The 112851-nt window shown below is 70.4% G+C and carries 105 protein-coding genes, 1 tRNA gene and 6 pseudogenes (2 of these 112 running past the window's edge); 37 read left to right on the top strand and 75 right to left on the bottom strand.

Annotated features, from left to right (window positions below):
• On the bottom strand, positions 1–1919 hold the 5' portion of the coding sequence (locus tag AQJ46_RS33975) for an ATP-dependent Clp protease ATP-binding subunit (RefSeq protein WP_057612449.1). 607 nt of this gene lie to the left of the window's left edge; 1919 of the gene's 2526 nt are visible here — the first part of the coding sequence; the start codon lies at positions 1917–1919; the stop codon falls past the left edge of the window.
• Positions 1920–2348: 429 nt separating this feature from the next.
• Between AQJ46_RS33975 and AQJ46_RS33970 the strand changes: the two genes are divergently transcribed.
• Positions 2349–3029 (top strand): SCO3374 family protein, encoded by a 681-nt coding sequence (locus tag AQJ46_RS33970; RefSeq protein WP_059209187.1) that lies wholly within the window; start codon positions 2349–2351, stop codon positions 3027–3029.
• Between the two features lie 35 nt (positions 3030–3064).
• On the opposite strand, the gene AQJ46_RS33965 is transcribed toward AQJ46_RS33970, so the two are convergent.
• The 10 genes from AQJ46_RS33965 to AQJ46_RS33920 all read right to left on the bottom strand — a co-directional run bounded on the left by AQJ46_RS33965 (position 3065) and on the right by AQJ46_RS33920 (position 11206).
• The gene (locus tag AQJ46_RS33965) at positions 3065–3400 is read right to left on the bottom strand and encodes a histone-like nucleoid-structuring protein Lsr2 (RefSeq protein ID WP_057612447.1); all 336 of its coding nucleotides are present in this window, start codon (positions 3398–3400) and stop codon (positions 3065–3067) included.
• A 222-nt stretch (positions 3401–3622) separates the two neighbouring features.
• Positions 3623–4171 carry an amino-acid N-acetyltransferase gene (locus AQJ46_RS33960; protein WP_057612446.1) on the bottom strand — a complete coding sequence of 183 codons (549 nt, stop codon included), beginning with the start codon at positions 4169–4171 and terminating at the stop codon, positions 3623–3625.
• Between the two features lie 9 nt (positions 4172–4180).
• On the bottom strand, positions 4181–4573 hold the full coding sequence (locus AQJ46_RS33955) for a BlaI/MecI/CopY family transcriptional regulator (protein WP_079072524.1): 393 nt from the start codon (positions 4571–4573) through the stop codon (positions 4181–4183).
• A gap of 151 nt (positions 4574–4724) precedes the next feature.
• On the bottom strand, positions 4725–4907 hold the full coding sequence (locus AQJ46_RS33950; RefSeq protein WP_059209186.1) for a hypothetical protein: 183 nt from the start codon (positions 4905–4907) through the stop codon (positions 4725–4727).
• 51 nt (positions 4908–4958) lie between these two features.
• Positions 4959–5639, bottom strand: coding sequence for a hypothetical protein (locus AQJ46_RS33945; protein ID WP_059209185.1), 681 nt, complete (start codon positions 5637–5639; stop codon positions 4959–4961).
• 147 nt (positions 5640–5786) lie between these two features.
• Positions 5787–6584 (bottom strand): type III pantothenate kinase, encoded by a 798-nt coding sequence (locus AQJ46_RS33940; RefSeq protein WP_059209184.1) that lies wholly within the window; start codon positions 6582–6584, stop codon positions 5787–5789.
• Positions 6585–6589: 5 nt separating this feature from the next.
• A complete protein-coding gene (nadC, locus tag AQJ46_RS33935; protein WP_059209183.1) occupies positions 6590–7576 on the bottom strand; it encodes a carboxylating nicotinate-nucleotide diphosphorylase in 987 nt (328 codons plus the stop codon).
• 5 nt (positions 7577–7581) lie between these two features.
• On the bottom strand, positions 7582–9291 hold the full coding sequence (locus tag AQJ46_RS33930; RefSeq protein ID WP_059209182.1) for an L-aspartate oxidase: 1710 nt from the start codon (positions 9289–9291) through the stop codon (positions 7582–7584).
• Entirely contained in the window at positions 9288–10280 is a 993-nt protein-coding gene (gene panC, locus AQJ46_RS33925; RefSeq protein ID WP_059209181.1) for a pantoate--beta-alanine ligase, read from the bottom strand. Before panC ends, AQJ46_RS33930 begins: the two co-directional genes overlap by 4 nt.
• Positions 10277–11206, bottom strand: a complete 930-nt coding sequence (locus tag AQJ46_RS33920; RefSeq protein ID WP_059209180.1) for a Rossmann-like and DUF2520 domain-containing protein — start codon at positions 11204–11206, stop codon at positions 10277–10279. The genes panC and AQJ46_RS33920 overlap by 4 nt, the downstream gene beginning before the upstream one ends.
• Before the next feature lie 173 nt (positions 11207–11379).
• On the opposite strand from AQJ46_RS33920, the gene AQJ46_RS33915 reads away from it, so the two are divergent.
• Complete coding sequence (locus AQJ46_RS33915) at positions 11380–12591, top strand: threonine aldolase family protein (RefSeq protein WP_059209179.1); 1212 nt, start codon at positions 11380–11382, stop codon at positions 12589–12591.
• Positions 12592–12883: 292 nt separating this feature from the next.
• Positions 12884–13990, top strand: coding sequence for a DUF5937 family protein (locus tag AQJ46_RS33905; RefSeq protein WP_059209177.1), 1107 nt, complete (start codon positions 12884–12886; stop codon positions 13988–13990).
• Between the two features lie 19 nt (positions 13991–14009).
• Here AQJ46_RS33905 and AQJ46_RS33900 read toward each other — a convergent pair whose 3' ends face one another.
• Positions 14010–14681 carry a response regulator transcription factor gene (locus AQJ46_RS33900; protein WP_057612434.1) on the bottom strand — a complete coding sequence of 224 codons (672 nt, stop codon included), beginning with the start codon at positions 14679–14681 and terminating at the stop codon, positions 14010–14012.
• A gap of 81 nt (positions 14682–14762) precedes the next feature.
• The gene (locus AQJ46_RS33895) at positions 14763–15965 is read right to left on the bottom strand and encodes a sensor histidine kinase (protein WP_059209176.1); all 1203 of its coding nucleotides are present in this window, start codon (positions 15963–15965) and stop codon (positions 14763–14765) included.
• Positions 15966–16083: 118 nt separating this feature from the next.
• On the opposite strand from AQJ46_RS33895, the gene AQJ46_RS33890 reads away from it, so the two are divergent.
• On the top strand, positions 16084–17148 hold the full coding sequence (locus AQJ46_RS33890) for an SAM-dependent methyltransferase (RefSeq protein ID WP_059209175.1): 1065 nt from the start codon (positions 16084–16086) through the stop codon (positions 17146–17148).
• On the opposite strand, the gene AQJ46_RS33885 is transcribed toward AQJ46_RS33890, so the two are convergent.
• Complete coding sequence (locus AQJ46_RS33885; protein ID WP_057612431.1) at positions 17113–18264, bottom strand: NADH-quinone oxidoreductase subunit D; 1152 nt, start codon at positions 18262–18264, stop codon at positions 17113–17115. The two genes, AQJ46_RS33890 and AQJ46_RS33885, sit on opposite strands and share 36 nt — an antisense overlap.
• 31 nt (positions 18265–18295) lie before the next feature.
• Between AQJ46_RS33885 and AQJ46_RS33880 the strand changes: the two genes are divergently transcribed.
• Both AQJ46_RS33880 and AQJ46_RS33875 read left to right on the top strand, forming a co-directional pair.
• Positions 18296–18799 carry a PH domain-containing protein gene (locus tag AQJ46_RS33880; protein WP_059209174.1) on the top strand — a complete coding sequence of 168 codons (504 nt, stop codon included), beginning with the start codon at positions 18296–18298 and terminating at the stop codon, positions 18797–18799.
• Complete coding sequence (locus tag AQJ46_RS33875; protein WP_059209173.1) at positions 18796–20139, top strand: PH domain-containing protein; 1344 nt, start codon at positions 18796–18798, stop codon at positions 20137–20139. Before AQJ46_RS33880 ends, AQJ46_RS33875 begins: the two co-directional genes overlap by 4 nt.
• A gap of 30 nt (positions 20140–20169) precedes the next feature.
• Here AQJ46_RS33875 and AQJ46_RS33870 read toward each other — a convergent pair whose 3' ends face one another.
• Positions 20170–21477: a hypothetical protein gene (locus AQJ46_RS33870; RefSeq protein ID WP_059209172.1), complete on the bottom strand. Its 1308-nt coding sequence runs from the start codon at positions 21475–21477 to the stop codon at positions 20170–20172.
• A 122-nt stretch (positions 21478–21599) separates the two neighbouring features.
• A complete protein-coding gene (locus tag AQJ46_RS33865; protein ID WP_059209171.1) occupies positions 21600–22727 on the bottom strand; it encodes an alpha/beta hydrolase in 1128 nt (375 codons plus the stop codon).
• Between the two features lie 174 nt (positions 22728–22901).
• Here AQJ46_RS33865 and AQJ46_RS33860 point away from each other — a divergent pair, with 174 nt between their 5' ends.
• From AQJ46_RS33860 to AQJ46_RS33835, 6 genes are all read left to right on the top strand, one after another.
• Positions 22902–24713 (top strand): phosphatidylglycerol lysyltransferase domain-containing protein, encoded by a 1812-nt coding sequence (locus AQJ46_RS33860; protein WP_057612426.1) that lies wholly within the window; start codon positions 22902–22904, stop codon positions 24711–24713.
• A 50-nt stretch (positions 24714–24763) separates the two neighbouring features.
• Positions 24764–25624, top strand: a complete 861-nt coding sequence (gene folP / locus AQJ46_RS33855) for a dihydropteroate synthase (protein ID WP_059209170.1) — start codon at positions 24764–24766, stop codon at positions 25622–25624.
• Positions 25621–26124 (top strand): nuclear transport factor 2 family protein, encoded by a 504-nt coding sequence (locus AQJ46_RS33850; protein ID WP_057612424.1) that lies wholly within the window; start codon positions 25621–25623, stop codon positions 26122–26124. The genes folP and AQJ46_RS33850 overlap by 4 nt, the downstream gene beginning before the upstream one ends.
• Before the next feature lie 236 nt (positions 26125–26360).
• Positions 26361–26720 (top strand): dihydroneopterin aldolase, encoded by a 360-nt coding sequence (gene folB / locus AQJ46_RS33845; RefSeq protein WP_057612423.1) that lies wholly within the window; start codon positions 26361–26363, stop codon positions 26718–26720.
• Positions 26717–27328, top strand: coding sequence for a 2-amino-4-hydroxy-6-hydroxymethyldihydropteridine diphosphokinase (gene folK / locus AQJ46_RS33840; protein ID WP_059209169.1), 612 nt, complete (start codon positions 26717–26719; stop codon positions 27326–27328). Before folB ends, folK begins: the two co-directional genes overlap by 4 nt.
• A gap of 68 nt (positions 27329–27396) precedes the next feature.
• Complete coding sequence (locus AQJ46_RS33835; RefSeq protein ID WP_057612421.1) at positions 27397–27882, top strand: DUF3180 domain-containing protein; 486 nt, start codon at positions 27397–27399, stop codon at positions 27880–27882.
• A gap of 40 nt (positions 27883–27922) precedes the next feature.
• On the opposite strand, the gene folE is transcribed toward AQJ46_RS33835, so the two are convergent.
• From folE to dacB, 6 genes are all read right to left on the bottom strand, one after another.
• A complete protein-coding gene (folE, locus tag AQJ46_RS33830; RefSeq protein WP_059209168.1) occupies positions 27923–28528 on the bottom strand; it encodes a GTP cyclohydrolase I FolE in 606 nt (201 codons plus the stop codon).
• Positions 28529–28649: 121 nt separating this feature from the next.
• Positions 28650–30683, bottom strand: a complete 2034-nt coding sequence (gene ftsH / locus AQJ46_RS33825) for an ATP-dependent zinc metalloprotease FtsH (RefSeq protein ID WP_059209167.1) — start codon at positions 30681–30683, stop codon at positions 28650–28652.
• Between the two features lie 184 nt (positions 30684–30867).
• Positions 30868–31407: a hypoxanthine phosphoribosyltransferase gene (gene hpt, locus AQJ46_RS33820; RefSeq protein WP_057612418.1), complete on the bottom strand. Its 540-nt coding sequence runs from the start codon at positions 31405–31407 to the stop codon at positions 30868–30870.
• A 73-nt stretch (positions 31408–31480) separates the two neighbouring features.
• The gene (gene tilS, locus AQJ46_RS33815; protein ID WP_059209166.1) at positions 31481–32533 is read right to left on the bottom strand and encodes a tRNA lysidine(34) synthetase TilS; all 1053 of its coding nucleotides are present in this window, start codon (positions 32531–32533) and stop codon (positions 31481–31483) included.
• A 193-nt stretch (positions 32534–32726) separates the two neighbouring features.
• On the bottom strand, positions 32727–33854 hold the full coding sequence (locus AQJ46_RS33810) for a zinc-dependent metalloprotease (protein WP_057612416.1): 1128 nt from the start codon (positions 33852–33854) through the stop codon (positions 32727–32729).
• Positions 33855–33920: 66 nt separating this feature from the next.
• Positions 33921–35558: a D-alanyl-D-alanine carboxypeptidase/D-alanyl-D-alanine endopeptidase gene (gene dacB / locus AQJ46_RS33805; protein ID WP_059209165.1), complete on the bottom strand. Its 1638-nt coding sequence runs from the start codon at positions 35556–35558 to the stop codon at positions 33921–33923.
• Between the two features lie 79 nt (positions 35559–35637).
• Here dacB and AQJ46_RS33800 point away from each other — a divergent pair, with 79 nt between their 5' ends.
• Together AQJ46_RS33800 and AQJ46_RS33795 are read left to right on the top strand one after the other, a co-directional pair.
• On the top strand, positions 35638–36129 hold the full coding sequence (locus AQJ46_RS33800) for an inorganic diphosphatase (protein ID WP_059209164.1): 492 nt from the start codon (positions 35638–35640) through the stop codon (positions 36127–36129).
• Between the two features lie 101 nt (positions 36130–36230).
• Complete coding sequence (locus tag AQJ46_RS33795; protein ID WP_059209163.1) at positions 36231–37895, top strand: threonine/serine exporter family protein; 1665 nt, start codon at positions 36231–36233, stop codon at positions 37893–37895.
• A gap of 19 nt (positions 37896–37914) precedes the next feature.
• Here AQJ46_RS33795 and AQJ46_RS33790 read toward each other — a convergent pair whose 3' ends face one another.
• Positions 37915–38787 carry a DedA family protein gene (locus AQJ46_RS33790; RefSeq protein ID WP_059209162.1) on the bottom strand — a complete coding sequence of 291 codons (873 nt, stop codon included), beginning with the start codon at positions 38785–38787 and terminating at the stop codon, positions 37915–37917.
• A 132-nt stretch (positions 38788–38919) separates the two neighbouring features.
• Here AQJ46_RS33790 and AQJ46_RS33785 point away from each other — a divergent pair, with 132 nt between their 5' ends.
• Positions 38920–39285, top strand: a complete 366-nt coding sequence (locus AQJ46_RS33785) for a YbjQ family protein (protein ID WP_059209161.1) — start codon at positions 38920–38922, stop codon at positions 39283–39285.
• A 16-nt stretch (positions 39286–39301) separates the two neighbouring features.
• Here the strand turns inward: AQJ46_RS33785 and AQJ46_RS33780 are convergent, their stop codons facing one another.
• Entirely contained in the window at positions 39302–40063 is a 762-nt protein-coding gene (locus AQJ46_RS33780) for a MerR family transcriptional regulator (protein WP_059209160.1), read from the bottom strand.
• Between the two features lie 117 nt (positions 40064–40180).
• Between AQJ46_RS33780 and AQJ46_RS33775 the strand changes: the two genes are divergently transcribed.
• Positions 40181–41464 (top strand): ion channel protein, encoded by a 1284-nt coding sequence (locus AQJ46_RS33775; RefSeq protein WP_059209159.1) that lies wholly within the window; start codon positions 40181–40183, stop codon positions 41462–41464.
• A gap of 227 nt (positions 41465–41691) precedes the next feature.
• Here the strand turns inward: AQJ46_RS33775 and AQJ46_RS33770 are convergent, their stop codons facing one another.
• The 6 genes from AQJ46_RS33770 to AQJ46_RS33745 all read right to left on the bottom strand — a co-directional run bounded on the left by AQJ46_RS33770 (position 41692) and on the right by AQJ46_RS33745 (position 47227).
• Positions 41692–42453, bottom strand: coding sequence for an ABC transporter permease (locus AQJ46_RS33770; RefSeq protein ID WP_059209158.1), 762 nt, complete (start codon positions 42451–42453; stop codon positions 41692–41694).
• On the bottom strand, positions 42450–43403 hold the full coding sequence (locus AQJ46_RS33765) for an ATP-binding cassette domain-containing protein (RefSeq protein WP_059209238.1): 954 nt from the start codon (positions 43401–43403) through the stop codon (positions 42450–42452). The genes AQJ46_RS33770 and AQJ46_RS33765 overlap by 4 nt, the downstream gene beginning before the upstream one ends.
• An 83-nt stretch (positions 43404–43486) precedes the next feature.
• On the bottom strand, positions 43487–44128 hold the full coding sequence (locus AQJ46_RS33760) for a PadR family transcriptional regulator (protein WP_059209157.1): 642 nt from the start codon (positions 44126–44128) through the stop codon (positions 43487–43489).
• A gap of 18 nt (positions 44129–44146) precedes the next feature.
• On the bottom strand, positions 44147–44683 hold the full coding sequence (locus AQJ46_RS33755; protein ID WP_059209156.1) for a DinB family protein: 537 nt from the start codon (positions 44681–44683) through the stop codon (positions 44147–44149).
• Positions 44684–44800: 117 nt separating this feature from the next.
• Complete coding sequence (locus tag AQJ46_RS33750) at positions 44801–46261, bottom strand: aldehyde dehydrogenase family protein (protein WP_059209155.1); 1461 nt, start codon at positions 46259–46261, stop codon at positions 44801–44803.
• Positions 46262–46402: 141 nt separating this feature from the next.
• Positions 46403–47227, bottom strand: coding sequence for a helix-turn-helix domain-containing protein (locus tag AQJ46_RS33745; RefSeq protein ID WP_057612405.1), 825 nt, complete (start codon positions 47225–47227; stop codon positions 46403–46405).
• 365 nt (positions 47228–47592) lie between these two features.
• Here AQJ46_RS33745 and AQJ46_RS33740 point away from each other — a divergent pair, with 365 nt between their 5' ends.
• Positions 47593–48093 (top strand): ATP-binding protein, encoded by a 501-nt coding sequence (locus AQJ46_RS33740; RefSeq protein WP_059209154.1) that lies wholly within the window; start codon positions 47593–47595, stop codon positions 48091–48093.
• Positions 48094–48184: 91 nt separating this feature from the next.
• On the opposite strand, the gene AQJ46_RS33735 is transcribed toward AQJ46_RS33740, so the two are convergent.
• The 8 genes from AQJ46_RS33735 to rpmG all read right to left on the bottom strand — a co-directional run bounded on the left by AQJ46_RS33735 (position 48185) and on the right by rpmG (position 51679).
• On the bottom strand, positions 48185–48427 hold the full coding sequence (locus AQJ46_RS33735; protein ID WP_176742548.1) for a DUF397 domain-containing protein: 243 nt from the start codon (positions 48425–48427) through the stop codon (positions 48185–48187).
• Positions 48428–48575: 148 nt separating this feature from the next.
• The gene (locus AQJ46_RS33730; RefSeq protein WP_059209153.1) at positions 48576–49037 is read right to left on the bottom strand and encodes an SRPBCC family protein; all 462 of its coding nucleotides are present in this window, start codon (positions 49035–49037) and stop codon (positions 48576–48578) included.
• Positions 49034–49402, bottom strand: coding sequence for an ArsR/SmtB family transcription factor (locus AQJ46_RS33725; protein ID WP_057612402.1), 369 nt, complete (start codon positions 49400–49402; stop codon positions 49034–49036). Before AQJ46_RS33725 ends, AQJ46_RS33730 begins: the two co-directional genes overlap by 4 nt.
• A gap of 10 nt (positions 49403–49412) precedes the next feature.
• Positions 49413–49784, bottom strand: a complete 372-nt coding sequence (locus tag AQJ46_RS33720; protein ID WP_057612401.1) for a VOC family protein — start codon at positions 49782–49784, stop codon at positions 49413–49415.
• Positions 49785–49849: 65 nt separating this feature from the next.
• The gene (gene rpsR, locus AQJ46_RS33715) at positions 49850–50083 is read right to left on the bottom strand and encodes a 30S ribosomal protein S18 (protein WP_059209152.1); all 234 of its coding nucleotides are present in this window, start codon (positions 50081–50083) and stop codon (positions 49850–49852) included.
• Positions 50083–51261, bottom strand: coding sequence for a CobW family GTP-binding protein (locus AQJ46_RS33710; RefSeq protein WP_059209151.1), 1179 nt, complete (start codon positions 51259–51261; stop codon positions 50083–50085). The genes rpsR and AQJ46_RS33710 overlap by 1 nt, the downstream gene beginning before the upstream one ends.
• Positions 51261–51509 (bottom strand): type B 50S ribosomal protein L31, encoded by a 249-nt coding sequence (locus AQJ46_RS33705; protein WP_059209150.1) that lies wholly within the window; start codon positions 51507–51509, stop codon positions 51261–51263. The genes AQJ46_RS33710 and AQJ46_RS33705 overlap by 1 nt, the downstream gene beginning before the upstream one ends.
• Before the next feature lie 5 nt (positions 51510–51514).
• On the bottom strand, positions 51515–51679 hold the full coding sequence (gene rpmG / locus AQJ46_RS33700; RefSeq protein WP_057612397.1) for a 50S ribosomal protein L33: 165 nt from the start codon (positions 51677–51679) through the stop codon (positions 51515–51517).
• Positions 51680–51741: 62 nt separating this feature from the next.
• Between rpmG and rpmB the strand changes: the two genes are divergently transcribed.
• The 4 genes from rpmB (at position 51742) to AQJ46_RS33680 (ending at position 53511) form a co-directional block, all read left to right on the top strand.
• A complete protein-coding gene (rpmB, locus tag AQJ46_RS33695) occupies positions 51742–51978 on the top strand; it encodes a 50S ribosomal protein L28 (RefSeq protein WP_057612396.1) in 237 nt (78 codons plus the stop codon).
• Positions 51979–51991: 13 nt separating this feature from the next.
• Positions 51992–52297, top strand: coding sequence for a 30S ribosomal protein S14 (rpsN, locus tag AQJ46_RS33690; protein ID WP_059209149.1), 306 nt, complete (start codon positions 51992–51994; stop codon positions 52295–52297).
• 67 nt (positions 52298–52364) lie between these two features.
• Positions 52365–52880 (top strand): hypothetical protein, encoded by a 516-nt coding sequence (locus AQJ46_RS33685; RefSeq protein WP_059209148.1) that lies wholly within the window; start codon positions 52365–52367, stop codon positions 52878–52880.
• An 88-nt stretch (positions 52881–52968) separates the two neighbouring features.
• Positions 52969–53511, top strand: coding sequence for a DUF4232 domain-containing protein (locus AQJ46_RS33680; protein ID WP_059209147.1), 543 nt, complete (start codon positions 52969–52971; stop codon positions 53509–53511).
• On the opposite strand, the gene AQJ46_RS33675 is transcribed toward AQJ46_RS33680, so the two are convergent.
• On the bottom strand, positions 53483–54640 hold the full coding sequence (locus tag AQJ46_RS33675) for a DUF2786 domain-containing protein (RefSeq protein ID WP_059209146.1): 1158 nt from the start codon (positions 54638–54640) through the stop codon (positions 53483–53485). The genes AQJ46_RS33680 and AQJ46_RS33675 overlap by 29 nt on opposite strands.
• 66 nt (positions 54641–54706) lie before the next feature.
• On the opposite strand from AQJ46_RS33675, the gene AQJ46_RS33670 reads away from it, so the two are divergent.
• The 3 genes from AQJ46_RS33670 (at position 54707) to AQJ46_RS33660 (ending at position 57928) form a co-directional block, all read left to right on the top strand.
• Positions 54707–55336: a LysE family translocator gene (locus tag AQJ46_RS33670; protein WP_059209145.1), complete on the top strand. Its 630-nt coding sequence runs from the start codon at positions 54707–54709 to the stop codon at positions 55334–55336.
• Positions 55337–55417: 81 nt separating this feature from the next.
• A complete protein-coding gene (locus tag AQJ46_RS33665) occupies positions 55418–56152 on the top strand; it encodes a Clp protease N-terminal domain-containing protein (RefSeq protein WP_059209144.1) in 735 nt (244 codons plus the stop codon).
• Between the two features lie 90 nt (positions 56153–56242).
• Positions 56243–57928 (top strand): bifunctional 3'-5' exonuclease/DNA polymerase, encoded by a 1686-nt coding sequence (locus AQJ46_RS33660; RefSeq protein ID WP_059209143.1) that lies wholly within the window; start codon positions 56243–56245, stop codon positions 57926–57928.
• On the opposite strand, the gene AQJ46_RS33655 is transcribed toward AQJ46_RS33660, so the two are convergent.
• The 6 genes from AQJ46_RS33655 to AQJ46_RS52760 form a co-directional block, all read right to left on the bottom strand.
• Positions 57929–61216, bottom strand: coding sequence for an AfsR/SARP family transcriptional regulator (locus AQJ46_RS33655; RefSeq protein WP_059209237.1), 3288 nt, complete (start codon positions 61214–61216; stop codon positions 57929–57931). It lies immediately after the preceding gene.
• 363 nt (positions 61217–61579) lie between these two features.
• On the bottom strand, positions 61580–62473 hold the full coding sequence (locus tag AQJ46_RS33650) for a glycosyltransferase family 2 protein (RefSeq protein WP_059209142.1): 894 nt from the start codon (positions 62471–62473) through the stop codon (positions 61580–61582).
• 85 nt (positions 62474–62558) lie between these two features.
• Positions 62559–62981: a hypothetical protein gene (locus AQJ46_RS33645; protein WP_057612387.1), complete on the bottom strand. Its 423-nt coding sequence runs from the start codon at positions 62979–62981 to the stop codon at positions 62559–62561.
• A 105-nt stretch (positions 62982–63086) separates the two neighbouring features.
• Positions 63087–63281: a hypothetical protein gene (locus AQJ46_RS55620; RefSeq protein WP_158013021.1), complete on the bottom strand. Its 195-nt coding sequence runs from the start codon at positions 63279–63281 to the stop codon at positions 63087–63089.
• Between the two features lie 680 nt (positions 63282–63961).
• Entirely contained in the window at positions 63962–64567 is a 606-nt protein-coding gene (locus tag AQJ46_RS55615; RefSeq protein ID WP_159064089.1) for a macro domain-containing protein, read from the bottom strand.
• Between the two features lie 285 nt (positions 64568–64852).
• Positions 64853–65785 carry a toll/interleukin-1 receptor domain-containing protein gene (locus tag AQJ46_RS52760; protein ID WP_079072523.1) on the bottom strand — a complete coding sequence of 311 codons (933 nt, stop codon included), beginning with the start codon at positions 65783–65785 and terminating at the stop codon, positions 64853–64855.
• A gap of 498 nt (positions 65786–66283) precedes the next feature.
• Between AQJ46_RS52760 and AQJ46_RS57545 the strand changes: the two genes are divergently transcribed.
• The 3 genes and pseudogenes from AQJ46_RS57545 to AQJ46_RS52750 form a co-directional block, all read left to right on the top strand.
• The gene (locus tag AQJ46_RS57545; RefSeq protein ID WP_225887464.1) at positions 66284–66556 is read left to right on the top strand and encodes a GntR family transcriptional regulator; all 273 of its coding nucleotides are present in this window, start codon (positions 66284–66286) and stop codon (positions 66554–66556) included.
• 16 nt (positions 66557–66572) lie between these two features.
• A pseudogene (locus AQJ46_RS52755) lies at positions 66573–66899 on the top strand (HD domain-containing protein); the annotation flags it as partial.
• A 32-nt stretch (positions 66900–66931) separates the two neighbouring features.
• Positions 66932–67366: pseudogene (locus AQJ46_RS52750) on the top strand (tyrosine-type recombinase/integrase); the annotation flags it as partial.
• Positions 67367–67954: 588 nt separating this feature from the next.
• Here the strand turns inward: AQJ46_RS52750 and AQJ46_RS33630 are convergent.
• Positions 67955–68794 carry an alpha/beta fold hydrolase gene (locus AQJ46_RS33630; RefSeq protein WP_059209140.1) on the bottom strand — a complete coding sequence of 280 codons (840 nt, stop codon included), beginning with the start codon at positions 68792–68794 and terminating at the stop codon, positions 67955–67957.
• Positions 68795–68862: 68 nt separating this feature from the next.
• On the opposite strand from AQJ46_RS33630, the gene AQJ46_RS33625 reads away from it, so the two are divergent.
• Entirely contained in the window at positions 68863–69534 is a 672-nt protein-coding gene (locus AQJ46_RS33625) for a TetR/AcrR family transcriptional regulator (protein ID WP_225887454.1), read from the top strand.
• A 490-nt stretch (positions 69535–70024) separates the two neighbouring features.
• On the opposite strand, the gene AQJ46_RS33620 is transcribed toward AQJ46_RS33625, so the two are convergent.
• The gene (locus AQJ46_RS33620) at positions 70025–70627 is read right to left on the bottom strand and encodes a TetR/AcrR family transcriptional regulator (protein ID WP_059209139.1); all 603 of its coding nucleotides are present in this window, start codon (positions 70625–70627) and stop codon (positions 70025–70027) included.
• A gap of 829 nt (positions 70628–71456) precedes the next feature.
• On the opposite strand from AQJ46_RS33620, the gene AQJ46_RS33615 reads away from it, so the two are divergent.
• Complete coding sequence (locus AQJ46_RS33615; RefSeq protein WP_059209235.1) at positions 71457–72323, top strand: alpha/beta fold hydrolase; 867 nt, start codon at positions 71457–71459, stop codon at positions 72321–72323.
• Positions 72324–72706: 383 nt separating this feature from the next.
• Here AQJ46_RS33615 and AQJ46_RS33610 read toward each other — a convergent pair whose 3' ends face one another.
• The 4 genes and pseudogenes from AQJ46_RS33610 to AQJ46_RS33600 all read right to left on the bottom strand — a co-directional run bounded on the left by AQJ46_RS33610 (position 72707) and on the right by AQJ46_RS33600 (position 74995).
• Positions 72707–73300 (bottom strand): TetR/AcrR family transcriptional regulator, encoded by a 594-nt coding sequence (locus AQJ46_RS33610; protein WP_059209138.1) that lies wholly within the window; start codon positions 73298–73300, stop codon positions 72707–72709.
• Positions 73301–73606: 306 nt separating this feature from the next.
• Positions 73607–73735, bottom strand: coding sequence for a hypothetical protein (locus tag AQJ46_RS58525; RefSeq protein ID WP_263972889.1), 129 nt, complete (start codon positions 73733–73735; stop codon positions 73607–73609).
• Positions 73681–73938: pseudogene (locus AQJ46_RS57540) on the bottom strand (hypothetical protein); the annotation flags it as partial. The pseudogene AQJ46_RS57540 and the gene AQJ46_RS58525, both read right to left, overlap by 55 nt.
• A gap of 49 nt (positions 73939–73987) precedes the next feature.
• Complete coding sequence (locus AQJ46_RS33600) at positions 73988–74995, bottom strand: GlxA family transcriptional regulator (protein ID WP_404828491.1); 1008 nt, start codon at positions 74993–74995, stop codon at positions 73988–73990.
• Positions 74996–75085: 90 nt separating this feature from the next.
• Between AQJ46_RS33600 and AQJ46_RS57535 the strand changes: the two are divergent.
• From AQJ46_RS57535 to AQJ46_RS33585, 5 genes and pseudogenes are all read left to right on the top strand, one after another.
• Positions 75086–76021: pseudogene (locus tag AQJ46_RS57535) on the top strand (NADP-dependent oxidoreductase); the annotation flags it as partial.
• Positions 76010–76813, top strand: a complete 804-nt coding sequence (locus AQJ46_RS57530) for a nuclear transport factor 2 family protein (RefSeq protein WP_225887463.1) — start codon at positions 76010–76012, stop codon at positions 76811–76813. The pseudogene AQJ46_RS57535 and the gene AQJ46_RS57530, both read left to right, overlap by 12 nt.
• Before the next feature lie 318 nt (positions 76814–77131).
• Positions 77132–77359: a hypothetical protein gene (locus AQJ46_RS57520; protein ID WP_225887453.1), complete on the top strand. Its 228-nt coding sequence runs from the start codon at positions 77132–77134 to the stop codon at positions 77357–77359.
• A 39-nt stretch (positions 77360–77398) separates the two neighbouring features.
• Positions 77399–78121 carry an alpha/beta hydrolase gene (locus AQJ46_RS33590; protein WP_318656728.1) on the top strand — a complete coding sequence of 241 codons (723 nt, stop codon included), beginning with the start codon at positions 77399–77401 and terminating at the stop codon, positions 78119–78121.
• Between the two features lie 186 nt (positions 78122–78307).
• Positions 78308–78496 carry an SDR family NAD(P)-dependent oxidoreductase gene (locus tag AQJ46_RS33585; RefSeq protein WP_059209136.1) on the top strand — a complete coding sequence of 63 codons (189 nt, stop codon included), beginning with the start codon at positions 78308–78310 and terminating at the stop codon, positions 78494–78496.
• Positions 78497–78730: 234 nt separating this feature from the next.
• Here the strand turns inward: AQJ46_RS33585 and AQJ46_RS54530 are convergent.
• The 4 genes and pseudogenes from AQJ46_RS54530 to AQJ46_RS33570 all read right to left on the bottom strand — a co-directional run.
• Positions 78731–78820, bottom strand: a pseudogene (locus AQJ46_RS54530) (IS5/IS1182 family transposase); the annotation flags it as partial.
• Between the two features lie 478 nt (positions 78821–79298).
• Positions 79299–80129 carry an enoyl-CoA hydratase/isomerase family protein gene (locus tag AQJ46_RS33580; protein WP_059209135.1) on the bottom strand — a complete coding sequence of 277 codons (831 nt, stop codon included), beginning with the start codon at positions 80127–80129 and terminating at the stop codon, positions 79299–79301.
• Between the two features lie 341 nt (positions 80130–80470).
• Positions 80471–81169, bottom strand: a complete 699-nt coding sequence (locus AQJ46_RS33575) for an SDR family oxidoreductase (RefSeq protein ID WP_059209134.1) — start codon at positions 81167–81169, stop codon at positions 80471–80473.
• Between the two features lie 476 nt (positions 81170–81645).
• On the bottom strand, positions 81646–82446 hold the full coding sequence (locus AQJ46_RS33570; protein WP_225887452.1) for an ATP-binding protein: 801 nt from the start codon (positions 82444–82446) through the stop codon (positions 81646–81648).
• Here AQJ46_RS33570 and AQJ46_RS33565 point away from each other — a divergent pair.
• A pseudogene (locus AQJ46_RS33565) lies at positions 82357–83541 on the top strand (tyrosine-type recombinase/integrase); the annotation flags it as partial. The gene AQJ46_RS33570 and the pseudogene AQJ46_RS33565 sit on opposite strands and share 90 nt — an antisense overlap.
• A 128-nt stretch (positions 83542–83669) precedes the next feature.
• On the opposite strand, the gene AQJ46_RS33560 reads toward AQJ46_RS33565, so the two are convergent.
• From AQJ46_RS33560 to bldG, 12 genes are all read right to left on the bottom strand, one after another.
• Positions 83670–83743 (bottom strand) — tRNA-Thr (locus AQJ46_RS33560).
• 107 nt (positions 83744–83850) lie between these two features.
• Positions 83851–85425: an alpha/beta hydrolase gene (locus AQJ46_RS33555; protein ID WP_059209132.1), complete on the bottom strand. Its 1575-nt coding sequence runs from the start codon at positions 85423–85425 to the stop codon at positions 83851–83853.
• Positions 85426–85496: 71 nt separating this feature from the next.
• A complete protein-coding gene (locus AQJ46_RS33550) occupies positions 85497–86702 on the bottom strand; it encodes a DNA polymerase III subunit delta' (protein ID WP_059209131.1) in 1206 nt (401 codons plus the stop codon).
• Between the two features lie 136 nt (positions 86703–86838).
• A complete protein-coding gene (gene tmk / locus AQJ46_RS33545) occupies positions 86839–90027 on the bottom strand; it encodes a dTMP kinase (protein ID WP_059209130.1) in 3189 nt (1062 codons plus the stop codon).
• Between the two features lie 136 nt (positions 90028–90163).
• Positions 90164–92986 carry a type I DNA topoisomerase gene (gene topA, locus AQJ46_RS33540; RefSeq protein ID WP_059209129.1) on the bottom strand — a complete coding sequence of 941 codons (2823 nt, stop codon included), beginning with the start codon at positions 92984–92986 and terminating at the stop codon, positions 90164–90166.
• A gap of 258 nt (positions 92987–93244) precedes the next feature.
• Positions 93245–93442: a hypothetical protein gene (locus AQJ46_RS33535; RefSeq protein ID WP_059209128.1), complete on the bottom strand. Its 198-nt coding sequence runs from the start codon at positions 93440–93442 to the stop codon at positions 93245–93247.
• 287 nt (positions 93443–93729) lie between these two features.
• Positions 93730–96060, bottom strand: coding sequence for a serine/threonine-protein kinase (locus AQJ46_RS33530; protein ID WP_059209127.1), 2331 nt, complete (start codon positions 96058–96060; stop codon positions 93730–93732).
• A 193-nt stretch (positions 96061–96253) separates the two neighbouring features.
• The gene (locus AQJ46_RS33525; protein WP_059209233.1) at positions 96254–97780 is read right to left on the bottom strand and encodes a DUF7059 domain-containing protein; all 1527 of its coding nucleotides are present in this window, start codon (positions 97778–97780) and stop codon (positions 96254–96256) included.
• Between the two features lie 132 nt (positions 97781–97912).
• Entirely contained in the window at positions 97913–98512 is a 600-nt protein-coding gene (locus AQJ46_RS33520) for a hypothetical protein (RefSeq protein WP_059209126.1), read from the bottom strand.
• A 215-nt stretch (positions 98513–98727) separates the two neighbouring features.
• Positions 98728–101136, bottom strand: coding sequence for a sodium-translocating pyrophosphatase (locus AQJ46_RS33515; protein WP_059209125.1), 2409 nt, complete (start codon positions 101134–101136; stop codon positions 98728–98730).
• Positions 101137–101424: 288 nt separating this feature from the next.
• Positions 101425–101862: an ATP-binding protein gene (locus AQJ46_RS33510; protein ID WP_059209124.1), complete on the bottom strand. Its 438-nt coding sequence runs from the start codon at positions 101860–101862 to the stop codon at positions 101425–101427.
• Between the two features lie 119 nt (positions 101863–101981).
• Positions 101982–102323: an anti-sigma factor antagonist BldG gene (gene bldG, locus AQJ46_RS33505; RefSeq protein WP_024885807.1), complete on the bottom strand. Its 342-nt coding sequence runs from the start codon at positions 102321–102323 to the stop codon at positions 101982–101984.
• 81 nt (positions 102324–102404) lie between these two features.
• On the opposite strand from bldG, the gene AQJ46_RS33500 reads away from it, so the two are divergent.
• Positions 102405–104936 (top strand): DEAD/DEAH box helicase, encoded by a 2532-nt coding sequence (locus AQJ46_RS33500; protein ID WP_079072520.1) that lies wholly within the window; start codon positions 102405–102407, stop codon positions 104934–104936.
• Between the two features lie 297 nt (positions 104937–105233).
• Here AQJ46_RS33500 and AQJ46_RS52740 read toward each other — a convergent pair whose 3' ends face one another.
• The 7 genes from AQJ46_RS52740 to ssd all read right to left on the bottom strand — a co-directional run bounded on the left by AQJ46_RS52740 (position 105234) and on the right by ssd (position 110806).
• Entirely contained in the window at positions 105234–105830 is a 597-nt protein-coding gene (locus AQJ46_RS52740; protein WP_079072519.1) for an Rv3654c family TadE-like protein, read from the bottom strand.
• Complete coding sequence (locus AQJ46_RS33490; RefSeq protein ID WP_063803868.1) at positions 105827–106192, bottom strand: TadE family type IV pilus minor pilin; 366 nt, start codon at positions 106190–106192, stop codon at positions 105827–105829. Before AQJ46_RS33490 ends, AQJ46_RS52740 begins: the two co-directional genes overlap by 4 nt.
• Complete coding sequence (locus tag AQJ46_RS33485) at positions 106179–106400, bottom strand: DUF4244 domain-containing protein (RefSeq protein WP_059209122.1); 222 nt, start codon at positions 106398–106400, stop codon at positions 106179–106181. Before AQJ46_RS33485 ends, AQJ46_RS33490 begins: the two co-directional genes overlap by 14 nt.
• Positions 106401–106476: 76 nt before the next feature.
• Positions 106477–107265: a type II secretion system F family protein gene (locus AQJ46_RS33480; protein WP_059209121.1), complete on the bottom strand. Its 789-nt coding sequence runs from the start codon at positions 107263–107265 to the stop codon at positions 106477–106479.
• Positions 107262–108191, bottom strand: coding sequence for a type II secretion system F family protein (locus AQJ46_RS33475; RefSeq protein ID WP_059209232.1), 930 nt, complete (start codon positions 108189–108191; stop codon positions 107262–107264). Before AQJ46_RS33475 ends, AQJ46_RS33480 begins: the two co-directional genes overlap by 4 nt.
• 69 nt (positions 108192–108260) lie before the next feature.
• A complete protein-coding gene (locus AQJ46_RS33470; protein WP_059209120.1) occupies positions 108261–109433 on the bottom strand; it encodes a TadA family conjugal transfer-associated ATPase in 1173 nt (390 codons plus the stop codon).
• Between the two features lie 260 nt (positions 109434–109693).
• Positions 109694–110806, bottom strand: coding sequence for a septum site-determining protein Ssd (gene ssd / locus AQJ46_RS33465; protein ID WP_059209119.1), 1113 nt, complete (start codon positions 110804–110806; stop codon positions 109694–109696).
• Between the two features lie 610 nt (positions 110807–111416).
• On the opposite strand from ssd, the gene AQJ46_RS33460 reads away from it, so the two are divergent.
• Entirely contained in the window at positions 111417–112250 is an 834-nt protein-coding gene (locus tag AQJ46_RS33460) for an HAD family hydrolase (protein WP_059209118.1), read from the top strand.
• Between the two features lie 336 nt (positions 112251–112586).
• Here AQJ46_RS33460 and AQJ46_RS33455 read toward each other — a convergent pair whose 3' ends face one another.
• Positions 112587–112851, bottom strand: partial view of a Fic family protein gene (locus AQJ46_RS33455; protein ID WP_059209117.1) — the 3' end only. 560 nt of this gene lie beyond the right edge of the window; only the last 265 of its 825 coding nucleotides appear in the window; its start codon lies beyond the right edge, outside the window; its stop codon occupies positions 112587–112589.

Below are 112851 nucleotides of genomic sequence, written 5' to 3'. Positions count from 1 at the left end.
TCCTCCAGGATCTGCAGCAGCGAGTTGAAGATGTCCGGGTGGGCCTTCTCGACCTCGTCGAAGAGGACCACCGAGAACGGCTTGCGCCGCACCTTCTCCGTCAGCTGGCCGCCCTCTTCGTAGCCCACGTATCCAGGGGGCGAACCGAAGAGCCGCGAGACCGTGTGCTTCTCACTGAACTCCGACATGTCGAGGGAGATCAGCGCGTCCTCGTCACCGAAGAGGAACTCCGCGAGGGCCTTGGACAGCTCGGTCTTACCGACACCGGACGGGCCGGCGAAGATGAACGAACCACCGGGACGCTTCGGGTCCTTCAGACCCGCACGCGTACGACGGATCGCCTTCGACAGCGCCTTGACGGCGTCGACCTGGCCGATGACCCGCTTGTGCAGCTCGTCCTCCATGCGCAGCAGACGCGAGGACTCCTCCTCGGTCAGCTTGAAGACCGGGATGCCGGTGGCGGTCGCGAGGACCTCGGCGATCAGCTCGCCGTCGACCTCGGCGACGACGTCCATGTCGCCGGCCTTCCACTCCTTCTCCCGCTTGGCCTTGGCGGCCAGGAGCTGCTTCTCCTTGTCGCGGAGGGAGGCGGCCTTCTCGAAGTCCTGCGAGTCGATCGCGGACTCCTTGTCGCGGCGCACGCCCGCGATCTTCTCGTCGAACTCGCGCAGGTCCGGCGGCGCGGTCATCCGGCGGATGCGCATCCGGGAACCGGCCTCGTCGATCAGGTCGATCGCCTTGTCCGGCAGGAAGCGGTCCGAGATGTACCGGTCGGCCAGGGTGGCGGCCTGAACGAGGGCCTCGTCCGTGATGGAGACACGGTGGTGCGCCTCGTACCGGTCGCGCAGACCCTTGAGGATCTCGATGGTGTGCGGGAGCGAGGGCTCGGCGACCTGGATGGGCTGGAAGCGGCGCTCGAGGGCCGCGTCCTTCTCCAGGTGCTTGCGGTACTCGTCCAGCGTGGTGGCACCGATGGTCTGGAGCTCACCGCGGGCCAGCATCGGCTTCAGGATCGAAGCGGCGTCGATGGCGCCCTCGGCGGCACCCGCACCGACCAGCGTGTGCAGCTCGTCGATGAACAGGATGATGTCGCCGCGGGTGCGGATCTCCTTGAGGACCTTCTTCAGGCGCTCCTCGAAGTCACCGCGGTAGCGGGAGCCGGCGACCAGTGCGCCGAGGTCAAGCGTGTAGAGGTGCTTGTCCTTCAGCGTCTCGGGCACCTCGCCCTTGACGATGGCCTGGGCGAGGCCCTCGACGACGGCGGTCTTGCCGACGCCGGGCTCACCGATCAGGACCGGGTTGTTCTTGGTACGGCGGGACAGCACCTGCATGACCCGCTCGATCTCCTTCTCGCGCCCGATGACCGGGTCGAGCTTGGACTCACGAGCGGCCTGGGTGAGGTTCCGGCCGAACTGGTCGAGGACCAGGGACGTCGAGGGGGTGCCCTCGGCAGGCCCGCCGGCGGTGGCGGTCTCCTTGCCCTGGTAGCCGGAGAGCAGCTGGATGACCTGCTGCCGCACCCGGTTGAGATCAGCACCCAGCTTGACCAGGACCTGGGCGGCGACGCCCTCGCCCTCACGGATCAGGCCGAGCAGGATGTGCTCCGTGCCGATGTAGTTGTGGCCCAGCTGAAGGGCCTCGCGGAGCGACAGCTCCAGGACCTTCTTGGCACGGGGGGTGAAGGGGATGTGCCCGGACGGGGCCTGCTGCCCCTGCCCGATGATCTCCTCCACCTGCTGGCGGACCGCCTCGAGCGAAATCCCGAGGCTCTCAAGGGCCTTGGCGGCGACACCCTCACCCTCGTGGATCAGGCCCAGGAGGATGTGCTCGGTGCCGATGTAGTTGTGGTTGAGCATCCGGGCTTCTTCCTGAGCCAGGACGACAACCCGCCGCGCGCGGTCGGTGAACCTCTCGAACATCGTTAATCGCTCCTCAGAGCGGTCAGGCAGTGGGGGGAACTTCCCCTCCCTGTCCTTCCGCAGCTTAGTCCCGCAAGCGGGGACCGCTCATTCCAACTGCCGACACCGTCCTTGGCCTCCTGACCCCGAACGCCGACATCTGCTCCAACCCGATGGTGCGAGACGATGTTCCCGCAGGCCAGGCAGTTACCCCAGTCGCCAGTACGCCGATGGCGAACGTGAGACGGCCTTTCCTGCGTGTCGCCCCCTCCCACTAGGGATGTCTTACCCGCGCGGACCGACAGTCCATGCCGCACGCCCCCTGTCCCTCCGCTATGGGCGAACAACCTTGCACCACCCCGCGCCCCCGCACGCCCCCTTCTCGGCCACTCTTCGCACACGCCGGTACACCCAACGTAACTCTTGCGCCCTTCGGCGGTTGCACTTGGCATGTCCGGCAGCCACCCCTCTCTCACCACGCCTCTGACCGCGGTCCCGCTCCCCCGTCGGCCGCTCGCCCTGGCCGCCTTCGGCGACGATCCGGTCCGTCGCTGGTACGAGAACGAACTGGGCTGGCCCACGGTGCCCGCGAGCACCGCTGAATCTCCCCTACGACTGCGTCTGGGGCTGCGCTTCGACGTCCTGGACGTTCCGGCCGAGGCCGGACGTGCGGCCCTGCGCCATCTCGCCGGGACCTCTCCGGTGGCGATGCGGGGCGACCGCATGGAAATCCTGGTGGCCGCGGGCAGCACGGAGGAGCTGCCCGGCCTGCTGGACTGGCTGGAATGGGGCACCCTGGCGCTCGACCTACGGGCGATCGGCACGGGCGGCGTGACGCAGGCACCGCGCCCGCCGGTACCCGCGGTGAGCGGAATCGGGGAGGTGCCGTCGGGGCGGCCTACGGGGCCCGGCGAAGACGAACCCCTCGCCCTGCCGGCGCATCCGGAACCGGGCGCCCTGCAGGGGGCCGCCGTGTGGCTGCGGCCCCCCGAGCCTGGGTGCGAGGTCGAGGCCTCGCTGCCGACGTTGTCGGCGCTGGGGGGCGGTGGGGGCGCCCCCGATCTCGTACGCGTCGTGAACACGGTGGCAACGCACTGCCATCGGCTGAGGCTGCGGCGCACTCGGACATAAGCTTTCGCAGGCCCCGGCCGCCGTGGACCTTTCGATCAGGCGTTGGCCTTCTCGTAAGCCTCGCGAATGCTCGCCGGAACTCGTCCGCGGTCATTGACCTCGTAACCGTTCTCCTTTGCCCAGGCACGGATCTGAGCGGTGTCCTGGCTGCCACCGGAAGCGGCCCGCGCCTTTCCGCGCCCGCCCGCGGCTCGGCCTCCGGTGCGGCGACCGCCCTTCACGTAAGGGTCGAGAAGGCCACGGAGCTTGTCCGCATTGGCGGTCGTGAGATCGATCTCGTACGTCTTGCCGTCCAACGCGAACGTGACGGTCTCGTCCGCCTCGCCGCCGTCGATGTCATCGACAAGAAGGACCTGAACCTTCTGTGCCACCGGATTTCCTTTCATCCAATACTTGAGGGCCGGGGGTCCTGCGGCGTCCGCCGTTTCGCCGTCCCCTGTTATATGCAGTACTGCAGTACGTCGGAAAGCAAACCGCTTTTGCTGGGAAAACACAAACCCTCGGGAGAGACCGACAGGGCTCTCCTCGTCCGGAAACGTGCGCGTTTCGGACATAGGGAACCTGGGCAGGGCCGAGCGCCAGAATCCTGGCGATCACAGATGCAGAAGCATCCGGCTGTTGCCCAAGGTGTTCGGTTTCACCCGTTCGAGACCGAGGAACTCCGCCACGCCTTCGTCATAGGAACGCAGTAGCTCGGCGTAGACATCGGTGTCAACGGGTGTCTCACCGATCTCGACGAAGCCGTGCTTGCCGAAGAAGTCCACTTCGAAGGTGAGACAGAAAACGCGACGAACACCGAGCCAGCGGGCCGTCTGCAACAACTTCTCCAGCAACTGATGGCCGACCCCGGCGCCCTTCAGTCCGGGCTTCACGGCGAGAGTGCGCACTTCCGCGAGGTCTTCCCACATCACATGCAGGGCGCCGAAGCCGACCAGCTCGGCGTTGTCGTCGCGCTCGGCGACCCAGAACTCCTGGATGTCCTCGTAAAGCGTCACGGTCGCTTTGTCGAGCAGGATGCGGTCGTGGACGTAGGAGTCGAGGAGCCGACGGATGCCGGCGACATCGCTGGTACGGGCCCGCCGGACGGTGATGGCTTTTGCGGTGACTTCGGGGTTCTCGGCGGAGGGACTCTTCGCGGACATGAGCGGACGCTATCGCCCGCCGCCCCGCGATGCCGAGTCGGGGTTCTCCGCGGTCGGCCCCTGGACCATCCGCACGGCGTCCTGGAGTGCCAGTCGCTGTTCCTCGCTCATCATGCCGAAGAAGGCGACGAGAGCGGCGGCGGGGTTGTCACTCTGGGACCAGGCGTCGTTCATCAGTGCGGCGGCGTACGCGGCCCGTGTGGAGACCGCCTCATATCGATAGGCCCGGCCTTCCGCCTCACGGCGCACCCAGCCCTTCTGATGGAGATTGTCCAAAACGGTCATCACCGTGGTGTAGGCGATGGACCGTTCCTGCTGAAGGTCTTCCAGGACTTCCCGAACGGTGACCGGGCGGTTCCACTTCCACACCCGCGTCATGACCGCGTCTTCGAGTTCTCCCAATGGGCGAGGCACAGCTCGCACAATAGTGGGAGATCCGGCTATCGGCGTGACGGAGGGCCCTTTCAACACCAAACAGCAACAAAAAGGGCGTACGACTCGGAAAGCGCGGTGGCTCGGAGAGTCGTACGCCGACGAGGGCGCCGCGGATCGCTCAGGCGTCGCCCGCGGACCCGGAGGACTGCTTGGCCCCCTGCGCGCGCGCGAGCGCCGCGTCGACGGCCGCGTCCTCCTTGGCCTTGTTGGCCCCGCCCTGGGTCTTCACGATCACCCGGATCAGGCCGATGAAGAACGCGGCCATGACGACCGGGGGAACGAGCGCGGAGACGTAGTCCATGCGTCCAGAGTAGCCAGGCGCACGGGGACAACTCGGGCGGGGTGTGCTCTGTCAGCCCGCGGCCAGGTGCTGTGGCGGGTTCGCCGGGGGCGGGGTCGGTTTGCGGCGGGGGAAGACCTCGCCCGGGGTGGGGATGGGCCGCCGGGAGGGCTGGGGGGCGGGGGCGGGTTTCTCCGCGGGTTTCGCCGGCCGCTGGGCGGGACGCTTCGCCGGCTCCTTGGCGTCCTGGTCCGCGGGACCGCCCCGGGCGGCCTCGGAAGTACCCCTGGAAACACCTCCGGAAAGACCCCCGGGCAGCGCCAGGAGGCGGGTACGGGAGGGGGGGACTACTGGAGCGACCCGGGCACGCCGGGCGGCCGTGGAGCCCGCCAGACGGGCCCGTACGTCCCGTTCGGCCAGCACCTGGCAGCGGCTCAGCAGTGCTGCTGCGGCGGGGTTGCCGCGCAGCGCCCTCAGCGCGGCGAGATCGTCGGGCTCGGGCCGGTACCCGGCACCCAGCGCCTCCTCCAGCAAGGTGAGGTAACCGGCGGCGGTGCCGGGGAGCGCGGCGCGGTACCGGGCGAGGTCGGCCACCAGGAAGGCGCGCAGTCGGGCACCCTCACGTACCGCCTCGTCGAGGGACTCGGCGAGGCGGTGGCAGTCCTTGATGTCCTCGGCCGAGGCGGGGGCGGGGTGAAGGGCGAGGGCGAGAGCGCGGCGGAGCACACGCAGCTCCTCCACGCCGAACGCCATGCCGCCGCGGGATCCGTATGGCGTGGGCATGTGGTGACAGTACGCGCTAATCAGACAAATTCGTCATAGGGGACGGGTGTGGCGTGACCAGGCCACCCACGCGGACGCGCGGCCGGATACCGGGTGGCCTGGTCACCGACGGCGACGTCACATCCGTGACACGTTCCGCTCGTACACCAGCCGCAGCCCCACCAGCGTCAACCAGGGCTCATGCTCGTCGATCACCGACGACTCCCCCAGCACCATCGGCGCCAGTCCACCCGTGGCGATCACCGTCACCTCGTCCGGATCGTCCGCGAGCTCCCGGGCCATCCGGCCCACGACCCCGTCGACCTGCCCGGCGAAGCCGTACACGATGCCGGACTGCATCGCCTCGACCGTGTTCTTGCCGATCACGCTCCGGGGCCGGGCCACCTCGATCTTCCGCAGCTGCGCCCCCTTCACGCCGAGCGCCTCCACGGAGATCTCGATACCGGGCGCGATGACTCCGCCGACGTACTCCCCGCGCGCGGACACCGCGTCGAACGTCGTCGCCGTACCGAAGTCCACGACGATCGCCGGTCCGCCGAACAGCTCGACGGCAGCCACCGCGTTGATGATCCGGTCCGCTCCGACCTCCTTGGGGTTGTCGGTGAGGATCGGCACCCCCGTCTTCACGCCGGGCTCGACCAGCACGGCCGGCACGTCGCCGTAGTACCGCCGCGTCACCTCACGCAGCTCGTGCAGCACGGACGGCACGGTCGCGCAGATCGCGATCCCGTCGATCCCGTCGCCCAGTTCGTCGCCGAGGAGCGGATGCATGCCCATCAGGCCCTGAAGCAGTACCGCCAGCTCGTCCGCCGTCCGGCGCGCGTCCGTGGAGATCCGCCAGTGCTCGACGATGTCCTCGCCGTCGAACAGCCCGAGGACGGTGTGCGTGTTGCCTACGTCGATCGTGAGGAGCATCGCGACTACTCCGCCTCGCGCAGATCGAGGCCGATGTCGAGGATCGGCGAGGAGTGGGTGAGCGCCCCGACGGCGAGGTAGTCGACCCCGGTGTCGGCGTACGCGCGCGCGTTGGCGAGCGTCAGCCGCCCGGAGGCCTCCAGCGCGGCCCGCCCGTGCACGACCGCGACAGCTTCTTCGCACTCCCCGGGCGTGAAGTTGTCCAGCAGGATCAGATCGGCGCCCGCGTCCACGACCTCCCGCAGCTGGTGCAGGGTGTCGACCTCGACCTCGATCGGCACGTCCGGGAAGGCCTCCCGCACGGCCTTGAAGGCCGGCGCGACGCCACCGGCGGCGACCACGTGGTTGTCCTTCACCAGCGCCGCGTCGGACAGCGACATCCGGTGGTTGACCCCGCCCCCGCAGCGCACGGCGAACTTCTCCAGCGACCTGAGCCCCGGAGTCGTCTTCCGGGTGTCACGCACGCGTGCCTTGGTGCCCTCCAGTGCGTCCGCCCACGCGCGCGTGGCGGTCGCGATGCCCGAGAGCCGGCACAGCAGGTTGAGCGCGCTGCGCTCGGCGGTGAGGAGGTCACGCGTGCGGGTGGTGACCGACAGGAGCTTCTGCCCGGCCTCCACCCGGTCGCCGTCCTCCACGTGCCGCTCGACCTCGAACTCGTCCTCGCAGACCACCGAGACGACCGCCTCGGCGACCCGCAGGCCGGCCACGACGCCCGCCTCCCGCGCGACGAAGTCGGCGGTGGCGACGGCGTCCTCGGGGATGGTCGCGACGGTCGTCACGTCCACGCCGTGGTCGAGGTCCTCCTGGATGGCGACGTTGGCGATGTCCTCGACCTCCACGGGGTCGAGTCCGGCGTCGGCCAGGAGCTGCGCGAGCGCGGGGTCGAGCCCGCACTCCAGGTATTCCTCGTCGGTGCCGTCGGAGGCGGCGCCACAGGCGCAGCCGTCGCCGCAGCCGCCGGACGAGGCGAGGGGAAGGTCGTCGGTGCTCACTACTGTCACTGCTCCTGAAGGGGCTGCCGGGTCGGGGGGAAGTCTGCGGTATCCGTGGTGTGTACGGCGAGGGTCCGGTCGGGATTGAGCCGTACGACGATGTGGCGGCGCCATGCCGTGTCGTTCCGGTCGGGTTCGTCCTCGCGCCAGTGGCAGCCGCGCGTCTCCTCGCGCTGCAGGGCGGCGGCGACCAGGACACGGGCCACGCACAGGAGGTTGGTGGCCTCCCAGGTGTCGACGCCGGGCTCGGCCGTCTTGCCGTTCTCGGCGAGGGCGTCGCGGGCGTCGGAATGCAGCTGCTGCAGGAGGCCGGCGGCCTTGGACAGGGACTCGCCCGAGCGCAGCACTCCCGCGCCCTGCGTCATGATCCGTTGGATGGCGAACCTTGCCTCGGGCGCGAGCAGGGGATGCGCGGGCCTCTCGGGCCGCTCTACGGGTGCGGGCACACGCGCGTGGAGCCCGGTGCGGCTCGCCACGATGTCGACGGCGATGCGCTCGGCGTAGACCAGTCCCTCCAGGAGGGAGTTGGAGGCGAGCCGGTTCGCGCCGTGCACGCCGGTGCAGGCGACCTCGCCGCAGGCGTACAGGCCAGGGACGGTCGTACGCCCCTGGGAGTCGGTGCGCACGCCTCCGGAGGCGTAGTGGGCGGCCGGCGCGATCGGGATGGGCTCGGCGACCGGGTCGATGCCGTGGGCACGGCAGGCGGCGAGGATCGTCGGGAAGCGGTGCTCCCACATGTCGGCGCCGAAGTGCCGGGCGTCGAGGAACATGTGCTCGGCGTCCTGCTCCTGCATGCGCCGGGTGATGCCCTTGGCGACGATGTCGCGGGGCGCGAGTTCGGCGAGTTCGTGCTGGCCGACCATGAAGCGCACGCCGTCCGCGTCGACCAGGTGGGCGCCCTCGCCGCGTACCGCCTCGGAGACCAGGGGCTGCTGACCCTCCGCGTCCGCACCCAGGAACAGCACGGTCGGGTGGAACTGCACGAATTCGAGGTCCGAGACCTCCGCACCGGCCCGCAGGGCGAGCGCCACGCCGTCGCCGGTCGAGACGGACGGGTTGGTCGTCGCGGAGAACACCTGGCCCATGCCGCCGGTCGCGAGGACGACCGCGGGGGCGTGCACGGCACCCACGCCGTCGTGCTGGCCCTCGCCCATGACGTGCAGGGTGACGCCCGCCGTCCGGCCGTGCGCGTCCGTCAGCAGGTCGAGCACGAGCGCGTTCTCGATCGTGCGCAGTCCACGCGCGCGTACGGCCTCGACGAGCGCCCGGGAGATCTCCGCGCCGGTGGCGTCACCGCCCGCATGCGCGATCCGGCGGCGGTGGTGGCCGCCCTCGCGGGTGAGCGCCAGGTCGCCCTCCTCGGACTCGTCGAAGTGCGCGCCGGTCGCGATCAGGCGGCGTACGGCGTCGGGTCCCTCGGTGACGAGGATCCGTACGGCCCCCTCGTCGCACAGGCCCGCGCCCGCCACCAGCGTGTCGTCCAGGTGCTGTTCGGGGGTGTCGCCCTCACCGAGGGCCGCGGCGATGCCGCCCTGCGCCCAGCGGGTGGAGCCGTCGTCGAGGCGGGCCTTGGTGACGACGACGGTCCTCAGGCCCTCGGCCTCGCAGCGCAGGGCCGCGGTCAGGCCGGCGACGCCGGAGCCCACGACCACGACGTCCGCGTCGATGGACCACCCGGGCGCGGGTGCGTGCAGTCGTATGCCTGTGCTGGTCACGAGGCGGCTCCGAAGGTCAGGGGGATGTTGTCGATCAGCCGGGTCGTCCCCACCCGGGCGGCGACGGCGAGGACGGCCTCGCCGGTGAAGTCGTCGTCGATCTCGCTGAAGTCGGTCGGGTCGACGAGTGCGAGGTAGTCCAGGGCGAGCGGCGGGTCCTGGCGCGCGGCGTCGTCCAGGATCAGGCGGGCGGCCGCGCGGACGGCCGAGGGCGCACCGGGAAGGGCTTTGGCGACGGCGTGCGCGTCGGCGGCCGCGCGGGACTCGCCGAGGGCGCTCAGCGCCTCGGCACGCGCCTGCGTGGCGGGCACTTCGCGGGCCCGCGCGCGCAACGCCTCCTGTGCCGCGTGCCGGTCGCGGCCCGCGAACAGCGCGCGGGACAGGGCGAGCGCCGTGCGCCGTTCCTGCGGCTTGAGGTAGCGGTTGCGGCTGGACAGGGCCAGGCCGTCGTCCTCGCGCACGGTGGGAACGCCGACGATGTCGACGCCGAAGTTCAGGTCGCGCACCATCCGGCGGATCAGAGCGAGCTGCTGGGCGTCCTTCTGGCCGTAGAGGGCGATGTCGGGGCGGGTGAGGTGCAGCAGCTTGGCGACGACGGTGAGCATGCCGTCGAAATGGCCCGGACGCGAGGCGCCCTCCAGCCGCTCTCCCATCGGGCCCGCGCTGATGCGCACCTGGGGCTCGCCGCCGGGGTAGACCACGTCGACGGAGGGTGCGAAGACGGCGTCCGCGCCGGCGTCCTCGGCGATCTTGAGGTCGGCGTCGAGGGTGCGCGGGTAGCGGTCGAGGTCCTCGCCCGCGCCGAACTGGAGGGGGTTCACGAAAACGGTGACGACGACCTCGCCGTCGGGTCCGGCGATCTCGCGCGCGGTGCGGATGAGGGTGGCGTGGCCCTCGTGCAGGGCGCCCATGGTCATCACGACGGCCCGGCGGCCCACGCGCGCGCGTGCGTGCAGTTCACCGGCGGTGCGCAGCAGGGTCGTGGTCATCGGGCGTCCCCCTCGGAGCCGTTGGTGCCCGTGGCGAGTACCCCGAGGAGGTCCTCGGCGAGCTCCGGCTTCAGCAGTCCGTGGGCGAGCGCCCGGTCGGCGGTCGCACGGGCCATCGCGAGATAGCCCGCGACGGTCTGCGGGGCGTGCCTGCGCAGCTCCGTGACGTGCGCGGCGACCGTGCCGGCGTCCCCGCGCGCGACGGGTCCGGTGAGGGCCGCGTCGCCGGAGCGCAGGGCGTTGTCGAGGGCGGCGCCGAGCAGCGGGCCGAGCATTCGGTCCGGGGCCGCGACACCGGCCGAGCGCAGCAGCTCCATGGCCTGGGCGACCAGGGTGACCAGGTGGTTGGCGCCGAGGGCCAGAGCCGCGTGGTACAGCGGCCGCTTCTCCTCGTCGATCCACTCGGGCTCGCCGCCCATCTCGATGACGAGGGCCTCGGCGGCCAGCCTCAGCTCCTCGGGGGCGGTGACGCCGAAGGAGCAGCCCGCCAGGCGCTGGACGTCCACAGGAGTGCCGGTGAAGGTCATCGCCGGGTGCAGGGCCAGCGGCAGCGCGCCCGCGCGCAGGGCGGGGTCCAGGACCTTCGCGCCGTACCGCCCGGAGGTGTGCACGAGCAGCTGCCCCGGCCGCACGGCACCGGTCTCGGCGAGCCCCTCGACGAGACCGGGCAGGGTGTCGTCGGGGACGGTCAGCAGCACCAGGTCGGCGCGCTGCAGGACGTCCTCGGGGGTGACGAGCGGGACGTCCGGGAGCATCAGCGCGGCCCGCCGCCGGGAGGCGTCGGAGACCCCGGAGACGGCCACCGGCCGGTGCCCGGCGAGTTGGAGGGACGCGGCGAGCGTCGGTCCCACCCGGCCGGCGCCGACGACGCCGACGGTGAGCCGCGCGGGGCGGTCCTTGTTGTCTGGCTGTTGGGCTGTACTCACGCGACGGCGGCCTTCCCGTTCCAGTCCGCATCTGGGTACCGGACGATTTCTCGTCATGTTAACGCGATCGGTTCGAGGGGTGTCCGGTTGTCCACAGGCTGTGGGTTTCCGTGCGGGCCTGGGAGCGCGGAAATCCGTGTGCCCGCGCCCGGGGCGCACGAGATGATCCGGGCATGAGTGACACAGCGGAGCAGAGCGCGGGGCAGGCGGCGGACGAGGCACCACCGGAGCAGCTCACGGAGGCGGAACGGCTTCTGCGCCGCCGCGCACGGCGCATCAGCGCGTACCGGAGCGCGAAGCGCACCCTGGCCCGCCTGGGGTTGCTCGCACCCCTCCGCGAGCGCCTGTCGCTGCTCGACGGGGCGGACACGCTCTACGACCTGGACGAGCCGTCCGACCTCTACGGGAACGGCATCGTCGAGGCCCTGGAGGAGAAGGTCGCAGGACTCCTCGGCAAGGAGGCCGCCGCCTTCTTCCCGACCGGCACGATGGCCCAGCAGGTGGCACTGCGCTGCTGGGCGGGCCGCACCGGCAACCCCACTGTCGCCCTGCACCCCCTGGCCCACCCCGAGGTGCACGAGCGCGACGCCTTCCGGGAGGTCTCCGGTCTGCGCCCGGTCCATGTGACGAGCGAGCCGCGGCAGCCCACGGCCGACGAGATACGCGGCTTCGAGGAGCCCTTCGGGGCGCTGATGCTGGAACTGCCCCTCAGGGACGCCGGATTCCTGCTGCCCACCTGGGAGGAGCTCACCGAGGTCGTGGAGGCGGCTCGCGAGCGCGACGCCGTGGTGCACTTCGACGGGGCGCGCCTGTGGGAGACCACCGTCCACTTCGGCCGCCCCCTGGCCGAGATCGCGGACCTCGCGGACAGCGTGTACGTGTCGTTCTACAAGTCCCTCCAAGCCTTCGGCGGGGCCGCGCTCGCCGGCCCGAAGACCCTGATCGACGAGGCGAAGACCTGGCGGCACCGGTACGGCGGCGCGGTCTTCCAGCAGTTCCCGACCGTCCTGTCGGCCCTCGCCGGACTGGAACACGAACTGCCCAGGCTGCCCGAGTACGTCACCCACGCGCGCGTGGTGGCCGCCGCGCTGCGCGAGGGGCTCTCGGAGGCCGGGATGCCGTGGGCGCGGGTCCACCCCGAGGCGCCGCACACCTTCGACTTCCAGCTCTGGCTGCCGTACGGCGTCGACGAGCTCTCCGAGGCGGCGATCCGGCAGTCGGAGGAGACGGGGACGGCCCTGTTCATCAACCCCTGGGACGAGAAGGGCCCCGGCCTGTCCATGACCGAGGTCAACGTCCGCGGCGCGGCCCTGGAGTGGACGGCGGCGGACGTGCGGACGGCGGCCGCGGACTTCGTCGCCCGGCTGAGGGAGGTCAGCGGATAGCGGGTCGGCGGCTGGGGCGGCGCGTCCCGCATCCGCCCCTGGGCCGGCCGCTCCGCCGGCGCCGCCAGGAACCGCCGGTGTTCGCGCAGTTGGCGCACGACCCGCACGTCCTGGGTGCCGGGCGCCGGCGGGACGGGGCTGCCGAGGTGCCGGGCGCGGTACGTGTCGAGAAGGTGCTGCTGGGTGACGCTCATGACCCCAGGCTGCGCCGCCGCGGGAGCCGCGTCGCGTCGGTTGACGGCCGCCGTCAATCGGGGACGGCGTTGTCAGTGGCGGGGTGCACCATGACGTCATGAGCGTGCGCATCGACATCGCGGGGCTGCGGCCGGAGAGGGTGGCCGTCGTGCCCTCGCCCCTGGCCGAGCTCGGCATGGCGCTGCACGCGCTGGCCGAGCCGGGGCACCATCCGGGGCTGCAGGCCTGGGTGACCGGCGTGACCGCCCGGCTCGACCCGCATCTGGCCGACCGGATGTGCGAGGCGGACTTCCTGTGGCGGACGACGTTCTCGGACCTGTTCATGCCCTTCGCCGGCATCACGGGCCGGACCACGCTCCCCGGGGCCTCCATCGCCGAGGATCTGGACCTGCTCGACAAGCTGACGGACGAGCAGTTCGTGGACGCGGCCCTGGAGTTCACCTGCGCGATGCCGTATTCCTCGCAGGGCCCGAGTGTGCTCTCCGACAGCGCGTTGCACCGGCGTGCCCTGGAGCTGGCCGCGTCCCGCGGACCCCAACAGGTGCGGTTCGCCGAGCGGCTGCTGGGCGACCCGCCGCGGATCCGGGCCTGGTTCCGGCAGTTCGTGGAGGACTGCGACGAGGCGTTCTTCGCGGACACCTGGTCGCGGCTGCGCCACCAGCTCGCGGCGGACGCCCGCCACAAGACGGACCTGCTGCGCCGCAAGGGCCTCGCGGAGGCGCTCACCGCGGTGTCGCCGGCGGTCACGCTCGACGAGGCGGAGGGCCGCATCACGGTCGACAAGCTGGGCATCGGACGCAGCGCCACGGCGGAGGGCGGTCTGCTGCTGATCCCCACGAGCCTGGGCTGGCCGCACCTGAGCGTCCTGCACCGGTACGGCTGGCAGCCCGCCCTGCACTACCCCGTCGGCTCCCCCGAGCTCGCCTGCCCGCCCTCGGTCGAGCAGCTGGCCCTGCGGCTGACCGCACTCTCCCACCCCGTCCGGATGCGACTGTGCCGCCATCTGGCCCGCAGCGCCCGCACCACGAGCGAGCTCGCCCAGGTGCACGGCATGACCGCCCCGGAGATATCCCGGCACCTGAGCGTCCTGAAGAAGGCGGGCCTGATCACCACCCGCCGTCGCGGCCGGTACGTCCTGCACCAGCTGGACGTCACCGTGGTGGCGCGGCTCGGCAGCGACTTCCTCGAAGGGATATTGAGGTAGCCCCCGGCCGAGCCGTGGCTCAGCCGTGCCCGCCCGCGCGCACCAGCCCCGTTTCGTAGGCGAGGACCACCACCTGCACCCGGTCCCTGAGGCCCAGCTTGGTCAGGATGCGGCCGACATGGGTCTTCACCGTCGCCTCGGACAGCACCAGCCGGGCCGCGATCTCGCCGTTGGAGAGCCCCTGTGCGACCAGCACCATGACCTCGCGCTCGCGGCCGGTGAGCCGCTCCAGCTCCTTGTGCTGGGGCTCCTTGCCGGTGGCGGGCAGCATGGGCGCGAACCGGTCGAGCAGGCGCCGGGTCGTCGAGGGGGCGACCACGGCGTCGCCGCTGTGCACGGAGCGGATCGCGGTGAGCAGCTCGCCGGGCGGCACGTCCTTGAGCATGAAGCCGGAGGCCCCCGCCTTCAGCCCGGAGAAGGCGTACTCGTCCAGGTCGAAGGTGGTCAGGATCAGCACCTTCGGCGGTTCGGGCTCCGAGCAGATGCGGCGGGTGGCCTCGACACCGTCGAGCTTCGGCATGCGCACGTCCATCAGGACGACGTCCACGGCGGTCGAGCGCAGCACCTGGAGCGCCTCCACCCCGTCCCCCGCCTCCGCGACGACCTCCATGTCCGGCTGGGCTGCGAGCACCATCCGGAACCCGGTGCGCAGCAGCACCTGGTCATCGACGAGCATCACGCGGATCGTCATCGGTCCTCTTCCGTTTCCTCGGGGTCGTACGGCAGGTCGCCAGGGGGCGTGACAGGTGTCAACAGGGGGCGTGCGTCGGCGTCAATGCGCTGGTTTGAGCGGCAGCAGCGCACTGATGCGGAATCCTCCGCCGGGGCGGGGACCCGCGTCCAGGGTGCCGCCGACCATACCGACGCGCTCGCGCATGCCGATCAGGCCGTGGCCCGCACCGTCGGCGCCGCCCTCCTCGTACAGCTCGTGCGGAGCGCCCTTGCCGTCGTCCTCGACGAGCAGGCCGAGGCCGTCGTCGAAGTAGACCAGGCGCACGCTCGCGCCCGCGTTCGGGCCGCCGTGTTTGCGCGTGTTGGTGAGCGCCTCCTGCACGATGCGGTACGCCGTGAGCTCGACGCCGCTGGGCAGCTGGCGCGGCGTGCCCTCGATCTTGAAGTCGACGGGGAGGCCGGATCCGCGGCACTGCTCGACGAGGTCCTCGATCTGCTCGACGTCGGGCTGCGGGACGTACTCGCCGCCCTCCTGGTGCTCGCCGGTGCGCAGCACGCCCAGCAGGCGGCGCATCTCGGCGAGCGCCTGGCGGCCGGTGGAGGAGATGGTCTCCAGTGCCTTCTTGGCCTGGTCGGGCGCGGCGTCGAGGACATAGGCGGCACCGTCGGCCTGGACGACCATGACGGACACGTTGTGAGCGACGACATCGTGCAGCTCGCGGGCGATCCTGGCGCGCTCGGCGGCGACGGCGACCTTCGCCTGCGCCTCGCGCTCCTTCTCCAGGCGCGCGTTGCGCTCCTCCAGCTGCGCGAAGTACGCGCGCCGGGTGCGGATCGAGTCGCCGAGCACCCAGGCCAGGGCGAACGGCACGGTCTGAAAGATCATGATCGCGACATTGCCGAGGACGCCGGAGTGCTCGTTCGGCCAGCGCAGCTGCGCGACGGGGGCCGCGCACAGGCCGATCGTCAGCGCCAGCCGGGAGGCCCAGCGAGCGCCCGTGGCGGCCACCGTGTAGACGATCACCAGGAAGGCGAAGTCGGCGCTCGTGGTCTCCACGTCCAGCGCGAGCTGCACCACGCCGAGCCCGACGGCCAGCAGCAGCATGCGCTCCGGCATGCGCCTGCGCAGCGCTATCACCAGGCACAACAGCAGGACGATCGGCACGATCGCCCACGGGGACTCGGTCCCCTGGGACTCCCCACGGGCGGTTTCGCTCGCGAGCGAGATCCCGAACAGGAAGACGGCCCAGAAGACGTCCACCCCTGTCGGGTGCCTGCGGAGGAAGTCATAGAGGCGCTGCACGTAACCCAGCGTAGGGAAGCGTGATGTGTGCAGGGGTCAACCGGAGGACCGATCCGTACCGCCCGCGCGTACTCCCCAAGGTGGAGGCCCCCTTCCCCCGTGCGCCTAGCCTGACGGCGTGACCGATGACACGACGGCCGGGCCGACAGGCGACTGGAGCGGCTGGCGGGCCGCCACCGAGGCCGCCCTCTACGGCCCTGACGGCTTCTACCTCAGGCCGGAGGGCCCGGCCGGGCACTTCCGTACGTCCGTGCACGCCTCGCCGTTGTTCGCCGAGGCCGTGGCCCGGCTGCTGTGCCGCATCGACGAGGCGCTCGGGCGGCCCGCACGGCTCGACTTCGTCGACATGGCCGCGGGGCGGGGCGAGTTGGCCACCGGCGTCCTCACCGCCCTGCCCGCCGACGTGGCCGCCCGCACGCGCGCGTACGCCGTCGAGATCGCCGACCGCCCCGAGGCCCTCGATCACCGGATCGAGTGGCTGACCGGGCCACCGAAGAACATCACCGGGCTGCTGTTCGCCAACGAATGGCTGGACAACGTACCCGTGGAGATCGCCGAGACGGACGCCTCGGGCGTCCCACGACAGGTGCTCGTACGACGGGACGGTCGCGAGCGTCTCGGGGAACCGGTCGCCGGGGCGGACGCCGAGTGGCTGGACCGGTGGTGGCCGCTGCCGCCCGAGGAGGGGCTGCGGGCCGAGATCGGTCTGCCCCGGGACGAGGCGTGGGCGTCGGTGGTCGCCGCGGTGGAGGGAGGGCTCGCGGTCGCCGTCGACTACGCGCACACGGCATCCTCACGCCCCCTGTTCGGGACACTCACCGGTTTCCGTGAAGGGCGCGAGACGGCCCCCGTACCGGACGGGTCGTGCGACCTCACGGCCCATGTGGCGCTGGACGCGTGCGCGCTCCCCGGAGGGCGCGTGCTCACCCAACGCGATGCGCTGCGCGCCCTGGGCATCGCGGGCGCACGCCCCCCGCTCACGCTCGCGTCCACGCGGCCCACGGAGTACGTACGCGCCCTCGCGCGTGCCGGAGAGGCCGCCGAGCTCACCGCGGCGGGCGGCCTCGGCGACTTCGGCTGGCTGCTCCAGCCCGTGGGCCTGTCCGTCGGAATTCCGGACGCGCCCCTCGACGGGCCGCTCGCCGGCCTACTTGTCGATGTCCCCGACCACGAAGAACAGTGATCCCAGGATCGCCACCATGTCCGCGACCAGCGTGCCCGGCAACAGCTCGACCAGGGCCTGGATGTTGTTGTACGAGGCCGAGCGCAGCTTCAGCCGGTACGGGGTCTTCTCGCCCTTGCTGACGAGGTAGTAGCCGTTGATGCCGAGCGGGTTCTCGGTCCACGCGTACGTGTGCCCCTCGGGCGCCTTCAGGACCTTGGGGAGCCGCTGGTTGATCGGTCCGGGCGGCAGCTCGGCGAGCCGGTCCAGGCAGGCGTCGGCGAGGTCGAGGGCGTTGTGGGTCTGCTCCAGGAGGACCTCGAAGCGGGCGAGGCAGTCGCCCTCCTCGCGTGTGACCACCTTCAGCGTGTCCTGGAGCTCTCCGTAGCCGAGGTACGGCTCGTCGCGGCGCAGGTCGAAGTCGACGCCCGAGGCACGCGCGATGGGCCCGCTGACGCCGTACGCGTGGACGGCCTCGGGCGCGAGGACGCCCACGTCCCGGGTGCGGCCCCGGAAGATCTCGTTGCCGAGCACCAGGTCGTCGAAGCGGTCCATGCGCGAGCGCACGGCGGAGACGGCGGCACGCGCGCGCGTGGACCAGCCGGCCGGCAGGTCCTCCTTGAGGCCGCCGACGCGGTTGAACATGTAGTGCATCCGGCCGCCGGAGACCTCCTCCATGACGTTCTGGAGGACTTCCCGCTCCCGGAACGCATAGAAGACCGGGGTGATGCCGCCGAGCTCCAGCGGGTACGAGCCCAGGAACATCAGGTGGTTCAGCACCCGGTTGAGCTCGGCGAGCAGCGTGCGCGTCCACACCGCGCGCGTGGGGACCTCCATGCCGAGCATCCGCTCCACGGCGAGGACCACGCCCAGCTCGTTGGAGAAGGCCGACAGCCAGTCGTGGCGGTTGGCGAGCATGATGATCTGGCGGTAGTCGCGCGCCTCGAAGAGCTTCTCCGCGCCGCGGTGCATATAGCCGATCACCGGCTCCGCGCTCATGATGCGCTCGCCGTCCAGGACGAGCCTCAGGCGCAGCACACCATGGGTGGACGGGTGCTGCGGTCCGATGTTGAGCACCATGTCGGTGCTCTCCGCGGCGCCGCCGATGCCGACCGTGGTCTCCGTCGTAGGAGTCATGGACACAGTCTCTCCTACGTACGCTGGCCCCATGGAGACGGGGAGCGGGCAGAACACTGAGGTCGCGGGCGACGAACCGGTGTGGACCGGGCTGCCGCCGGGGCTGCTGCGGATGCGACGGCTGTTGCTGGTGGTGTGGCTGGGACTGCTCGCCGTCGCCATGGGGCTGCTGCTCGGGCTGCTGTGCGGGCCGGCGTGGGCGGCCTTCGCGCTGCTCCCGCTCGCCCTCATCTGCTGGGGGTGGGTGATGATCGGCCGCAACTGGCGCTCCTGGCGCTACGCCGAGCGCGCCGACGACCTGCTGATCAGCCGGGGCGTGCTGTGGCGCGAGGAGACCGTCGTACCGTACGGCCGCATGCAGCTGGTCGAGGTCACCTCCGGGCCGGTGGAGCGGCACTTCGGGCTGGCCAGCGTCCAGCTGCACACGGCGGCCGCGGCGACCGACGCTGCCATCCCCGGCCTCGACCCGGCCGAGGCGGAGCGGCTGCGCGACCGGCTCACCGAACTCGGCGAGGCCCGATCGGCGGGCCTGTGACGACTCCGGGCGTCGACGACGCCGTACAGGAGAAGCCGGAGAAAGAACCCGTCACCGAGCGGCGGCTGCATCCCATAACGCCCCTCAGGCGGGCGTGGGCGCCGGTCGCCGTCGTCATCGGGTGGGCCGTGCACGACCCCGACCAGACGCAGCGCCAGTTGACCCGGCTGACGACCACCACGCTGCTGATCGCGCTCGCCGTCGTCGTCCCGGCCGCCGCCCTGTACGGCTTTCTCACCTGGTGGTTCACCCACTTCGCGGTGACCGACACGGAACTGCGCATCCGGACCGGGCTGTTGTTCCGGCGTACCGCGCACATCCGGCTCGAGCGGATCCAGGCGATCGACGTCACCCAGCCGCTCCTCGCGCGCGTGGCGGGCGTCGCGAAGCTCAGGCTCGATGTCGTGGGCACCGACAAGAAGGACGAACTGGCCTTCCTCGGGGAGCGCGAGGCTCGGGCTCTGCGCGCGGAACTCCTCGCGCGCGCCGCCGGGTTCGCTCCCGAGACCGCGCACGAGGTGGGTGAGGCTCCGGCGCGCGAGCTGCTGCACACGCCCCCGCGCGATCTCGCGCTCTCTCTCGTGCTGACGGGCGCCACCTGGGGCAGCCTGGTCGCCGCCCTCGTCGTACCGCCGCTGCTGTGGATGGCCACCCACAGCGTCTGGACGGTCCTCGCAACCGCCCTGCCGCTGCTCGGCGCGGCGGGGGCGAGCAGCGTGGGGCGGTTCGTCAGCGAGTACGACTGGACGGTCGGCGAGTCCCCGGACGGGCTGCGCATCGACCACGGGCTCCTGGACCGCAGCCACGAGACGGTGCCGCCGGGGCGGGTGCAGACCGTACGGATCGTGGAGCCGCTGCTGTGGCGGCGGCGCGGCTGGGTCCGGGTCGAACTGGACGTGGCCGGTTCGTCCAACTCCGTGCTGGTGCCGGTCGCTCCCCGCGAGGTCGCCGAGGCGGTCGTCGCGCGTGTGCTGCCCGGTGTGACCGTGCCGCCGCTGTCGGCGCTGGTGCGGCCCCCGCGGCGGGCCGGCCGGTGCGTGCCCGTGTGGTGGCGCGGCTACGGACTCGCCGTCACCGACTCGGTGTTCGCGGCACGCCAGGGGCTGCTGCGGCGGACCTTGGCGCTCGTCCCGCACGCCAAGGTCCAGAGCGTGCGGCTCACGCAAGGGCCCTGGGAGCGGCTGTGGCGGGTCGCCGACGTCCATGTGGACACGGGAGCGAACAAGACCGTCACGGCCCGCCTGAGGGACGCCCAGGAGGCCGCGGAGCTGCTCAAGGCGCAGGCGGAGAGGTCGCGGACGGGACGGAAAGGGGCACGGCCCGACCGCTGGATGGTCTGACCGTGCCCCTGGTGAGCACCTGTACGTCCGTCAGGAGACCGCGCTGCGCAGTCCCTTCAGGTCGATCTGTTCCGTCTCGTCGTGGGCCGTCAGGTCGATGACCTGGCCGACGCCACGCGACTCCTCGTCGGCCGGCTTGAACTCCGCCTCCGACTCGGCCTTGTGCAGGGCGAGGGCCTCCTGGCCGACGACGTCGGCGAGGTCCTCGTTCTGCACGGCCTCCAGGGCGTCCCGCGAGGTACCCGCCTTCGTACCGAAGAAGTCGAACCCGCCCTCGATCCGCGGGCGCCGCGCGGGAGCCGCGGGCACGACCGCGACCGCGGTCGGCGCGATGAAGTGCCCGGCGGGCCGCTGCTGCGGCTGGGCGGCTCTGCCCGTGGTGGTGGCGGCCGCGTGCTCATGCCCGTCGGCCGCCTCGGGCTTCCCCTGCGCCTCGTCCTCCTGCGCGGCCTCCGCCTCGGTGCCGACGGTGTCCGCCGCGCCGGAAGCCGCGTTCACCGGCTGGCCTTTGGAGCCGGCCTTGACCTTGGGATCGGGCTTGGGCCCGCTCTTCGCGGCACCCTTGGGCTCCGCTTTGGCCTTGGTCCCGGCCTTGGTCCCGGCCTTGGGCTCCGGCTCGTCCTCCGGCTCGGCCTTCGTCTTGGTGGCCCCGTCGCCGTCCGCGTCGAGCCGCTTCAGCGCCGCGCTCGCCCGCAGGAACAGCCGGGACCCCTCCGGAGAGAAGATCGCGGGCCGCTCCGGAGTCTCCTCCGAGGCCTCCGAAGCCTCGGAGACGTCGGTCTCCACCTCGGTCTCCACCTCGACCGCGGCCTCGGACTCGTCCTCGGCAGCCACCGCCACGGCCTCCGCGTCGGCCTGCGCCGCCGGCAGCGCACGCGCCGGGGCGGCCTCTATCTCCAGCAGCCGGCGCCCCTCCAGGGCGCTCGCCCGCTCGGTCTCCGCCGTGGCGTACCGCCGCAGCAGTGCCGCGTGTTCGTTGCGCAGCCCCGCCAGCTCCGTCCGCTTCGCCCGCAGCCGCTGCTCCAGCTTGACGCGCAGCTCGCGCGACTCCTCGAGATCGGTCTCGAGTTCGGCGACCCGCTCCTCGTGCCGCCACTCGTCGCCGGCACGCGCGCGCGTGAGATCCGCGACCTGCTTGCCCGCCTGCGCGTCCCAACGGCGCATGACGGCCGCCCCCACGACCGCGACCGCCGCGGCGAACGCGGCTATCACGCGCAGCACGGCCTCTTGCGAGAACACCCAGGGGCCGAAGGCACAGATGAGGGAGACGCCAGCGATCGCCGACGGAGGCAGCAGCCTGTGCAAGGGCGGGGAATGGCGGTGACGTCCACGTGGCATGGCCAGAAACTTACCGCGCGTAGGCGAATCGTGGTGCCCCGCCCCGTAAAAACACAGCCACCCCGTTGCGTTCACACGACATCGTGAATCGGAACGGTTGCCGAATTCGGCGTATTGATCACTCATCGCTCACTCAGCCGCTCGCTGACCCACTGCAAGGTCGCCGGGATCTCCCGTCGCCAGGTGTTGAAGTTGTGCCCGCCGCTTTCCAGGATGATCGACGAGATCCGTGTCGTTTCCGTCGCCTTCACCCGCTCTATGAACTTCAGAGTGTCCTTGTAGTTCGCCTCGCCCACCTTGCTGCTGCTGACGAGCAGTGAGGTGTCGGGCGCGGGCAGGTGTTTGAGGCACCACCACAGGTTCGCGCGGTCGCGCAGCGCCTTGTCGCCCTGGAAGAGATCGCCCGTGGTGGGGTCGACGGGAGCGTTGTAGTACGGGGACAGCCCCGCCCCCGCGGCGTACACCTTGGGATGGTGCATGGCGAGCTTCAGCGCGCAGTAGCCGCCCGTGGAGTCGCCGATGATCCCCCAACTTCCCGGTTTCCTTCCCACCCGGTAGTGCGCCGTCACCGCTTCCGGCAGGTCCTTCGCGAAGAACGACTCGGTCTGCGGACCGTCCGGAACGTCCGCGCACTCGGTGTCACGCGGCGGTGCCACCGTCGGCCGCAGCATCACCAGGATCATCGGCCGCATACGGCCGTCCTTCGTCAGTTCAAGAGCCGTGCGCGGATAGTGGAGTTTGTCCACCAGCGCTCGGGCGGTGCCCGGATAACCGGTGAGCACGACGGCCGCGGGGAAGGTACGCGCGCGATAGCGCTCCTGGAAATACTCCGGCGGCAGATAGACGTACGCGGGGCTGGCGATGTGTGACGTGGGGCCGACGATGTCGACCTTCTGAACCTGCCCGACCGACGACGGCTGAAAGCCGCCCCTTCCGGGCACGTCCCCGATCTCGGTCACCCTCAGGGGCCCGCGCGAACGGTCCGCCGGGGTGTGGTCGACCACCACGCCCTGGCCGGTCTCCCGGCCGAACAGGTCGGCCCAGGAGGCGTAGAACCCGTAAGCGTGGTTGGCGGCGAGTCCCACCGACACGAAGAGCGAGAGCTGTGTAGCGAGCAGCAGCCCGATACGGCCGCTGACGGGCCGCCAGCCACGCCGCGCCAGACGCGGCCAGAACCACACCGTGACGGCGAACAGCGCCACGGCGGCCAGGACCGCCAGCACCAGCGTGTTGTTGCTCGTGAGACCCATTGCTTGCTTTCGCTTTCCTCGGCCTTTGAAACGGCTTTGAGGAGATGAGTGAACCTCTCCTCACGAGACACCGTCCTAGAGGGCGCAATGTCGCCGGATGCCCGAATCGGGGCTCCGGATCCAGAGTCACTCGCAGAACCATGGGATGCGATGTCTGTCAGGACAGATGAGGAAATGTCGGGCGGGGTTCCGATCCGATCAACACGGCTGCGGCGTGCACTGCACGGCCCGCGCCCCGAGGCCGTCCCCGTCCTCGTCGCCAGAGCCTGCGCCCTCGTAGGTCTTCTGGACATCGCCGCCGGCGTCTTTCCACGCTTCCGGCACAGCCGTATGCACACCATGGCCGAGGTACTGCCCGGCGCGCTCGGCCCGTTCGCGGCCGCGCTCTCGCTCAGCACCGGCGTGCTGTTGCTGCTGCTCGCCCACGGCCTCAGGCGCCGCAAGCGCCGGGCCTGGCGGGCGGCCGTGGCACTGCTGCCGGCGGGCGCGCTGGCGCAGTTCACGTACCGTCACTCACTCGTCGGGGCGGCCATCTCGCTCGCCCTGCTCGCGCCGCTGCTGCGCCACCGCGACCAGTTCAGGGCACTGCCCGACCCGCGCAGCCGCTGGCGCGCACTCGCCAACTTCGTCCTCATGGGCGCCGGTTCCCTCGCGCTCGGGCTGATCATCGTCAGCGCCCACCCGAACCGCATGGTCGGAAACCCGAGTCTGGCCGATCGCATCACGCACGTCCTGTACGGCCTCTTCGGCTTCGAGGGCCCCGTCGACTACCAGGGCGACACCTCGTGGACCGTCGGCGCCTCCCTGGGCGCCCTGGGCCTGCTCACGGCGATCACCACGATCTACCTCGCCTTCCGCCCCGAGCACCCGGCCGCCCACCTCACGGAAGAGGACGAGAGCCGTCTGCGGGCCCTGCTGGCCAAGCACGGCGGCCGTGACTCCCTCGGTCACTTCGCGCTGCGCCGCGACAAGGCCGTCGTCTTCTCCCCCAGTGGCAAGGCGGCCGTGACCTACCGCGTCGTCTCCGGCGTGATGCTCGCCAGCGGCGACCCGATCGGCGACGTCGAGGCCTGGCCGGGCGCGATCGAGCGCTTCATGGACGAGGCCCAGGCGCACTCCTGGACACCCGCCGTCATGGGCTGTTCGGAGACCGGCGGCGAGGTGTGGACCCGCGAGACCGGCCTGGACGCGCTCGAACTGGGCGACGAGGCGGTGGTGGACGTCGCGGATTTCTCGCTCGCCGGCCGCGCGATGCGCAATGTGCGCCAGATGGTCAAGCGCATCGAGCGGGCCGGTTACGAGACCCGGGTACGGCGCGTCCGTGACGTCGGGGAGACCGAGCTGGAGCGGATCCGGCAGGCTTCCGAGGACTGGCGCGGCACCGACACCGAGCGCGGCTTCTCCATGGCCCTGGGCCGCATCGGCGACCTCGCCGACGGCGACTGCCTCATCGCCACCGCCCACAAGGCCGACGACCAGCCCGGTCCCTACGGCGATCTCAAGGCGATCCTGCACTTCGTACCGTGGGGCACGGACGGCGTCTCCCTGGACCTGATGCGGCGGGACCGCTCGGCGGACCCCGGCATGAACGAACTGCTGATCGTGGCCGCCCTCCAGGCGGCCCCGAAACTCGACATCACGCGCGTGTCACTCAACTTCGCGATGTTCCGCGCGGCGCTGGCACGCGGCGAGAAGATCGGCGCGGGGCCGGTGCTGCGCGCCTGGCGGGGCCTGCTGGTCTTCCTGTCCCGCTGGTTCCAGATCGAGTCCCTGTACAAGTTCAACGCCAAGTTCCAGCCCCGCTGGGAACCCCGTTTCGTCGTCTACCGGGCCTCCGGCGACCTCCCGCGCATCGGCTTCGCCGCCATGCAGGCGGAGGGCTTCGTCAACCTCGCCCTCCCGTTGCCGCGCTTCCTGCGCCGCCGCTCGCACACCGCACGCGCGTGTGCCCACGCGGTCGCGGAGCGGGACGTCAGAGCGGCCTGAGCCACGGGCCGCGCGGTCCCGCCGCTCCACGCTGGGCCTAGGCTGAACGCATGAGCAAGCAGAGCGGACGCGGGCGCGTCGCCGGGCTTCCGGAATGGGACCGCTGCGCGGTCATGGGAGTCGTGAACGTCACCCCCGACTCCTTCTCCGACGGCGGCCGCTGGTTCGACACGACGGCTGCCGTCAAGCACGGGCTCGCCCTCGTCGAGGAGGGCGCCGACCTCGTCGACGTCGGCGGCGAGTCCACCCGTCCCGGAGCCACCCGGGTGGATGAGGACGAGGAACTCCGACGCGTCATCCCCGTCGTCCGCGGTCTCGCCTCCGAAGGCGTCACCGTCTCGGTCGACACCATGCGCGCCTCCGTCGCCGAACAGGCCCTCGTCGCCGGCGCGGCCCTCGTCAACGACGTCAGCGGCGGTCTCGCCGACCCCGCGATGATCCCGGTCGTCGCCGACGCGGGCGCCCCCTTCGTCGTCATGCACTGGCGCGGTTTCCTGGAAGGCGGCAACGTCAAGGGCGTCTACGCCGACGTCGTCGCCGAGGTGGTCGACGAGCTCCACGCGCGTGTGGACGCCGTCCTCGCGGGCGGCATCTCTGCCGACCGGGTCGTCGTCGACCCGGGCCTCGGCTTCTCCAAGGATGCCGAGCACGACCTGGTCCTCCTCTCCCACCTCGACCGCCTCCTCGGCCTCGGCCACCCCCTCCTCGTCGCCGCCTCCCGCAAGCGGTTCCTCGGCCGTGTCCTCGCCGGTCCGGAAGGCGCCCCGCCGCCCGCGCGCGAGCGCGACGCCGCCACGGCCGCCGTCTCCGCCCTCGCGGCGCACGCCGGCGCGTGGGCGGTGCGCGTGCACGAGGTGCGCGCGACGGCGGACGCGGTACGGGTCGCCCGCGCCGTGGAAGGAGCCCGGTGAGCGCCCCCCACACCGACGTGGAACAGGTGGAAGCCGCCAACACCGCCTTCTACGAGGCGCTGGAGCGCGGTGACTTCGAGGAGCTGTCCTCGTTCTGGCTCACCCCTGCGGACCTGGGCGTCGACGAGGAGTACCACGACCCGGCCGACGTCGGCGTGGTCTCCTGCGTGCACCCCGGCTGGCCCGTGCTGACCGGCCGTGGCGAAGTCCTCAGGTCGTACGCGTTGATCATGGCGAACACGGACTACATCCAGTTCTTCCTCACGGACGTGCACGTCTCGGTGACCGGCGACACCGCCCTGGTGACGTGCACCGAGAACATCCTCAGCGGCGGCCCGGCCCCCGAGGGCGGCGAGGAGCTCGGACCCCTCGTCGGCCAGCTGGTGGTCGCCACGAACGTGTTCCGCCGTACCCCCGAAGGCTGGAAGATGTGGTCCCATCACGCCTCTCCGGTGCTGGCCGAGAACGACGAGGACGAGGACGGGGAAGCCCCTTCCTGACCCATCGGGACCAAGAAGTGGTTGGAATCACGAACCCCTGGGTATGGGCGGCTACCAACCCTTGAGCCGCCGGGTTCCCCAGGGGAAACACACGGTGAAACCTCCGGACCCCGGCAACGGCGCGCGCTCCTGTGGCCCGGCCGTGTCAGTGCTCGCAGGTAGATTCGTTCGAGGCCGGTGTACCGCCCGCACGCGGTACGGACCGGCCGTCACCGACGATTGCAGGAGTGATTCGCGTGGATCGTGTCGCGCTGCGCGGCCTGAAGGCCCGCGGGCACCACGGTGTGTTCCCCAAGGAGCGCGAGGAGGGTCAGACCTTCATCGTGGACATCGTCCTGGGACTGGACACCCGGCCGGCCGCCGCCGATGACGACCTGACGAAGACCGTGCACTACGGCATCGTGGCGGAGGAGGTCGTGGCCGTCGTCGAGGGCGAACCCGTCAACCTCATCGAGACGCTCGCCGAGCGCATCGCCCAGGCCTGTCTGAAGCACGAGGGGGTAGAGGAGGTCGAGGTCAGGGTCCACAAACCCGACGCACCGATCACCGTGCCCTTCGACGACGTGACCGTCACCATCACCCGGAGCCGAGTATGACCGCGTCCTTCGCCGCGGGTCACAGCGACCCGACCGTACAGCCGGTGCCCGCCTCCGTCGTGCAGCAGGTGGACGCCGCCGACGCCACCCTCCAGAACCCGAAGCGGGCCGTGCTCTCCCTGGGTTCCAACCTCGGCAACCGCCTGGAGACCCTCCAGGGGGCCATCGACGCCCTGGAGGACACCCCCGGGGTCCGCATCAAGGCCGTCTCCCCCGTCTACGAGACGCAGCCGTGGGGCGTGGCGGCCGACAGCCAGCCGTCGTACTTCAACGCGGTCGTCGTGCTGAAGACCACGCTCCCGCCGTCCTCCCTGCTGGAGCGGGCGCACGCGGTCGAGGAGGCCTTCAACCGGGTGCGGGACGAGCGCTGGGGCCCGCGCACCCTCGACGTCGACATCGTCGCGTACGCCGAGATGGTCTCCGACGATCCGGTCCTCACCCTGCCCCACCCCCGCGCCCACGAGCGCGCGTTCGTGCTCGCCCCCTGGCACGACGTGGAACCCGAGGCCCAGTTGCCCGGCCGCGGTCCGGTCGCCGCACTCCTCGACACCGTCACGCGAAACGGCGTGGAACCCCGCAAGGACCTGGAACTCCAGCTGCCCCAATAGCCGTTAAGGTCAAGACGACCACTGTCCGTGGGACAGCCCACGGACCTCGGGGGAGCTGAAGGGGCACCGTGAGAGAGCTGCGCATCAGGCTGCTGGCCGGCGTCTTCGCCGTGGCCGGGATCCTGTCCTGGGCGGGCGCCCGCCTGTGGAATTCGGTCGGGACCCTGCCCAGCGTCCCGCTGGCCGCCCCCATCGTTCTCGCCCTGATCGCCGTGGTCCTCATGGCCACGGCGCTCTCCATCCGCTCCCGCCTGAAGGCCCAGCGCGAGCGCGTCCCCGAGGCGAAGGGCGTCGACCCGCTGATGGCCGCCCGCGCGGTCGTCTTCGGCCAGGCCAGCGCCCTGGTCGCCGCCCTCGTCTCCGGCATGTACGGCGGCACCGGCGTCTTCCTCCTGGAGTCCCTCGACATCCCCGCCCGCCGCGACCAGGCCATCTACGCCGGCTTCTCGGTCCTGGCAGGCATCGCGGTGATAGCGGCGGCCATCTTCCTGGAGCGTGTGTGCAAGCTTCCGGAGGACGACGACCGGAACACCGGCGCCGCGTCGACGGCGTGAGGGCCACAGTCGACTGAAGGTCCGAGAACAGCCCGCCCGGTCAGCGCGCCATGATGAGGCTCATCGCCTCGTTGCGCGTCGCCGCGTCCCGCAGCTGACCGCGCACGGCCGACGTGAGCGTCTTCGCACCGGGCTTGCGGATGCCCCGCATCGACATGCACATGTGCTCGCACTCCACGACGACGATCACGCCACGCGGCTCCAGGATCTCCATCAGGGAATCCGCTATCTGCGTGGTGAGCCGTTCCTGCACCTGCGGCCGACGGGCATAGACGTCCACGAGCCGGGCCAGCTTCGACAGCCCCGTGATCTTGCCGGTGGTGGCCGGGATGTACCCGACATGGGCGACGCCCCGGAACGGCACCAGGTGATGCTCACAGGTCGAGTACACCTCGATGTCCTTCACGAGCACCATCTCGTCGTGCCCCAGGTCGAACGTCGTGGTCAGCACGTCCTCGGGCTTCTGCCACAGCCCCGCGAATATCTCCTTGTACGACCGGGCCACCCGCGCCGGCGTCTCCCGCAGGCCCTCTCGGTCCGGGTCCTCGCCGACCGCGATCAGCAGCTCGCGGATGGCGTTCTCGGCGCGCTTCTCGTCGAACTCGCCGATGGAGCCCTCGCCGTCCAGCGTCACGGGGTCGGTCATCTGGTGCCTCGTTCCTAGAGTCCCTCACGGCCGAAAAACGCCGCGCCCCCCAGGCTAAAACCTGGGGGGCGCGGCATCCATTCCGGGTCCGGCGAGGTCACCGGGGCGGGACGGGTGAGCGTCAGCTCTCGGGGCGCTCCTCGGGAACCGCCTCCGTGACCGGCTCCGACGAGGTGGCCTTGGCGGTGGTGATCGCCGGGGCCGCGCCGTTGGCGCCGTTCGTCAGTGCGAGCTCCCTGGGGGAGAGCACCGGCGGACGGGTGGAGGGCGTACGCCGGGAGGAACCGGTCCAGGCCGGCCGCGGGGGACGCTTGACGATGGGAGCGAAGATCTCGGCGATCTGCTCCTTGTTCAGCGTCTCCTTCTCCAGCAGCTGGAGCACGAGCGCGTCGAGGACGTCGCGGTTCTCGACCAGGATCTCCCAGGCCTCGTTGTGCGCCGTCTCGATGAGCTTCTTGACCTCTTCGTCGACCAGCGCGGCGACCTCTTCCGAGTAGTCACGCGGGTGCGACATCTCACGACCGAGGAACGGCTCGGTGTTGTCGCCACCGAACTTGATGGCGCCGAGACGCTCGGTCATGCCGTACTGCGTGACCATCGCGCGGGCCGTTGCGGTGGCCTTCTCGATGTCGTTCGCAGCGCCGGTGGTCGGGTCGTGGAAGACCAGTTCCTCGGCCGCGCGGCCGCCCAGCATGTAAGCCAGCTGGTCCAGCATCTCGTTGCGCGTGGTCGAGTACTTGTCCTCGTCCGGCAGGACCATCGTGTAGCCCAGAGCACGGCCTCTCGAGAGGATCGTGATCTTGTGGACCGGGTCGGAGTTCGGGGAGGCCGCCGCGACCAGGGCGTGTCCGCCCTCGTGGTACGCGGTGATCTTCTTTTCCTTGTCCGACATGATCCGGGTCCGCTTCTGCGGGCCCGCCACGACACGGTCGATGGCCTCGTCCAGCGAGTGGTTGTCGATGAGCTTCTTGTCGCTGCGCGCCGTGAGGAGCGCCGCTTCGTTCAGCACGTTCGACAGGTCCGCGCCGGTGAAGCCCGGGGTGCGGCGGGCGACGGCCGAGAGGTCGACGTCCGGAGCGACCGGCTTGCCCTTCTGGTGGACCTTGAGGATCTCCAGACGGCCCTGCATGTCCGGGCGGTCGACCGCGATCTGGCGGTCGAAGCGGCCGGGGCGCAGGAGGGCCGGGTCGAGGATGTCGGGCCGGTTCGTCGCGGCGATGAGAATCACACCGCCCTTGACGTCGAAGCCGTCCATCTCGACGAGCAGCTGGTTCAGCGTCTGCTCGCGCTCGTCGTGACCGCCGCCGAGGCCGGCGCCGCGATGGCGGCCGACCGCGTCGATCTCGTCGACGAAGACGATCGCCGGGGCGTTCGCCTTGGCCTGCTCGAAGAGGTCACGGACTCGGGAGGCACCGACACCGACGAACATCTCGACGAAGTCGGAACCCGAGATCGAGTAGAAGGGGACACCGGCCTCGCCCGCGACGGCGCGCGCGAGCAGGGTCTTGCCGGTGCCGGGAGGGCCGTACAGCAGTACGCCCTTGGGGATCTTGGCCCCGACCGCCTGGAACTTCGCCGGTTCCTGGAGGAACTCCTTGATCTCCTGGAGCTCCTCGACCGCCTCGTCCGAGCCTGCGACGTCCGAGAACGTCGTCTTCGGGGTGTCCTTGGTGATGAGCTTCGCCTTGGACTTCCCGAAGTTCATGACCCGGGAGCCGCCGCCCTGCATCTGATTCATCAGGAACAGGAAGACGACCACGATGAGGACGAAGGGGAGCAGGGAGAGCAGGATCCCGACGAAGGCGTTCTGCTTCGTCGGCGAGACGGTGTACCCGTCGGGGATCTGCTTGTCCTGGTACTTGGTCTGCAGCGTGTTGGCGATGGTCACGCCCTGGTCGCCGATGTAGCTCGCCTGGATCTTCGAGCTGCCTTCGACCTTTTCGCCGTCCTTGAGCTGCACCTTGATGGTGTTCTCGTCGCCGGTGGTCAGCTTGGCTTGTTCGACCTTGTTGTCATTGATCGCCTGGACGACCTGGCCGGTGTCCACCGTCTTGTAGCCGCCGGACGAGCCGACGACCTGCATCAACACGACCACGGCAAGGACGGCCAGCACGATCCACATGACCGGCCCACGGAAGTATCGCTTCACGTCCATCCATACGGAGCGGTGTCGCCCCGTCCCTCCTGCCATAGTGAGTTTGATAAGACAGTTCTTCTGACGGTACCCCAGCATTGTGGGCCGAAGCCGCACGGGAGAGCTGTCGAACCCGTCTGCATGCTCCAACGGCGCGAAACCCGCTGGGGTTCCCGATCGTCTTACAGGGCTTGAGCCGTCTGGCTCAGCCGCCGTAGACGTGGGGCGCGAGCGTACCGACGAACGGGAGGTTGCGGTACTTCTCGGCGTAGTCGAGACCGTAGCCCACGACGAACTCGTTGGGGATGTCGAAGCCGACCCACTCGACGTCGATGGCGACCTTGGCGGCGTCCGGCTTACGCAGCAGGGTGCACACCTTGAGCGACTCCGGCTCGCGGGAGCCCAGGTTGGACAGCAGCCAGGACAGCGTCAGGCCGGAGTCGATGATGTCCTCGACGATCAGGACGTGCTTGCCCTTGATGTCGGTGTCGAGGTCCTTGAGGATCCGCACCACGCCGGAGGACTGGGTGCCCGCGCCGTACGACGACACGGCCATCCAGTCCATCGTGACAGGGGTGGACAGCGTCCGCGCGAGGTCGGCCATGACCATCACCGCGCCCTTGAGGACGCCGACGATCAGCAGGTCCTTGCCCGCGTACTCCGCGTCGATCTTCGCGGCGAGCTCCACGAGCTTCGCGTCGATCTCTTCCTTGGTGATGAGTACCTCTTTGAGGTCGGCACCCATGTCTTTCGCGTCCACCGCATCACTTTCGGTCGTCCCACCAGCCGTCCGTCGCTCCCCGAGGGGAGCAAAGGGATCAGCCTTGCCGAATCACCAGTCTGCCACCCTGGCGCTGGGCGACGACCTTGCCCGGGAGATTGATGGCTCCCTGGCCGCGCCAGCCGGTGATCAGACGGTCGACTTCCTCGATGTGACGGGCGAAGAGCGAACCGGCCGGGGCGCCCGCCTCGATGGCCGCCTGGCGCAGGATGCGGCGGCGCACGGCGGGCGGCAGGGCGTAGAGCTTGGCGCACTCCAGGAGGCCGGCGGCGTCGCGTACGGAGGCCTCGGCCTGGCGGGCCCAGGTGTCGAGGGCGTCGGCGTCGTCGCGGGAGAGCTGGGCCGTACGGGCGAGGGCCTCGACGACTCCTTTGCCGAGCGCCTTCTCCAGGGCGGGCAGGCCCTCGTGGCGCAGCCGGGAGCGTGTGTAGGCGGGGTCGGTGTTGTGCGGATCGTCCCAGACGGGCAGGGACTGGACCATGCAGGCCTTGCGGGCGGTCTGCCGGTCGAGTGCGAGGAAGGGCCGTCGATAACGGCGGGCGGCCCCCGGGCCCCCGGAAACAGCTGCCATGCCGGACAGCGAGCGGATGCCGGAGCCGCGGGCGAGGCCGAGCAGGACGGTTTCGGCCTGGTCGTCGCGGGTGTGGCCGAGCAGGACGGCGGCGGCGCCGTGGCGTTCGGCCGCCGCGTCGAGGGCGGCGTAGCGGGCGTCGCGCGCGGCGGCCTCGGGACCGCCTTCGCGGCCGACGGTCACGGCGGTGGACTCGACGGGGTCCAGGCCGAGTTCGCGCAGCCTGAGGACGACTTCCTCGGCGCGCAGGTCGGAGCCGGCCTGGAGGCCGTGGTCGACGGTGACGCCGCCGGCGCGGATGCCGAGCTTGGGAGCCTCGAAGGCGAGGGCGGAGGCGAGGGCCATGGAGTCGGCACCGCCGGAGCATGCCACGAGCACGAGCGGCGACGGCGGGCGCTCGTGCGGGCTCTGCTCGCCGGAAGCGGGACGGTCGGCAGAAACGTGATGGTCGTTGAGGATGTCGTGGAGGACGCGGCGGACCGCCAGGCGTATCGCCGCGACCGCAGGATGGGGACCCATGTCCGGTTCCCTTCATGAAGTTTTCGGGGGGTGAGCCCGAGGTTCGGTCACTCAGAGTGTGTAGATGGTGACAGAACCGGGGCGTTCCCCGAGCATTGCACGCCTACCCATCGCTCACGGTCCCTCGGACGGGTGATTGAAGGGGCGTTCGCCTGCCGTCGGCCGGATTCCTCTCACGACCTCCGTACGTGGTTCACGACTCGGCCTTGCGATGCACCCGCGCGACCCAGTCCGCCGGTTTGGCGATCTCCGTCTTGGTCGGGAGCGTGTTGGGGGAGGTCCACACACGGTTGAAGCCGTCCATGCCCACCTGGTCGACGACGGCCCGCACGAAGCGTTCGCCGTCGCGGTACTGCCGGAGTTTGGCGTCCAGGCCGAGCAGCTTCCGCAGGGCCATGTCCAGGCGGGAGGCGCCCTTGGCCCGCCGCTGCTGGAACTTCTCGCGGATCTCGGCGACGCTCGGCACGACGGCCGGACCCACTCCGTCCATGACGAAGTCGGCGTGGCCCTCCAGGAGGGACATCACGGCGGTGAGGCGGCCGAGGATCTCCCGCTGGGCCGGCGTCTGCACGATCTCCACGAGGGAGCGTCCGCCGTCGTCCTCCTCCTCGCCCTCGGGACGCCCGCCGGCCAGCGACTGGGCGGCCTCCCGGATGCGCTCCAGGACGGTCATGGGATCGACCTCGGTCTCCCCGAGGAACGACTGGATTTCGCCCTCCAGATGGTCGCGCAGCCAGGGCACGGCCGTGAACTGCGTGCGGTGCGTCTCCTCGTGCAGACACACCCAGAGGCGGAAGTCGTGGGGCTGGACGTCGAGTTCGCGCTCCACGTGCACGATGTTCGGGGCAACCAGGAGGAGCCGGCCGCCGCCGTTCTCCCCTGCCGGGAGTTCGCGGGTGGCCGGGGCGAAGGTCTCGTACTGGCCGAGGACGCGGGAGGACAGGAACGACAGGAGCATCCCGAGCTCGACACCCGTCACCTTGCCGCCGACGGCCCCGAGCACCGCACCGCCGGGGGTGTTGCCACGCCGCTCCTGCATCTTCTCCAGGAGCGGTTTGAGGATCTCCCTGAACCCGGCGACGTTCGCCCGGACCCAGCCGGGGCGGTCGACGACGAGTACGGGAGTGTCGTGGACGCCCTCCGTCCCCATCCGGGTGAAGCCGCGGACGTGTTCCTCCGAGGCCTTGGCGTGCCGGCGCAGTTCCGCGACGACGGCCCGGGCCTCGTCGCGGCTCACGTCGGGGCCCGGCCGCACGAGCCGGGTCGCGGTCGCCACCGCGAGATTCCAGTCGACCATCTCGGCACCACCGATGCTCGTCATGCGTCAACCGTACGTGAGCGTTCCCACTTGGGGCAGGCCGCGCGGCGCGCCAAGGCGGGCGCCGGGTCAGCCGCAGCCGCAGGCCGCCAGCGCCGAGGCGGTGCGATCCAGCGCGCTCTGCGCCGCCCCCGGATCCGTCGTGTCCGAGGTCAGGAACGCGAAGGCCAGCAGCCGGCCGTCCTGGTCCACGACCGTCCCGGCCAGGGTGTTCACGCCGGTCAGGGTGCCCGTCTTCGCCCGTACGACACCTGCCGCGCCGTCCGTGTAACGGCTGGTCAGGGTGCCGGTGAAGCCGGCCACCGGGAGGCCGGTGAGGACGGGTCGCAGGTCCGGGTGGGCCGGGTCGCCCGCCTTCACCAGCAGGGACGTCAGCAGGCCCGCGGTGAGCCGGTCGGCGCGGTCGAGTCCGCTCCCGTCGTGGAACTCGGCGCCGGCGAGCGGGAGTCGGAGTTTCTTCAGCTGGGCACGGATCGCCCTGCCGCCGCCCGCGAAGTCGGCGCGCTGCCCGTCCGCCACGGCGGTCTGGCGGGCGAGGGCCTCGGCGATGTCGTTGTCGCTGTTGGTCAGCATGCGTTCGACCAGGGCGGACAGGGGCGGCGAGAGGACCTCGGCGAGGTTCTCGGCGCGGCCGGTCGCCTTGGAGGGCCCGGGTGAGGTCGTCCTGATGCCGTGGTCCGACAGGAACCGGGCGAACGTGCGCGTCGCGTCCGCCGCCGGGTCCGTCGTACGCGGCGCCGGTCCACTGGCCGTGCCGTCGGTGCGGCCCTCGTCCACCATCAGGGCGCTGACGGGGGCGAGGTTGTCGTTGACCCCGATCGGGTGGATCTCGGAGCCCGCGTAGAGGGTCTTGTCGTAGGACAGCGTGACCGTCGTGATGCCCCGCTTCTTCAGGGCCGTGGCGGTCTCCTCGGCCAGTTCGCGCAGGCTCGCCCAGCCCCCGGCGTCCGCGCGGGCGGTGAGCGTGGGGTCGCCGCCGCCGACGAGGACGAGCTCCTTGGTGTCGGCTTCCAGGGCCGCGCGCGTGACGAGGCGGTGGTCGGCGCCGAGGGCGGACAGGGCGGCGACGGCGGTGGCGATCTTCGTGGTGGAGGCGGGGGTCAGTGCCGTGCCGGCACCCGCGCCGTAGAGCCGCTTGCCGGTGGCGACGTCCACGACGGCCGCCGTGTGGCGGGTGCCGAGTGCGGTGTTGCCGAGGAGCGGGCCGAGGACCGTGGCGAGCGCTTGGCCGGTCGGGGCGGACTTCACCGTGTTGGCCCCGCCGCCCAGTGCGGTGAGCACGGACGGGGCGCTCGGAGCGGGGCGCGGCCCGGCAGCAGTCGTACCGGAATCACCTCCGTGATCTGTGCCACCCGTCCGCTCGAGGGCGACCGCCCGGTCCCGCTCGGCCGTACGCTGACCCGAGGAGTCCCACGGACCGGCGGCGGTCGCCACGGTGGCGGCCAGCGCCAGACCGGCGGTGGCGGCGCCCGCGGTGTACTGCCAGGTCCTGACGGCTTCCGGGCGAGGAATCCGTGCAAGCCGTGTGACCTGCGGTTTCACGGCGGCGACGGTCCGTACCAGGTACGGCTGTACGGCATCCTTGGCCCGGGTCAGTCCTGGACGTACGGCGCCCGCGGCGCGTGCCAGACGCGGTCGTACGGCATTGGCGACCCGCGTCGCATGCGGTCTCGCGGCCCGCCAAGGCCTCAGTTCAGGCACGACCAACAGCCCCTTTCGCGATCACACACCAGCGTGAGGGACACTTAACCACCAGAACTATGTGTTGATCATGGAGGAGCCACCGGTGGAGTTCGACGTCACGATCGAGATCCCGAAGGGTTCGCGGAACAAGTACGAGGTGGACCACGAGACCGGTCGGATCCGCCTGGACCGTCGACTCTTCACCTCGACCGCCTACCCGACCGACTACGGCTTCGTCGAGAACACCCTCGGCGAGGACGGCGACCCGCTGGACGCGCTGGTCATTCTTGACGAGCCGACGTTCCCGGGCTGCCTCATCAAGTGCCGTGCGATCGGCATGTTCCGCATGACGGACGAGGCCGGCGGTGACGACAAGCTGCTGTGCGTCCCGGCGACGGACCCGCGGGTGGAGCACCTGCGTGACATCCACCACGTCTCCGAGTTCGACCGCCTGGAGATCCAGCACTTCTTCGAGGTCTACAAGGACCTGGAGCCCGGCAAGTCCGTCGAGGGCGCCGACTGGGTCGGCCGCGTCGACGCCGAAGCCGAGATCGAGCGGTCCTACAAGCGCTTCAAGGACTCGGGCGGCCACTGAGCCCTGTGCTGCTGACGGGCCGCACGCGCACGCGTGCGGCCCGTCAGCATGCCCGCGCATACTGAGGCCTACGGAATGTGTCGTTCAGGGAGCGTTACGGAGTGACGGAGGCGGAGCACCGCAAGCCGCAGTCGGACGAGGCCAGGAGTTTCTACGACTCCGAGATCACGTCCGAGTTCGCCGTCCCCGACGGGCTCGCCATGCCCAGAACCGTCGGCGGCGAGCCGGAGACCACGTCCGAGTTCGCGCTCCCGAAGGGGCTGGACGTCCCGCAGCCGACGGCCGCGGAGCCCGAGGGGTCGGCGTTCACCGCGCCCCGCACCTACAGCGCGAAGGACGCGCCGCCCGCGTTCACCCCGCCGACCGGCATACCGGTGGTCAGCCTCACCAAGGACGTGCCCTGGCAGGACCGGATGCGCACGATGCTGCGGATGCCGGTGGCCGAGCGGCCCGCACTGGAGCCGGTGCACAAGTCCGAGGACGACGCCGGTCCGGCCGTCCCGCGCGTGCTCGACCTGACCCTGCGTATCGGCGAGCTGCTGCTCGCGGGCGGTGAGGGCGCGGAGGACGTGGAGGCGGCGATGTTCGCCGTCTGCCGGTCCTACGGCCTGGACCGCTGCGAGCCGAACGTCACCTTCACGCTGCTGTCGATCACGTACCAGCCGTCACTCGTGGACGACCCTGTGACGGCCTCCCGGACCGTACGGCGGCGCGGCACCGACTACACGCGCCTCGCGGCCGTGTTCCAGCTCGTGGACGACCTCAGCGACCCGGAGACGGCCATCTCCCTGGAGGAGGCCTACCGGCGGCTCGCGGAGATCCGCCGCAACCGGCACCCCTATCCGACCTGGGTGCTCACCTCGGCGAGCGGGCTGCTCGCGGGCGCGGCCTCCGTACTGGTCGGCGGTGACCTGCTCGTGTTCGTCGCGGCCATGCTGGGCGCGATGCTCGGCGACCGGCTGGCGTGGCTGTGCGCGGGGCGGGGGCTGCCGGAGTTCTACCAGTTCACGGTCGCCGCGATGCCGCCCGCCGCGATCGGGATCGCGCTGACGCTGGCCCACGTGGACGTGAAGGCGTCCGCGGTCATCACCGGTGGGCTGTTCGCGTTGCTGCCCGGGCGGGCGCTGGTGGCGGGCGTCCAGGACGGGCTGACCGGCTTCTACATCACCGCGTCGGCCCGGCTGCTGGAGGTCATGTACTTCTTCGTGGGCATCGTGGTCGGCGTGCTGGTGATGCTCTACGTCGGTGTGCAGCTGGGAGCACATCTCAACCCCGACGAGGCATTGTCGACGGCTTCGCGGCCGCTGTGGCAGATCACGGCGTCGATGCTGCTGTCACTGACGTTCGCCGTGCTGCTGCAGCAGGAACGATCCACTGTGCTGGCCGTCACCTTGAACGGCGGCGTGGCCTGGTGTGTCTACGGCGCGATGCAAACCGGCGGGTTCTCCCCGGTCGCCTCCACGGCCGTCGCGGCGGGGCTCGTCGGTCTGTTCGGGCAGTTGCTGTCCCGGTACCGGTTCGCGTCCGCGCTGCCGTACACCACCGCGGCGATCGGACCCCTGCTGCCGGGTTCCGCCACGTACTTCGGGTTGTTGTCGATCGCCGGGAACGAGGTCGACGAAGGGCTGGTGTCCCTGTCGAAGGCGGCGGCGCTCGCCATGGCCATCGCCATCGGGGTCAACCTGGGATCCGAGATCTCCCGGTTGTTCCTGAGGGTCGGTTCCGCGGGGAAGCGACGGGCCGCCAAGAGGACGCGGGGGTTCTGACCCGCGCCCCCGGCAGCTCTCAGTACCCCTGGTTGTTGTAGGGATTCTGCTGGTTCTGCTGGTTCTGGCCGTACTGCTGCTGGTTGCCGTAGTGCTGCGGGTACTGCTGGGCGTACGGCTGCTGTTGCTGCGGCTGCTGGCCGTAGTACTGGTCATAGCCGTTCTGTTGCTGCGGGGGCTGCTGCTGGTCGTCCGACGGGATGCGGCGGAGCTGGGTCGTCGCGTCGTCCATCGGCTGGTACGGCTGCTGGGTCGGGGCCTGGGCCGCCGCCCGCTTCTTCTTTCCGCGCTCCCGGAGGTACTCGATGATGATCGGGACCACCGAGACCAGGACGATCAGGACGAGGATCGCCTCGACGTTCTTCTTGATGGCGTCGATCTGGCCGAGCCAGTAGCCGGCGAGGGTGACACCCGTGCCCCAGGCCACGCCGCCGATCACGTTGTACGTCAGGAAGGTGCGGTACTTCATCCGGCCGGCGCCGGCCACGATGGGGGCGAAGGTGCGCACGATCGGGACGAAGCGGGCCAGGACGATGGCCTTGGGGCCGAACTTCTCCATGAACTCGTGGGCCTTCTCCAGGTTCTCCTGCTTGAAGAGCTTGGAGTTGGGGCGGCTGAAGAGCCTCGGCCCGAAGAACTTGCCGATCATGTAGCCGACCTGGTCGCCGAGGACGGCGGCCAGCACGATGAGGGTGCAGACCAGCCACAGGGGCTGGCTGATGAAGTTCCCCTCGGCCACGAACAGGCCCGCCGTGAACAGCAGGGAGTCACCCGGCAGGAACGCGAAGAGGCCCGACTCGGCGAAGACGATCAGCAGGATGCCTGGCAGGCTGAAGGTCTCGATCAGATAGTCGGGGCTGAGCCACTCGGGGCCGAGCGCGAGCGTGGTCACGGGATTGTGGCTCCTGCGTGTGGGTGCGGGCTGGGACTGGCTGCCCAAAAGTATCAACGCAGCCGTGCCGGCCCAGGTTCCATGCGGCTCCCCAGGATGCACTGTGCTCGCTCTGGGACAAAGCTGTGAGCCATGGGTATTGACGAATACGGCGGCGGCCAGGGGCCCCAGCCAGACGTGCTCGTGGTGACGACGAACGACGTACCCGGCCACCGGGTCCAGGAGGTGCTGGGCGAGGTCTTCGGGTTGACCGTGCGCTCCCGGCACCTCGGCAGCCAGATCGGTGCCGGGCTGAAGTCGATGGTCGGCGGTGAGCTCAAGGGGCTCACGAAGACGCTCGTGCAGACCCGCAACCAGGCCATGGAGCGGCTCGTCGAGCAGGCACGCACGCGTGGAGCAAATGCCGTGCTGATGTTCCGCTTCGACGTGACGGAGGCGGCGGACGTCGGCACTGAGGTGTGCGCCTACGGCACGGCGGTGGTCCTGACCCGGGAGTAGACCCCGGGTCAGGTGGCTAGGAGGCGTGCCGTGCGGCGTTGGCCCTGATCGCGTCCCTGAGGTGCTCGGCGAGACCGGGGCGCATGGAGTCGTAGAACGCCTTGAAGCGCTCGTCCGCCACGTACATCTCGGCCAGGCCCTGGTGCATCTCGTACGGGCAGTCGTAGAACCAGCCGCAGATGTGCCGCCGGTGTTCCTCGGCCATGTCCATGGCCGCCGGGGAGGTCGGTGCGTCACCGGCGGCCATCAGGGCGTCGTAGCGCTCGCCCCAGTCGGCGACCTCGGCCTGCATGCGTTTCCAGTCGTCCTTGGTGTAGCGGGCCGCGCGGCGCTGCGACTCGGCGTACGCCTCCGTGCCGCCCCAGCGCTCTTCCGCCTCCTGCGCGTACTGCTCGGGGTCCTTGTCACCGAACACCTCGAACTTCTCCTCCGGCGTGAGATTGATCCCCATCGTGCGTGCCTCCATGGCCTGCTCCACGGCCGCCGCCATCTTCTGCAGCTTCTCGATCCGGGCGGTCAGCAGCTCGTGCTGGCGGCGCAGATGCGCGCGCGGGTCCGCGGCCGGGTCGTCGAGCAGGGCGGCGACCTCGTCGAGCGGGAAGCCGAGCTCGCGGTAGAACAGGATCTGCTGCAGCCGGTCGAGGTCGGCGTCGCTGTAGCGCCGGTGGCCCGCGCGGCTGCGTTCGCTGGGCACGAGCAGGCCGATGTCGTCGTAGTGGTGCAGCGTGCGCACCGTGACGCCGGCGAAGCCCGCGACCTGTCCCACGGAGTAGCTCACTTCGTCCGCTCCCTTCTCGGTACGCGCTCCACGGTGGCTCCTCACGCCGCGTGAGGTGCAAGCCCGGCACGGACATCTCCGGATGTCCCGACCGTTTTGTCTGCTTATCGTGAGCCCGTGGTCCAGGACACCGCGCAGCAGGCATCCGCAGCCCCGGCGACCCCGGCCCGCGCACTGCTGCCGCTGATCCTCCCTGCCTTCGTCGTCGGGGTGGGCGCGAGCCTGCTGCTCCTCGGGGTGAGCGCGGCGGCCGAGGAACTCCAGCACGTGCTGTGGGGGAACCTGCCGGACGCGCTGGGAGTGGGCCGGTACTCCGTGCTGTGGATGCTGGTCGTGCTCACCGCGACCGGGGTGGCCGTGGGCCTGGTGGTGTGGAAGGTGCCCGGGCACGCCGGTCCCGATCCGGCCACCACCGGTCTGGACGCTCCCGTGCTGCCGCCCGCCGTGCTGCCGGGGCTGCTCCTCGCGACGGCACTGATGCTCGCGGGCGGGCCGAGCCTGGGCCCCGAGAACCCGATCATCGCGGTGAACGTGGGCCTCGCCTTCTGGCTGGGGCGCCGACTGGCCCCGCGACTGCCGCGCGGGCTGTGGCCGGTGCTGGCGGAAGCGGCGACGATCGGCGCGCTGTTCGGAACGCCGGTGGCGGCGGCGCTGGTGATCTCCGAGGCGCTGGCCGGGAGGCAGCTCAAGGGCGCGCTGTGGGACAGCGTCTTCGGGCCGCTGGCGGCGGCCGCGGCTGCCGCGCTGACGACCACCCTGGTGGCCCATCCGACCTTCGACCTCGGGCTGCCCGCGTTCGGGCAGCCCGACTGGGGCGATCTGCTGTCGGTGCTGGTGATCGCGTCGGCCGCCGCGCTGCTCGGCATGGTGGCCGTGCTGGCCTTCCCGTACGTCCACGGCGTGTTCACGCGGCTGCGGCACCCGATGGTGGCGCTTCCGGTCGGCGGGCTCGTCCTGGGGCTGCTCGCGGCCGTCGGCGGCCGTCTGACGCTCTTCAAGGGGCTCGACGAGATCGGGGAACTGGCGGCCGATCCGGCGGGCTGGTCGGCCGGCGAGTACGCCACCATGACCGTGGTGAAGCTGGCCGCGCTGCTGGTCGCGGGCTCCTGCGGCTTCCGGGGCGGGCGGATCTTCCCGGCCGTGTTCGTCGGCGTCGCCTTCGGGCTGTGCGCCCACGCGCTCGTGGACGCCGTGCACCCGGCCCTCGGGGTGGGGGCCGGGGTGCTGGGCATACTGCTCGCCGTCACCCGGCAGGCCTGGGTGAGTCTGTTCGTCGCCGCCGTGCTGGTGTCCTCGCCCGCGATCCTCGCGCTGCTGTGCATCGCCTCCCTGCCGGCCTGGCTGCTGGTGACCGGTCGTCCGCAGATGCAGGTGCACGAGGACGGAACCCCGGTCCGCTGACCGACGTTGATCGCGTGAGGTGGCATGCCGACGTCGCTGCACAAGGTGCCCGAGAGGCCCGCCGAGCGTCCGCCGCTCGGGGGGCGCAGGGTGTCCGCCCGCTGCCGGGCCACGGACGCGGTGCCGAAGTCGTGGCCGCTGAACCTGGTCGACCCGCGGCCCCGAGCGAGCGGAGCCGGAGGCCGGCCACCGATCAGCCGTGTGAACAACCCTGCGGGTCAATACATCTAGCGGCTCAGGCGCGCGAACCGCCGTAGGGCCAGCGGGAAGAACACCGCCAGAAGGGCCAGCGGCCAGACAACGGCGGCCCCTACGTGACCGGGTTCGCCGCCGGGGCCGCCCAGCTGGTCCCGGACGGCCGTGGCCGTCTGGGACATCGGGTTCCAGTCGACGACCGTGCCCAGCCAGCCGGGCATGGAGTCCGGGGTCGCGAAGGCGTTGGACAGGAAGCCGACCGGCCAGACCAGGATCTGCACGGCCTGCACCATCTCCGGCTTCCCGGCGACCATCGCCAGATGGATGCCGATCCAGAGCATCGCGAACCGGAAGAGCAGCAACAGGCCCACCGCGGCCAGGAGCCCGCCGACGCCTCCGTGGACCCGCCAGCCGATCGCGTACCCGACGCCGATCATCGCGGCCAGGCTCAGCACGGACTGGAGCATGTCGGCGGCCGAACGGCCCACCAGAACGGCCCCGTTGGCCATCGGCATGGACCGGAACCGGTCGATCACGCCCTTGTTGAGGTCCTGGGTGACGGCGATCATGGTCGCCTCCAGCCCGAACGCCATGGTCAGCGCGAGCATCCCGGGGACCAGGTAGTCGACGTACTCCCCCTCGACGCCCCGGCCGCCGCCGACGAGATAGCCGAACATCAGCAGCAGCATCACGGGGAAGACCAGCCCGACGAGGACCCGCACCGGCTGCCGTGCCCAGTGGGCGAGTTCGCGCCGGGTCATGGTCCAGGAATCGGTCAGCGCGTAGGTGGTCACACGGCCTCCTTCACTCGGTGGTCGTCACCGGTGAGGTGCAGGAACACCTCGTCCAGCGTGGGCCGGCGCAGGACCACGTCCTCCGCCTCGATGCCGGCCGACTCCAGGGCCCGTACGACACCGGAGAGCGCCGCCATCCGGTCGGTGACCGGAGCGCTGAGCAGCCGGCGGTCGGCGTCGACCGACACCCCGGCCGCGTCGAGAGGCAACAGGGCGACGGCCGCGCCCAGTTGGCCGCCGTCCCGCAGGACCACGTCGATCCGGTCGCCGCCGGTTCGCGCCTTCAGCTCGTCCGCCGTGCCGTCGGCGACGACCCGGCCCCGGTCGACGAGGGAGATGCGGTCGGCGAGCTGGTCGGCCTCCTCCAGGTACTGCGTGGTCAGCAGGACCGTCGTACCGCCGCCGACCAGGGAGCGGACCGCGGCCCAGACTTCGGCGCGGCCGCGCGGGTCGAGGCCGGTCGTGGGTTCGTCCAGGAACAGCACCTCCGGGTCGCGGATCAGGGAGGCCGCGAGGTCCAGGCGGCGCCGCATGCCTCCGCTGTAGGCGCGGACCGGCTTGCGTCCGGTGTCGGCCAGGCCGAAGCGCTCCAGGAGTTCGTCGGCACGCACGCGCGCGTGGCGGGCGCCCAGGTGGTACAGGCGGCCGAACATCTCCAGGTTCTGGCGGCCGCCGAGCTCCTCGTCGAGGGCCGCGTGCTGGCCGAGCAGACCGATACGCAGCCGTACGTCATAGGCCTCGTGCTCCGCGTCGTGGCCCGCCACCTCGGCGCGGCCCTCGTCCGGGCGCAGCAGGGTGGACAGGACGCGGACCAGGGTGGTCTTTCCCGCGCCGTTGGGGCCGAGCACGCCGTGGACGCTGCCGCGCGCGACCCTCAGGTCGAGCCCGTCCAGGGCGGCCTTGTCGCCGTACCGCTTCCGCAGGCCTTCCGCGACGATCACGTCGGTCATCGAGGCACCCTCCAAGATCGGCATGTAGTCAAACTTGACTACCCTCTCAAAGTAACGCCGCGGCGCACATTCGTCAAACTTGATTAGCGAGCGTCCCCGGGGTGCCGCTCCCCCGTGGCGTACGGGTTTTCCGCGCCCTCGGCGAGAACGCCGACGAACGGCTCTCCCTCTCCCCCGAAGGTGTATGCCCCGCCCTCGATGCGGCCGATGAGCCCCTGGGTCCATTCGGCCTCGGCGTCGGCCGTGTGGATCCAGAGGTTCATGATCTCGCCGATGTGGCCGAGTTGTTCCGGACCGTCCTCGGGCACGTAGTGCTCGGTGACGGAGGAACGCCACGCCTCGATCCCGCGGATCCGCTCCTTCAGCAGCGCCACCGCCTCGGCGCGCGGCAGTTCGACGATGAAGCCGATCGCCGCCGACTTGACGTCCATCTTCTGGTCGTACGAGGTCAACGCCTCGCGCACCAGCCGGAAGCACTCCTCGGTGCCGGCCTCGGTGATCTCGTACTCCGTGCGCGGCGGGCCGCCCGCGGTGGACGGCGCCGTCTCGTGCTCGATCAGCAGCCCTTGCTTCGCCATCTGCTTCAGGGCGTGGTAGATCGAGCCGGGCTTGGCATTGGACCACTCGTGCGCGCCCCAGTACTCCAGGTCGTTGCGCACCTGGTAGCCGTGGGCCCGCCCGTGCTGGCGCACCGCGCCGAGCACGAGAAGACGGATCGCTGACATGCGGTCCAGGTTAGGACGTCACTTTCCGGCGAGCGCAACCAGCTCGAACGCCGTCTTCCCGTCGAGGGACTCGCGGATGATGTCGGCGTGCCCGGCATGGCGGGCCGTCTCCCGGATCAGGTGCAGGAGCACCCAGCGCACGGAGGCCCGGCCCTCCGGCGGGAACCAGGGCTGGTCCGGGAGCGGGAAGGTGTCGTCGAGGCTCGGCGCCGAGCGGGCGAACGCCTCCGTCTCGGCGGCCACCTTCTCCCAGTACGCCAGCTGCGACTCGACGGTCTCGTCGTCGACCAGGGCGAAACACTCGTGCCAGTTCGACGGGTCCCGCTGCACGGCCGGCTCCTCGCCCTTGGCCCGGGCGATCCAGCCCTGCTCGGTCTCGGCGACATGCTTGACCAGCCCGGCCAGGGAGAGCTCGCTCACGCTCGGCCGGCTCACGGCCTGCTCGTGCGTCAGCCCGAGCACCGTGCGCCGGATCCCGCCGCGCTGCTCCTCCAGGAAGGAGAGGAGGGCTCCGCGCTCGTCGCCGTACTCCTCCGCGGGAACGTGAGTGACCATGACCGCCGCCTTTCGTCGGGCTCGAGGGGCCTTCCCCCCGACACCCACGAAGCTACGGGCCCTTGAGGACAGTTTCGGTCCTGAAGGGCCCGCGCGGCAGCGGTCGTATGCGCGAAATCAGAAGGGGAAGCCGCTGCGGCCGTGCTGGACCGAGATCCACTTGGTGGTGGTGAAGGAGTCCAGCATGGTGTCGCCGTTCAGGCGGCCGATGCCGGAGTGCTTCTCGCCGCCGAAGGGGACGATCGGCTCGTCGTGGACGGTGCCGTCGTTGACGTGGAACATGCCGGTGTCGATCCGCTTGGCGAAGCCGACACCACGCTCGATGTTCGCGGTGTGGACGGCGCCGCTGAGGCCGTACGGGGTGTCGTTGACCAGACGGACGGCCTCCTCCTCGCCGTCGAAGGTGACGAGGAGGGCGACCGGGCCGAAGAGCTCCTGCTGGAGGAGGGGCGAGTTGGCGGGCAGGTCCGTCAGGACGGAGGGCTCGACCAGGTTGTCCGTCCTGGTGCCGTGCACCAGGGCCGTCGCGCCCTCGGCGAGCGCCTGCTCGACGGCACTCGAAATGGCGTCCGCCTGCGAGGAGTTGATGACAGGGCCGATGACCGTCTCGGGGTCGCGCGGGTCGCCGGCCTTCAGCGTCCGCACCTTGGCGACGAACTTCTCGGTGAACTCCTCGGCGACCGACCGGTCCACCAGGACACGGTTGGCGGCCATGCAGACCTGGCCCTGGTGGACGTAGCGGCTGAAGACGGCGGCGTCGACCGCGTAGTCGAGGTCGGCGTCGTCGAGGACCACCAGGGCGCTGTTGCCGCCCAGTTCGAGGACCGAGCGCTTGAAGTGCGAGGCGCAGACGGTGGCCACGTGGCGGCCGACCTTGTCGGAGCCGGTGAAGGAGATGACCTTCGGGATCGGGTGCTCGAGGAAGGCGTCGCCGATCTCGGCGATGTCGGTGATGACGACGTTGAGCAGACCGGCGGGCAGCCCGGCGTCCTCGAATATCTTCGCGACCAGGGAGCCGCCGACGATCGGCGTGTTCTGGTGCGGCTTGAGGACGACGGCGTTGCCGAGTGCGAGCGCGGGGGCGACCGACTTGATCGACAGCAGGAAGGGGAAGTTGAAGGGGCTGATCACGCCCACGACGCCGACCGGCACGCGGTAGACCCGGTTCTCCTTGCCGTCCACCGGCGAGGGGATGATCCGGCCCTCGGGGCGCAGTGAGAGGTGGATCGCCTCGCGCAGGAACTCCTTGGCGAGGTGGAGTTCGAAGCCGGCCTTCAGCCGGGTGCCGCCGAGTTCCGCGATGATCGCCTCGGCGATCTCCCCCTCGCGCTCCTCGATCAGCCGGAGCGCCTTCTCGAACACGGCACGGCGGGCGTAGGGGTTGGTCTCGGCCCACTTCTTCTGCGCGCGGGCGGCGGCCTGGTACGCCTCGTCGACCTCGTCGACCGTGGCTATCGTGATCGACGCCAGCTTCTCGTCGTCGTACGGGTTGAAGTCGATGATGTCCCAGGAACCCGTACCCGGGCGCCACTCACCGTCGATGTACTGCTGGGCCAGCTCGGTGAAGTACGACGACATGTGATCCCCAAATCACTAGCAGACACACGATCAACGTCACGGTCTGATCACACGTCATCGTACTTGCGCGGCACGCCAGTTGGGCACGCTGAGCAATCTTCTGGGGAGAACCCTAGGGGTGTTCGCGGAGATCCTGCGTGTTCAGGAGAGTTGGAGGAGACCGCGCAGCAGATCCCGGCTCTCGTCCGGGCCCGGGCTGTCCTGCTGGAGTTCCTTCAGCGCCTTCTCGTACTGCCCGACGTCCTCGCGCTTGTCCAGGTAGAGCGCGCTGGTGAGCTGCTCCAGGTAGACGACGTCCGTCAGGTCGGACTCCGTGAAGCTGAGGATCGTGAAGGCGCCGCTCTCGCCGGAGTGGCCGCCGAAGCCGAACGGCATGACCTGCAGCCGTATGTTGGGGCGTTCGGAGATCTCGATGAGGTGCTGGAGCTGTCCGCGCATCACCTCGCGGTCGCCGTACGGCCGGCGCAGGGACGCCTCGTCGAGCACCACATGGAACTCGGGACCGCTGTCATCGGCGAGGTACTTCTGCCGCTCCAGGCGCAGCGCGACGCGTTTCTCGACGTCCGCCTCGCTCGCACCCTTCATACCGCGCCGGACCACTGCACGTGCATACGCCTCGGTCTGCAACAGGCCGTGGATGAACTGGACTTCATAGGCGCGGATGAGGGAGGCGGCGCCCTCCAGACCCACATAAGTGGGGAACCAGCTCGGCAGGACGTCGGAGTAACTGTGCCACCAGCCCGCGACGTTGGCCTCGCGGGCGAGGGACAGGAGTGAGTTCCGCTCCTGCTCGTCCGTGATGCCGTAGAGCGTCAGCAGGTCCTCCACGTCACGTGTCTTGAAGCTCACCCGGCCCAACTCCATCCGGCTGATCTTCGACTCGGACGCGCGGATCGAGTAGCCCGCCGCCTCGCGCGTGATGCCCCGCGCTTCCCGCAGTCGCCTGAGTTGCGAGCCGAGCAGCATCCGCCGCACCACCGATCCGGGCTCTCCCGCGCTCACGTTCGCCAGCCTCCCCAACGTCTTCAGGGGCCGAAGTCTGCCACTAAAACACTCCGAGCAGTACTCGTCCGATTACAGATATGGAAAGAAGCCAAAGATTCTGCACAGGGCCGAGAGGCGTAGAGAGGAGGAAGAGGAAAGAAGTAGTGGAGAAGATGGCGGAAAAAATGGCCAAGAAGCGGTACGGGTGGGTCCAATTCGGTCAGCTGCACGTGCATCTGCACCTTGCATCTGCACCGCTCATCCGAAACCATGGTCCCGCGCAACCGCTGCATCGCAACGACCGCGAGTTCCCGGGAGTGCCTCGCATGGGGATGAATGGATCGACCATGCTCGAGCCGTTACGGCAGGGCCTTCCGCCGCTGGATCCCGCGGCCGTGTCCGACGCCGCTTCTTGTTCGCTGCCCGCCCGCTACGAAGCGGTGGGCGACGCACGGAGGTTCACCCGCAGAACGCTCGACCAGTGGGAGCTGGGCGACCACTTCGACGACATCTGTCTCGTGGTCTCCGAGCTGGTCACCAACGCGCTGCGGCACGCGGTGCCGGTGACCGGCGGGCACACCGGGGAGCAGAATCCGCCCGTACGGCTGCACTTGATGCGGTGGACCGAGCGACTGGTGTGCGCGGTGCGCGACCCCAGCCAGGACAGTCCCATCGCGCGTGATTCCGACGATTTCTCGGCGGAGTCCGGGCGCGGTCTGTTCCTCGTCGACTCCTTCAGCGACAGCTGGGGCTGGCATCCGATGGCCGGGACGCTGGGCGGCAAGCTGGTCTGGGCGCTGTTCCGGCTCCAGCCGCAGGCCGGTCCGGCCGCGGTTTCCACCGAGTGATACATCGCGGCGCTTTACCGGGCCGCAGTTCTACGCGCGTTACGCGGGGCAATGTCGCACTTACCCCCGGTCACCCACAGGTGACCGGGGATCAGCCTGCTATCAGGTGGTCGAACTCGCCGTCCTTGATACCGAGGAGCATCGCCTCGATCTCCGCGCGCGTGTAGACGAGCGCGGGGCCGTCCGGGAAGCGGGAGTTGCGCACCGCAACTCCCCCGTCGGGCAGGCGCGCGAACTCCACGCAGGAACCCTGCGAGTTGCTGTGCCGGCTCTTCTGCCAGGCCACCCCCCGCAGAGCCGTGGCCGTCATGCCGTTGTACACGTCGAGGTCCACAGGTCGCTCCCCGGTGGTGCGGTGGCCTTGTGGCCAGTGATGCAGCGGTCAACTGGTCCGGATCATAGCTCTGTTCACGTGCAGATGCATGAGCAGATGCACGTGCACGAGGGGTGTTCCTGTGGTTACAGATGTGACGTGTGGGGCACTAGATACGTTCCATCGTGTGCCCCAGAGCCCGCATCACATGCGTCCGCCAGCCCCCGTCCATGATCGTCCGGGCCATCAGCTGAGCGGGGTCGTCGGGATCGAAACCCTCGTGCACTAGAAAGAGACGCGTACCGCGCCCTTCCTGTTCCACCTTCCATGTGACGGTCCAGTCCGCGGAGTTGGCCGGATCGGCGTCGGTCCACCGGAGGCTCAGCATCCGCTGCGGCTCGAACGCGAGAACCTCCACGTCGACGGTGCCGGAGAAGTTCGAGTTGGGCCGCGGGACGGAGGTCAGGGTGTACCGGTGTCCGACCTCGAGCCGGAACGCCTCCGCCCCCTGCATCTGCCACTGCGCGAGCAGTTCGGGCTCGGTGAGGGCGCGCCAGACCTTGGCGGGCGGGTGCGGGAAGAACTGGTCGACGCGGATGACCGTGAGGTCCTCGTCGGGTGCGTTGCTCATGTCACGTCATCGTCGGGCATACGGTCCAGCAGCGCGCCCAGGTCCTTCAGCCGGCCGCGCCAGAACCGCTCGTACGGATGGAGCCAGTCCTGCACCTCGGCGAGCGGGGCCGCCTCCAGCCGGTAGATGCGCTGCCGGCCGGAGCGCTGCTCGGAGACGAGGCCGGCCTCGCGCAGCACCCTCAGATGCTCGGACAGGCTCGGGCGCCGCATGTCGAAGTGGTCGGCCAGGGCCTGGACCGGCTGCGGCCCCCCGTCGCGCAGCAGCCGCAGCACCTCGCGGCGCACGGCGCTCGCGAGCGCGGCGAAGACGCGGTCCGCGTCGGCCTCGGTGGTCCCGGCCTCGACGGCCCCGGATGCGGTCATGCCGGCCTTCCTACTGGTGTGCCTCCGTCAGCAGCATCAGACCATTGCCGTCGGGGTCCGTGAAGGAGGCCATGCGGCCCCACGGGAGCTCGTCGGGTCCCTGTACGGGGGTCCCGGCCTCCGTGAGCCGCGCACAGTCCGCGTCGACGTCGGTCGTGACCAACATGATCCCCCGGGCCGAGCCGGGCTCGAAGCCGCCCATGCCCGGGCCGGAGAGCGTGAAGACGGTCTGCGCGCCCTCGGGGGCGACCTGGAGCCAGCGCCCCTGGGGCAGGTCCCGGTCGGCGGTGACGGTCAGACCGAGGACGTCGGTGTAGAAGCGCAGGGCGCGGTCCTGGTCGGAGACGGGGAGGGTGACGAAGGAGGCGTGGGTGATGGTCATGCAGAACAGAATAGGTAGGACTTTCCCTACGGGTCAACCGTAGGGAAAGTCCTACCTATAGGGCCTCACCTGCTGGAGTAGGGAAGCAGTGCCATCTCCCGGGCGTTCTTGATCGCACGGGCCAGCAATCGCTGCTGCTGGGCCGACACGCGGGTGACGCGGCGGCTGCGGATCTTGCCCCGGTCGGAGATGAACTTCCGCAGCAGGTCGGTGTCCTTGTAGTCGATGTAGGTGACCTTGGCCGCGTCCAGCGGGTTGGGCCGGTCCTTGGCGGGCTTGCGGTCGGGCTTGCGAGGCATCAGGCCTCCAGGAAGGCATCGAAGGCGGGCGGGAGTCGTTTCCAGGCGTCGCGGCCTGCGGAGTACTCGGCGTCGGTCAGCAGGCAGGACTCCAGGAGCCGTTGGAGTCCGTCGCGGTCGAGGCCGGGCGAGGTGAAGACGAGGTGCTGGCAGCAGTCGCCGTGCTCGGGGTGCCAGTCCATCGCGGCGGCCGCCCGGCGCACCGGCGGGACCATGTCCCACGCCGCGTCCGGGAGCGAGGCCAGCCACGGACCGGCGCTCTCCACGCACAGGGCACCGCCGGCCGCGTCCCAGTGCAGCAGCACGTCCGGCTTGTCGGCGAGCCAGAACCGGCCCCGGCTGCGGGCCGCCGCGCAGGTGATGTCCTCCAGGGCCTCGTACAGCCGCTCCGGGTGGAAGGGCCGACGGCGGTGCCAGACGAGCGTGGACACACCGTGCGCGTCGGCCTCGGCGGGCAGCAGGGCGCAGGCGGGGTGCTGGGCCGCCGCGGCGGACTCCACGTCGAATCCGGCGAGGGCGGCCCGGACCAGCGGAGAGTGCGCGGAGTGCCGTACGGGACGGGGAGTACCCGCCGGGTCGGTCCGGCGGGTACTCCCGATCGGGACCTGGCGGGCCGTCGGATGGAGCTGCGCGAGCAGCTCGCGGTCCTCCTCGTCGGCCTCCGGGGAGTCGAGGACGGCGAGGACGGGGGCGTACTCGAGCTGGCGGGCGAAGGTGTCGGCGACCGTGCGCCGGTCGGTGGCCGCGGCGGCGAGGCCGCGCTCGGCGAGGTCGTCGCCGTTGCCGAGGCAGGGCAGGACGAGTGCCGGGTCGACCGCGGTGATCACGCCGGTGACCATGAGACCGCCGGCCGCGACCACCTCGGCCATCGCCTTGGGCTCGACGGAGTCCCACAGCTCGACGACCGCGAGGCGGAGCGTCCCGGCCGCGTCCAGGCGGCGCAGCTCCGGGACCAGGTCCTCCCGGAGCGCGCAGCACGCGCAGTCGTTGACCAGGGGCGTCTCGCCGGCGGACAGGATGCCGGTGGCGTCGCGGATCGTCCGTACGACGGTGCCGGCCGCGGCCGTCGCCAGGTCGTGGTGGAGGACGGCACTGCCCGGCACGTCGGCGAGCAGCTCCCCGACGGCCGCCTTGCGGGCGTCGGCGTGAAGCCCGCCGACGATCACGACGGAGAGCATCAGCCCTTCTTTCCGTACCGGCGCTCGAAGCGCTCCACGCGGCCGGCGGTGTCCAGGACGCGGGCCGTGCCGGTGTAGAAGGGGTGGCTGACGTTCGAGATCTCGACGTCGACGACCGGGTAGGTGTTGCCGTCCTCCCACTCGACCGTCTTCTCGCTCGTCATCGTCGAGCGGGTCAGAAAGGCGTAGTCGGCGGCCCGGTCGCGGAAGACGACGGGGCCGTAGGCGGGGTGGATGCCCTGGCGCACGAGGATCAGCGCTCCTCTCGGAAATCGACGTGACGGCCGGCGACCGGGTCGTACTTCCGCAGGGTCATACGGTCCGGGTCGCTGCGGCGGTTCTTGCGGGTCACATAGGTGAAGCCGGTCCCGGCGGTGGACCGGAGCTTGATGACCGGGCGGAGTTCGTTGCGTGCCATGCTGGTATCTTACTGAAAATGAATTCCATTTACACAACTGCTCCGAGAGAGGTGCATCACCCTTGTCCGCCCACTGCATGCTGACCGGGGCCCAGCCGGGCTTCGGCAACCGCATCTCCCACTCCCACCGGCGCACTTCGCGCCGCTTCGACCCCAACATCCAGTCCAAGCGCTACTGGCTGCCCAGCGAGGGGCGGCAGGTGCGGCTGCGGCTGAGCACGAAGGGCATCAGGACCGTCGACTCGATCGGCGTCGAGGCGGCCGTGGCGCGGATCCGCGCGCGCGGTGTGCGGATCTGAGGGGAGAACCGGTATGGCGAAGAAGAGCAAGATCGCGAAGAGCGAGAAGCGCCAGGAGATCGTCGCGCGGTACGCCGGGCGGCGGGCCGAGCTGAAGGAGATCATCCGCCGGCCGTCCTCCACGGACGCCGAACGGCTGGCCGCACAGGAGGAGTTGCGACGTCAGCCGCGGGACGCGAGCGCCACGCGCGTGCGCAACCGCGACCAGGTGGACGGGCGGCCGCGCGGCTACTTCCGGGCCTTCGGGCTGTCCCGGGTGGGGCTGCGGGAGCAGGCACACGCGGGACATCTGCCAGGTGTCCGCAAGTCGTCCTGGTAGCGCTCACGGGTGGTGCTGGTAGCTTGCTGCGATCCGTCCGGCAGACCGCTACAGCTTGGAGTCTCCAGTGACTACGGCGATCCTCTCGCGCACTGTGCCGCGTCGGCGGGCCGGGCTCGCGGCCGCGGGACTGGTGGGCGCGCTCGTCCTGACCGCGTGCAGCGGCGGTGGCTCGGACGGCGAGCCGTCGCCGAGCTCCAGTACGGCCGGCTCACCGTCGGCGTCCGCCTCGGCCTCCGCTTCCGGGGGGACCGGCGGTACGTCCTCCTCGTCCGCGTCCGGCGAGGTGGCGGGCAGCTGGCTGGCGACCACGGGCGGCAAGGCCGTGGCGCTGCTGGTCAACGGCGACCGGGCCGGGCTCTTCGTCACCGGCGGCACGGTGTGCAGCGGCTCCGCGAGTGCCGACGCGATCCGCCTGAAGTGCACGGACGGCAGCAAGGACCGGGCGGACGGGACGGTCGAGTCGGTCGGCAAGGACACCCTCAAGGTGAACTGGGAGGGCGGCATCGGCGCAGAGACCTACACCCGGGCCACGGGCGGCACGCTGCCGAGCGGGTTCCCGTCGGTGGGCTCGGGGTCGTAGCGGAAGGCGTCGGTGGGGGCGGGCAACCGTGGCGTCCCGTCATGCGTGATGATCCATGCACCGGATCGCTCACATCAGAGGACTTCACATGCGCGCCGCCCCCCTCGCCGTCACCGCCCTCGCCGCGGCCCTGCTCCTGACCGGCTGCTCCAGTGAAAGCTCCGGCTCCGGTGGTGACGACAGCGCCGCCGCGAGCCCGGGCAACGACACCACGTGCCGGATCGGCGCCATGGACGTGGAGGTCGGACCCGCCAACGTGGCCCCCACCGCCGGGGACACCGGCAACATCCCCGTCACGCTCACCAACCAGAGCGCCGAGTGCACACTGGACGGCTTCCCCGGCATCGACTTGAACGCCACGGACTCGTCGGCGAGCGTCTCGCCCGCGGAAGGCACGAAGTCCACGAAGCTCACCCTGGCCAAGGGCACGGCCGCCACCTTCACCCTCACGTACACGCGCGGCGAGGCCGGCGCCAAGGCGAGCCTCGACGTGAAGACGCTGAACATCGCCCTGCCGGGGGCCGGGACCTCGAAGAACTACAAGTGGTCGTACGGCCCGGTCCAGGGCCGGAGCGACAACGCCGGTGACCCGAACGCCTCGGTCAGCGCCTTCTCCCCGGTCGGGGACTGAGCCGGGGCCGGTTTCCGACCTGCGCCCGGTCGGCCGCCCGGGCGCCCTCGGTCCAGCCCGCCTCGTCGCTGACACCGCGCAGGCGGGTCGTGGTGGTCTGCGGGAACATCCGGTCCATGCGGTCGGTGACGGCGACCTCGCGGGAGGCGAGGACCGGCAGCAGGTCGTCGGTCACCGGGGCCTCGGCGGCGGTGCGCAGGCGGTCGCCGACGCGGTGGGCGTAGGCCGCGAGGAAGGACTGCCGGAAGGTCTTGGTGCGTCCCCGGCCGCCCGCCCGCTGGGCCGCCTCGGCCTTCGCCATCGCGGACTGCGCCTGCACGAGCAGCGAGGTGTACAGGAGTTCGACCGCCGCCAGGTCGCCCTCGAAGCCGACGACCGTGGAGAAGGCGAACGGTTCGTTCCACACGGCCCGGCAGTGGTTGGCGGTGGCGACCGCGTCGAGCAGCGCCGCCTTCGCCTGCTCGTACGGCGGCTCGACCCCGATCCGCCAGGCGCCGGGGGCGTCCTTCGCGGGCGCCTGGGCGTCGAGCAGCGCCTCATCGACGCTGTGCCGGGCCATCAGCTCCTGCGCCTTGGCGGTGAGGGCCTCCGCCTCCTCGGGGAAACCGGTCGCCTCCGCCTTGGCGAGCAGGGCCCGGATACGGCCGAGCATGCGGGCGTCGCCCTGGTGCTCCCGCCGGGGCTCCTCCAGCGGTTCCAGCGCGGGCAGGCGCAATAGCAGGCGGTACAGCTCGAGTACGGCGGTGGCGTGCGTGAACCGGTCGGGGCGGGGGGTGTTCTCGTCGGGCTCCTCCAGCTGGGCCAGCTGAGCGGCCCAGCGGTGGCCGCGCGGGCGGTCGTCCGGGGCCTGCGCCCTGATCAGGGCCGTGGCGAGGCGTACGTGCGGGTCGTCCAGTTCGCGTCGCACGATCCGTACGACATCGGCGGGCTGCCAGCCGCGCCGCCAGGCCTGCGCCATGAACTCGGTGCCGCGCCGGGCCAGTTCGGCGTCCGCCCCGGGGTCGGCGGCGAGGACGGAGGCGCCGGTGTCCAGAGCGGTGTCGTCGTCGGCGTAGAGGGCGGCCCGGAAGGCGCGGTCGACGGTGCCGCTCGGGCCGTCGCTCGCACTGTTGCTCTTACTGCTGCTCACGGGGCGATCGTCTCACTCCCCGAAAATCGGTCGCCCACGCGCGCGTGCCGCTTCGAGCATGGCGGCATGGTGGACATGTCTCTCTACGCGGCCTTTCTCGTCGCCGCCTTCGCGCTCTGTGTCACTCCCGGTCCCGACATGATGTTCATCGTGGCGATGGGCGGCCGGGGCGGGCCCGCAGCGGGGGTGATGGCGGCGCTCGGGGTGGCCTCGGCGATGTTCGTGCACACGGTCGCGGCGGCGCTCGGCCTCTCGGCACTGTTCCAGGCCCTGCCGACGCTGTACCACGTGCTGCGCTGGGCGGGCGCGGCCTATCTGCTGTACCTCGCGGTGAAGGCGTTCCGGGACCGTTCGGTGCCGGGTGAGGACGGGGCGCCGGCCGGTCCCGGGATGCGGCGGGCCTTCTGGCAGGGGGCCGTCACCAATCTGCTCAACCCCAAGGTGATCCTGTTCAACGTGGCGTTCCTGCCCCAGTTCGTGGCCCCGGAGATGGGCCATGTGTGGGGGCAGTTCCTGGTGCTCGGGCTCACGATCACCGTCATGGGCGTCGTGGTGGACGGCCTGACGGGGCTGCTCTCCGGGAAGCTCTCGGCGCTGCTGCGGCGCAGTCGGCGGGTGGCGCGCGGGCTCAACATCTTCAGCGGGTCGGTGTTCACGGGGCTGGCGGTGCGGTTGGTGGTGTCCTCACCGAAGTAGCGGCGACGGCACGCGCGCGTGGATGCCCCTCGATGTCAACCAAGGGTTGACGCCCCACGCCTGTCAACCTACGGTTGACACATGACGACCAACCCCAACATCACGTCATCCGTACGGCTCGACGACCTCATCACGGCCATCAAGAAGGTCCATGTCGAGCCCCTCGACCAGCTCCAGGACGCGGTGATCGCCGCCGATCACCTCGGGGAGGTGGCCGACCATCTGATCGGCCACTTCGTGGACCAGGCCCGGCGTTCGGGTGCCTCCTGGACGGACATCGGACGGAGCATGGGAGTCACCCGGCAGGCGGCGCAGAAGCGGTTCGTGCCGAAGGAGTCCACGGACCTGGCGGCCGACCAGGGCTTCAGCCGGTACACCCTGCGGGCCCGCAACGTGGTGATGTCGGCCCACAACGCGGCCATCACCGCCCGCAACCCCGAGGGCCGTCCCGAGCACCTCGTCCTCGGACTGCTGGCCGAACCGGAGGGCCTCGCCGCCAAGGCACTCGTCGCGCAGGGGGGCACCCTCGACGCCGTCCGCCGGGCCGCGACCGAGGCGCTCCCGCCGGCCGCCGACGAGGTCCCCGAGCTCGTCCCCTACGGCTCCGACGCCAAGAAGGTCCTGGAACTCACCTTCCGCGAGGCCCTCCGGCTGGGCCACAACTACATCGGCACCGAGCACATCCTGCTGGCCCTGCTGGAGTTCGAACACGGCACGGGCGTCCTGTCCGGCCTCGGCATCGAGAAGGGGCCGGTGGAGGCTGCCATCGCCAAGGAGCTGGAGGGGTACCTGAAGCTGCAGGGAGAGCAGGGCTGAGGGGACCAGGTTCGGTGAGCCCGGGGCGGCGAGGCGCCGCCCTGATGTCCGGAAGGTCTGTTGTCAGACCCTGGTGTCACACTCGCAACCATGACCGACCGCTGGGCTCTCGCTCCGGCCGAGGACGGTGGTGTGGAGGTCGCCGCCCTCGGTCCCGACGGGCTGCCTGCCGGGCCGGTGCGGTGGGAGGCGGATCTGGCTGCGGCCGTGCGGGGGCGGCCGGAGGTGGCGCGGTGGGTGTGGCGGTCCACCGCCGAGGTCTACCCGCGTCTGCTCGCCGCGGGGGTGCGGGTGGAGCGGTGCTACGACATCGAGGACGCCGAGACCCTCCTGCTCGGCCACGCGGGGCGATACGGCGAGCCCCGCTCGGCCGCCGCCGCCCTTGCCCGGCTGCGCGGCGGCCCCGTACCGCCCGACCCGCCCCAGCGCGCGGCCGAACCGGGCTCGCAGTCGCCCCTGTTCGAGCCGCAGAGCGTCCATCTGCCGCTGACCGACCTCGTCGAGGTCTACGCCGACCAGCAGCGGCGCCACGACACCACCGCGCACCCCGACCGGATGCGCCTGCTGACCGCCGCCGAGTCGGCGGGGATGCTGGTGGCCGCCGAGATGAACCGCGCCGGGCTGCCGTGGAGCGCCGAGACCCACCGCCGGGTGCTGCACGAACTGCTCGGTGAGCGGTATGCCGGCGGCGGCGAGCCCCGGCGTCTCGCCGAGCTGGCCGACCAGGTGTCCGAGGCCTTCGGGCGCCGGGTGCGGCCCGATCTGCCCGCTGACGTCATCAAGGCGTTCGCGCAGGCCGGCATCAAGGTGAAGTCGACCCGGCGGTGGGAGATCGAGTCCGTCGACCATCCGGCCGTGAAGCCGCTGGTCGAGTACAAGAAGCTGTACCGCATCTGGGTCGCCCACGGCTGGTCCTGGCTCCAGGACTGGGTACGCGACGGGCGGTTCCGGCCCGAGTTCCTGGCGGGCGGGACCGTCACGGGCAGATGGGTCACCAATGGCGGCGGTGCCCTTCAGATCCCCAAGGTCATCCGGCGTGCGGTGGTCGCCGACCCCGGCTGGCGGCTCGTCGTCGCCGACGCCGACCAGATGGAGCCGCGGGTGCTGGCGGCCATCTCCCGCGACCCCGGGCTCATGGAGGTGGCGGGACGCGAGACCGACCTCTACCAGGCCGTCTCCGACCGGGCCTTCTCCGGCGACCGCGGCCAGGCCAAGCTCGCCGTACTCGGCGCGGTCTACGGCCAGACCTCCGGCGACGGCCTCAAGAACCTCGCCGCGCTCAGACGCCGCTTCCCGAAGGCGGTGGCGTACGTCGACGACGCGGCCCGCGCGGGCGAGGAGGGCCGGCTGGTGCGGACCTGGCTGGGGCGGACGTGCCCGCCGGCGGCCGGTGCGGGCGACGCGGAGGAGGCGGGCATCCCGCAGGACGACCCGGTCGAGCGGCCTGTGGAAGACGGCTGGGGGCCCGGGTACGCCTCCACCAACACCCGCGCCCGCGGCCGGTTCGCCCGCAACTTCGTGGTGCAGGGCAGCGCCGCCGACTGGACCCTGCTGCTGCTCGCGGCGCTGCGGCAGGCCTGTGCTCGAATGTCGGCCGAGCTGGTCTTCTTCCAGCACGACGAGGTGATCGTGCACTGTCCCGAGGAGGAGACCGAGGCGGTCGTGGCGGCGATCGGGGAGGCGTCGGAGCTGGCCGGGCGGCTGACGTTCGGCGAGACACCGGTGCGGTTTCCGTTCACGACGGCGGTGGTGGAGTGCTACGCGGACGCGAAGTGATCACCGTAGGCCGGAGTCGTCGAGCAGCGCGATGAGTTCCTGGAGCACCGTCTTCTCGTCCGTCCCGTCCAGTGCGTCGAGAGCGGCCCGCCACTGCTGGTGGGCCTCCTCCGCTCTGCCCCGTTCACGCAGCAGGAGTCCGTGCTGGTGGCGGGCGAGGGCGCCGGTGTAGCGGTCGGCGCGGGCGTCCGCGCGGCGCAGCAGTTCCGCGCACTCGGCGGCGGCGCGTTCGCCGTGGCCGATCAGGCGCAGGGCGCGGACCAGTCCGAGGCGGCTCTGCGACTCGCCGTGCCAGTCGCCGGGGCTGCCGAGGATGCGCAGGCTCTCCTCGAAGTGCACCATCGCGGCGGCCGGTTCGCCGAGGGTGAGGTGCGCGTAGCCGATGTTGCAGTGTGCCGAGTGCCGGACGACCACGCTGCCGGTCTCCTCACCGATGGCGAGCGAACGCCGGTGCTGCTCGATGGCGGCGCGCGGGTCGGTGTGCTCGTACAGGTTGCCCAGGTTGCTGTGGGCCACTGCTTCGCCGAACGGGTCGTTCAACTGCCGTGAGTAGGCGAGGCTCTGCCGCAGTGCCTCGCCCGACTCGGCGTACCGGCCCAGGCCTTCGAGCAGGAGACCACGGTTGTTGAGGCAGCGGCGGGTCCAGGAGTCCGCGCCGAGCCGCCGCCAGATCGCGAGGGCGTGGTCGTTGAGGGCCAGGGCCTCGCTGTGCCGTCCGGTCAGGAAGTGCAGCCCGGCGAGATCGCCCAGAGCGCACGCCTCGGCCGCCTCGTCACCGAGCCGACGCGCCAGCGTGAGCGCGGCCCGGCCGAGGATCTCCGTCTCGGCCACCCGGCCGCTGCGCTGGAGGAAGGGCGAGAGCAGGCGCAGCAGGGTGGACACATGGGCGGCGGTGCGCTCGTCGGGGGTGCCCATGTGCCGTTCGGCCAGGACGACGATGTTCTCCAGCTCCGACTCGCCCCAGGCGAAGGCCTTCTCCGAGGACGGGAACGGCCGGATGGCCAGCACATGGGCCGCGTGCTCCGGCGGCTGCGCGGCGGTCGGGCGGCGGCGGTCCTCCAGGTCGAGGCCGGGTTCGACGATCGCGGTGAGGGCGCGTTCGGCGACGGCCGCGTACCAGCGCAGGGCGGTGCGGGCGATGTCGGGAGCGTGCCCGGTGCCCGCGAGTTCCCGCGCGAAGTCGCGGACCAGGCCGTGCGGGGCGTAGCGGCCGTACGCCGTCTCCTCCAGGAGGGCCACGTCGACGAGGCGGTCGAGCGCGTCCTCGGCACGGGTCTCGTCGGCGCCGTCGGTGCCGAGGAGGCGGGCGACGAGGGGGACGCCGTAGGTGGGCAGGTCGACGGCGCCGATGCGGCACAGGGCGAGGGCGGCGTCGCGGTCGGATCGGCGACCGGAGGCGGCGAGGGCGTCGTGGGCGACGGCCAGGGAGCGGCGGACGGAGAGGTCGTCGTACTCCAGGTGCCGCAACCGGTCCTCGGTGGCGGCCAGTTGGTCGGCGAGGACGTCGGGGGTGAGGGCCTGACGGGCGGCCAGGCGCGCGGCTACGACGCGGAGGGCCAGGGGGAGGCGGCCGGTGAGTTCTATGAGGGGGTGGGTGGCGTCTATGGGGGTGGCGGGGGTGACGCCATCGGCATCGGGGGTGAGGGGAGTGACGGGGGTGACGGAGGTGGCGGGGGTGATGCGGTCAGCGAGGCCGCCGTCGGCGCCCGAGCCGTCCCGGCCGTCCCGGCCCGACACCGCGCGCAGCAACTCCGCGCTCTCCTCGGCCGAGAGCGGGGTGAGCGGGAAACGGTGGGCGTCGTCGAGGGCGGTCAGAGGGGAACGGCTGGTGACGATCACCCCGCAGCCGGCGCCGGCCGGCAGCAGCGGCCGTACCTGTGCGGCGCTCGCGGCGTCGTCCAGCACCATGAGCGTGCGGGTGGGGGCGAGCAGCGAGCGCAGCAACGCGGCGGCCGCGTCCGGGTGTTCGGGAATGCTGCGCGGGTCGGCGCCGAGGTCGCGGAGCAGGGCGGTGAGGGCCTGGGCCGGGGTGAGGGGGGTCATTCCCGGCGTGGCGCCCTGGAGATTGACGTAGAGCTGGCCGTCAGGGAAACGTTCCCGCAGCCCATGGGCGACGTGCAGCGCCAGCGCGCTCTTGCCGACGCCTGCCATGCCGCTGATGACACCGACTGCCGGGCCGCCGCCGAAGGTGAGGGCAGCGCGGAGGTCGTCGCGGACGGTGGTGCGGCCGGTGAAGTGGCCGGGAGGTGGGGGGAGTTGAGCGGGGCGGGGCAGGGGGAGGGGGGTCTCGTCCTCGGGGGCGGAGGCGGGGGCGGGGGACGGAGGATCGGCGGCGGAGTGCGACGACGGATGAGGGCCGGGGTGCGACGGATGGGGGCCGGGCGGGGCGTCTTCGCGCGTAGCGCCTGGGGAAAGCGCACCCGGAGGGGTCGACCGGCTCTCCTTCCGTGGCTCGCCGAAGTCAACGGCCCTTCCTGAACGGCCCGTTGTGCCCTCCCCTCCAGTCTGGTCTCCGCCGTCTCCCCCGCGCAGCACCTCCACATGTGCCTCGCGGACCGCCGGGCCCGGCTCCACGCCGAGTTCCTCGACCAGGCGGGTGCGCAGATCGCGGTGGACGGCGAGGGCCTCGGCCTGGCGGCCGGTGCGGTGGAGGGCGAGCATCAGCTGGCGGTGGTAGGACTCGCGCAGGGGGTGTTCGGCGGCGAGCGCGGAGAGTTCGGGGACGAGGGCGCCCGGCCGGGTGTCGGCGAGGGCGAGCTCGGCGTCGTAGTGCCACTCCAGGAGGAGCAGTCGGGCCTCCTCCAGGCGCTGGACCAGGGCGTATCCGGCGAGTTCGGACGGGACCCCGCTGAGTGGAGCGCCCCGCCACAGCGCGAGCGCCGCCGCGCACGCCTGGACGGTCTCGGTCCAGTTCCCGTCGGCGTGCGCGCCGCGGGCCCGGGCGGCGTGACTCTCGAAGACCTGGACGTCGAGTTCGCCCGGCGCGACGCGCAGCAGATAACCGGGGGCCATCGCCTGCAGCCGCTCGGGGTCGTCGAGCAGCCGCCGCAGCCGGGAGACGTGGTTGTGCAGGGAGGCCTTCGCGGAGGCCGGCGGGGTGCTGCCCCACAAGGCGTCCTTGAGGGCCTCGGCGGAGACGACCCGGCCGGCTTCGAGGAGCAGCGAGGCCAGCAGGATCCGCTGCTTGCGGCTGCCGACGACACGCACCCCGGCCCCGCCATGGCCGTCGTACAGAATCGGCGGCCCGAGCAGTCCGAACCGCAGCCCCGACTGCGATCCGCGCCCCATCACGCCGCCCACTTCTGGCGGATTTCCGCCCTCTCCAGGGCGGTTTCCCGCCAGCCGTCCGACCCGGGCCGCTGCTGGAATCCGCTACCGTTCCCGGCCCTGCACACAGTCAGTTCCCCATCGCTGCCGTCGACTTCACGCCAATCGGCGAACACCAAAATCTAGATGCGTTGGCCAATGTTAGCGATTTGTTGGCGCAACCTGATGTGATCACTACATCGGATCTGGCCCGAGGGCGCGCGCGTACGACGCGCAACTCGGGGGAGTGTCGCCGTCGCGGCCGGATCCGTGGGACGCGAGAGGGTCCCGGTCGGTGGAGGTGAACGACCGGGACCCTCGTCCTGTCCTCGGGACCATGAGCCCTCAGATCACGGGCGGGCGTCCCAGCCGGGTGAGGTGCCACACCGTTCGCCACCGCATCGGCCGCCGTTCGCCGGCTGGTTCCCGCAGGCCCTCGACGAACCCGCCGAACCAGGCGCGCAGTCCACTCGCCGACCGGGTCCGCAGCAGGGTGAGCGCCGTCCACACGCCGAGGTGCACGGGGATGAGCGGCAGGGGGAGCCGGCGGCGCACCAGCCAGACGCGGTTGCGGGCGTTGACCCGGTAGTAGATGGCGTGCCGGGCCGGTGAGGTCTTCGGGTGCTGCAGCAGCAGTTCGGGCGCGTACAGGATGTGCCAGCCGCGGTCGGCGGCCCGCCAGGCCAGGTCGGTCTCCTCGTGGGCGAAGAAGAACTCGGCGGGCCAGTCCCCGGTCTCGGCGAGCATGGTCATGCGGAAGGCGTGCCCGCCGCCCAGGAACCCGGTGACATAGCCGCCGCGCATCGGATCGGAGGCGCCGACACGGGGGACGTGCCGCTGCTGGGTCTCGCCGCTCTCGTCGGCGATACGGAAGCCGACGATGCCGAGACGCTCGTCGGCCGCGAACAACTCCTGTACGCGGCGCAGCACATCGGCGTCCACGAGCAGGCCGTCGTCGTCGAGTTCCACCACGACGTCCACGTCGCCGAAGTCGCGCAGCCGGGCGAGCGCCACGTTCCGGCCGCCGGGGCAGCCGAGGTTCTCCTCGACGTCGAGGGTGGTGACCTCGCCGGGCAGGGAGAGCCGTTCGGCGAACTCGGGCAGCCGGCAGCCGTTGCCCACGATCACGATCCGGGCCGGGGGGATGTCCTGCTTGGCCACGGACCGCAACAGGGCGTCGACCTCGTCGGGCCGGTTCCCCATGGTCACCACGGCGACGGCGATCCTCGGCGCGCCCATGTCCCCACCTCGTCCCCTCGTCCAACGGGCATCAACCGGCGCGATGCTAGCCGTTCACGGTAAGGACTTCTCAGGTATGGGGGCCTCACCCCCGCCGGTTCTCCCTCCGCCGCACGAACTTCAGCCCCGACCAGTCCTCCCCCAGCGCCGCGACCTTCACGTCGACGACACCGAGCGGAAGGAAGACCTCCCGCAGGGCGTTCTCGGTGATGTCACTGACGTGTCCGGCGGCTCTGCGCGGCCAGGCGATCCACAGTGCGGCATCGTCCGCGAGGCCGGCGACCAGTCCGTCCGCCTCGGCCGCGAGCCGCGCGTACTCGCGATGGAAGGTGAGGACGACATCCGCGCCGTGCGAACCGCCCGCGGCGACCTCGCAGTCGTCGGGCAGCCCGGGGATGTCCCACCCGTCGGGCGCGCCGTCGAGCCGTACCCGGTGACCCGCCTTGATGCCGAGCTTCTTGGCGAGGGGCGTGGCGGAGTAGCCGCCCGCCGGCCCGGTTCCTGACATACGGCTCCTCCGCGCGCTGGTCCTGCCTCGTCCACCCCATGGTGACGGCCAGGACGGAGGATGTCCGTGCGGACACGGCGTCACGAACCGGGCGTCCCGAACCGGCTACCGGACCACCCGCGCGAGCAGCGTGGCGAGATCCGCGAAAAACTGGAGCCAGGGCCGGGCCTGCTCGGCCCGGCGCCCGAACCGTCTGCGCCAGCCGCCGGACCGGACCTCCTCCCGGCGCTGGATCGACCTGTCCCGCACGCGCCGTAAGGACACGGCACGGCTCGTTCCGATGCGCTTGCGTCGCCTCATGCCGGGACGTTAGCCGGGTCCCGATCGGTGACGCAGGGCGGCGAGCCGCCAAAGCGGGCGGGCGGTTATTGGCGGTAACGCGTAAACAATCGCCCTGGGCGATCCTGGGGGCCGGGGCCCTCGCACGGTGTCCGGGCCGCGGCGTGGAAGAGGACCGCCACGCCGGTGACGACCACGCGGGACGAGCGGGCAACGACAAGTGCCGCCCTGTCCATGCAGATGCCGATTCCGTACGTCGAGCGAGGGCAGCCGCTCCGCTGGAGGGCCCTGTTGGCCGAAGCCGGGATCGACGACCGCCGCCCGACGCATCCGACAAAAGCAAAAGCCCCAGGTCACGGCGAGTGAGTCCTGAGGCTTCCACAGAGCCGCCTTCGGGATTCGAACCCGAGACCTACGCATTACGAGTTGTCCGAACTTGGGCCGGAGGTGTCCGCGGACGTCCAGCAAAGGGCCGTTGTGCCAGTTCAGGGCAGTCGCTGGACTTCAGTGGACGACGACGGACAAGCCCGGATCGCGGGCGGATTGAGACCACGATTGAGACCACTTGCGAATACCCACCCCGCGTCACCCGCTACATAATTCTACGATCGCCGACTGGTCGAAGAAGATAGTGGCAGTTCCCGGCTTACGCGCCCTGGTCTCCACACGTGGTGCAGCATCCTGCGTCCCTATATTCACAATTACAGCGAGTTGAGAAATGCCTGGACTTCATTGAAGTCCACTTCGTCGGCGCCAGAGGGGTGAACGACCACAGTTAGCTTTCTCGAAACCAAGGAAACCCGAGACCTGGCTACGAACGAGAGTACGATCATCTTAATCAGGCTCTCGCGTCCGAGACTTCCCACTCGCGCAAGATCCGAGCCCAGTACAGGAATCGCCACAGGTTCCAAATGGCCACTTGAGGCAAGTGTCGACCAGACATTTTCGAGGCTTCGCCAGAGGTAATCAACACTCGATTGAGCAACTAGGTCATTACTCATGTGCGAGTACGCAACGCCGTAGTATTTAAATTCCCCGCTGCCGATAACAGCAACTGTCCCCAGTGGATAACGGTCGCGCTTACCCCTCGGTTTGCTAGCTTCGCTTTCCGACTCAAGTACGGGCGAGCCCCTCAGTGCTCCCCTTAGGGCCTCGTCAAGAGCTGAAGCGTCCCCGTGGAAAACTTTTTCGAGAAACTGAGCCTGAACGCTTCTAGAAGAGATGATGTCCTCATCTTCAGTCGAGGTATCGAAGACATCCGTGAAGCCGATTATCAGGTTAGACTGCTCGGCAAACAGATCTCCCACTTTCACGATTACGGAAAAGTCGGGCTGCTTGAAATCTCGACCGACTGATTCGCGAGGGGCTGATCGCATTACTGCCCACAGGCAAGAGAGGACGACCAGCCAGATTATTGTTCTCCCACCCTGCAGCTCACTAGTTGGCCGAACGGCCAGGATCAACTGCACGATTCCCGCCAACGCGGCGAACGCGAATGAGAAATGTACAGAAAGGAGCACCCACCCTCGCCGTGAACGGAAGGTAGTAATTAAGCGACTCATCGCGACAACCTGAAGTAATCTGAGCGGCGACTAGAAAGGCGGATGAGCAGCTTCCTCCACGCCGTCCGGCCTAAAAATTGTGATGCTAACCCTGTAATCTTCCGCCAGAGCCGACAGTTTGTTCCTTACCTCATGCGCTCTGAGAAGCCCTTCTTCGGTGCATGTCAAATTTACATGCATGCTGCCAACAACCACGGACTTTGTGACGTATGAGCGTCCACCGATCAACTCTCGGGCCATACTCCCCACACGCTTGGCTCTTTCCCTTCGGGCAGCGATTGCCGCTGAATCGTCTGCATCACTGGCGATCCGCACCTCCTTAGGCTCGTTAATCGTATAGTGGGATGTACTGTTGGTTACCCCAACGCTTCCGATTGACTTTTCAAGAGAGCCGATCCGTGCATGTTGTTCGCGCGCCAGCTTGACCAGTTCGTCAAGAATATCGGAAACCTCGCGTTGCGGAGCGTCCGCAGTCGGGTTCGCGTCTCGGATCGAGGCAAGCGATGTCGCCAAGTCATCCCAGAACCTATCGAACATCGTTCGCAGTCTTTCCGATTCGACCTGCGGTTCACATTTTCCGTTGATGGACTTAACCATTGCCCACACGTCCTCCTTATGCGAACTGTCAGTCGCCTGGAATTGGGTAAGAGGTCCAGAGGACAGATCCTTTACTTGCATGTCCACAAGGAAGGGAATCAGGGAGCTTTCCCCCAACTCACGCGACAGGGCTCCTGATTCAAAGTTAATCCACGGAGCATGTTGATTCTCGCGGGTCACACAGACAATGCCGAACGAGCACGCTTGAAGCTCGCCCGCAATTTTGGCAAGTCCCCGCTCTCCTTTCTCGATATCCTGAGATGACACGAATGGAGAGATTGATTGATTCATGTACGGCAGCCAGTCCCGGAGCGCTTCCGCGCACTGCTGCGCCGCTGTGCCCGACCAGCTGATGAAAATCTGCATGAGCCTGCACCCCTCGGAACGCTCCAGTGGGCCCTCATGATGCCCCAAGCGCGCCCTTGGTATCCGTGATTTCACCGGATGCGATCACTTGCGGAACGCGCGCAGTCTGTCCTCGGCAAGCTGGCACGCACCATCCGAGAACGCGATGCTTCATGCGTGGCTCGCCGTCGGCTCAGCTCGCGTAGATGCGTGGCACCACATCCGCCAGGACTCGTACTTGAGGTTTCGGACGCCAATGGACGGCGGCGGTGTCCCCGCCCGGGCCCCTCGGCAGCGGTCGGGAGTCGTGGGAGGGGGTAATGGGCGAACGAGAGGGAGAGCGAGTGTCGCAGCAGGCCAACCCTCGGGGGACCTTCCTGAAGATTGCCGACTCAGTGAGGAAGCAGATCGAGGACGACCCGACCATGACGGAGCTGCCGTCCCTGGCTGAGGTCATGAGCGACTACAAGGTCTCACGCGGGGTCGCCCTCCGCGCGTTCGGCATGCTGCGACAGGAAGGTGTGGCCGAACCGGCACCGGGCGAACGGTGGCGCGTCGTGCGCTCCGGTACTCGAATCGACCGGCGTCCCCTCGATCAGCGCATCGCCGAAATCATCACGGCTGAGGGGCTCAAGGTGGGGGGAAGCCTTCCCGAGCGCGTCCGCGCTGGCCGACCGGTTCGGGGTCTCGCGCCCCACAGTGACCAAGGCGCTGGAGAAGTTGGAGACCGCCGGCGTGCTGGCGGGTGGCGGACAGGGCAGGGTGCGGACGGTCCGCGCCGTGCCGACGTGAGAGGAGCGTTCGTAGCTTGCCGACGTTGACCGAGTGGGCCTATCCCCTGGCTGAGTCCCTGCTCGCCGATCCGCTTCCGCGGCGTTGGAAGCACTGCCTCGGAGTAGCTGAGAGGGCGCGTACGATTGCGCTCATTCTTGACCAGGACGCGGATCTATTGGAGGCCGCAGCGGTACTGCACGACCTCGGCTACGCGCCGGACCTGGCCAAGACGGGCTTTCACCCGCTGGACGGAGCCCGATACCTCCGGGACGTCGCCGCCGCCGACGAACGGGTTATCAACCTGGTCGCTCATCACTCCTGCGCATGGTTGGAGGCGGAAGCCCGCGGCATGCGCGAGGAGTCCTGTCTTCATCCCCTTCCTGGCGGACCACGGACCACAAGGCTCGACAGGCAGCGACGCGAGCCGCGGCCAGCGACCTGTGGCAGGAACACCACGTCGTTTTCTCGCGACCGGACGGGCGTCCACTCGACCCCCGCCAGGACTACGAGGAGTTCAAGGAGCTACTCACCGAAGCCGGGATCGACGACCGACGCCTCTACGACGGGAGTCGCCACACGGCGGGAACGATCCTGAACGAGTTGGGCGTCGACATGACCACGATCATGGAGATCCTGCGGCACACCCAGATCAGCCAGACCCGCCGCTACGTGAAGGGCAGATCGCACCTGTCGAAGGACGCGATGCGGCGCATGGGCGAGTTCTTCGCGCCCCCGCCCACAAGCAGCGTCCCGGGCCCCACTGAGACCGAAACTGAGACCCCCGACACCCGCGCAGCACGCTCCCGCCGCCGTCGCCGCATCCGCTGAACGAGAAAGCCCAGCTCAGACACTGTCTGGGCTGGGCTTCGACAGAGCCGCCTTCGGGATTCGAACCCGAGACCTACGCATTACGAGGGCTCGCGGGGTCGTGGCGGCTGGTGCCGCATCATCACGTTGGATCCCGTTTCCCCTGATCAGCGACTTGTGAGCTCGTCGGTGCCTGCCGTTGAATCCACCTTGTGCCGCACCATCCGCTCACGCACCGCTCACGCACCGCCCGTTGGATGACCAGCAGCTTCCCGAGGAACTGCAGTCGCCACAGCACGAGGTTCCCACCATGGTGGGAACCAGTCGTCTCGACGACGAATGACCCATTCCCAAGCCACTGGAGCCGCCCCTGCCCCTTGACGAAGCCCGCCCGCGCCGCATCGTGGCCCGCCACGACCCGCACGTGTACCTGGGGACCTTCGTCACCTGCGTCTTCAACCCCGACCGCGCCCTGTGTGCCACACGCCCGATGCCCCGGGCGTCGGCCAGCCCGTCCTGGCCTTGCGTAGTGACTTCCGCGCCGCCGAAGGGCGATGGCCGCGAAACTGTCGGCCGAGGACGTGCCGTTCGCCTTTCGAGCGCGGCTGCTTACTCGTCGAGGAACTGAAGGGCGTGCTTCAGGAACCGCTCGGGGTACTGGAAGTGGGCTCCGTGCCCGGCGTCGGGGTAGATCAGCAGTTGGGCGTTGGGGATGTTCTGGGCGAGGTGCCAGGAGTTGATCGAGGCGATCATCACGTCGTTCGTGCCGTTGAGGACCAGCGTCGGCTGGGTGATCGCGTTCAGGTAGGCATAGGGATTCTCGCCCGGCAGCGGTTCCCCGTAGGCGGTAGCCGCTTCGAGCTGCGCCTGTGCGACTTCGAGCGAGCTCGGCGGATCCTGGTCGGCCCGCTGGTGGCGTCGCTCCCAGAAGGCCCGGCCCGCTTCGACCGCGGCTTCCGAGCGGCCGAAGAACAGGAAGAGGAAGTCCTCCACCGTGGGGACCGGATTCGTCGCCACCTCGGGCACCTTGGGGTCCATCGTCGGGTCCCCGCCCCGCAGGCCGGTACCGACCAGGAGGAGCTTGCGCACCAGTTCGGGGTGACGCAGCGCGACTTCCTCTACCTGCCAGCCGCCGATCGAGAAGCCGAGCAGGTCGACCTGCTCCAGACCCAGCGCCCGGATGACCGCGGCGATGTCGTCGGCCATGTCCTCCATCCGGTTGCGCGGCGTGCCGGATGAGGAGGCGATGCCGCGCCCATTGAACAGGATGACCTCGCGGCCTTCGGCCAGGCCGTCGGTGAGCAGCGGGTCCCAGTGGTCCATCCCCCCGCGGAGGTGCTGGACGAGGAAGATCGGGACCCCGGAGGGCTTGCCCCAACGCCGGTAGGCGAATCGGTCGCCGTCAACCTCGACGTACTGGGTCGGTGCGGTCGCATGCGTATCGCTCATGGCCTGAGCCTTTCTGGTGGGGAGGAGCAATACGATGACGTTCGTAATTTAAAAAGTCAAGCCCTTAGATGTCGATCGACATCTATGTATGCTTGACCATCGAGTGTCGACCGTGGAAGGGGATGCCGGCCATGCGAGTGACCAAGGCGCAGGCGGAGCAGAACCGTGCGCACATCGTCGCGACAGCGGCCAGGCTGTTCCGTGAGCGCGGCTACGACGGTGTCGGCGTGGCGGAACTGATGGCAGCCGCCGGGTTCACCCACGGCGGGTTCTACAAGCACTTCCGCTCCAAGGCCGACCTGATGGCCGAAGCGTCCGCGAGCGGGCTCTCGCAGATCGCGGCACGGACAGAGGGTCTGGGCCCTGCCGAGTTCGTCGAGAGCTACGTCTCCCGGGAGCATCGCGACGGGCGCGGCGACGGCTGCACCATCGCGGCCCTCAGCGGCGATGCCGCACGTCAGCCGGCGGACCTCAAAACGGAGTTCGCAGCCGGGATCGAGAACCTGCTGACAGCCCTTCAGGCCCAGAGCGACACACCGGGGGAAGCGGACCCACGCGAGGCCCGCACCAGGGTGATCGACATGCTCGCCCATTCGGTCGGCGCGGTCATGCTGTCGCGGGCCTGCCCGGACGGTTCTCCGCTGGCGGACGAAATCCTCGACGTCTGCCGCAAGGAACTTCTCGCCTCACTGGCGCACGACAACAGCGACCAACCGGCGGCTCCGAAAGCAGAAGCCTGACCACAGCCGACCTACGCAGGGCCGACCACCCGAGGGTCGGACACTGACGCAGAGGGGATTTCGCGGTGTGGTCATGTCCGGGTCCTGTAGTGGGTTTCAGGGCACTTTTCGCTGCGGCAGGCGGCGCCGTTCGGGCCCTCGCGAGGGCCTTTACGGGCCGCCAGGTGCAGCCCCGTCGTCGTCTCCCTATCTCGTCCGTAGGGGCGAGGATGCTCATCATTTTGGGCTTCCCGAGGTGCGGGCGCCAGCGATTGCATTATGACCATGCTGTTAAGTGGTCGGTCGGTAGACGTCATTAGGCTCGCTCCCCTCGGGGTGCCTCGCTCATGGCGGACGCGTGGCGGACCGGCGAGCCCCGGCGTCGGCCGAGCGGCCGCCTGTGAGGTCGCGGGCGGTTGGCTTTGGCGCAGGGACCTGGCGCGGTGGGGTCAAGCGGTGCGCTGCTCAGGTGCGACGGGCGGGCTTCGGCGTCGGGTGCGATCTGGGACGGTCAGTTCGGGGTTGTGGCGCAGTCGTGCTCGACGCCCAGGAGCGCGAGGGCGTTGTGGATGCCCTGATCGAGGACTTGGTCGGCGAGTTGGGGGTCGGCGAGGGCTCGGGAGAGCTGGAGTGTGCCGGCCATCATGGCGTACGAGCTGAGTGCCATGGGGCGGACCGAGAGCGGGTCGTGCGGCGCCAGGCGGGCGGCGATGCCGTCGGCGACCACGAGTACACCCTCGGTGTAAGCCTGCTTGGTCGGGTGTGCGCAGCGCCCTATCTCGTCGAGCAGGGCGGCGGAGGGGCAGCCGACATCGCGGCTGTCACGGTGCCAGGGGGACAGGTACCAGCGCACGATCTGTTCGAGGCCGGCGCGGCCCGGTTCCGCGTGCGCGACGATGGTCGCGTTCTGGGCGTGCAACTGGTCGGCGATCGTGGTGGCCACGAGGTCGTCCTTGGACGTGAAGTGGGTGTAAAAGGCGCCGTTGGTGAGCCCGGCGTCCTTCATGAGCGCCGTGATGCCCGAGCCGTCGATGCCGTCCTCCTTGAACCGGCGGCCCGCCGTCTCGATGATCCTCTGCCTGGTGGCCTGCTTGTGCTCTCTCCTGTATCGCACCCCACACACCCTTCTGTGCGCCGGGAGGGCGGCACGCCCTCCAACGACTCCTCCAATGTATTGGATTGTGAACGTAATTCAATAACCCCGAACCTCACGCCCCGAACCTTGAACCAGAACCCAGGTGTCCGGCCAGGGCGGGTCGCCACCTCTCGGCCCACGGTTCCGATTCCGATGGGCTTCTTCCGTCATAGGCTCACGTGCGGCTCCGTGAGCGGTCGCAGGGTCACCGCCCGCCGTGGGGGGCCCCTGCACGTACGGCCCCCCATGCATTGTATTGCGAACGTAAGTTAACTGTCGCGCGAGCGGACCTGTGAGATGGATCCCGAGGTGCTCGGGCGATCGGGCGCCCCGCATCCCCGGCTGGAAGCCCTTGGATGATGCGTCCGCGCCGAGTCGACGTCCTGGCCGTCGCCCGACACCTGCGGCCCGTCGGCCGACGTGCAGATCGTCCGCTGTCCGGGTCCCGGGATCGGACGTCCACCCCTCATCCGCCACGACCGGCGCTTCGTCCGGCGGCGCAGGTGACCCCCTGCCGCCCTGGTGGTGTGCGGTGCTGTGCACCCCCACCTCGACGGAACCCGCTATTCCGATTCTTTGCGCCTCGTTTAACTCATCCCCTTGCCCCCCGATGGGATTATGGTCATACTTCCATCATCGACGGGTTGTTCAGGGGCCTGGTGAAGGGGGTTTTCACTCTCTGGGCCTCCTCTGACCGTCGACCCCGGACTGCACTCGCGTCCGGGAGATCGGGAACCGCTCTGCGCCCACCTACGAGGAAGAAGTGGCCAGCGTACTGACGGTAACCCACACATCGAAGGGCACGACCGTGAACGCACGCGAAACACGAGGTGACGTGGTGACGTCGTACAAGAACGCGCAGACCCGCACCGTCACCGCCGACGGAGTGACCTTCGCCTACCGCGACCTCGGGCCCCGGACCGGCATGCCGATCATCTTCATCACCCACCTCGCCGCGGTCCTCGACAACTGGGACCCCCGGGTCGTCGACGGCATCGCCGCCAAGCACCGGGTCATCACGTTCGACAACAGAGGTGTGGGCGCGTCCACCGGCAAGACGCCGAAGACCATCGAGGAGATGGCCAAGGACGCCGTCACCTTCATCCGGGCCCTGGGCTTCGATCAGGTCGACGTCCTCAGCTTCTCGATGGGCGGCATGATCGCCCAGGTGATCGCCCAGTCCGATCCGCAGCTCATCCGCAGGCTGATCCTCGCGGGCACCGGTCCGGCCGGCGGCGAGGGCATCAAGAACGTGACCCGGCTGTCCGACTACGACACCCTCCGGGCGCTGCTCACCTTCCAGGACCCGAAGCAGTTCCTCTTCTTCACCCGCACCCCGAACGGGATCCGGGCCGGTAAGGAGTTCCTGGCCCGCCTGAAGGAGCGCACCAAGGACCGGGACAAGGCCATCGCCCTCACCGCCTACAGGTCACAGCTCAAGGCCATCCACCGCTGGGGGCTGGCACAGCCGCAGGATCTCTCCCGCATCAAGCAGCCCGTGCTCGTCGCCAACGGCGACAACGACCGCATGGTTCCGACGCCGAACTCGTACGACATGGACAGGCGGCTGCCAAACTCCGAGCTGGTGATCTACCCCGACGGCGGCCACGGCGGCATCTTCCAGTACCACGAGCAGTTCGTGCCGACGGCTCTCGAGTTCTTCGGCCGGCCGTAGGGCCGCAGTGTGATCGGCGCTCGGGCCGAGGATGTTGACTTAAGGAGTCCTTAAGAGCCGTGACGCCCGCCGGGCGTCACGGCTCTCGTCACTCTGTTCCACGTCACTGACCTGCTCGCTTCTCGGTCATGCGGCGCCGAGGCGGTTGTCGTGCGGGATAGCGATGCGGAGACCGGTGTGGTCGACGTGCCGTCCGGGCGGCAGGCCCGGGACCTGCGCTGCCTCCACGGCGTACCGAATGCGCGCAGCGCCATCGGCGGTACGAGCGGAGGGCCGCCGCGTCGGTGTCGCTTCCGAGATGGCAATTGCCCCGGGGCCACCCGCTCTCGCTGGCGGCGGAAGCGCGGGTGTACGGCACCGGCGTCGTGGCCTTTGTCAGGTGGTCACCCAGCCGGTATTGACGGGCACCGCGCCAAGGCGAGGACGTTCTCGATTCCCCGCTCGAGGACCTCGTCGGAGAACTTCCGGTCGGAAAGCGCGCGGGACAGCTGCAACGTTCCCACCGCCATCGTGTAGAGCCCGATGGCCTGACCGCGGGCGGACTGCGGATCCCCGGGTGCCAGGCGGGCGGCGAGCTCTTCCAGGATGGCCTTGGCGCCGTCGGTGTAGGCGTCCTTGGACCCGTCGCCGCAGCGGCCGATCTCGTCGAGGAGGGCGGCGCTCGGGCAGCCGTCGCCGGGGTTGTCCCGGTGCTGGGGTGACAGGTATGCGCGGATGAGGTCCTCGAGTCCCTCGCGGCCGGGCCGCAGCGCGTCGTACTGCTCCACCTGTGTGCGCAGCTGCTCGGCGATGACGTTGGCGACGAGGTCGTCCTTGGACTCGAAGTGGGCGTAGAACGCTCCGTTGGTGAGCCCGGCGTCCGCCATCAGCGTGGAAATGCCGGAGCCGTCGATACCGTCCTTCTTGAACCGGTGACCGGCGGTCTCGATGATCCGCTGCCGCGTCACCTGCTTGTGCTCCTTGGTGTAGCGCGCCACAGGGTTCCTCCGTCAACTCCGCCGGGCCTTTGCCTCGTATCCCATCCTAAGACGTGGCCTGACGTACATAATATTACAATCGACAGGTGATCTTGGGAGAGACCCTCGCCGCAGAGTCGTCATGGGGAGTGAGCCAAGTCCACGTCCGGTGCGGCGAGTCCGGATTCCGAGCCGTGGGGCGGGACCTCGTCGTCATCACCGGCACACGGCCGGCGTCGCGAGCGCATGCTCACGGCTGCCTGGCTATGCCGTGCGTACGCCGAAGCGCCCGAGGGAGGCGACTCCCCCGGGCGCTGGGCGTCCTGGTCAGGCGGTGTGGGTGGGGTAGTCGGTGTAGCCGGCCGCGCCGCTGCCGCAGAAGGTCGCGGGGTCGGGGGTGTTCAGGGGTGCGCCCGCGCGTATGCGCTCGACCGGGTCGGGGGTGGCGAGTGCCATCGAGCCCACCCGTAGAAGTCGATGACCTGGGCGTTACGGTCGGGTGCAGCGGCGGATTTTGCGAAGCCGTTCATCCACGAGTTGGTCCGCTCCACCACCCACCTCTTGCCGATCTGGATCGGGGCGGGCATGCCCTTGCAGGCGATCTGGGCGTCGAAGCCGATCTCGTCGAGCAACTCACGGGTGCGTTTGCTGTCATACCCGCGACCGATACCGGTCCCCAGCATGGCCGATGGTATGACGTACATAATTTTACGGTCCAGGGCGACATGCTTGCCCGTCCCGCCGGGCATCCGCCGCGGCGGCACGGCTCGTTGCCAGTGGGCCTCGGAAGGTGCGCCGGTAGGCCAGTGGTGTGACGCCGATAGCGGCGTGCAGGTGTTCGCGCAGCGAGGTGCCGCCGGCGAAGCCGACCTGGCCGGCGATCTCGTCGACCGGCAGGTCGGTGGATTCCAGCAACTGCCGGGCCCGGTCGACGCGTTGCTGGATGAGCCAGCGTCCGGGGCTCAAGCCGACTTCTTCTTTGAAGCGGCGGGCGAAGGTGCGCTGGCTCATGTTCGACTGCTCGGCAAGGTCGCTCAGCGTCAGCGGCTTGTGCAGGTTCTGCAGCGCCCACTGCCGGGCGGCGGACGTGTCGTTCGCCGTTGCGTCGGGGACCGGGTGTTCGATGTACTGCGCCTGGCCTCCGTCGCGCCACGGGGGGACGACGCAGGTGCGGGCCACACGGTTGGCGATCTCGCTGCCGTGGTCCTTGCGGACAAGGTGCAGGCAGACATCGATGCCGGCAGCGGCACCGGCCGAGGTCAGCACGTCGCCTTCGTCGACGAACAGGACGTTCGGGTCGAGTTCCACCTGCGGGTACCACTCCCGGAAGAGGCCCGTGGCGTGCCAGTGCGTGGTGGCCCGGTGCCCGTCGAGCAGCCCCGCCGCGGCCAGCACGAAGGCGCCGGTGCAGGTCGACACGATCCGGGTGCCGGGGGCCACGTACGCGAGGACTTGCGCCAGGTCGACCGACGTCTGACGGCGGGGGTTGCCGGTGTGGAACGGCGCGATGATGACGGTGTCGGCGGTGCGCAACGCCTCCGGGCCATGATCGACGGTGATGGAGAAGTCCGCGTTGGTGCGCACCGGGTGACCGTCGATGGTGCAGGTCACGACCTCGTAGCGGCCGTCCGCGGCGCCGAAGACGCGGTGGGGAATGCCCAGGTCGAACGGGTACACCCCGTGCGAGGCGAGGACAACGACGCGGTGCACCTTGATCACGGCAGGATCCCGTCGAAAATTGGCGATCACGCCATTGTAGGGGCCTGTGACGGCGGCCAGGCTGGGCCCATGACGGACACCGAAACCATGCGAGCCATCAGCCAGGACACCTACGGCGCCCCCGACGTTCTGAAGGAGACCCTGCTGCCCAAACCGGCGCCAGGGGTGAGCGAGATCCTGGTAGCCGTTCACGCGGCCGGGGTCAACCCGACCGACTGGGGGAACCGTGCCCAGTCCGCGACCATCGCCCGGATGCCGCTGGTGCTCGGCTGGGACGTCTCCGGCGTCGTCGAGGCCGTCGGCGTGGGCGTCACGCTGTTCAAGCCCGGCGACGAGGTCTTCGGCATGCTGCCCTACCCGGGCGGAGTCGGCTCGCACGCCGAGTACGTGACCGGGCCGGCCCGCGTCTTCACGCACAAGCCCGCGGGCATCGACCACGTCCAGGCGGGTGCGCTGCCGCTGGCCGCGCTGACCGCCTACCAGGCACTGGTCGACACCGCCGGTGTCCGGGCCGGGCAGCGAGTCCTGATCCACGCGGCGGCCGGCGGCGTCGGTCACCTCGCCGTGCAGATCGCCAAGGACCGCGGCGCGTACGTGATCGGCACCGCCAGCGCCGCCAAACACGACTTCCTGCGATCCCTCGGTGCCGACGAGGTCATCGACTACCACAGCGTCGACTTCACCGAGGTGCTCAGCGACATCGACGTGGTCCTCGACCCGATCTCCCGTGACTCCGCCGCCCGCGCCCGATCCGTGGCCGTGCTGCGCCCGGGCGGCACCCTCGTCTCGATCCTTCCGGTACCCGTCGACGCCGGCGAACTGGCGGCGATCGCCGAGCGGGGGATCCGCTACGAGTCGCTGCTGGTCGAGGCCGACCACGCCGGCATGCAGGCCATCGCCGCCCTCGTCGAGACCGGCGCACTGCGCGCCCACGTCGACGCCACCTTCCCGCTCGCCGAGGCCGCGAAGGCGCACACGCTCGGCGAGACCGGCCGCACCACCGGCAAGATCGTGCTGACCGTCCGAGACAGCAAGGCACACCTTGCCAGCCAACTGCTGCATGACGTGTTCGTCCTCGGGGACACGGCCATCGTCGATCGGGTCGTGCGGCCCGATTCCTACATCCAGCACAACCCCCTGGCGCCCGACGGAGCCGACGCCCTCAAGTACTTCAGCGGCGCCATGCGACAGCAGTTCCCGCAGGCCGCCTTCGAGCCCCGCCGGATCATCACCGAAGGTGATCTGGTGCTGCTGCACTCCCGCTACGTCATGGTGCCGGGCACCGAGGGTCTGGCCGTGTTCGACCTGTTCCGCTTCCAGGACGGCAAGATCGCCGAGCACTGGGACGTCATTCAGGAAGTGCCCGCCACCACGGCCAGCGGCAACGACATGTTCGCCACGCTCAGCGAGCCGCGGACCGACGCGGTCGGGCAGCGCTGGTTCACCGCCTACCACAAGGAACTGGTCACCGCGTTCGTCGACCAGCTGCTGGTCCGCAAGGACCTGACCGCCATCGACGCCTACGTCGGCGCCGACTACCACGAACACAGCCCGAACATCACCGACGGCGCGGCCGGCCTCAAGGCCGACCTGGGCAGCTACTTCGACAAGTTCCCGCAGTCGAGTGTCACACCGAAACGCGTCATCGCCGAAGGCGACCTGGTCGCCGTGCACAGCCACTACGTCGACACGCCGGGCGAGCGTGGCCGGTCGGTCATCGACCTCTTCCGGGTCCGCGATGCCAGGATCGTCGAGCACTGGAACTCCGAACAGGCCGTGCCCGAGACCGCCGCCAACGACAACACGATGTTCTGACAGCCGCCGGGGGCGGGGCGAATCGTGTCCAGCCCCCACAAGAGCGACCGGCATTGGGCCATCAGCGCGGCGATCCCCGAACCGTCGATCCCGTCGCTCTTGAACCGACGCCCAGCCGTCTCGATGATCCGCCGCCGCGTCTCCTGCTTGCGCTCTCGCCCGTATCGGGCCCCGCACTCTCCTTCACTCGTCCAGCTGGCCGCTGGCCGCCGCCTCCGGGCCCCCATTGAGCGTGCGACCATAATTTAATTCTCGCTGACCTCTTGCCGACCGGCTCGCCTCACCCTATTAACGTACGAATGTAATACAAGAGGCCGTGTGGCACACCAGCACCTTGTCGCGTCACCGAACCGGCTGGGCACGACGAGCGTGACCAGCACAGACAGGAGTGTCATCAGGGGAATCAGTCCGCAGGCGCAGCAGTTCGCGCAGTTCCTGGAAAGCGTGCGCGCCAAGTGGTTGACGCCGGGCCTGGACCTGGGCATCGTGCGCGACATCGCCGAGACGTACCACCTGGCGTCCACCGAACCGGAAGGCGTCACCTAAGCCGAGGTCGACGCCGACGGCGTCCCCGCCCTCTGGGCCATCCCCGCCGGCGCCGACCTCGACCGGGCGCTGCTGCACTTCCACTTCGGCGGCTCAGTCACCGCCTCCATGCATTCGGACCGCAAGGCCGCCGGGCACATCGCGAAGGCCGCCGGGATCCGCTCGCTCGTCGTGGACTTCCGCCATGCCCCCGAACACCCCTACCCGGCACAGCCCGACGACGTCGAGACCGCCTACCGATGGCTGCTCGCACAGGGCTACCAGCCGCAGCACATCGGCAGCACCGGCCACTCCATCGGCGGCACCCTCGCCGTCATGCTGCCCCTGCGGCTGCTCGCCAAGGGCGAGCCCACCCCCGGTGCGATCGTCAGCATCTCGCCATGGACCGACGTCACCCTCGCCAACCCCAAGGTGGATGAGAACGAGGAACACGACAAGATGCTCAGCCGCAACACCCTCGAGGGGATGCGGGCAGCGTTTCTGCAGGACCCGGACCTGGACTTCGCCGACCCGCGGATCAGCCTCGTCAACGCCGACCTGACCGGCCTCCCGCCCACCGTCGTGCACTACGGCGAGTACGAGACCCTCGCCGGCGACGGCGCCGAACTCGCACAACGGCTCACCGAATTCAAGGTCACCTCCGAGGTCCACCCGATGCCCGAGGGACAACACTCCTTCGTCCTCGGCGCCGGACGCGTACCCGAGGTCGACCAGGCGATCGAGCAGATGGGCCAGTCGCTGCGCCGGCATCTCGGCGCCTGAGTACCAGACTTCGCTCGTCACCGTCCGGCGATCTTCCGGATTCCACGCCCAGCCGGCCGTATCCGGCGTCACGCTTCCCACCAACCGCAGGTGGATCGTGGCGCCGGATACCGCCCCACAACCCGTACAGCGGCGTGATCGTCACATCAGCGCCCGACCGGCGCCCTCACTCACGGAGAAGGTCTCGTGACTCAGCTCGGCGGCCAGATCGCCCTGGTCACCGGCGCGAACCGGGGCCTCGGCCGCGAATTCGTCCGGCAACTGCTCGACCGCGGTGCCGCGAAGGTCTACGCCGCCGCCCGCGACCCTCGCCCGATCGTCGCCGACGACCCCCGGCTGCTCCCACTGCACCTCGACGTGACGGACCCCGCCTAGGTGGCCCGCGCCGCCGGGATCGCGCAGGACGTGAGCGGTGAACAACGCCGGGATCGCCCGCGTCGGTTCCGTGCTCGACACCGACACCTCCGGTCTGCGTCTCGAACTGGAGGCCAACCTGTTCGGCCCGCTCGCCGTGACCTCAGGCCGCTGACCGGTGGACCTGACTCACCCCTGCGACGGCCCTGGGAACAGCCCGCCCCGCCAGGGCGGCTGACTCCCGCCCGCGTCCGCCGCGCGGTCGACCGGGGACTGACCGGCCCGGTCGCCGCCGCACGGGGCCTTGGTGATCGCGCCGTCGGCGCTGGCGTTGGCCAGATCCAGGAGTGCTGGACGAGGAAGATCGGGACCCCGGAGGGCTTGCCCCAGCGCCGGTAGGCGAACCGGTCGCCGTCGACCTCGATGTACTGGGTCGGTGCGGTCACATGCGTGTCACTCATGGCCTGAGCTTTTCTAGAGGCCGCGAGCAACACGATGACGGTCGTAATAAAAAGTCAATCTCTTAGATGTCGACCGACATCCATGTGTGCTTGAGTCGCCGGGTCCGCGAGGGGGCTCTCGCGGATCGCGGCACGGACAGAAGGTCCGGGCCCCGCCGAGAGCTATGTCTCCGGGGAGCATCGCGACGGGCGGAGCGACGGCTGCACCACCGCGGACTACCGGACGCGAGAACGGTCGACTTGCACGTCACGACCCTGCGGGGTGGGGCGTTGGCCGTGAAGATGGAACCCGCCGAGGGTGTCGTGGCACGCGCGGCGCCCTGTGGGGCGCTGTGGTCGGTCGTGGGCGCGGCCGGGGACGTTCAGAGGGCTTCGTTGACCCGGCCGATGTACTCGCCGAGCTGGTATTCCACGTCGAGGCCCTTCTCGGCGGCCAGGGCGCCGAGCCCGACCGCGCGTGCGGCGAATCCGGGCTGGGTCAGGGTGCCCGCGAACTCGCCGAAGGCGGCGACCAGGTGGGCGTCCGGCGGCAGTGTCGCCCGGTTGACCTGGGACTTCGCGGTCGCCAGTGCCTGTCGGTCGAAGGAGGCGAGACGGGCGGCGGTCGCGTCGACGAAGGCGTCGAGTTCCGCGTCGGGCAGGGTCCGGGTGACCCATCCCCAGCGCTCGGCCAGGTCGGCGTCGTAGTCGGCGCTGGTCAGGATCGCCTCCAGCGCGCGGTCGCGGCCGATGGAGCGCGGAAGCCGCTCGGCGCCGCCTCCGCCGGGGACGAGGCCGATGCCGACCTCGGGCTGGCCGAAGAACGCCTTCTCGCGGCTGGCGTAGCGCAGGTCACAGGCGAGGGCCAGCTCGTTGCCGGCGCCGCGGGTACGGCCCCGGATGGCCGCGATGCTGACGAACGGAGCCTTGCTCAGCCGCAGGACCATGTCGGTCCACAACGGGTTGTCGTCCTCGTGCTCGGGCAAGGGAAGGTCGGCGGCCGCGGCGGCGTCGAAGTGGTTGATGAAGAAGTCGGGGAGTTCGCTGGCGAAGACGACGACCTGGATGTCCGGGTCGTTCTCCAGCTCCGAGACGATCTTGTGCAGCGTCACGATCGACTCGGGGACCACCAGGTTCACGGGAGGATTCGAGAACGTGATCCTCGCGGTCCGCGGAGTCGTCCGCTCCAGGCGGATCGTGCTGGGCTGGCTCATGGCGTGGCTTCCGTTTCGTAGGGGGCTTGAGGTTGGGCTTGGGGCTGGGGGCTGCGTGGCCGTGATCGCGTCCGGCGACCACGGAGCTGTTAAGCCTGGTGGGGTTCGGGTGCCGCCAACCTGTCAGTCGGAGCTGCATCGGCTGCCCCGGGCCCGCCTGCGCCTGTGCGGCCTGGTGTGGGATCCGGTTCGTTCGAGCTGATGGCGAGCCGCCACTCGATATCCCCGCTTTCAAGCGAGGCCGCCGCCGAAGTCTTCGCGGAGGAAGGGGAGGGCAGTGATGGCGTTGAGGTTCCCTTGGCGGACGTGCCTGGCGGTTGGCCAGCGAGGGCGGGTGCTCCTCAGGGGAGCTGCGGGTAGAGCACCGAGACGCCCCCGGCAAGTGCTGCCTGGGCCTGGCGGGTCGCGTTGTCGGCGAGGATCTCGTAGGCGCCGGCGGCGATGCCGTCCACGGCGATGCGCGCGATGTCGGCCGGGTCGGACTTGGCCGCGTCGACGGTACGGACCATGTCGGTGTCCATGTAGCCGACGTGCAGGCCGGCCACGCGGATGCCCTGGTCGGCGAGTTGCAGGCGCAGGGTGTTGGTGAGTGACCATTCCGCGGATTTGGCGGCGCAGTAGGCGCCGAGCTCCGGGAAGCTGACCCAGGACAGGCCGGACAGGACGTTCAGCATGGCCCCGCCGCCGTTGGCCGCGATCTGGGGTGCGAAGGCGCGGGCCACGGTCAGGGTGCCGAGGAAGTGGGTGTTCATCTCCAGGCGGATGTCGTCCAGGTCGCCGGTGAGCAGGTCGGCGCCGGTGGAGGAGCCCGCGTTGTTGACCAGGATGGTCACGTCGCCGGTGGCCGCGGCGGCTGCCGCGACGGAGGCGGGGTCGGTGATGTCGAGTGCGATCGGCTTGGCGCCGGGCAGGTCGATCTGGTCGGGGTTGCGGGCGCCGGCGTAGACGGTGGCGCCGCGGCTGAGCAGTTCGGCGGCGAGGGCCCGGCCGAAGCCCCGGTTCGCTCCGGTGACAAGGGCGGTGCTGTCAGAGAGGTCCATGAAGGTTCCCGGTGAAGTCGAGAGGAGATGACCAGAGCACTGATGGCATGGGTCGAGGTGACCCAGCTCCGTTAAATTACGATCGTAATAATAAGCAGGCGAGTCGGTGATCGCAACCGATCCGCCTGCTGAACGACTCTGCGCCGGGCACCTTGCCGAAGCGCCGTCAAGGAGCAGCTGTCCAGCCAGGCGACATGGGCAGGCGGCCTGTCGAGTGGCGCGCTAGTGGGCCACTGGGTGATGGGACGAGGCGGTGGGGGCGTGGACCTCCCGGGGCGCGGGCGGCGGACGGCTCGCTCACTCATCGTGCAGTGGAGCTGCTCGAGCCTGAACACGCACCCGTTGACAGGCTTGGAGGACGAAGGTCTCACCTGCCATGGAGATATCAACGATCTCCGTCACGGGAAGCCCGGTCCGCTCGCATCTGAAGCAGCTCCCACCTCGCCAGTCGAACCGGCTTCACAGCTCGGCAGGCTTCAGTCCCATTCCTGCTCCTCCTCCACGAGGTGGGGCAGAGGGGTTCCGCCGACCACGGGCACGAAGCGCACCGGACGGGCGTGCCAGATGAACCTGTAGCGTCCGGCCGAGAGGGGAAGCGTGAACTCCTCGCCGTTCTTCAGGGCTTCGGCAGGCTCACGCCATCCGTCGGACAGCCAGTCCCAAACGTAGCCAACCACCGACGCGTCGATGGCCGAGGCGATGACGCGCATCTGGATGCGAGCCCAGCGGATCGCGCGGTCCGGCGTGGACATGGCCGCGAGCGCGAGCTGCTGGCCGTCCTCCTGGCGCCACTCGCACCAGAACCCCGACTTGGGCACCACCGGTTCCGGTACGGCGAGAGTGCACCACGTGAGTGTGCCGTCCTCACTGGTCCCCCAGTCCTCGGCGAGCGCCTCGACGATCAGCATGCCGCGACCGCTCTCCTCGTCGGCGGCTGGTCTCTTCACCTGCGGCCGGTCAGGAGTTCCGTCAGCCACCTCGATGCGGACCTCGCCCCGCCAGTACGAGACGGAGAAGCTGACGTCCTCCGTCTCGCCGTACCGGATGGCGTTGGTGACCAGCTCGCTGATGAGCAAGCCGGCGGTGTCGATGCAGGAACCGATCCCCCACAGCCGGAGATGAGCGGCACTGATCCGGCGTAGTTGCCGCACCCGCTGCGGTGCGCGGGTGCATGAGATGACGAAGCGAGCGGGCTCACCCGCTACGAGACCGATATCCGGTTCCATTTGAAGCCCCGGATCGGCCACCACCGTCTCGACCGCCTGCGTGTGAGCCATCTCAGCGAGATGTTCACAGCCATAGCCGACGGTAATACCGAGATCCTGGAGCAGAACGCCCAGCGCCGGGCCGCGGTCGAGGAGTTGGCCACCCTCCCGTGGAAGGGCGCGGGCAACCGCGCCCGCCGCAAGGTGATGAAGGCGGCGATCGATGCCATGCCGCCATTCCGGCGTGTGACCGGTCCGGCTACCCGGGTTCGCATCAAGGCCACGCTGCGGTCTGCGCTGAACGACGCGATCGGCCAGCAGATCCTCACCTTCAACCCGGCAGCCCACGTCGAAGTCGACCCCGTGCGCAAACCGAAGGCTCTGGTGTGGACGGACGCGCGGGTCGCCAGGTGGGAGCAGGTGGGTGAGAAGCCCTCCCCCGTCAGGGTCTGGACGCCCGAACAGACAGGCGCGTTCCTCGACTTCCTCGCGGAGGACCGGCTGTACGCGATGTGGCACCTGATCGCCTTCCGCGGCCTGCGGCGGGGCGCGGCATGCGCGCAGCCCTGGTCGGAGACCAACCTCGATGACCACTCCCTGACCGTCTCCGCCCAGCTCGTCCAGGACGGGTGGGAGGTCGAGACCTCCGAGCCCAAGACGGACAGCGGCTTCCGCGTGGTCGCGCTCGACGACGACACCGTCAACGTCCTGAAGCGGCACCGCGAACAGCAGGACGCGGACCGCGAGGAGTGGGGACCGGCCTGGGTCGAGACCGGCATGGTCTTCACCCGGGAAGACGGCTCCTGGCTCCATCCCGGGAAGGTGACCGACCTCTTCGAGCGCCTCGTCGCCGCCTCCGGCCTCCCACCGATCCGGCTGCACGACCTCCGGCACGGAGCGGCCACGCTCATGCTCGCCGCCGGCATCGACGTGAAGATCGTGTCGGACACGCTCGGACACAGCGACACCCGCATCACGCGGGACATCTACCAGAGCGTCCTGCCGCAGGTCGGCAAGAACGCGGCCGAAGCCACCGCCAGGCTGGTCCCGCTTCAGCGCAAGACCAAGGCAGAGGAGGCCCGTAAGGCCGCCAAGAAGGCGGCGGCCAAGGCGAAAGCCGAGGCCAGGGCCAAGAAGAAGGGCAAGCGGAAGAAGCCCAAGATGTAGGGCGCTGGACCGCTCCGCTCACGCATCGCTCACGCAAGCCATCTCGCGGCACCCCGGCCGCGTGACGCGTCATGCCCCGAGCAAGGAAAAACCCCAGGTCACGGCGAGTGAGTCCCAGGGTTTCTCGGAGCCGCCTTCGGGATTCGAACCCGAGACCTACGCATTACGAGTGCGTTGCTCTGGCCATCTGAGCTAAGGCGGCGCGCCGTCCGCACCATGGTGCGGTCAGCAACGTCGGTAAGTCTACACAGATTCCGGGGGTGCTCCGCACCAGCCCTCGGGGCACCCCGGACGGTCCGGCGACCAGGGCTAGGAGCAGCGTTTCCCGTCCACCGGAGGGGTGCCGCGGAGCAGATATGCGTCGATCGCGGAGTCAATGCAGGTGCTGCCGCGGCCGTAGGCGGTGTGGCCGTCGCCGTCGTAGGTGAGCAGGCGGGCCGAGGAGAGCTGGGCGGCCAGGGACCGGGCCCAGCGGTAGGGGGTGGCCGGGTCGCGGGTGGTGCCGACCACGACGATCGGGGCGGCACCCTCCGCCTTGATGCGGTGCGGCTCCCCCGTGGACCCGACCGGCCAGTACGCGCAGTTGAGGGAGGCCCAGGCGAGGCCCTCGCCGAAGACGGGGGACGCCTTCTCGAAGGTCGGGACGGCCTTCTCGACCTCCTCCGGACTGTCGTAGGCGGGCGGCAGGTCGAGGCAGTTCACGGCCGCGTTGGCGGACATCAGGTTGCCGTAGCGGCCGTCGGCGCCCCGCGCGTAGTAGCTGTCGGCGAGGACCAGCAGCCCGGCGCCGTCGTTCTCCTTCATCGCCGAGCCGAGCACCTCCCGCAGCTGGGCCCAGGAGCTCTCGTCGTACATCGCCGCGATCACACCGATCGTGGCAAGGGCCTCGCCGAGACTGCGGCGGTCCGCGTCACCGGTGGGGATCGGGTGCGCATCCAGCTTGGCGAAGAAGGTCCTGAGCTTCTGGCCTGCCTGCGTGGTCGTCGTGGTCTTCGTGCCGAGCGGGCAGTCCGGCTGCTGCACACAGTCCTTCGCGAACGACTGGAACGCCGTCTCGAAGCCCACCGTCTGGTCGAGGTTCAGCCGGCGCGCGGACAGTGAGGGGTCCATCGCGCCGTCCAGCACCAGCCGCCCCGAGCGGCCGGGGAACAGTCCCGCGTAGGTCGCCCCGAGGAACGTCCCGTACGACGCCCCCACGTAGTTCAGCTTCGCGTCACCGAGTGCCGCCCGCACGATGTCCATGTCCCGGGCCGTCTCGACCGTCGACACATGCCGCAGCAGCTTCGCCGAGTGCGCGCCGCACCCTTCCGCGAACTTCTTGTAGGCGTCGACCAGTTCGGTGGTCTCGCGCGCGTCGTCGGGGGTGACGTCCGTCTGGGCGTACGTGTCCATGTCCCGCCCGTCGAGGCACTTGACGGGCTCGCTGCGGGCGACCCCGCGCGGGTCCACCGCGACCATGTCGTAGCGGGCCCGCACCGCGGCCGGGTAGCCGATCCCGGCGTACGCCTGGAGGTAGCCGACCGCCGAGCCGCCCGGCCCGCCCGGGTTCACGAACAGCGACCCGAGGCGCTTGCCCGGGCCGGTGGCCTTCTTGCGGGCGACGGCGAGCCGGACGTCCCCGTCGGCCGTCCTGTCGTAGTCGAGCGGCACCTTCAGCGTGGCGCACTCGAACCCGGGGACCCCGCAGCCGTGCCAGCGCGCCTTCTGCCCGTAGTACGGCGTGAGGGCGGCCGGTGTCGACCGCGGCAGCGCGGCCAGCGCCACGTCGGCGGCCGATGTGGCCGCGTTCGTCGAAGCACCCGCGGAGCAGGCGGAGGTGAGCAGCGCGGCAGCCAGAAGAGTGCCGCCGATGCGGAGGGAGCGGGAGCTGCGCCTGGTGTACATCAGGCGAGCGTAACTCTGTGCAGTTTACTGATTGCAATCCGTGTAAACAAAGCCTCGTACGAGTGACGTGGTCAACCCGCTCTGAGTGCCATCGTCATCGCCTCCACCGCGAGCAGCGGGGCCACATTGCGGTCGAGAGCCTCACGGCAGGCGCCGATCGCCTCGATACGGCGGAGCGTGGTCTCCGGGGAGCTGCCGCGGGCGAGCCGCTCCAGGGCGTCCTCGGCGTCCGCGTTGGCGATCGCCACCCGTGAGCCGAGCTGAAGGGCGAGGACGTCACGGTAGAAGGCGGTGAGGTCGGTCAGGGCCAGGTCGAGGCTGTCGCGCTGGGTGCGGGTGCGGCGGCGCTTCTGTCTGTCCTCCAGGTCCTTCATCACACCCGCCGTGCCGCGGGGCATCCGGCCACCCTGGGAGGCGCCCATCGCCGCCTTCAGCTCCTCGGTCTCCTTGCCGTCCATCTCCTCGGCGAGCTGCTTGGCGTCGTCGGCCGCCGCGTCGACGAGTTCCTGCGCCGCCCTGAGGCAGCCGCCGACATCCTCGACGCGCAGGGGCAGCTTCAGTACGGCGGCGCGGCGCTCACGGGCGGCCGGATCGGTGGCGAGGCGGCGGGCCCGGTCGACATGGCCCTGAGTGGCACGGGCGGCGGCCATCGCGGCGGCGGGCTCGACGCCCTCCCGGCGCACGAGCATGTCGGCGACGGCCTCCACGGAGGGGGTGCTCAGGTTCAGGTGGCGGCTGCGGGAGCGGATGGTCGGCAGGACGTCCTCGATGGACGGCGCGCACAGCAGCCAGACGGTACGGGGGGCGGGCTCCTCCACCGCTTTGAGGACCGCGTTGGCCGACTTCTCGTTCAGCCGCTCGGCGTCCTCGACCAGGATGATCTGCCAGCGGCCGGTCGCCGGCGAGGTGAACGACTTTCTGACGGTGTCCCGCATGTCGTCGGCAAGGATCTGGGTGCCGACGGCGGCCACCGAGGTGACGTCGGCGTGGGTGCCGATGAGTGCCGTATGACACCCGTCGCAGAACCCGCAGCCGGGGATTCCCCCGAGAGCGCGGTCCGGACTGACGCACTGCAGTGCGGCCGCAAAGGCCCTGGCCGCCTGGTTCCGGCCCGCTCCGGGCGGTCCCGTGAACAGCCAGGCATGCGTCATCTTCGACGCCTCGGGCGGCGGGGTGCCGGTGGTGGCGGCGGTGACCTGGGCGTCGGCGTCCCGAGCGGCGGCCGCGAGCTGCTCGCTCACCCTCTCCTGGCCGACCAGGTCGTCCCATACGGTCATGGGTCACGCCGCCCTTTCGTCATGTTTCGCGCTACGGGATCCATTGTGGGGGCGACCACTGACAACGGGGCCGACGGTCGGTTGTCGGCCCCGTTGGCCGGTGGGGGCCGGCCACAACGCACGCGCAGAACGACCGCTACCGCCCCCGACGCCGACCGCGATCGTCCCCGTACTCGTCGTCATGCGGCCCGAGCAGCTCATCGGCGAGCGTAGGCAGATCGTCCAGCGGCGTCTCCTCGGCCCAGTCCGACCGTGTCCTCCGCCGAGGCGTCCCCGTCTCGTCGACCTGCGGCAGCTCCCGCGTCCGCTCCTCGTCGCGGAAGTACCCCGGCGGAACCCGGTCCGAGGGCCCGTCCTCCGACACCGGAGGCAGCAGGGCCGTCTCGTCGGCGGAACCCGGAGCCACCGGCGGCAGCACCGCGGTCTCATCGGCAGCCCCCGGCGGGACAGGAGGCAGCACCGCGGTCTCGTCCGCCGCCCCCGGAGGCACCGGCGGCTGCGGCAGCTCGGCCGTCACCTCGGCGTCGGAGGCGGACCCAGCGGAGTCCCCACCCGCGGACGCATCCTCGTCGTCCTTCTCCATGGGCACCCGGGGCAGCACAGCCGTCTCGTCCACCGGGCCGCCCGACGCGTTCGTCGGCGTCACCACAGGCGTGGGCACGGTCGCCGCGTCCATCCCCGCAGTGGGAGTGGCGGCCTGCTTGGGCCCCGCCTCCGCCGCCGCGGCCGCGGACTCGGCGAGCCGCCGGGCCTCCTCCGCCCGCAGCAACGCCTCCTCGGCCTTGCGCTGCTTCTCCAGCCGCCGCTCCTCGGCCTCGGCACGCAGTCGTGCCTCCTCCTCGGCCCGCTTGCGGGCGGCCTCTTCCTGGGCCTTGCGCCGTGCCTCTTCCTCGGCGCGGGCCTTCTCCTCGGCGAGGAGACGTACCCGCTCCTCCTCGGCCCGCCTGCGCGCTTCCTCGGCCCGCAGCCGGGCCTCCTCCGCCTGCCGCTCGGCCTCGCGGCGCTGGGCCTCCTCCAGCTCGCGCCGCTTGCGCTCCTCCTCCTCGGCCTTCAGCCGGGCCAGCTGCTCCTGGCGCTCACGCTCCAGGCGCTCCTCCTCGGCCTTGCGCGCGGCCTCTTCCTCGGCCTTGCGGCGCGCTTCCTCCTCGGCCTTGCGCCGGGCCTCCTCCTGCTCCCGGATCTCCTGCTCGGAGAGCGGCAGCATCTGGTCGAGCCGATGGCGTACGACGGTGGTGACGGCCTCGGGTTCCTGTCCCGCGTCCACGACCAGGTACCGCCCGGGGTCGGCGGCGGCCAGCGTGAGGAATCCGGACCGCACGCGCGCGTGGAACTCCGCCGGCTCCGACTCCAGCCGGTCCGGCGCCTCGGTGAACCGCTCGCGGGCGATCTCCGGGGACACGTCCAGCAGGACGGTCAGATGAGGCACCAGACCGTCCGTCGCCCAGCGGTTGATGCGGGCGATCTCCGTCGGGGACAGGTCGCGCCCGGCGCCCTGGTAGGCCACGGAGGAGTCGATGTACCGGTCGGAGATCACGACCGCACCGCGCTCCAGTGCGGGCCTGACCACGGTGTCCACGTGCTCCGCGCGGTCCGCCGCGTACAACAGCGCCTCCGCCCGGTGCGAGAGCCCGGCGCTCGACACGTCCAGCAGGATCGACCGCAGCCGCTTGCCCACCGGGGTCGCCCCCGGCTCGCGCGTCACCACGACCTCGTGGCCCTTGGCCCGGATCCATTCGGCGAGCGCCTCGGCCTGGGTGGACTTCCCGGCCCCGTCGCCGCCCTCCAGCGCGATGAAGAAGCCATTGTCGGCGGGCACGGTCACCGGGTCGTCGCCGCCGAGCAGAGCGTCCCGCAGGTCGTGCCGCAGGGGGACGCCGGACCGGTCGTCGACCTTGGCCAGCACCAGCGCGGCGACCGGCAGCAGCAGCGCGCCGACCAGCATGAGGGTGAACGCGGCGCCTCCGTGCGCGAACACGAACTTGCCGTTCACCAGCCGGTGCGGACCGATCGCCGCGGCCACCACGGGGGCGACGAGCGCGCCGAGTGCCACGCCGACGCGCACGACCGCGTGCAGATGCTCGGTGGTCCGTGCCCGCCGGTATTCCTCGGTCTCCTGGTCGAGCAGGGTGTGCCCGGTGTTGGCGGCGACACCCGCGCCGACACCGGCCAACCCGTCGATCAGCAGCACGGTGGTGACGTCCGGGACGAGCCCGGCGGCCAGCAGGGCGATGCCGGTGAACGCGAGCGCCAGCGCGAGCAGCCGGCGCCGCGACAGCGAGACCAGCACCTTGGGGGCCGTACGGACACCGACCACGACACCGCCGGTCAGCGCGACCACCATCAGGCCGTACATCACCGGGCCGCCGCCCAGGTCCTTGGCGTGCAGCACGGCGACGGCCACGGCGGCCGCGATCGCTCCGGCGACGGCCGCGCAGGCCGCCACCAGCAGCGGAATCGCGCCGGTACGGCCCTTGTCCACGCCGGTGCCCGTCTTGGGCCGGCGCAGCCCCTCCAGCGGCGAACGCGCGCGCGGGGTGCGCGTGCCGGGCAGTTCCAGGAAGGTCAGCACGGACAGGGACGCGGCGAACAGACCGGCCGCGACGTACGACGCGAGGGCCGCCTGATGCTGTCCGAACCAGTCGAGGCCGGAGCCCAGCAGGTTGTTGAGCAGGCCGGCGACGACGAGCGCGGCACCGGCCAGCGGGATCGCCACGAAGGTCGTGCGCAGCGACAAGCGGCGCAGTGCGTCCAGGTGGTCGGGCAGCGGTCGTACCGTCGCCCCCTCCGGGGGAGGTTCCGGCAGCAGGGCGGGCGCCGCGCTCTCGCGGCACACCGTCCAGAAGCGCTCGGCGACCCCGGTCACGAAGGCGGTCACCAGCAGCATCGCGAGGGCGTTGTCCGGCGTCCAGTCGATCCACAGCGGCGCGACGATGAGCAGGGCGAGCCTGACTCCGTCCGCGCCGACCATGGTCCAGCGGCGGTCGAGCGGCCCCTCGTGCGAAGTGAGCGAGGTCAGCGGGCCGAGCAGGACGGCGCCGAAGAGCAGCGTCGCCAGGATGCGCGTACCGAAGACGGTCGCCACTGCGAACGCCACGCCCCGGTAGCCGCCGCCGAACGAGCCCTGGGCGATGGCCGCCTGAAGGGCCAGCAGCACCAGCACCAGGAGTGCGAGGGTGTCGCCGATCCCGCCGACGAGCTGGGCGCTCCACAGGCGTTTGAGCTGGGGCCTGCGCAGCAGGGCGCGGACGGCGCGCTCGCGGGAGTCCGCGACCAGGGCGTCGTCGGGGGCCGGGTCAAGGGCCGTTGGCTGCTGGGCACGGGTCATGCATTCAGCCTATCGGGAGCCACCGACAGCCTGGGGAGCGCGTCCGCAGGTGCGCACGCCCCGACACCAAAGTGATGCCGGGGCGTTCGCATTGCGAAGCCTCGGTGGAGGAATCCGGCCCGAACCGGGACCGGGCTCAGTCCTCGGACGCCGTCTTGGAAGCCGTCGCCTTCTTCGCGGTGGTCGTCTTCGCCGTCGTCTTCTTCGCGGCCGTGGTCGTCTTCTTCGCCGCGGTCTTCTTGGCGGCCGTCGCCTTCTTGGCCGGGGCCTTCTTGGCGGGCGCCTTCTTCGCCGTCTTCTTGGCGGGCGCCTTCGCCCGCTTCTCGGCGAGCAGTTCGAAACCGCGCTCCGGGGTGATCTCCTCGACGCTGTCGCCGGAGCGCAGGGTCGCGTTGGTCTCCCCGTCGGTCACGTACGGACCGAAGCGGCCGTCCTTGACCACGACCGGCTTCTCGCTGACCGGGTCGGTGCCCAGCTCCTTCAGCGGCGGCTTGGCGGCGGCCCGGCCACGCTGCTTGGGCTGGGCGTAGATCGCCAGCGCCTCTTCGAGAGTGATCGTGAAGAGCTGGTCCTCGGTCTGCAGCGAGCGCGAGTCCGTGCCCTTCTTCAGATACGGCCCGTAGCGGCCGTTCTGCGCGGTGATCTCCTGGCCCTCGGCGTCGGCGCCCACGACACGCGGCAGCGACATCAGCTTGAGCGCGTCCTCGAGCGTCACCGTGTCCAGGGACATCGACTTGAACAGCGAGGCCGTACGCGGCTTCACGGCGTTCTTGCCGGTCTTCGGGGTGCCCTCGGGGAGCACCTCGGTGACGTACGGGCCGTAGCGGCCGTCGCGGGCGATGATCTGGTGACCCGTCACCGGGTCGGCGCCGAGCTCGAAGTCACCGCTCGGCTTGGCGAGCAGCTCCTCGGCGAGCTCCACGGACAGCTCGTCGGGCGCCAGGTCCTCGGGGACGTCCGCCCGCTGGTGGTTCTCGGAGTCCTTCTCGCCGCGCTCGATGTACGGGCCGTAGCGGCCGACCCTGAGCACGATGTCGTTGCCCACCGGGAAGGACGACACCTCGCGCGCGTCGATCGCGCCCAGGTCGGTCACCAGCTCCTTGAGGCCGCCGAGGTGGTCCCCGTCGCCGTTGCCGGCGTCGGCCGCGCCGCCCGCGGCTGCGCCCTCACCGAAGTAGAAGCGCCTCAGCCACGGCACGGACTGCGCCTGACCGGCCGCGATGCGGTCGAGGTCGTCCTCCATCTTGGCGGTGAAGTCGTAGTCGACGAGCCGACCGAAGTGCTTCTCCAGGAGGTTGACCACGGCGAAGGACAAGAAGGACGGGACGAGCGCCGTGCCCTTCTTGAAGATGTAGCCGCGGTCGAGGATCGTGCCCATGATCGTCGCGTACGTCGACGGGCGGCCGATCTCGCGCTCTTCGAGCTCCTTGACCAGGCTGGCCTCGGTGTAGCGGGCCGGAGGCTTGGTGGCGTGCCCGTCGACCGTGATCTCCTCGGCGGACAACGGGTCGCCCTCGTTGACCTGGGGCAGCCGGCGCTCGCGGTCGTCGAGTTCGGCGTTCGGGTCGTCGGCTCCTTCGACGTACGCCTTCAGGAAGCCGTGGAAGGTGATCGTCTTGCCGGAGGCGCTGAACTCGACGTCCCGGCCGTCGGCGGCGGTACCACCGATCTTCACGGTCACGCTGTTGCCGGTCGCGTCCTTCATCTGCGAGGCGACCGTGCGCTTCCAGATCAGCTCGTAGAGCTTGAACTGGTCGCCGGTCAGGCCGGTCTGGGCGGGCGTGCGGAAACGATCACCCGAGGGACGGATGGCCTCGTGCGCCTCCTGGGCGTTCTTGACCTTCCCGGCGTAGGTACGCGGGGACGAGGGCAGGTACTCGGCGCCGTACAACTGCGTGACCTGGGCGCGGGCCGCGGTGATGGCGGTCTCGCTCAGGGTCGTGGAGTCCGTACGCATATAGGTGATGAAGCCGTTCTCATACAGCTTCTGGGCCACCTGCATGGTCGCCTTCGCGCCGAAGCCGAGCTTGCGCGAGGCCTCCTGCTGGAGGGTCGTCGTACGGAACGGGGCGTACGGCGAGCGGCGGTACGGCTTGGACTCGACCGAGCGGACCGCGAACCGCGTCTGCTCCAGGGCCGCGGCCAGGGCGCGGGCGTTCGCCTCGTCGAGGTGGAGGGTGTTCGCGCTCTTCAGCTGTCCCAGGGAGTCGAAGTCGCGGCCCTGCGCGACCCGCCTGCCGTCGACGGTCTGGAGGCGGGCGACCAGCGACGACGGGTCCGACGAATCCCCCGCGCGGCCGGTCGCGAAGGTGCCCGTCAGGTCCCAGTACTCGGCGGAACGAAATGCGATGCGCTCGCGTTCCCGCTCCACGACGAGTCGTGTGGCGACCGACTGGACACGGCCTGCCGACAGGCGCGGCATGACCTTCTTCCACAGGACCGGCGAGACCTCGTAGCCGTAGAGGCGGTCGAGGATGCGGCGGGTCTCCTGGGCGTCGACCAGCTTCTGGTTCAGCTCGCGCGGGTTGGCCACGGCGGCCTGGATCGCCGCCTTGGTGATCTCGTGGAAGACCATCCGCTTGACCGGGACCTTGGGCTTCAGGACTTCCTGGAGGTGCCACGCGATGGCCTCGCCCTCGCGGTCCTCATCGGTGGCGAGGTAGAGCTCGTCGGAGTCCTTCAGCAGGTCCTTGAGCTTCTTGACCTGGGCCCGCTTATCGGCGTTGACCACATAGATCGGTTCGAAGTCATGCTCGACGTCCACACCGAGGCGGCGGGCGTCGCCGGTGTACTTCTCGGGCACCTCCGCGGCGCCGTTGGGGAGGTCGCGGATGTGCCCGACGCTCGCCTCGACGACGTATCCGGGGCCGAGATAGCCCTTGATCGTCTTCGCCTTGGCAGGCGACTCGACGATGACGAGTCGGCGGCCGCCCTTTGCGGTCTCGCTGGTCGGGGACAACTTCGCTCTTCTCTCCGGTCGACACTGGGGTCTCCCCAGGCCTTGGTTCCCGGGGTCGGGTCATGCTGACGCTGCGGAGTGTGACGGTACATCCCGCCCCCGTGTCAAACGGGAAAAGCCCGCAACGGCCACTCGAACGGTAACCCGACTACCGCCATTCCTGCCGCCCCGAGCGCCCACCGGCCTTTTCGAGCTCATCCGGAGGGTGACCTCCCCCTTACTGGTCGACCCGCTCGCGCAGACGTTCCGGGAGCCGTTCTAGAGACGGGTGAAGCACCATGCGGCGAGGGCCAGCGTGATGAGCGCGGCGAGGGTCGCGACGGTCGCGGATGCGACGGGACTCACACCGTGGGCGACGGGTTCGCGATGGCGCACCCGGGCCGCGGTCCACACCAGCAGCCCTCCTCCGAACAGGGCGAACACCATTCCCGCGAAGATCGCCGGTCCGCTCTCCATGGCTCCCCGTGCCTCTTTTCTCCCGCCGCGCGTGCACCTTCGATGGAGACTGGCACGCGCGGGCGGCGGACAGACGAACCCCGGGTGAACGCCGCGCCGACACGACCGCGGACTTCCCCGGAACGGCTCCCGGCCGACCGCCGGATCGCCACCCCGGCCATCCCGGCCGGCCACCCCGGTCGGCCACAAATCCCGTCCGGTTCTCGTTCGGTTCTCGCTCGGTTCTCACCCGGATCCGCGCTTCTGCGAGGGGGCGCGACCGGATTCGGCGCGGAAACCGACCGGATTCAGACCGCTCCGGGCGGGGGTATCTTCCCGCTCGACTTCTTGTTGTCGGTCAGGCTGACCGTGCACACGATCTTGTTGAATCCCTTCTTCCAGTCGTCCTCGTCGGCCACCCAGCCGTACACGAGACGCTCCTGATCAGGCGCCCAGGTCGACTCGAATTTGTTGCCGCACAACTTGGTCGCGTTGTCGGTGCCCTTCTTGTAGGTCATTTCGGCCGGGGCCTGAACAGTGCCGATCACCTGGTCGGTGTGGGCTTTCGAGCAGTCGGTGAGCGGAGCCTTGTAGCCGTCGTCGAGCTGCTGGTAGACCCAGCAGTCGCCGACGCTCATCTGACCGACCCACAAGTCGGTGCCCAGGTCCCGGAAGCGGCCCACCTCACCGCCGATCGCGGCATGGCGGCCGAGTACGAGACATGCCGTACCGCTGCCCGCCGCGCCGAAGCCCTCCTCGGTCGGCACGACGGCGTACCCGGCCGCGTCCGGCAGCGCGTCCACGACGGCTCGGCTCAGGTCGGCGCAGCGTTTCGCGCCCTGGGCCTTGGCGTCGGCGAAGTCGGTGGCGGCGTCGACGGCCACCACCTGACCGTCCGGCCAGTCGTCCGCGCAGTCCACGACCCCGAGGTTCGGCGCCGACTTGAACGGCGTACCCGACCAGACCGCCTGCACGCAGTCCCCTGTCTCCAGGGGCTCGTCGAGCCCGACCACCTCGCCGTACGGCAGCACGGGCCCGGTGGGCGACGCCCCCTGTGACGAACGCGCGCCCGTGCTCGGCGAGGACTTGGGCGCCGCGTCCTTCTTGCCGTCGTCCCCGGTCAGCGCCATGACTCCCCACGCACCGCCCGCGACGACGAGGAACACACCGACGACGAGAGCGACGAGCGCGAGGCGTTTCCTGGCGGCGGGGCGCGGTGGCGGGGGCGGGGCCGACGAGAACGGCGCCCGGCCTCCGGGCCCGCCAGGACCGACGGGTCCGCCGAAGGCGGTGGGTGCGCCGGCGACGGTGGGGCTGCCGGGCGCACCCGAGCCGCCGTACCCGGCCGGCGTCCCGCTCCCGTACGGCTGCGAGGAGCCACCGCCCGAGTACGGCCCCGAAGCTCCACCGCCGTAGGGGGAGCCCGGACCAGCGCCGCCGTACGGTGAGCTCGGACCACCGCTGCCGTACGGTGACGAGGAGCCCCCGCCCGCATACGGCGAACCCGCCCCCTGCGCATAGGGGTTGCCCGGTTCGAGCGCCTGCCCTGCCGCGGGCGGCCATGGGCTGTACGGCGGCGCCGAGCCGGGCGTCACCCCCGGCGTGGCCGGTTCCCCGGGGCTGGGGCGCGCGTCGGCCGGACCACCGTCTCCGGCCGCGCCCACCGGAGTGTGCGGTGTCCCCGGCGCCGACGCCCAGTCACCGGGAGGCGGCCCGAATCCTCCCGCCGAGAAGCCGTACCCCGGCCCCGCCGCACCCCCGGCGCCCCGGGCCCCCTGCAGGACGCGATCCAGCTCCCGCTTCACCGTCTCCGGCGAGAACCTGCGCACGGGATCCTTGACCAACAACCCCAGCAGCGCCGGCGTGAGTTCACCGGCCCGGGCGGGCGGGGTGGGGTCCTCGCCCAGCAGGGCCGTCAGCGTGGCGAACTCGCCGTGGCGGTCGAAGGGGCCGCGGCCCTCGACAGTGGCGTACAGCGTGGCGCCCAGGGAGAACAGGTCGGCGGCCGGGGTGGGCGGTTCGCCCCGGGCGCGCTCCGGCGCGAGATAGCCGGGGGTGCCGAGGATGCCCGCGGTCGCGGTGAGTCGGGGCTCGCGGGACTCGGGCTGGAGGGCGATGCCGTAGTCGGTGAGCAGCACGCGCGCGTAGGGGTCCCCCGAAGCGTCCGGCGCCAGAAGGATGTTGGCCGGTTTCACATCCCTGTGGAGGATGCCGACGCGGTGCCCCGCGGTGAGGGCGTCGAGGACGGCGAGGCCGATGCGGGCCGCCTGCTCGGGCGACAGCGGCCCCGAACGCCGTACGACCGCCTGGAGGTCGATCGCGTCCGGCACCTGCTCCATGACGATCCACGGCAGCCCCTCGTGGACCACCACATCGTGCACCGTCGCGACATGGGGATGGCCGCGCAGGCGGGCCGCGTGCCGGGCCTCGCTGCGGGCCCGGGAAATGCGCTGGGCCGTCTCGCCCGCGTCCATCGGTGTGTCAGGAAGCGCGATCTCCTTCATCGCGACCTCGCAGGCCAGCTCCTCGTCGTACGCCAGCCAGACCCGGCCCATGCCGCCCGCGCCGAGCGTCCGCAGCAGCCGGTACCGGCCGTTGATGGTCCTGCCTTCACTCTGCTCCGGCGTCTCCCCCGCCATCACGCCTCCCCCCGAGACCCGGGCACCGGGTCCGAGACAGCGCGCCTCCCCCGAGAACGCGTCAGCTCTGTCTCTCGAAGGTAGCTTCGCACCTGCCACTGACAGGAGCCCTTTTCCGGAGCAATCCCGCCAGAGCGGACACAGGGGTCCCAGGAGGTCGAGCCCGCCTCAGCAGTGGCCGGCCGACGTCAGGTCACGCGGGCTCCAGGAACCCCTGCTCCACCAGCAGCCGGATCTGCGCGGGCGTACGGTCGCGCAGCATGACCGGGTCCTCGCCCATGAGCTGGGCGATCGCGTCGAGAATGCGGCCCGCGCTCAGCGAGCCGTCGCACACACCGGCGAAGCCCGCGCCGACGGTGTCCACCTTCGTGGCCCGGCGCATCCCGCGGTGCTGGCGCAGCACCACATGCTCCGGGTCCTCCGCGCCGGGCAGCCCGACCTGCTCCTGGATGATCTCGGGCGCGAGCCTGAAGTGGGCCTCCAGCAGGGCCGCGTCGTCGTGGGCGCGCAGGTAGTCGAGGCGTTCGAAGTGCGCCCTGACGGTGTCGCCGAGGGGCTGCTCGACCGGGTGCGGCCACTCCTCCACGGTGACCGAGGGCACGGCGGAGCCCGTCCTGCGCAGGGTGATCCAACCGAAGCCGACAGCCCTCACCTTGCGCGCCTCGAACTCGTCCAGCCAGGCGTCGTACAGCGCCTGGTACTCGGCCGGGTCGCCCCGGTGGTCACCGGCGTCCCTGAGCCACAGCTCGGCGTACTGCGTGACGTCCTGCACCTCGCGCTGCACGACCCACGCGTCGCACCCGCGCGGCACCCACGACCTGAGCCTGTCCTGCCAGTCCTCCCCCTCGACGTGCTGCCAGTTGGCGAGGAACTGCGCGAACCCGCCCTCGTTCAGCAACGCCCCCGCCCCCTGAACGACCGAGCGGCACAGATCGTCCCCGCCCATCCCGCCGTCGCGATACGTCAGCCGCGCGCCCGGCGAGATCACGAAGGGCGGGTTCGACACGATCAGGTCGTACGTCTCCCCCTGCTTGAGCGGCTCGAACAGCGAGCCCTCCCGCAGATCGGCCGCCGGGGCGCCGGACAGCGCCAACGTGAGCGCGGTGATGTGCAGCGCGCGTGGGTTCAGGTCGGTAGCCGTCACGCGCGTGGCGTGCTGTACGGCGTGCAGGGCCTGGATCCCGGAGCCGGTACCGACGTCGAGGGCGGAGGCGACGGGGGTACGAACGGTGAGGCCGGCCAGGGTCGTGGAGGCACCGCCGACCCCGAGGACGACGCCCTCGTCCCGGCTGCCGATGCCGCCCGCGCCGCCGACGGCACAGCCGAGGTCCGACACGATGAACCAGTCCTCGCCGCCGGGTCCGCCGTACGGCCGTACGTCCACCGTCGCGGCCACCTCGGCGCTGCCGACGCGGACCAGCCAGCCGCTCTCCAGACACGCGTCGACGGGCACGACGTCCGCCACGCGCGCGTGGGGCACCGGCTGCTGGAGGAGGAACAGGCGTACGAGCACCGCCAGGGGGGAGTCCTCGCGGGTCGCCCGGAGCGCGGGAACGGTCTCGCTGCGCGCGAGCGCCGCGTACGCGGGCGCGCCGAGCAGTTCCAGCAACCCGTCGGCGGTGAAGGAGGCCCCGATCAGGGCATCCCGCAACTGGGCGGTGACGTCGGGACGGCCGGAGGCGGGGGCGGCGGGCAGCGTGGGCAGACTGGAGGTACTCACGCCCCCATTGTGGCCCGCGCCCGCCGCACCGCACGCCTCACCGAGCCACTCGCGGCGCCGCTCGGCCACCGCGGCCGCTCAGCTACCGGCAGCCCCGGGGACCCGCTCAGTCGTCGGCAGCCCGGAGTGCGCTCAGCTGTCCGTCGCCGACGCGGACGCCTCCGGCGACGTGGAGGCCTGCTTGCAGCCCGACTGCTCGGACAGCGCCTGCTTGGTGTCGCCCGACTCCAGGTCCTTCAGCGCGGTGAGCGCGGTCTGGCGCTGCGTCTCCACCTTCTTCATCTCGGCCGAGACCTCCTTGAGGCCGGTCGCGAACTTCGCCTGGTCCTTGGTGTTGAGCCCGTCCACCTGCGTCTTCATGTCGGCGTAGGACGCCGAGAGGGCCGTGAGCTGCTTGACGGCCTCCTGGAGCTTCTTCGCGCCGTCCTCGGCACCGGGGGGCGCCCCGGCGTTGCTGATGACCGTGGCGCGCGCCTTGTAGCCGTCGGACAGGTCCTGGAAGGCCTGGGAGTCGGCCCTCTGGAGCTCCGCCGGGGTGCTCTCGGTGTCCTCGGCCGCCTTGGTGATCGCGTCGTAGGCCGCCGTGATCTTCTTGTTCTGGGCCGGCACCAGGTCACAGACCTTCTTGGCCCAGGCGTCGAGTTCCTTGTTGTCCTCGCTGCCACTGCATCCCGTCAGCGCCAGTATCAGTACCGCACCGCCGGACAGTGCGGCCGCGAGCTTCTTGTTCACCGGATCGGTCCCTTCCGTGGCCTCTCAGCCCCCGGACCTTACACAGCACACGCACCACACCCGCGCACCAAATGTCACATCTCGATCCCTTTCATCCCTGTTCGCCCCAGGCGAGAGAAGCCTCACGGCCGCGCGGCGCGCACGCACAGGGCGGGCGTGCGGCGCATGAACACGCGCCGCACGCCCGCCCCTTGAGCTGGGCCTCGTGCCAGGATCTACGAAACCACCGCGGGATCCACCGACTTGGCCACCTTCTTCTCGTTGTCTTCGTCACCCACGGCGATGCCACGCCGCTTGGAGACGTAGACCGCGCCGGCGATCACGAGGAACGCGAGAACGGCGATGAAGATCCGTACGCCGATGCTCTTGTCCTCGCCGTAGCTGAACTTGATCACCGCCGGGGCGATCAGCAGCGCCACCAGGTTCATGACCTTCAGCAGCGGGTTGATCGCGGGCCCCGCGGTGTCCTTGAAGGGGTCGCCGACGGTGTCGCCGATCACCGTGGCGGCATGGGCCTCGCTGCCCTTGCCGCCGTGGTGACCGTCCTCGACGAGCTTCTTGGCGTTGTCCCAGGCACCGCCGGAGTTGGCCAGGAAGACCGCCATCAGGGTGCCCGCGCCGATCGCGCCGGCGAGGAACGCGCCGAGCGCGCCGACACCGAGGGTGAACCCGATGAAGATCGGCGCCAGCACGGCGAGCAGACCGGGTGTGGTGAGTTCACGCAGGGCGTCCTTGGTGCAGATGTCGACGACCTTGCCGTATTCCGGCTCCTCGCTGTAGTCCATGATCCCGGGATGGTCGCGGAACTGCCGCCGCACCTCGTACACCACGGAACCCGCCGACCTGGACACCGCGTTGATCGCCAGCCCCGAGAAGAGGAAGACGACCGCCGCGCCGGCGATGAGGCCGACGAGGTTGTTGGGCTGCGAGATGTCCATCATCAGACTCATCGGCGCGCCGTCCCCGCTGAGCTTCTCGCCGACGTCCTGCGCGCCGGTCGTGATCGCGTCGCGGTACGACCCGAAGAGCGCCGATGCCGCGAGGACCGCGGTGGCGATGGCGATGCCCTTGGTGATGGCCTTGGTGGTGTTGCCGACGGCGTCCAGGTTGGTGAGCACCTGCGCACCCGCGCCCTCGACGTCGCCGGACATCTCGGCGATGCCCTGCGCGTTGTCGGAGACCGGCCCGAAGGTGTCCATGGCGACGATCACACCGACCGTGGTGAGCAGGCCGGTGCCGGCCAGCGCCACCGCGAACAGCGCCAGCATGATCGAGGTGCCGCCGAGCAGAAACGCCCCGTAGACGCCGAGGCCGATCAGCAGCGCGGTGTAGACGGCCGACTCGAGACCGATCGAGATACCGGCGAGGACGACGGTGGCGGGCCCCGTGAGAGAGCTCTTGCCGATGTCCTGGACCGGGCGGCGGTTGGTCTCGGTGAAGTAGCCGGTCAGCTGCTGGATGACGGCGGCGAGCAGGATGCCGATCGCCACCGCGACGAGCGCGAGGATCCGCGGGTCGCCGTCCCTTCCGCTGATCGCCGTGTCGGTGACGCCGTCGAGGTCGGCGTACTTCCCCGGCAGGTAGACGAAGACGGCGATCGCCACCAGCACGAGCGAGATCACCGCGGAGATGAAGAACCCACGGTTGATCGCGGACATGCCGCTGCGATCCGAGCGGCGCGGCGCGACCGCGAAGATGCCGATCATCGCGGTGATCACGCCGATCGCCGGGACGAGCAGCGGGAAGGCGAGTCCGGCGTCGCCGAAGGCCGCCTTGCCGAGGATCAGCGCGGCGACCAGGGTCACGGCGTACGACTCGAAGAGGTCGGCCGCCATGCCCGCGCAGTCGCCGACGTTGTCGCCCACGTTGTCGGCGATGGTCGCGGCGTTGCGCGGGTCGTCCTCCGGGATGCCCTGCTCGACCTTGCCGACCAGGTCGGCGCCGACGTCGGCGGCCTTGGTGAAGATGCCGCCGCCGACCCTCATGAACATCGCGATGAGCGCCGCACCGAGACCGAAACCCTCCAGGACCTTCGGCGCGTCGGCCGCGTAGACCAGCACCACACAGGAGGCGCCCAGCAGACCGAGGCCCACCGTGAACATGCCGACCACGCCGCCGGTACGGAAAGCGATCTTCATGGCCTTGTGGGAGACGGCGGTGAGATCCTTTTCCGGCTCGCCTTCCGCCGGAGTGGCTTCTCGCGCCGCCGCGGCCACACGGACATTGCTGCGCACGGCGAGCCACATGCCGATATAGCCGGTGGCCGCCGAGAAGGCGGCGCCGATCAAGAAGAACAGGGATCGGCCTGCGCGCTGATTCCAGTCGTCCGCGGGCAGCAGCATGAGCAGGAAGAACACGACGACGGCGAATACGCCGAGCGTGCGCAACTGGCGTGCCAGATAGGCGTTCGCGCCTTCCTGGATGGCCTTCGCGATCTTTTTCATGCTGTCGGTGCCCTCGCCGGCCGCGAGTACCTGGCGTACCAGGACCCCCGCCACCACGAGCGCCGCCAGGGCGACGACCGCGATGACCGCGATCAGCACCCGGTTGTCGTCGGTGAGCACCGCGGCCGCGAGGGTTGTTGTGGGCTGGTCCAACTGATCAGGGGTAGAAAGCCCCGCCATTCGTCCTCCTTGACGCTTGGGCTGAGCTCAAGATGTGGACGGATTGTAGGTACCCCGCCCTGATCAAAACAGGGCGCGGTAAACGGAATTCACCTTTACAGAACCTGAAAGCAGTAATGCCCCGGGGGCATTCAAGACCGATATCCTAGATCGTGAACCAATTCACGATATGCATCGCACCAGACCACTGTAGGCACAGAAAGCTCATGCCGACATGCGGAAGGGCCCCACCAGTGTGGTGGGGCCCTTCCGCATGTCGAACAGAAAACTGATTCGAACGGGTGAAAATCAGGGGAGCACTGCGGCCGGCGGTGTGGTCGGCCAGGTCATACGGATCTGTCCGCCGTGCTCTCCCGCGGTGACCTCGACATCGTCGACGAGGCCGCTGATGACCGCGAGGCCCATCTCGTCCTCCTCGGTCTCCATGTCGGCGTCCTCACCCAGGGCGCCCGGAGCCCGGTCGCCCGGGGTCGAACGCGGCGCCTCGTCGCCGACCTCGATGGAGAACTGCTTCTCCTCCTCGATCAGCAGCACCTTGACCGGCGCGGTGATGCCGCCGCTCTGGTGCAGTCCGACGGCACGAGTGCAGGCCTCGCCGACAGCGAGTCTGACCTCGTCGAGGACGGCCTCGTCCACTCCGGACCTGCGCGCCACCGCTGCCGCCACCAGTCGGGCGGTCCTGACGTGCTCGGGCAGCGCGCTGAAACGGAGTTCAACGGTGGCCATGCGTCCCCCTCGGAACTACGGGCGTGCTGTCGGGGGACCGGGCCGCCGAAAGCCCGGACCCCTTCTTTTTGCTTCTGCCGACGTCCTGCTGCCGACCCGGGCACGGGCCCGGGAACGGGTCAGTCGGTCGCCGCCACCGCTTCCTCGACCGAGGTGTGGATGGGGAACACCTTGGTGAGGCCGGTGATACGAAAGATCTTGAGAATGCGCTCCTGGTTGCAGACCAGGCGCAGCGAGCCCTCATGGGCACGCACCCGCTTCAGTCCGCCGACCAGTACGCCGAGCCCGGTGGAGTCGAGGAAGTCCACGCCCTCCATGTCGACGACAAGGTGGAAACTGCCGTCATTCACCAGCTCGACCAGCTGCTCGCGCAGCTTGGGCGCGGTATATACGTCGATTTCGCCACCGACCCTGACGATCGTGCGATCGCCGATGGTTTCGGTCGACAGAGACAGGTCCACGGATCCTCCAGCACCTTGCTATCGAGCGGTCGCCCCTCGGGACACCTCGGCTTGAAGCCCCCGGACGGTTCGCCAGCCGCGATGGCATTCAATCACTTACCGGCAGGCGTGCACGACGCCTTGGTCCCATTGTCCGTCACGCCAGTGACACACTCGGTGCCGATGGCCAAGAATCTCCGATCCGATCGACCCTCGACGGACGCCGGTCCCCGCCCCACGCCGAGCACGGTCCTGGACCGGCTCGCCGCCGGGCCGAGCCGGGCTGCGCGCATCACTCATACGGAGCACTTGCCCCCACGTGCGGGTCGCCATGCCGTCTGGCCCGACCGGATCCGCTCGGAGGTCATCGCGGCCGTCCAGGCCTGCGGCATCGATCACCCCTGGGCCCACCAGGCACGCGCGGCCGAGCACGCCCTGGACGGCGAGTCGGTCGTCGTCGCCACCGGCACCGCCTCCGGCAAGTCCCTGGCGTACCTCGTGCCGGTCCTCTCCACCCTCCTGGACGGCTCGGAGGCCCCGAACGGCCGCGGCGCCACCACGCTCTACCTGTCCCCGACGAAGGCCCTGGCTGCGGACCAGTGCCGCTCGGTGAAGGAACTTTCACAACCGCTGGGCAATTCCGTACGCCCCGCGGTCTACGACGGCGACACGCCGTTCGAGGAACGCGAATGGATCCGCCAGTACGCCAACTACGTGCTGACCAACCCGGACATGCTGCACCGCGGGATACTCCCCTCCCACTCCCGCTGGTCCTCCTTCCTGAAGGCGCTCAAGTACGTCGTCATCGACGAGTGCCATACCTACCGCGGCGTGTTCGGCTCCCACGTCGCCCAGGTGCTGCGCCGTCTGCGCCGCCTCTGCGCCCGCTACGGCGCCTCCCCCGTCTTCCTGCTGGCCTCCGCGACCGCCGCCGAGCCGTCGGTGGCCGCCCGCCGCCTCACCGGCCTCCCCGTGGTCGAGGTCGCCGACGACGCCTCACCGCGTGGCGAACTGGTGTTTGCCCTCTGGGAGCCCCCGCTCACCGAGATGCAGGGCGAGAAGGGCGCGCCGGTCCGACGTACGGCCACCGCAGAGACGGCCGATCTCCTCACTGATCTCGCCGTACAGGGCGTGCGCTCGGTCGCCTTCGTCCGCTCCCGGCGCGGCGCCGAGCTGATCTCCGTGATCGCCCAGGAGCGGCTGGCCGAGGTCGACAGGTCCCTGGCCCGCCGTGTCGCGGCGTACCGCGGCGGCTATCTCCCGGAAGAGCGCCGTGCCCTGGAACAGGCCTTGCATTCAGGAGAGTTGCTGGGCCTGGCCGCCACGACCGCCCTGGAACTCGGCATCGACGTCTCAGGGCTGGACGCCGTGCTGATCTCCGGCTACCCCGGCACACGCGCGTCCCTGTGGCAGCAGGCAGGCCGGGCGGGTCGAGCGGGACAGGGGGCGCTGGCGATCCTGGTGGCCCGCGACGACCCCCTGGACACCTTCCTCGTCCACCACCCCGAGGCCCTCTTCGACCAGCCGGTGGAGTCCACGGTCCTCGACCCCGACAACCCGTACGTCGTCGCCCCGCACCTGTGCGCGGCCGCGGCGGAACTGCCGTTGACGGACGAGGACATGGAGTTGTTCGGGCCGGAGACCGAGAGCCTGTTGGGGCAGCTGGAGTCCGCGAAGCTCCTGCGCCGCCGCACCAAGGCCTGGCACTGGACCCGCCGGGAGCGGGCCGCCGACCTCACCGACATCCGCGGGGAGGGCGGCCGCCCCATCCAGATCGTCGAGGCGGGCACGGGCCGCCTCCTCGGCACGGTCGACGCGGGCTCCGCCCACACCACCGTCCACGAGGGCGCGGTCCACCTCCATCAGGGCCGTACGTACCTGGTCCGGTCGCTGGACCTGGAGGACTCGGTGGCACTGGTCGAGGAGGCGAACCCCTCGTATTCGACCGTTGCCCGCGACACGACGTCCATCGCCGTCCTGGAGACGGACGTCGAAGTCCCCTGGGGCGAGGGCAAGTTGTGCTACGGCTCCGTCGAGGTCACCAACCAGGTGGTCTCCTTCCTCCGCAGACGTCTGATCACAGGTGAAGTGCTCGGCGAGACGAAACTCGACCTCCCTCCTCGTACGCTCCGCACGCGGGCGGTGTGGTGGACGGTCACCGAGGACCAGCTCGACGAGGCCCGGATCAACCCGGAGATCCTCGGCGGCGCCCTGCACGCCGCCGAGCACGCCTCGATCGGCCTGCTGCCCCTCTTCGCGACCTGCGACCGCTGGGACATCGGCGGCGTGTCGATCCCCCTCCACCCCGACACGCTGCTCCCCACGGTCTTCGTCTACGACGGTCACCCGGGCGGCGCGGGCTTCGCGGAGCGCGCCTTCCACACCGCCCGCGCCTGGCTCACCGCCACCCGCCAGGCCATCGCCTCCTGCGACTGCGACGCCGGCTGTCCGTCCTGCATCCAGTCCCCCAAGTGCGGCAACGGCAACGACCCGCTGCACAAGAGGGGCGCGGTACGGCTGCTCACGGTGCTGTTGCGGGGGGCGCCGGAGGAGGGGGCGGAGGCGGAACTTCCCGGGCTGCCGGAGGAGGGGGCGAAGGCGGAACTTTCCGGGCTGCCGGAGGAGAGGCCCTAGCCTGGACTCGCCGGGCGCCGATGGAGCGAACAGCGCCGGGAGCACCCTGGGACGCCGACGGAGAACCGGGGCCCTGGCCCCACCAGGGTGCCGATGGAGCGGAAGGCGTCGGGGAGGCCTTGGGATACCGACGGAGGGCCCGGACCTGGGCCTCAACGGGGATGCCGACAGAGAACCCGAGCCTGGGCCTCAACGGGACGCCGACGGAGACCCCGAGCCCGGGCCTCAACGGGACGCCGACAGAGAACCCGGACCCGGGCCTCACCGGGACGCCGACGGAGAACCCGAGCCCTGGCCTCACGGGGTCCCCGACCGAGCCGGCGGCGTCTGACCCCCCAGGGCCCCCGGGACTGGGGGACGCCCCAGGGACCCCGCGACCGGGGCTCCAGAACCAGCCGGACCGCCAGCACGCGGCGCTCCCTGGGACTCGGGCGGAAGCGGCGCCTGCGACGTAACCGGCCCGGCAGGCCCCGCCCGTGCCCTGACCTCCGCCGTGAACGGCCCCCGCCCCGAGGCCGCCGTCAGGTCCGAGATCTCGCCGACCATCACGCACCGCACGAGCCGCACGCCCTGGTCCCGCGCCACCCTCTCCGCCCGGGCGCAGGCCACCACGGGACCGTCGGCCCAGTGATCCGCCGCCGCGAGCGCCGCGAGATCCGCGCCCCCGGCCGCCCGATGCCGTACGACGACGGCCTGCCCGAGGGCCAGCACGACCCCGAACACCACGCACAGCACCGCGATGGCCCCGACACTCCAGACGGTGGCAGAACCACGGTCCGAACGGGTGGCGACGAGGTGGACACCGGCCAACCGGGCAACAGCGCGGCGGGCACCGCTGAGGCCGGCCGCAACCCCGCGCTCCGCGGATCCGCTCCTCGTCGAACCGCCGCTCATCCTCCTTCCCCCACCGTCTCCTCCGCCCATGCCACGGCCTCCTCCCGCACCTCGAAGGGCAGGCCGTGCAACGCGGGCGGCTTGGCCACCACCCTCACGCGGACCCGGTCACCCTCCCGGGCGACCGTCACCTGCGCGTCGCGCGGTGCCGTGGCCCGGGCCACCCGGACGACCGCCTCGGCGGAGTCCTGGCGGGCCGCCGCGCGGGCTCCTGTTCTGGCGGCGTCCACGCACTGGATCTGCGCGGCCACCACGAGCAGCCCCCACACCAGCGCCATCGCGAACATCACCAGCACGGGCAGCACCATGGCCGACTCCGCCGTCACGAACCCCTGATCTCCCGCCCGTTCACGCCTTCGCATCGAGCGCCCGTTTCACGATGGCCTGGAGTTCCGCGCTGACGGCCCCGCTCGTCACCACCTTGTAGAGCACTACCGCGAACGCCACCGCCGCGACGATCCCCATCGCGTATTCGGACGTCACCATCCCCCTGTCCTCGCGCACCGACCGCGCCCCGCTCATCGTCCTGCACACCAGGGCACATACCCGCGCCCATACCGCCTTGTACATCTCAACCCCCGTAAGGATCAGTCCTGTTGAACAACCGCCTGACTTGCTCGTCCGCCGGATCACCGGCCGTCGACCGTCATCGCCCACCCCCTCCCAGCACTCCACCCGCGAGCCCGATCACGATCGGCAGCACGCCGACGGCGATGAACGCGGGCAGGAAACACAGCCCCACCGGCGCGGTGACCAGCACGGACGCCCGCCGGGCCCGTGCCGTCGCGGCGCGCCCCCAGTCGGCGCGGGCGTCCGCCGCGAGCGCGCCAGCCGGTCCGGCCGCGGGCAGCCCGGTCACATCGGCGCGTTCCAGCAGCCGCGCCAGCGCCCCGGCGCCCGGTGTCGAGGCGAGCCTCCGCCAGGCCTCGCCCGGTTCGCCGCCGAGCCGTACCTCCGCCGCCCCGCGCGCGAGCCCCTCCCCCACGGGACCGCCCAGCGCCTCACCCACGGCCTGTGCCGCGATCACGGGACCGGCGCCCGCCGCGATACAGGCGGCCAGCAGGTCGGCGGCGAGCGGCAGTTGCCGGGCCGCCTCGCGCGCGTCGGCCTCTTCGGCACCCACGCCGGCCGTCTGCCGTAGCCGCCACCGCCACAAACCCGCCGCGACGACCAGCCCGACCACGAGACCGGCGACTCCGCCGACCAGCACCCACCCGGCGCACCCGACGCCGACCACGGGCAGCCACCGCCGTACGAGATCCCGAACTTCGAACCGCGGGCCCTCGGCCGTGGCCTGCGCAGCGGGCAGCAACTCCCCGAGCCGCCGCCGCACTCTGCGCTCATGCCGCACCGCCGCGGCCCACCGGGTGAGCCAGGCGATCACCAGTGCCGCCCCTGCAACCGCCCCCAGCCTGTGGACAACTTCCGCGCTCATGCCGCCTCGGCTCCCCGTACGATCCGCGTCGCCCACCACATCCCGACGCCCTCCAGCAGGCCGCCGACCAGCAGGCAGCCCAGCCCGGAACCGGTGTGCAGAAGGACGTGCAGGGGATCGGCACCGAGGGCGGCACCGAGGCCCAGCCCCAGCACCGGCAACGCGGCGAGCATCCACGCCGTGGACCGGGCTCCCGCCAACTGAGCTCGCAGATCTGCCCGTTGGTCCCGCTCGGACCGCAACGCCCCTTCGAGCCGATCGAGCCCGGCCGCGAGCCCCGCGCCCTGGTCCACGGCCACCCGCCAGCACGCGGCAAGCCCCGACAGGCCCTCGGCCCCAGGTCGCCGAGCCGCCGCCGCGAGCGCCCCCGGAACATCCCCACCGAACCGGGCCGCCGCCAGCACCGCAGCCTGCGTCTCCCCGAGCCCACCGAACTCCGGCGCTCCAGGACCGAACCCACCCGATCCGGCCCCACCGACCCCCGCGCCTTCGAACTCCCGCACAGCCCGCACCAGCGCCTCCCCCGGCTGCCGCCCCGCCCGCACCTCCCCGGCGACCATCGCGCACAGCGCGATCACCTCGTCCGTCCGCCGCTCACGCACCCGGCGCTCCGCCCGGGCCAGCCGCACCCGCCGCAGCAACGGCACCCCGGCGGCCCCCGCGACGACCGGCAGCACCGAGGACCCCAGCACCGCGATAACCAGCCCTGCGACCACCGCCCACCACTCGAACCCGAGTCGCCCACGAACCTGCCGCAGCTCCCCCACCAGACGCCGCCACGGCGGAGGCCCGACCCCCACCACGCCGCCACCCGCCAGCAGCACCTGCGCCCGCCGCGCCCCCGAACGCCGCCCGCCCCACAGCCACACGGCCACCCCGAGGCATCCCACGGCCACACCCGTCGACCCCACCGACATCTCCCCCATTCCGATCACCACGTCCTCCCGCCGTCCGAGCCGTCTCGTCGTCGTTCCGTCGCACCGAGCCCGCCCACATCAACCGCGCTCCCCCGACGGCCCCCGCATCCCAGCCCCGAGCAGCCCTCGCAGCCGCTCCCACCCCCGCTCGTAAGCGAACGCCTCCGCTCCCCAACGCAGCGCCGGCACCGTCCGCACCAGCCCCGAGGAGTCCCGCTCCAGCACCCGCACCTCGGCGATCCGCCGCCGCCCGGCCCGGTCACGCACGAGATGCAGGACGACCGACAGCGCGGCCGCCAACTGGCTGTGCAGCGCGGCCCTGTCGAGCCCGGCCGCCGTCCCCAGCGCCTCGAGGCGGGCCGGTACGTCGGCCGCCGCATTGGCGTGCACGGTCCCGCAGCCGCCCTCATGGCCCGTGTTCAACGCGGCCAGCAGATGCACCACTTCGGGCCCGCGCACCTCACCCACGACCAGCCGGTCGGGCCGCATCCGCAGCGCCTGTCGCACCAGGTCCTCGAGGGTGACGAGCCCTGCGCCCTCCTGGTTGGCGGGTCTCGTCTCCAGCCGTACGACGTGCGGATGGTCAGGCCTGAGTTCCGCCGAGTCCTCCGCGAGCACGATCCGTTCGCCCGGCCCGACGAGCCCCAGCAGCGCGCTCAGCAGCGTCGTCTTTCCGGTGCCGGTCCCACCGCTGATGAGGAAGGACAGCCGCGCGTCGAGCAGCGCCCCCAGCACCCGGTCTCCGCCCGGCGGCACCGTGCCGGCCGCGACCAGTTCGTCCAGCGTGAAGGCACGCGGGCGTACGACTCGCAGCGACAGACAGGCGCAGCCGACGGCGACCGGAGGAAGCACCGCGTGCAGCCGGGTCCCGTCCGGCAGCCGCGCGTCCACCCAGGGCCGCGCGTCGTCGAGGCGCCGCCCCGCCACCGCGGCGAGCCGCTGCGCGAGTCGTCGTACGGCAGCCGCGTCCGGGAAGGAGACGGCGGTCAGTTCGAGTCCGCCGCCCCGGTCCACCCAGACCCGGTCCGGCGCCGACACCAGGACATCCGTCACCGACGGGTCGGCGAGCAACGGCTCCAAGGGCCCGCTGCCGACCAGCTCGGACCGCAACCGTTCGGCGGCGCCCAGCACTTCGGCGTCCCCGAGCACCCGTCCCTGCTCCCGCAGCGCCTGCGCCACACGGGCGGGCGTCGGTTCGGCCCCGCTCTCGGCCAGCCACTGCCGTACGCCGTCCAGCAGCCCGGGAGCCATGTCCGCACCGGTCGTCGAGGAAGCCGTACGACCACCGACCGGGGCGGCCCGCAGCCCGCTCGCACCGACCGGCACCTCACCCGACCGCCGCCGCTCAACGGAACCCGCTACCGAATCATCCGACCGCCGCTGCACCGAACTTGTCACCGAGACACCCGACCGCCGCCGCTCCACCGAACCCGTCACCGAATCACCCGACCGCCACACCTCGGCAGACCCGTCCCCCGCGCCGTCCGCCCGCTCGAACCCCGAGAACGCGCTCATGCCGCTCCCGCCTCCGCCAGCGCCCGATCCCAGAACTCCTTGCAGAAGCGGGCGAGCGGCCCCTTTACGGCCGCCCCCGGAGGTGAGTCGCTTCCCCTCGGCCGCTGGAGCGCCGACTCGACGGGCACCTCGCCCACCAGGGGCAGCCCCAGCAGGCGGGCCACCTCACGGTCGTCGAGGCCGGGTGCGTAGGGGCCTCGTACCGCCACCCGCAGGTCGCGCAGCACCATCCCCACGGCGGACGCCATGCGGCCGGCCGCGGCGACGGCGCGCAGTTCGGCGGGGACCACGAGGATCCCGAGGTCGAGCTGTGAGAGGACCTCGGCGACGCCGTCGTCGAGGCGACGGGGCAGGTCGACGACGACGGTGCCGCCCCGGCGACGGGCCGCGGCGAGCACCGCCCGCACGGCCTGGGGCGGGACGGCGACGCGGTCGCCGCGGTCCCAGCTCAGCACCCGCAGTGAGTGCAGCCGTGGCAGCGACTCCTCCAGGGCACCGCCGCCGACCCGCCCGCGCGAGGCGGCGAACGCGGGCCAGCGCAGCCCCTCGGTGCTCTCGCCGCCGAGGAGCACGTCGAGTCCGCCGCCCAGCGGGTCGGCGTCCACGAGCAGGGTGCGCAGGCCCTCACGCGCGGAGGTGACGGCGAGGGCACATGCGAGCGTGGAGGCTCCGGCCCCGCCGCGACCGCCGATGACGCCGACGGTGAGGGCGGGCCGGCCGACGCCCTCGGTGACGTCGGCGATGCGGTCGACCAGCCACTGCTCTCCGTCGGGCAACATCAGGACGTGGTCGGCGCCGATCTCGACGGCCCGCTTCCACACCCCGGAGTCGTCCTGGTCCCGGCCCACGAGCACCACTCCGCGCCGACGTGCGGCGCCGCGCACCCGCTGTGCGGCGTCGTCGCCGACCAGGACGAGCGGGGCGGTCTCCCAGCTTCCTCTGGGCTCCGGCACTCCGTGATGCACCTCGGCCTTCGCCCCGGCCGCCGCGCACAGGCGCAGCAGGTCGTCGAGCAGGCCCTCGTCCTCCGTGACGATCAACGGCCGGCCCGGTCGCCCTCCGGCAGCGGGCTGTCCCTCATGTGTGACGGCTGCGGTCACGGTCTCCATCCCCCTTCGCCGCGCCGCGCGAGGCCTCCACGAGGGCCCGCGCGGCGCCTCTCTCACGCGGCCCCTTCGGCCCCGCGATTCCCAAACATGTGAAGAACCGGCAACCGGACTCCATATGAACGGCCGATACGAACCGGCCAAACACACCCGACTAACCAGAACCGGCCATGAAGTCGGCTGGAGCGGGACGTGTGGGAATCACGGTGCAGCGATCCCGAAAATCGTGTGGATCTTGGTCGATAACTGTGGACAACTCAGCGGTTGTGAATATCGCCGTCACCCATACAGGTGAGGCCTGCAGCGCCTGTGCAAAAATTCCGCAGAGGAGCGCGACGGCTACACACAGTGACGGATCATGGGCAGGCAGAAGAGGCGGCCGAAGCCGCCTCGAGGCGGTCGCGGGACCGCGAACGGAAGAGGAAAAACCCACCCGGACATGCGACGACCCCCACCGGGGGGGAGAGTGGGGGTCGTCTCCACGGCCGACTCGGGGGGGGAGGAGCCGGACCGGGTTAGCACGGTCGCGAACGATCCGTGACTTCCATGGTGTACCCGAGAGCCCTCTCAGGCAAACCCACGCGCCTCACCTTACGCCGAATGGGCTGCACCTATGCTCGGGGTCGTGGAAAACCACTCCTTGCCTCGCACAGCAGCCTTCTTTGACCTGGACAAGACGGTCATTGCGAAGTCGAGCACACTCACGTTCAGCAAGTCGTTCTACCAAGGCGGACTGATCAACCGCAGGGCCGCGTTGCGGACCGCATATGCCCAGTTCGTCTTCCTCGTCGGTGGTATGGACCACGACCAGATGGAACGCACCCGCGAGTACCTCTCCGCGCTCGTGCGCGGCTGGAATGTCCAGCACGTCAAGGAGATCGTGGCCGAGACGCTCCACGACCTGATCGACCCGATCATCTACGACGAGGCCGCCTCCCTGATCGAGGAGCACCACACAGCCGGCCGCGACGTCGTCATCGTCTCCACGTCCGGCGCCGAGGTCGTCGAGCCGATCGGCGAACTCCTGGGCGCCGACCGGGTGGTGGCGACCCGCATGGTCGTGGGCGAGGACGGCTGCTTCACCGGCGAGGTGGAGTACTACGCGTACGGCCCGACCAAGGCCGAGGCGATCAAGGAGCTGGCAGAGTCCGAGGGATACGACCTGGAGCGCTGCTACGCCTACAGCGACTCGGCGACCGACCTGCCGATGCTCGAGGCCGTGGGTCATGCGCACGCCGTCAATCCGGACCGGACACTGCGCCGCGAGGCTCTCGCGCGCGGGTGGCCGATTCTCGATTTCCACCGGCCGGTCCGGCTCAAGCAACGCCTGCCCGGGTTCGCCGGACCGCACCGCCCGGCGCTCGTCGCGGTCGCCGCGATAGGAGCGGCGGCAGCGACGGCAGGCCTCGTCTGGTACGCCAATCGGCGACGGGCGACGGTGGCCTGAGGTGATTCCACCTACTTGACCCCTATTTACGGACAAAAGTAAAGAACGGCGGCCAGGGGTTCCGCTTGCTCCGGTCCAGGAGTACAAAGGGGTTAACGGCCCGCGAGACCAAGGACATCCGAGAGGATCACCTTAGAAACGCATTTGGCCCCACGGACCGAGCATGGACACCGAGCACCCACGCGACGTCGACCCGTCGATTACGGGCCAGCCGCACCAGGTGACGGGCAAAGTTCCCGACCTGATGGGCAATACATCGAGGACGCTTGGTAACCCGGTGAACATGCCAGCGGCGGTACGAGTCCTCGTACCGCCGCAACTCTGTTCCAGGGGGCTTTACGCCGCCCCACGCTGGAGGGCCTCGCACACCGCCGTCGACTCGCGCGCGCCCAGTTCGATCGCACTGCCGCAGTGGGCGATCCAGGCGGCCATGCCCTCGGGGGTGCCGGAGACGTATCCGTCGAGCGCCGCCAGATAGGCCGCACGGCCCAGTTCGGCGTGACCGACCTCCGCCGGGCAGACCGACTTGGGGTCGAGACCGCTGCCGACCAGGACGATCCGCGCGGCCGCGCGCGCGACCAGGCCGTTGCGGGACACGAAG

The sequence above is a fragment of the Streptomyces canus genome (genome assembly GCF_001514145.1).
Taxonomy (GTDB): domain Bacteria; phylum Actinomycetota; class Actinomycetes; order Streptomycetales; family Streptomycetaceae; genus Streptomyces; species Streptomyces canus.
Note: the sequence above shows the minus strand (reverse complement) of the source record. Positions and strands in the feature narration are given on the sequence as shown.

Coding starts and splice junctions, on each gene's coding strand:
- AQJ46_RS33970 (WP_059209187.1), top strand. CDS start 2,349: ATGTCCGGCAGCCACCCCTCTCTCACCACGCCTCTGACCGCGGTCCCG.
- AQJ46_RS33960 (WP_057612446.1), bottom strand. CDS start 4,171: ATGTCCGCGAAGAGTCCCTCCGCCGAGAACCCCGAAGTCACCGCAAAA.
- AQJ46_RS33950 (WP_059209186.1), bottom strand. CDS start 4,907: ATGGACTACGTCTCCGCGCTCGTTCCCCCGGTCGTCATGGCCGCGTTC.
- AQJ46_RS33945 (WP_059209185.1), bottom strand. CDS start 5,639: ATGGCGTTCGGCGTGGAGGAGCTGCGTGTGCTCCGCCGCGCTCTCGCC.
- AQJ46_RS33940 (WP_059209184.1), bottom strand. CDS start 6,584: ATGCTCCTCACGATCGACGTAGGCAACACGCACACCGTCCTCGGGCTG.
- panC (WP_059209181.1), bottom strand. CDS start 10,280: ATGACCACGACCCTGCTGCGCACCGCCGGTGAACTGCACGCACGCGCG.
- AQJ46_RS33915 (WP_059209179.1), top strand. CDS start 11,380: ATGAGTGACACAGCGGAGCAGAGCGCGGGGCAGGCGGCGGACGAGGCA.
- AQJ46_RS33905 (WP_059209177.1), top strand. CDS start 12,884: ATGAGCGTGCGCATCGACATCGCGGGGCTGCGGCCGGAGAGGGTGGCC.
- AQJ46_RS33900 (WP_057612434.1), bottom strand. CDS start 14,681: ATGACGATCCGCGTGATGCTCGTCGATGACCAGGTGCTGCTGCGCACC.
- AQJ46_RS33885 (WP_057612431.1), bottom strand. CDS start 18,264: ATGACTCCTACGACGGAGACCACGGTCGGCATCGGCGGCGCCGCGGAG.
- AQJ46_RS33880 (WP_059209174.1), top strand. CDS start 18,296: ATGGAGACGGGGAGCGGGCAGAACACTGAGGTCGCGGGCGACGAACCG.
- AQJ46_RS33870 (WP_059209172.1), bottom strand. CDS start 21,477: ATGCCACGTGGACGTCACCGCCATTCCCCGCCCTTGCACAGGCTGCTG.
- AQJ46_RS33865 (WP_059209171.1), bottom strand. CDS start 22,727: ATGGGTCTCACGAGCAACAACACGCTGGTGCTGGCGGTCCTGGCCGCC.
- AQJ46_RS33860 (WP_057612426.1), top strand. CDS start 22,902: ATGTCGGGCGGGGTTCCGATCCGATCAACACGGCTGCGGCGTGCACTG.
- folP (WP_059209170.1), top strand. CDS start 24,764: ATGAGCAAGCAGAGCGGACGCGGGCGCGTCGCCGGGCTTCCGGAATGG.
- folK (WP_059209169.1), top strand. CDS start 26,717: ATGACCGCGTCCTTCGCCGCGGGTCACAGCGACCCGACCGTACAGCCG.
- folE (WP_059209168.1), bottom strand. CDS start 28,528: ATGACCGACCCCGTGACGCTGGACGGCGAGGGCTCCATCGGCGAGTTC.
- ftsH (WP_059209167.1), bottom strand. CDS start 30,683: ATGGACGTGAAGCGATACTTCCGTGGGCCGGTCATGTGGATCGTGCTG.
- hpt (WP_057612418.1), bottom strand. CDS start 31,407: ATGGGTGCCGACCTCAAAGAGGTACTCATCACCAAGGAAGAGATCGAC.
- tilS (WP_059209166.1), bottom strand. CDS start 32,533: ATGGGTCCCCATCCTGCGGTCGCGGCGATACGCCTGGCGGTCCGCCGC.
- AQJ46_RS33810 (WP_057612416.1), bottom strand. CDS start 33,854: ATGACGAGCATCGGTGGTGCCGAGATGGTCGACTGGAATCTCGCGGTG.
- AQJ46_RS33785 (WP_059209161.1), top strand. CDS start 38,920: ATGGGTATTGACGAATACGGCGGCGGCCAGGGGCCCCAGCCAGACGTG.
- AQJ46_RS33765 (WP_059209238.1), bottom strand. CDS start 43,403: ATGACCGACGTGATCGTCGCGGAAGGCCTGCGGAAGCGGTACGGCGAC.
- AQJ46_RS33760 (WP_059209157.1), bottom strand. CDS start 44,128: ATGTCAGCGATCCGTCTTCTCGTGCTCGGCGCGGTGCGCCAGCACGGG.
- AQJ46_RS33755 (WP_059209156.1), bottom strand. CDS start 44,683: ATGGTCACTCACGTTCCCGCGGAGGAGTACGGCGACGAGCGCGGAGCC.
- AQJ46_RS33750 (WP_059209155.1), bottom strand. CDS start 46,261: ATGTCGTCGTACTTCACCGAGCTGGCCCAGCAGTACATCGACGGTGAG.
- AQJ46_RS33745 (WP_057612405.1), bottom strand. CDS start 47,227: ATGCTGCTCGGCTCGCAACTCAGGCGACTGCGGGAAGCGCGGGGCATC.
- AQJ46_RS33740 (WP_059209154.1), top strand. CDS start 47,593: ATGCTCGAGCCGTTACGGCAGGGCCTTCCGCCGCTGGATCCCGCGGCC.
- AQJ46_RS33730 (WP_059209153.1), bottom strand. CDS start 49,037: ATGAGCAACGCACCCGACGAGGACCTCACGGTCATCCGCGTCGACCAG.
- AQJ46_RS33725 (WP_057612402.1), bottom strand. CDS start 49,402: ATGACCGCATCCGGGGCCGTCGAGGCCGGGACCACCGAGGCCGACGCG.
- AQJ46_RS33720 (WP_057612401.1), bottom strand. CDS start 49,784: ATGACCATCACCCACGCCTCCTTCGTCACCCTCCCCGTCTCCGACCAG.
- rpsR (WP_059209152.1), bottom strand. CDS start 50,083: ATGCCTCGCAAGCCCGACCGCAAGCCCGCCAAGGACCGGCCCAACCCG.
- AQJ46_RS33710 (WP_059209151.1), bottom strand. CDS start 51,261: ATGCTCTCCGTCGTGATCGTCGGCGGGCTTCACGCCGACGCCCGCAAG.
- rpmG (WP_057612397.1), bottom strand. CDS start 51,679: ATGGCACGCAACGAACTCCGCCCGGTCATCAAGCTCCGGTCCACCGCC.
- rpsN (WP_059209149.1), top strand. CDS start 51,992: ATGGCGAAGAAGAGCAAGATCGCGAAGAGCGAGAAGCGCCAGGAGATC.
- AQJ46_RS33680 (WP_059209147.1), top strand. CDS start 52,969: ATGCGCGCCGCCCCCCTCGCCGTCACCGCCCTCGCCGCGGCCCTGCTC.
- AQJ46_RS33670 (WP_059209145.1), top strand. CDS start 54,707: ATGGTGGACATGTCTCTCTACGCGGCCTTTCTCGTCGCCGCCTTCGCG.
- AQJ46_RS33665 (WP_059209144.1), top strand. CDS start 55,418: ATGACGACCAACCCCAACATCACGTCATCCGTACGGCTCGACGACCTC.
- AQJ46_RS33660 (WP_059209143.1), top strand. CDS start 56,243: ATGACCGACCGCTGGGCTCTCGCTCCGGCCGAGGACGGTGGTGTGGAG.
- AQJ46_RS33655 (WP_059209237.1), bottom strand. CDS start 61,216: ATGGGGCGCGGATCGCAGTCGGGGCTGCGGTTCGGACTGCTCGGGCCG.
- AQJ46_RS33650 (WP_059209142.1), bottom strand. CDS start 62,473: ATGGGCGCGCCGAGGATCGCCGTCGCCGTGGTGACCATGGGGAACCGG.
- AQJ46_RS33645 (WP_057612387.1), bottom strand. CDS start 62,981: ATGTCAGGAACCGGGCCGGCGGGCGGCTACTCCGCCACGCCCCTCGCC.
- AQJ46_RS55620 (WP_158013021.1), bottom strand. CDS start 63,281: ATGAGGCGACGCAAGCGCATCGGAACGAGCCGTGCCGTGTCCTTACGG.
- AQJ46_RS52760 (WP_079072523.1), bottom strand. CDS start 65,785: ATGCAGATTTTCATCAGCTGGTCGGGCACAGCGGCGCAGCAGTGCGCG.
- AQJ46_RS33630 (WP_059209140.1), bottom strand. CDS start 68,794: ATGAGCGATACGCATGCGACCGCACCGACCCAGTACGTCGAGGTTGAC.
- AQJ46_RS33625 (WP_225887454.1), top strand. CDS start 68,863: ATGTCGATCGACATCTATGTATGCTTGACCATCGAGTGTCGACCGTGG.
- AQJ46_RS58525 (WP_263972889.1), bottom strand. CDS start 73,735: ATGGCACTCGCCACCCCCGACCCGGTCGAGCGCATACGCGCGGGCGCA.
- AQJ46_RS33580 (WP_059209135.1), bottom strand. CDS start 80,129: ATGAGCCAGCCCAGCACGATCCGCCTGGAGCGGACGACTCCGCGGACC.
- AQJ46_RS33575 (WP_059209134.1), bottom strand. CDS start 81,169: ATGGACCTCTCTGACAGCACCGCCCTTGTCACCGGAGCGAACCGGGGC.
- AQJ46_RS33570 (WP_225887452.1), bottom strand. CDS start 82,446: ATGGCTCACACGCAGGCGGTCGAGACGGTGGTGGCCGATCCGGGGCTT.
- AQJ46_RS33555 (WP_059209132.1), bottom strand. CDS start 85,425: ATGTACACCAGGCGCAGCTCCCGCTCCCTCCGCATCGGCGGCACTCTT.
- AQJ46_RS33550 (WP_059209131.1), bottom strand. CDS start 86,702: ATGACCGTATGGGACGACCTGGTCGGCCAGGAGAGGGTGAGCGAGCAG.
- tmk (WP_059209130.1), bottom strand. CDS start 90,027: ATGACCCGTGCCCAGCAGCCAACGGCCCTTGACCCGGCCCCCGACGAC.
- AQJ46_RS33535 (WP_059209128.1), bottom strand. CDS start 93,442: ATGGAGAGCGGACCGGCGATCTTCGCGGGAATGGTGTTCGCCCTGTTC.
- AQJ46_RS33530 (WP_059209127.1), bottom strand. CDS start 96,060: ATGGCGGGGGAGACGCCGGAGCAGAGTGAAGGCAGGACCATCAACGGC.
- AQJ46_RS33515 (WP_059209125.1), bottom strand. CDS start 101,136: ATGGCGGGGCTTTCTACCCCTGATCAGTTGGACCAGCCCACAACAACC.
- AQJ46_RS33510 (WP_059209124.1), bottom strand. CDS start 101,862: ATGGCCACCGTTGAACTCCGTTTCAGCGCGCTGCCCGAGCACGTCAGG.
- AQJ46_RS33500 (WP_079072520.1), top strand. CDS start 102,405: ATGGCATTCAATCACTTACCGGCAGGCGTGCACGACGCCTTGGTCCCA.
- AQJ46_RS52740 (WP_079072519.1), bottom strand. CDS start 105,830: ATGAGCGGCGGTTCGACGAGGAGCGGATCCGCGGAGCGCGGGGTTGCG.
- AQJ46_RS33490 (WP_063803868.1), bottom strand. CDS start 106,192: ATGCGAAGGCGTGAACGGGCGGGAGATCAGGGGTTCGTGACGGCGGAG.
- AQJ46_RS33485 (WP_059209122.1), bottom strand. CDS start 106,400: ATGTACAAGGCGGTATGGGCGCGGGTATGTGCCCTGGTGTGCAGGACG.
- AQJ46_RS33480 (WP_059209121.1), bottom strand. CDS start 107,265: ATGAGCGCGGAAGTTGTCCACAGGCTGGGGGCGGTTGCAGGGGCGGCA.
- AQJ46_RS33475 (WP_059209232.1), bottom strand. CDS start 108,191: ATGGGGGAGATGTCGGTGGGGTCGACGGGTGTGGCCGTGGGATGCCTC.
- AQJ46_RS33470 (WP_059209120.1), bottom strand. CDS start 109,433: ATGGCTCCCGGGCTGCTGGACGGCGTACGGCAGTGGCTGGCCGAGAGC.
- ssd (WP_059209119.1), bottom strand. CDS start 110,806: ATGGAGACCGTGACCGCAGCCGTCACACATGAGGGACAGCCCGCTGCC.
- AQJ46_RS33460 (WP_059209118.1), top strand. CDS start 111,417: ATGCTCGGGGTCGTGGAAAACCACTCCTTGCCTCGCACAGCAGCCTTC.